Source organism: Pelomonas sp. KK5 (assembly GCF_001984095.1).
In the GTDB taxonomy this organism is placed as follows: Bacteria; Pseudomonadota; Gammaproteobacteria; order Burkholderiales; family Burkholderiaceae_C; genus KK5.
Genome location: NZ_LYVQ01000001.1, coordinates 1 through 82,945, shown reverse-complemented (window position 1 = coordinate 82,945; position 82,945 = coordinate 1). Strand labels below are relative to the sequence as shown.

The 82,945-nt window shown below is 69.0% G+C and carries 71 protein-coding genes; 31 read left to right on the top strand and 40 right to left on the bottom strand.

The window, feature by feature from the left end; all coding sequences use genetic code 11:
• Positions 1 to 51 precede the first annotated feature (51 nt).
• Entirely contained in the window at positions 52 to 747 is a 696-nt protein-coding gene (locus B0W88_RS00355) for a GNAT family N-acetyltransferase (protein WP_083748460.1), read from the bottom strand.
• Entirely contained in the window at positions 737 to 1,855 is a 1,119-nt protein-coding gene (locus B0W88_RS00350) for a TIGR03790 family protein (RefSeq protein WP_233151576.1), read from the bottom strand. Before B0W88_RS00350 ends, B0W88_RS00355 begins: the two co-directional genes overlap by 11 nt.
• A gap of 87 nt (positions 1,856 to 1,942) precedes the next feature.
• On the opposite strand from B0W88_RS00350, the gene B0W88_RS00345 reads away from it, so the two are divergent.
• Positions 1,943 to 2,713: an IclR family transcriptional regulator gene (locus B0W88_RS00345; protein ID WP_077032647.1), complete on the top strand. Its 771-nt coding sequence runs from the start codon at positions 1,943 to 1,945 to the stop codon at positions 2,711 to 2,713.
• Positions 2,714 to 2,761: 48 nt separating this feature from the next.
• Here the strand turns inward: B0W88_RS00345 and pbpG are convergent, their stop codons facing one another.
• The 7 genes from pbpG to B0W88_RS00310 all read right to left on the bottom strand — a co-directional run bounded on the left by pbpG (position 2,762) and on the right by B0W88_RS00310 (position 11,796).
• On the bottom strand, positions 2,762 to 3,763 hold the full coding sequence (gene pbpG / locus B0W88_RS00340; RefSeq protein ID WP_077032646.1) for a D-alanyl-D-alanine endopeptidase: 1,002 nt from the start codon (positions 3,761 to 3,763) through the stop codon (positions 2,762 to 2,764).
• 157 nt (positions 3,764 to 3,920) lie between these two features.
• Complete coding sequence (locus B0W88_RS00335) at positions 3,921 to 5,462, bottom strand: 2-isopropylmalate synthase (RefSeq protein ID WP_077032645.1); 1,542 nt, start codon at positions 5,460 to 5,462, stop codon at positions 3,921 to 3,923.
• A gap of 3 nt (positions 5,463 to 5,465) precedes the next feature.
• Complete coding sequence (gene leuA, locus B0W88_RS00330) at positions 5,466 to 7,160, bottom strand: 2-isopropylmalate synthase (RefSeq protein ID WP_077032644.1); 1,695 nt, start codon at positions 7,158 to 7,160, stop codon at positions 5,466 to 5,468.
• 201 nt (positions 7,161 to 7,361) lie between these two features.
• A complete protein-coding gene (gene pssA, locus B0W88_RS00325) occupies positions 7,362 to 8,189 on the bottom strand; it encodes a CDP-diacylglycerol--serine O-phosphatidyltransferase (RefSeq protein ID WP_077032643.1) in 828 nt (275 codons plus the stop codon).
• Positions 8,190 to 8,259: 70 nt separating this feature from the next.
• Positions 8,260 to 9,276: a ketol-acid reductoisomerase gene (ilvC, locus tag B0W88_RS00320; RefSeq protein WP_077032642.1), complete on the bottom strand. Its 1,017-nt coding sequence runs from the start codon at positions 9,274 to 9,276 to the stop codon at positions 8,260 to 8,262.
• Between the two features lie 42 nt (positions 9,277 to 9,318).
• On the bottom strand, positions 9,319 to 9,810 hold the full coding sequence (ilvN, locus tag B0W88_RS00315; protein WP_077032641.1) for an acetolactate synthase small subunit: 492 nt from the start codon (positions 9,808 to 9,810) through the stop codon (positions 9,319 to 9,321).
• Between the two features lie 168 nt (positions 9,811 to 9,978).
• A complete protein-coding gene (locus B0W88_RS00310) occupies positions 9,979 to 11,796 on the bottom strand; it encodes an acetolactate synthase 3 catalytic subunit (RefSeq protein ID WP_077032640.1) in 1,818 nt (605 codons plus the stop codon).
• Positions 11,797 to 12,045: 249 nt separating this feature from the next.
• Here B0W88_RS00310 and B0W88_RS00305 point away from each other — a divergent pair, with 249 nt between their 5' ends.
• From B0W88_RS00305 to B0W88_RS00285, 5 genes are read left to right on the top strand one after another with little or no spacing between them, the layout of a single operon-like run.
• On the top strand, positions 12,046 to 12,612 hold the full coding sequence (locus B0W88_RS00305; RefSeq protein ID WP_077032639.1) for an RNA polymerase sigma factor: 567 nt from the start codon (positions 12,046 to 12,048) through the stop codon (positions 12,610 to 12,612).
• Positions 12,609 to 13,067 carry a DUF3619 family protein gene (locus B0W88_RS00300; RefSeq protein WP_077032638.1) on the top strand — a complete coding sequence of 153 codons (459 nt, stop codon included), beginning with the start codon at positions 12,609 to 12,611 and terminating at the stop codon, positions 13,065 to 13,067. The genes B0W88_RS00305 and B0W88_RS00300 overlap by 4 nt, the downstream gene beginning before the upstream one ends.
• Positions 13,054 to 13,857, top strand: a complete 804-nt coding sequence (locus B0W88_RS00295) for a DUF3106 domain-containing protein (RefSeq protein ID WP_083748459.1) — start codon at positions 13,054 to 13,056, stop codon at positions 13,855 to 13,857. Before B0W88_RS00300 ends, B0W88_RS00295 begins: the two co-directional genes overlap by 14 nt.
• Positions 13,858 to 13,865: 8 nt before the next feature.
• Positions 13,866 to 14,387, top strand: a complete 522-nt coding sequence (locus B0W88_RS00290) for an RDD family protein (RefSeq protein WP_077032636.1) — start codon at positions 13,866 to 13,868, stop codon at positions 14,385 to 14,387.
• Positions 14,384 to 14,773 (top strand): diacylglycerol kinase, encoded by a 390-nt coding sequence (locus tag B0W88_RS00285; RefSeq protein ID WP_077032635.1) that lies wholly within the window; start codon positions 14,384 to 14,386, stop codon positions 14,771 to 14,773. The genes B0W88_RS00290 and B0W88_RS00285 overlap by 4 nt, the downstream gene beginning before the upstream one ends.
• Here the strand turns inward: B0W88_RS00285 and B0W88_RS00280 are convergent.
• Together B0W88_RS00280 and B0W88_RS00275 are read right to left on the bottom strand one after the other, a co-directional pair.
• Positions 14,770 to 15,108 (bottom strand): P-II family nitrogen regulator, encoded by a 339-nt coding sequence (locus tag B0W88_RS00280; RefSeq protein WP_077032634.1) that lies wholly within the window; start codon positions 15,106 to 15,108, stop codon positions 14,770 to 14,772. The two genes, B0W88_RS00285 and B0W88_RS00280, sit on opposite strands and share 4 nt — an antisense overlap.
• Before the next feature lie 33 nt (positions 15,109 to 15,141).
• Positions 15,142 to 17,124: an NAD(+) synthase gene (locus B0W88_RS00275; protein WP_077032633.1), complete on the bottom strand. Its 1,983-nt coding sequence runs from the start codon at positions 17,122 to 17,124 to the stop codon at positions 15,142 to 15,144.
• Between the two features lie 31 nt (positions 17,125 to 17,155).
• Here B0W88_RS00275 and B0W88_RS00270 point away from each other — a divergent pair, with 31 nt between their 5' ends.
• Positions 17,156 to 18,301 carry a GNAT family N-acetyltransferase gene (locus B0W88_RS00270; protein ID WP_077032632.1) on the top strand — a complete coding sequence of 382 codons (1,146 nt, stop codon included), beginning with the start codon at positions 17,156 to 17,158 and terminating at the stop codon, positions 18,299 to 18,301.
• Positions 18,302 to 18,643: 342 nt separating this feature from the next.
• Here the strand turns inward: B0W88_RS00270 and ppa are convergent, their stop codons facing one another.
• Positions 18,644 to 19,183, bottom strand: a complete 540-nt coding sequence (gene ppa / locus B0W88_RS00265) for an inorganic diphosphatase (RefSeq protein ID WP_077032631.1) — start codon at positions 19,181 to 19,183, stop codon at positions 18,644 to 18,646.
• Positions 19,184 to 19,366: 183 nt separating this feature from the next.
• Here ppa and B0W88_RS00260 point away from each other — a divergent pair, with 183 nt between their 5' ends.
• From B0W88_RS00260 to B0W88_RS00250, 3 genes are all read left to right on the top strand, one after another.
• Positions 19,367 to 21,553, top strand: a complete 2,187-nt coding sequence (locus B0W88_RS00260) for a sodium-translocating pyrophosphatase (RefSeq protein WP_077032630.1) — start codon at positions 19,367 to 19,369, stop codon at positions 21,551 to 21,553.
• Between the two features lie 88 nt (positions 21,554 to 21,641).
• Positions 21,642 to 22,499 (top strand): J domain-containing protein, encoded by an 858-nt coding sequence (locus tag B0W88_RS34340; RefSeq protein WP_077032629.1) that lies wholly within the window; start codon positions 21,642 to 21,644, stop codon positions 22,497 to 22,499.
• A gap of 46 nt (positions 22,500 to 22,545) precedes the next feature.
• The gene (locus B0W88_RS00250; RefSeq protein ID WP_077032628.1) at positions 22,546 to 23,454 is read left to right on the top strand and encodes a hypothetical protein; all 909 of its coding nucleotides are present in this window, start codon (positions 22,546 to 22,548) and stop codon (positions 23,452 to 23,454) included.
• On the opposite strand, the gene B0W88_RS33405 is transcribed toward B0W88_RS00250, so the two are convergent.
• The 4 genes from B0W88_RS33405 to B0W88_RS00230 form a co-directional block, all read right to left on the bottom strand.
• A complete protein-coding gene (locus tag B0W88_RS33405; RefSeq protein WP_077032627.1) occupies positions 23,421 to 23,966 on the bottom strand; it encodes an ABC-type transport auxiliary lipoprotein family protein in 546 nt (181 codons plus the stop codon). The genes B0W88_RS00250 and B0W88_RS33405 overlap by 34 nt on opposite strands.
• Before the next feature lies 1 nt (position 23,967).
• Complete coding sequence (locus tag B0W88_RS00240) at positions 23,968 to 24,948, bottom strand: MlaD family protein (RefSeq protein WP_077032626.1); 981 nt, start codon at positions 24,946 to 24,948, stop codon at positions 23,968 to 23,970.
• A gap of 17 nt (positions 24,949 to 24,965) precedes the next feature.
• Positions 24,966 to 25,781 carry an ABC transporter ATP-binding protein gene (locus B0W88_RS00235; RefSeq protein WP_077032625.1) on the bottom strand — a complete coding sequence of 272 codons (816 nt, stop codon included), beginning with the start codon at positions 25,779 to 25,781 and terminating at the stop codon, positions 24,966 to 24,968.
• Positions 25,782 to 25,863: 82 nt separating this feature from the next.
• Positions 25,864 to 26,970: an ABC transporter permease gene (locus tag B0W88_RS00230; RefSeq protein WP_198937731.1), complete on the bottom strand. Its 1,107-nt coding sequence runs from the start codon at positions 26,968 to 26,970 to the stop codon at positions 25,864 to 25,866.
• Positions 26,971 to 27,119: 149 nt separating this feature from the next.
• Here B0W88_RS00230 and B0W88_RS00225 point away from each other — a divergent pair, with 149 nt between their 5' ends.
• From B0W88_RS00225 to B0W88_RS00215, 3 genes are all read left to right on the top strand, one after another.
• Entirely contained in the window at positions 27,120 to 27,545 is a 426-nt protein-coding gene (locus B0W88_RS00225; protein WP_077032623.1) for a hypothetical protein, read from the top strand.
• Between the two features lie 65 nt (positions 27,546 to 27,610).
• Positions 27,611 to 28,474: a hypothetical protein gene (locus B0W88_RS00220; protein ID WP_144006516.1), complete on the top strand. Its 864-nt coding sequence runs from the start codon at positions 27,611 to 27,613 to the stop codon at positions 28,472 to 28,474.
• A 139-nt stretch (positions 28,475 to 28,613) separates the two neighbouring features.
• The gene (locus tag B0W88_RS00215) at positions 28,614 to 29,258 is read left to right on the top strand and encodes a L,D-transpeptidase (protein WP_233151575.1); all 645 of its coding nucleotides are present in this window, start codon (positions 28,614 to 28,616) and stop codon (positions 29,256 to 29,258) included.
• A 14-nt stretch (positions 29,259 to 29,272) separates the two neighbouring features.
• On the opposite strand, the gene B0W88_RS00210 is transcribed toward B0W88_RS00215, so the two are convergent.
• Entirely contained in the window at positions 29,273 to 29,629 is a 357-nt protein-coding gene (locus B0W88_RS00210) for a PspC domain-containing protein (RefSeq protein ID WP_077032621.1), read from the bottom strand.
• Between the two features lie 145 nt (positions 29,630 to 29,774).
• Between B0W88_RS00210 and B0W88_RS00205 the strand changes: the two genes are divergently transcribed.
• The 4 genes from B0W88_RS00205 to B0W88_RS00190 all read left to right on the top strand — a co-directional run bounded on the left by B0W88_RS00205 (position 29,775) and on the right by B0W88_RS00190 (position 32,984).
• Positions 29,775 to 30,977, top strand: coding sequence for a helix-turn-helix domain-containing protein (locus tag B0W88_RS00205; protein WP_077032620.1), 1,203 nt, complete (start codon positions 29,775 to 29,777; stop codon positions 30,975 to 30,977).
• A 37-nt stretch (positions 30,978 to 31,014) separates the two neighbouring features.
• A complete protein-coding gene (locus B0W88_RS00200) occupies positions 31,015 to 31,662 on the top strand; it encodes a PQQ-binding-like beta-propeller repeat protein (RefSeq protein ID WP_077032619.1) in 648 nt (215 codons plus the stop codon).
• Positions 31,663 to 31,847: 185 nt separating this feature from the next.
• Positions 31,848 to 32,597 carry a thioredoxin family protein gene (locus B0W88_RS00195; RefSeq protein WP_233151574.1) on the top strand — a complete coding sequence of 250 codons (750 nt, stop codon included), beginning with the start codon at positions 31,848 to 31,850 and terminating at the stop codon, positions 32,595 to 32,597.
• Between the two features lie 3 nt (positions 32,598 to 32,600).
• Positions 32,601 to 32,984: a hypothetical protein gene (locus tag B0W88_RS00190; RefSeq protein ID WP_144006514.1), complete on the top strand. Its 384-nt coding sequence runs from the start codon at positions 32,601 to 32,603 to the stop codon at positions 32,982 to 32,984.
• Here B0W88_RS00190 and B0W88_RS00185 read toward each other — a convergent pair.
• From B0W88_RS00185 to B0W88_RS00130, 12 genes are all read right to left on the bottom strand, one after another.
• Positions 32,944 to 33,867, bottom strand: coding sequence for an SDR family NAD(P)-dependent oxidoreductase (locus B0W88_RS00185; protein WP_233151573.1), 924 nt, complete (start codon positions 33,865 to 33,867; stop codon positions 32,944 to 32,946). The genes B0W88_RS00190 and B0W88_RS00185 overlap by 41 nt on opposite strands.
• Before the next feature lie 27 nt (positions 33,868 to 33,894).
• Complete coding sequence (locus B0W88_RS00180; RefSeq protein ID WP_077032617.1) at positions 33,895 to 34,314, bottom strand: PaaI family thioesterase; 420 nt, start codon at positions 34,312 to 34,314, stop codon at positions 33,895 to 33,897.
• A 150-nt stretch (positions 34,315 to 34,464) separates the two neighbouring features.
• Positions 34,465 to 34,806: a hypothetical protein gene (locus tag B0W88_RS00175; RefSeq protein WP_077032616.1), complete on the bottom strand. Its 342-nt coding sequence runs from the start codon at positions 34,804 to 34,806 to the stop codon at positions 34,465 to 34,467.
• 34 nt (positions 34,807 to 34,840) lie between these two features.
• Positions 34,841 to 35,743 carry an SMP-30/gluconolactonase/LRE family protein gene (locus B0W88_RS00170; protein ID WP_077032615.1) on the bottom strand — a complete coding sequence of 301 codons (903 nt, stop codon included), beginning with the start codon at positions 35,741 to 35,743 and terminating at the stop codon, positions 34,841 to 34,843.
• The gene (locus tag B0W88_RS00165) at positions 35,740 to 36,369 is read right to left on the bottom strand and encodes a 2-dehydro-3-deoxy-6-phosphogalactonate aldolase (RefSeq protein WP_077032614.1); all 630 of its coding nucleotides are present in this window, start codon (positions 36,367 to 36,369) and stop codon (positions 35,740 to 35,742) included. The genes B0W88_RS00170 and B0W88_RS00165 overlap by 4 nt, the downstream gene beginning before the upstream one ends.
• The gene (locus B0W88_RS00160; RefSeq protein WP_083748456.1) at positions 36,366 to 37,346 is read right to left on the bottom strand and encodes a 2-dehydro-3-deoxygalactonokinase; all 981 of its coding nucleotides are present in this window, start codon (positions 37,344 to 37,346) and stop codon (positions 36,366 to 36,368) included. The genes B0W88_RS00165 and B0W88_RS00160 overlap by 4 nt, the downstream gene beginning before the upstream one ends.
• Positions 37,347 to 37,376: 30 nt before the next feature.
• On the bottom strand, positions 37,377 to 38,333 hold the full coding sequence (yjfF, locus tag B0W88_RS00155) for a galactofuranose ABC transporter, permease protein YjfF (protein ID WP_077032613.1): 957 nt from the start codon (positions 38,331 to 38,333) through the stop codon (positions 37,377 to 37,379).
• Positions 38,330 to 39,358 (bottom strand): ABC transporter permease, encoded by a 1,029-nt coding sequence (locus tag B0W88_RS00150; protein ID WP_077032612.1) that lies wholly within the window; start codon positions 39,356 to 39,358, stop codon positions 38,330 to 38,332. Before B0W88_RS00150 ends, yjfF begins: the two co-directional genes overlap by 4 nt.
• Complete coding sequence (locus B0W88_RS00145; protein ID WP_233151572.1) at positions 39,358 to 40,830, bottom strand: sugar ABC transporter ATP-binding protein; 1,473 nt, start codon at positions 40,828 to 40,830, stop codon at positions 39,358 to 39,360. The genes B0W88_RS00150 and B0W88_RS00145 overlap by 1 nt, the downstream gene beginning before the upstream one ends.
• Positions 40,831 to 40,971: 141 nt before the next feature.
• The gene (locus B0W88_RS00140) at positions 40,972 to 41,928 is read right to left on the bottom strand and encodes an ABC transporter substrate-binding protein (RefSeq protein ID WP_077032610.1); all 957 of its coding nucleotides are present in this window, start codon (positions 41,926 to 41,928) and stop codon (positions 40,972 to 40,974) included.
• Positions 41,929 to 41,999: 71 nt separating this feature from the next.
• Positions 42,000 to 43,040 (bottom strand): aldose epimerase family protein, encoded by a 1,041-nt coding sequence (locus B0W88_RS00135; RefSeq protein WP_077032609.1) that lies wholly within the window; start codon positions 43,038 to 43,040, stop codon positions 42,000 to 42,002.
• On the bottom strand, positions 43,037 to 43,804 hold the full coding sequence (locus tag B0W88_RS00130) for an SDR family NAD(P)-dependent oxidoreductase (RefSeq protein WP_077032608.1): 768 nt from the start codon (positions 43,802 to 43,804) through the stop codon (positions 43,037 to 43,039). The genes B0W88_RS00135 and B0W88_RS00130 overlap by 4 nt, the downstream gene beginning before the upstream one ends.
• A gap of 167 nt (positions 43,805 to 43,971) precedes the next feature.
• On the opposite strand from B0W88_RS00130, the gene B0W88_RS00125 reads away from it, so the two are divergent.
• The 6 genes from B0W88_RS00125 (at position 43,972) to B0W88_RS00100 (ending at position 51,523) form a co-directional block, all read left to right on the top strand.
• Complete coding sequence (locus tag B0W88_RS00125; protein WP_077032607.1) at positions 43,972 to 45,714, top strand: IlvD/Edd family dehydratase; 1,743 nt, start codon at positions 43,972 to 43,974, stop codon at positions 45,712 to 45,714.
• A gap of 17 nt (positions 45,715 to 45,731) precedes the next feature.
• Complete coding sequence (locus B0W88_RS00120) at positions 45,732 to 46,655, top strand: dihydrodipicolinate synthase family protein (protein WP_077032606.1); 924 nt, start codon at positions 45,732 to 45,734, stop codon at positions 46,653 to 46,655.
• 108 nt (positions 46,656 to 46,763) lie between these two features.
• Positions 46,764 to 47,789: a multiple monosaccharide ABC transporter substrate-binding protein gene (chvE, locus tag B0W88_RS00115; protein ID WP_077032651.1), complete on the top strand. Its 1,026-nt coding sequence runs from the start codon at positions 46,764 to 46,766 to the stop codon at positions 47,787 to 47,789.
• A 67-nt stretch (positions 47,790 to 47,856) separates the two neighbouring features.
• Entirely contained in the window at positions 47,857 to 49,392 is a 1,536-nt protein-coding gene (mmsA, locus tag B0W88_RS00110) for a multiple monosaccharide ABC transporter ATP-binding protein (protein WP_077032605.1), read from the top strand.
• Positions 49,392 to 50,594 (top strand): multiple monosaccharide ABC transporter permease, encoded by a 1,203-nt coding sequence (mmsB, locus tag B0W88_RS00105; RefSeq protein WP_198937730.1) that lies wholly within the window; start codon positions 49,392 to 49,394, stop codon positions 50,592 to 50,594. The genes mmsA and mmsB overlap by 1 nt, the downstream gene beginning before the upstream one ends.
• 176 nt (positions 50,595 to 50,770) lie before the next feature.
• Positions 50,771 to 51,523, top strand: coding sequence for a FadR/GntR family transcriptional regulator (locus B0W88_RS00100; RefSeq protein ID WP_077032603.1), 753 nt, complete (start codon positions 50,771 to 50,773; stop codon positions 51,521 to 51,523).
• Positions 51,524 to 51,548: 25 nt separating this feature from the next.
• Here B0W88_RS00100 and B0W88_RS00095 read toward each other — a convergent pair whose 3' ends face one another.
• The 3 genes from B0W88_RS00095 to B0W88_RS00085 are packed head-to-tail and all read right to left on the bottom strand — an operon-like array spanning position 51,549 to position 59,449.
• Positions 51,549 to 54,254 (bottom strand): hypothetical protein, encoded by a 2,706-nt coding sequence (locus tag B0W88_RS00095; RefSeq protein WP_158080766.1) that lies wholly within the window; start codon positions 54,252 to 54,254, stop codon positions 51,549 to 51,551.
• Between the two features lie 26 nt (positions 54,255 to 54,280).
• Entirely contained in the window at positions 54,281 to 57,580 is a 3,300-nt protein-coding gene (locus B0W88_RS00090) for a hypothetical protein (RefSeq protein WP_077032601.1), read from the bottom strand.
• A gap of 33 nt (positions 57,581 to 57,613) precedes the next feature.
• Positions 57,614 to 59,449 (bottom strand): hypothetical protein, encoded by a 1,836-nt coding sequence (locus B0W88_RS00085; RefSeq protein ID WP_077032600.1) that lies wholly within the window; start codon positions 59,447 to 59,449, stop codon positions 57,614 to 57,616.
• Positions 59,450 to 59,718: 269 nt separating this feature from the next.
• Here B0W88_RS00085 and B0W88_RS00080 point away from each other — a divergent pair, with 269 nt between their 5' ends.
• Positions 59,719 to 62,895 carry a bifunctional diguanylate cyclase/phosphodiesterase gene (locus B0W88_RS00080; protein ID WP_077032599.1) on the top strand — a complete coding sequence of 1,059 codons (3,177 nt, stop codon included), beginning with the start codon at positions 59,719 to 59,721 and terminating at the stop codon, positions 62,893 to 62,895.
• A gap of 27 nt (positions 62,896 to 62,922) precedes the next feature.
• Here the strand turns inward: B0W88_RS00080 and B0W88_RS00075 are convergent, their stop codons facing one another.
• From B0W88_RS00075 to B0W88_RS00045, 7 genes are all read right to left on the bottom strand, one after another.
• A complete protein-coding gene (locus B0W88_RS00075) occupies positions 62,923 to 63,690 on the bottom strand; it encodes a hypothetical protein (RefSeq protein ID WP_077032598.1) in 768 nt (255 codons plus the stop codon).
• A 117-nt stretch (positions 63,691 to 63,807) separates the two neighbouring features.
• On the bottom strand, positions 63,808 to 65,808 hold the full coding sequence (locus B0W88_RS00070; RefSeq protein ID WP_158080765.1) for a bacterial transcriptional activator domain-containing protein: 2,001 nt from the start codon (positions 65,806 to 65,808) through the stop codon (positions 63,808 to 63,810).
• Positions 65,809 to 65,912: 104 nt separating this feature from the next.
• Entirely contained in the window at positions 65,913 to 66,554 is a 642-nt protein-coding gene (locus tag B0W88_RS00065; protein ID WP_158080764.1) for an EcsC family protein, read from the bottom strand.
• A 42-nt stretch (positions 66,555 to 66,596) separates the two neighbouring features.
• Positions 66,597 to 68,582 (bottom strand): hypothetical protein, encoded by a 1,986-nt coding sequence (locus B0W88_RS00060; protein WP_077032596.1) that lies wholly within the window; start codon positions 68,580 to 68,582, stop codon positions 66,597 to 66,599.
• Positions 68,583 to 68,655: 73 nt separating this feature from the next.
• Positions 68,656 to 70,242 (bottom strand): ABC transporter substrate-binding protein, encoded by a 1,587-nt coding sequence (locus B0W88_RS00055; protein WP_077032595.1) that lies wholly within the window; start codon positions 70,240 to 70,242, stop codon positions 68,656 to 68,658.
• On the bottom strand, positions 70,239 to 71,459 hold the full coding sequence (locus B0W88_RS00050) for an HD-GYP domain-containing protein (RefSeq protein WP_077032594.1): 1,221 nt from the start codon (positions 71,457 to 71,459) through the stop codon (positions 70,239 to 70,241). Before B0W88_RS00050 ends, B0W88_RS00055 begins: the two co-directional genes overlap by 4 nt.
• Before the next feature lie 151 nt (positions 71,460 to 71,610).
• Entirely contained in the window at positions 71,611 to 72,261 is a 651-nt protein-coding gene (locus B0W88_RS00045; RefSeq protein WP_077032593.1) for a cytochrome c, read from the bottom strand.
• A 136-nt stretch (positions 72,262 to 72,397) separates the two neighbouring features.
• On the opposite strand from B0W88_RS00045, the gene B0W88_RS00040 reads away from it, so the two are divergent.
• The 4 genes from B0W88_RS00040 to B0W88_RS00025 are packed head-to-tail and all read left to right on the top strand — an operon-like array spanning position 72,398 to position 76,089.
• Positions 72,398 to 73,252, top strand: a complete 855-nt coding sequence (locus tag B0W88_RS00040; RefSeq protein ID WP_077032592.1) for a MoxR family ATPase — start codon at positions 72,398 to 72,400, stop codon at positions 73,250 to 73,252.
• Positions 73,252 to 73,482: a hypothetical protein gene (locus B0W88_RS00035; protein WP_077032591.1), complete on the top strand. Its 231-nt coding sequence runs from the start codon at positions 73,252 to 73,254 to the stop codon at positions 73,480 to 73,482. The genes B0W88_RS00040 and B0W88_RS00035 overlap by 1 nt, the downstream gene beginning before the upstream one ends.
• A gap of 7 nt (positions 73,483 to 73,489) precedes the next feature.
• Complete coding sequence (locus tag B0W88_RS00030) at positions 73,490 to 74,080, top strand: GNAT family N-acetyltransferase (RefSeq protein WP_077032590.1); 591 nt, start codon at positions 73,490 to 73,492, stop codon at positions 74,078 to 74,080.
• On the top strand, positions 74,077 to 76,089 hold the full coding sequence (locus B0W88_RS00025; RefSeq protein ID WP_077032589.1) for a S9 family peptidase: 2,013 nt from the start codon (positions 74,077 to 74,079) through the stop codon (positions 76,087 to 76,089). The genes B0W88_RS00030 and B0W88_RS00025 overlap by 4 nt, the downstream gene beginning before the upstream one ends.
• 145 nt (positions 76,090 to 76,234) lie before the next feature.
• On the opposite strand, the gene B0W88_RS00020 is transcribed toward B0W88_RS00025, so the two are convergent.
• Positions 76,235 to 77,527: an EAL domain-containing protein gene (locus B0W88_RS00020; RefSeq protein ID WP_077032649.1), complete on the bottom strand. Its 1,293-nt coding sequence runs from the start codon at positions 77,525 to 77,527 to the stop codon at positions 76,235 to 76,237.
• A gap of 111 nt (positions 77,528 to 77,638) precedes the next feature.
• Between B0W88_RS00020 and B0W88_RS00015 the strand changes: the two genes are divergently transcribed.
• The 3 genes from B0W88_RS00015 to B0W88_RS00005 all read left to right on the top strand — a co-directional run.
• Entirely contained in the window at positions 77,639 to 78,823 is a 1,185-nt protein-coding gene (locus B0W88_RS00015; protein ID WP_077032588.1) for a VWA domain-containing protein, read from the top strand.
• Entirely contained in the window at positions 78,820 to 80,685 is a 1,866-nt protein-coding gene (locus B0W88_RS00010; protein ID WP_077032587.1) for an autotransporter assembly complex family protein, read from the top strand. The genes B0W88_RS00015 and B0W88_RS00010 overlap by 4 nt, the downstream gene beginning before the upstream one ends.
• Positions 80,682 to 82,945, top strand: a 2,264-nt coding sequence (locus B0W88_RS00005) for a hypothetical protein (protein WP_144006511.1), incomplete at its 3' end; no start/stop codon positions are given. The genes B0W88_RS00010 and B0W88_RS00005, both read left to right, overlap by 4 nt.

Genomic DNA, 82,945 nt, shown 5'->3' with positions numbered 1-82,945 from the left:
CTATGTGGCCGGCCCCTACCCGGCCACGCTGGAAGGCGCGGTGCTGGCCGGTCAGGCCGCGCTGCGCGAGATCACGCGCACGACCTTCTCGCGGTAGTCCGCGAAGCCCATCTTGCGGTACAGCGCCAGCGCGCCGGCATTGGCGCTCATCACATGCAGGAAGGGCGTCTCGCCGCGCAGGCACTGGCGGCGGATCAGCTTGAGCATCAGCCGCTTCGCCATGCCGCGCCCCTGGAAATCAGGATGCGTGCAGACGCCGCTGATCTCGCGCAAGCGTCCGGCGCAGGAGCGCTCGCCGGCCATCGCGACCAGGCGCTCGCCTTCGAAGAAGCCGAAATAGTCGCCCAGCTCGATCGTGCGCAGGCCGAAAGGACCGGGGCGCGTCAGCTCAGCCAGGGCCAGCGACTGGGGCGCATGGGAAGCGTCGAGCTGCCGGGCATCGGGCGCCGCATCGTCGACGGGCGTCTCGCCGGCCCAGGCCATGCAGACCATCATCGCCTCCAGCTCGATCGTCCAGCCGGCCGGCGCCGGGCCGGACCATTCGGCCACGTAGAAGCGCTCGCCCGGCGCGCACAGCGGCAACAGCGCGTCGAAATCGGGACGTTCCGCTTCCGGGACGGCGACGATCGGCGAGAAGCCGGGCGCATAACGTCGAGCCTTGGCGGAGCCGCTGGCGCAATGCGCCTGCGCTCCGCTCAGCGCGTGCCAGAAGACGTTGTCCAGTTGTTGTTGCTGTTCACTGCTCATCCTGCTGCTTCCTCGGTGCATAGGGGGCCGCCAGCGGCTCCCCGATGAATACGCCCTGCCCGGGCCAGGCCACGCTGCGCCAGTAGGCTTCCAGCGCCGAGGCGCCCTGCATGTAGTTCAGCAGCAGCACCTGCGGGTGCGGGAATTTCTCGACATGGTTACACGGCTCGGTGACGGTGCCGTAGCTGGCGGTGGCACCGGCCTCGATCCAGTCGATCGCGCTCATCTGGGCGCTGCCGGGCGGCGCGTCGAGCAGGCCGCCGAAGGAGGTCAGGTGATCGGCCAGCGCGCCGGGCAGCCAGGCCACTTCGTCAATCCCCGGCACCCGCACCAGGCCGGTCTCATAGACCAGTGTGCGGCGCAGCGGCGGCAGCTTCTCGCTGGAGGCGCGCACGACCTCGAGCTTCAGCGGCGCCACCGTCGTCGACGGCGGGAACAGCCCGGCCCGGACATTGCGCGCGGCATCCGGCGTGCTGACGAAGAAGGCATGCGCCGGGAACTCGCCGGGCAGGCTGTGGTCGGCGGCGATGCCGCGGTCGACCAAGGCCTTGGCGCTGTCGACGCTGCGCGCGGCGATCAGCATCGAGGGCCACAGGCCCAGCTCGCTGTACGGCCGGGCGCTCGGGTTGTTGAAGTACAGCGAGCTGCGCGACGGCGCGCAACTCTGCTCACACAGCCGCGCCTGGAAACCCAGGGCCAGCGCCGAGGTGATCGAATTGCACTCGACCGCGTAGGGCTCGCGCCAGGCCAGCGCCAGCCCCTGGGCCGAGGGCGGCATCTGCGCATGCAGCGCAGTGTTGAAGGCCTCGAACTCGGCCACCGTCAGCCTGGGCCTGACCGGCAGCGTGACGCGCACGATGTGTTCCGGCGCGATGCCTCGCCGTTTCGCGTAGTACTCGCCCACTTCCACCGAATACGGGTCGGCCGTATTGATCACCAGGCCCAGCTCGGCCGCGGTGATGCGCCCCTGGATCCGAGGGACGCGAAACATCAGCGCGGCGGCCGGCGCGCTGGCCGCCGATGCGGGCGCCGAGGCCGGTTGCGGTTGCGCCTGCGCCGGCCCCGCCACGACGGCCGCCAGGGCGAGGCATTCCACGATGCGAACCACCGTCGTCCCCGATGCGCGAAAGACACGCCGCATGCTGGTTACCAATTTCGCCATCCAAAACAAAGCGATCTCCCGCACAATGAAGCGATGAAAAACAAAGAGGATCAGAAGCCCGCCATCCAGGTGCTGGAACGCACCTTCGCGCTGCTGGACGTGCTGGCGAGCCACCAGGACCCGGTGTCGCTGAAGGCCATCAGCGAGGCGACCGGCCTGCATCCCTCGACGGCCCACCGCATTCTCAACGACCTGGCCCTGGGCCGCTTCGTCGACCGGCCCGAAGCCGGCAGCTACCGCCTCGGCATGCGCATGCTGGAACTGGGCAACCTGGTCAAGGCGCGGCTGGACGTGCGCGACGCGGCGCTGGGCCCGATGCGCGAGCTGCACAAGTTCACCCACCAGCCGGTCAATCTCTCGGTGCGCCAGGGCGACGAGATCGTCTATATCGAGCGGACCTACAGCGAGCGCTCGGGCATGCAGGTGGTGCGCGCCGTCGGCGGCCGCGCGCCGCTGCACCTGACCTCGGTCGGCAAGCTCTTCCTGGCCAGCGACGAGCCCGTGCGGGTTCGCAGTTATGCCACGCGGACGGGCCTGTCCGGCCACACGAAGAACAGCCTCACCGAGATCGGCGCGCTGGAACGCGAGCTGACCCTGATCCGCCAGCGCGGCCTCTCGCGCGACGACGAGGAGCTGGAACTGGGCGTGCGCTGCATGGCCGCCGGCATCTACGACGACCAGGCCAAGCTGGTCGCCGGCCTGTCGATCTCCGCGCCGGCGGACCGGCTGGAAGAAGGCTGGATCGTGCGGCTCAAGGAAACCGCGGCGCAGATCTCGTCGGCGCTCGGATTCCGCGGCGCCTGAAACGACAAACGCAGCCCTCGGGCTGCGTTTTTCCTTGTGCCGGGGCGCTCAGTTCAGCTTCGGCTGCTGCACCGACGTCGCGATCGGCGACAGCCCACTGACCCACTTGCGCACGCGCTCCGCATCGGCGATCCGCGCCGTCTTGCCGGTGGCGTCCAGGAATACCATGATCAGCTTGCGGCCGTACATCTGCGCCTGCATCACCAGGCACTTGCCGGCCTCGTTGATGAAGCCGGTCTTCTGCAGGCCGATGTCCCACTCGCCGCTGCGCACGAGACCGTTGGTGCTGTGGAAGGCCATCTCGCGGCGGCCGATCAGGAAGCTGGCTTCCTTGCTGGTGGTGAATTCGCGCAGCAGCGGCTGCTCATGCGCCACCTTGACCAGCGCGGCCAGGTCGCGGGCGCTGGACTGGTTGCTGCTGGACAGGCCGGTCGGCTCGATGTAGCGGGTGTCCGTCATGCCCAGTGCCTGGGCCTTCTGGTTCATCGCGGCGATGCCGGCTTCCAGGCCGCCCGGGTAGTTGCGCGCCAGCGCATGGGCGGCGCTGTTCTCGGACGCCATCAGAGCCAGGTGCAGCAGTTGCTCGCGGGTCAGCACGGTGCCGGGCTTCAGGCGCGAGTAGGTGTGCTTGAGGGTGTCCTTGTCCTCGTCGGTGATCTCGATCTTCTCGTCCAGCGGCTGGTGCGCCTCGACGACGACCAGGGCCGTCATCAGCTTGGTGATCGAGGCGATCGGCAGCACGGCTTCCGGATTCTTGGACAGCAGCACTTCATTGGTGTCCTGGTCCATCACCAGGGCCACGCCGGACTTCAGGTCCAGCGGGTCGTCCACCGTGTGCAGGCCGGAGAGCTGGCCGAAGGTGGCGACCGGCACGGCGGCCACGAAGGCGGCCTTGCGGGTACGGGCCGCCGGCTTGGCCTTGCGGACCGAGGTGGCCTTGGACTTCTGGGCCGTGGCGGCCGATGCGCTCTGGCTCGTCAGCGCGACGCTCGACAGAACCAGGACCAGACCGAGAGCGGCGCTCGCAACGACAGAGGTGAAAGTATTCAAAGGAACCGCTCCCAGACAGTGCGCGCAGTTTAGGCGATCGAAAAAAAGCCGGCAAGATCAAAAGCTTAGCCAAGGCTTATGAAGCTGAACTTCGCTTTCGATCGCGTGCTGAATCTAACGATTCCTAACGCTTTATCTGCACGGAGCGTCGTCGGTATCAACCCTGAGCCGCCACCCTCTCGACCTTGCTTTGCAGCTTGTTGAGGGCGCTCAGATAGGCCTTGGCGGAGGCCACGACGATGTCCGGGTCGGCACCCACGCCGTTGACCACCCGGCCGGCGTGCTGCAGGCGGACCGTCACCTCGCCCTGCGATTCTGTGCTGCCGCTGGTGATCGCATTGACCGAATAGAGCAGCATTTCGGCCCCGCTTTGCACGGTGGACTCGATCGCCCGCAGCGTCGCGTCGACCGGGCCGTTGCCGTCGCTCTCCGAGCGGTGCTCGGTGCTGCCGGCGGCGAAGACGATGCTGGCGTGGGGCCGCTCGCCGGTCTCCGAGCGCTGGGCCAGCGCGACGAAGCGGAAGTGCTCCTGCTCGGCGCTGACCGACTCGTCCATCACCAGCGCGATGATGTCCTCGTCGAAGATCTCGTTCTTGCGGTCGGCCAGGTCCTTGAAGCGCACGAAGGCGGCATTGATCTCGGCCTCGGACTCCAGCGACACGCCCAGTTCCTGCAGCCGCTGCTTGAAGGCGTTGCGGCCGCTCAGCTTGCCCAGCACGATCTTGTTGGCCGACCAGCCGACGTCCTCGGCGCGCATGATTTCGTAGGTGTCGCGTGCCTTCAGCACGCCATCCTGGTGGATGCCGGAGGCATGGGCAAAGGCATTGGCGCCGACCACCGCCTTGTTCGGTTGCACGACGAAGCCGGTCGTCTGCGCCACCATCTTGGAGGCGGGCACGATCTGGCTCGGGTCCACGCGCAGGTCCAGGCCGAAGTAGTCGCGGCGGGTCTTGACCGCCATCACCACCTCTTCCAGCGAGCAGTTGCCGGCTCGCTCGCCCAGGCCGTTGATCGTGCACTCGATCTGCCGCGCGCCGCCGATCTTCACGCCGGCCAGCGAGTTGGCGACGGCCATGCCGAGGTCGTTGTGGCAGTGCACGCTCCAGACGGCCTGGTCAGAATTCGGCACCCGTTCGCGCAGCGTCTTGATGAAGTTGCCATAGAGCTCGGGGATCGCGTAGCCGACGGTGTCGGGGATGTTGATCGTCCGCGCGCCTTCCTTGATCACCGCCTCGACGACGCGGGCCAGGAACTCCGGGTCGGAGCGGTAGCCGTCCTCGGGCGAGAACTCGATGTCGTCGGTCAGCGTGCGGGCATAACGCGCCGCCTGGACGGCCTGCTCCAGCACCTGCTCGCGCGTCATCCGCAGCTTCTTCTCCATGTGGAGCTCGCTGGTGGCGATGAAGGTGTGGATGCGCGAGCGGGCCGCGCCCTTCAGCGCCTCGGCGGCGCGGCCGATGTCGCGGTCGTTGGCGCGCGCGAGGCCGCAGACGATGCTGTCCTTGATCGTCGCGGCGATCGCCTTGACCGCCTCGAAGTCGCCGTGGCTCGCGGCCGGGAAGCCGGCCTCGATCACGTCGACCTTCAGCCGCTCGAGCTGCCGGGCGATGCGCAGCTTCTCATCCTTGGTCATCGAGGCGCCGGGCGATTGCTCGCCGTCGCGCAGGGTGGTGTCGAAGATGATCAGCTGCTCGGCCATGGGTCAGGCTCCTTGGGTCTCTTTTTGAATGAAGGGGAGTTGACCGCGTTGGACGGCGCGGCGCAAGCCGGAGCTGATCGCCTTCAGCGAGGCGGAGACGATGTTGGCGTCGATGCCCACGCCGAACAGCGTCAGGGAGTCTCCGATGCGCAGTTCCAGGTAGGCGACGGCCTTGGCGTCAGCGCCGCTGCCGATCGCGTGCTCGTGATAGTCCAGCACGCGCACCGGCTCGGCCAGGTGCGCGTTCAGCCCGTTGACGAAGGCGTCGATCGGGCCGGTACCCTGCCCTTCCACCTGCAGCTTGCGCTCGCGCAGGTCGGCCGTGGCGCGCAGGCTGTACACGCCTTCGCTAACCTCCAGAATCACCGGATGCAGGCTCTGCTCGACGCCCAGCCCGTACTCGCCCGAGAAGATCGCCCAGATGTCCGCCGCGCTCTGCTCCTTGCCACTGTCGTCCATCACCGCCTGCACGACCTGGCTGAACTCGATCTGCAGCCGGCGCGGCAGCTCGACGCCGTACTCGGCTTCCAGCAGGTAGGAGATGCCGCCCTTGCCCGACTGGCTGTTGACGCGGATCACCGCGTCGTAGTTGCGGCCCAGATCCTTCGGGTCGATCGGCAGGTAGGGCATGTTCCAGATGTCATCGGCCTTGCGGGCGGCGAAGGCCTTCTTGATCGCGTCCTGGTGCGAACCGCTGAACGAGGTGTAGACCAGGTCGCCGGCATACGGGTGGCGCGGGTGCACCGGCAGCTGCGTGCAGTGCTCGGCGCAGCGGCGCACCTCGTCGATGTCCGAGAAGTCCAGCTCCGGCGAGACGCCCTGCGTGTACAGGTTCAGCGCGATGTTGACGATGTCCACATTGCCGGTGCGCTCGCCGCTGCCGAACAGGCAGCCCTCGATGCGGTCGCCGCCGGCCATCAGCGCGAACTCGGCGGCGGCCGTGCCGGTGCCGCGGTCGTTGTGCGGGTGGATGGACATGATGATGCTGTCGCGCTTGGCGACGTTGCGGTGCATCCACTCGACCATGTCCGCGAAGATGTTGGGCGTCGAATGCTCGACCGTCGCGGGCAGGTTGATGATGATCTTGTTATCGGGCGTGGCGCCCCAGGCCTCGACCACCGCATCGACGACGCGCTTGCTGAAGTCCAGCTCGGTGCCGGAGAACATCTCGGGCGAATACTCGAAGCCGAAGGCGGTGTCCGGCTGCGCGGCGGCGAGCTTCTTGATCATCTGCGTGTGGGTGACGGCCAGGTCGACGATCTGGTCCTCGTTCATGCCCAGCACGACCTTGCGCATCACCGGCGCGCAGGCGTTGTAGAGGTGGACGATGACCTTCTTCGCGCCGCGCACCGCCTCGAAGGTGCGTTCGATCAGCGGCTGGCGGGCCTGCGTCAGCACCTGGATGGTCACGTCCTCGGGGATCAGGTCCTGCTCGATCAGCAGGCGCACGAAGTCGAAATCGGTCTGCGAGGCCGAGGGGAAGCCGACCTCGATCTCCTTGAAGCCGATCTTCAGCAGCATCTTGAACATCCGCAGCTTGCGCTCCGGGTCCATCGGCTCGATCAGCGCCTGGTTGCCGTCGCGCAGATCGGTGGAGAGCCAGATGGGCGCCTGGGTGATCTGCTGGTCCGGCCAGGTGCGATCGGTCAGCTTGACCTGGGGAAAGGCGCGGTACTTGGTGTTCGGTTGCTTCAACATCGGAATGCTCCAGAGTGATTCTTCGCAACCTGCAGACCAGAAAGGCAAACGGCCCGCTGCGGGTTGCATACGGGCCGTTGGAAAGATCGAGAGACTGGTGTCTTGGTGTGACGTGCGCGCGCGATCGTTCAGCGAACCCTGGGGTCGCCTAGTAGTAGCAGTGCGGTCTTCGTCGACATGTCCACGAATATAGCAGACGAATCAGTGATGCAGGCCCTTTTCATCGGGCTCGTCGGTCGATGTGGCGATCACGCTGACCGGCACGCCCTTGTACTTGCGCCAGCCGTACACCGCATAGCCCGACAGGCCATAAACGCAGAACAGCGGGAACAGCACTCGTTGCGGATCCAGCGCGATCAGTGCGATCGCCAGCATGATCCCCACCAGCACGATGAAGGGCACGCTACGCCGGCCGCCGAAGACCTTGAAACTGTAGAACGGCGCATTGGTCACCATCGACAGGCCGGCGAACAGGGTGACACCAAACGCGACCCACGACAGGCCGGTCGCTTGCGATGCACGCGCGTATCCGAAGGCATCGGAAAACCAGATCAGACCGATAACCATGGCAGCCGCAGCCGGACTCGGCATACCCTGGAAGAAGCGCTTGTCGACCACGCCGATATTGACGTTGAAGCGCGCCAGGCGGAGCGCCGCGCCGGCGATATAGACAAAAGCCGGAATCCAGCCAGCCCGGCCCAGGTCATTGAGGCCCCAGATGTAGACGATCAGCGAGGGCGCCGCGCCGAAGCTGACCATGTCCGACAGCGAGTCCATCTGCTCGCCGAAAGCGCTCTGCGTGTTGGTCATGCGGGCCACGCGGCCGTCCAGGCTGTCGAGGATGGCCGCGGCGAAGATCGCGACGCAGGCCGTGTCGAAGCGGCCGTTCATCGCCATCACGATCGCATAGAAGCCGGAGAACAGCGAGGCCAGCGTGATCGCGTTGGGCAGCGCGTAGATGCCCTTGCGCCGGGGACGGATGGGCGCCTGCTCGTCGTGGATGTCGGCAGCTTGTTGGAGATCACTCATGGGCGGGATCATAAAAGAGAAGGGCCGGCGCCCTCTGTAGGACGCCGGCCCGGTCAGGCGGACGCAGAACTTAGTTCTTCGACTGGTCCACCAGGCGGTTCTTCTTGATCCACGGCATCATCGCGCGCAGCTTCTCGCCGACGACTTCGATCTCATGCTCGGCCGTCAGGCGGCGGCGCGACAGCAGCGTCGGGGCACCGGCCTTGTTCTCGAGGATGAAGGACTTGGCGTACTCGCCGGTCTGGATGTCCTTCAGGCACTGGCGCATCGCTTCCTTGGTGGCGGCGGTGACGACCTTCGGGCCGGTCACGTACTCGCCGTACTCGGCGTTGTTCGAGATCGAGTAGTTCATGTTCGCGATGCCGCCTTCGTAGATCAGGTCCACGATCAGCTTCAGCTCGTGCAGGCACTCGAAGTAGGCCATCTCGGGCGCGTAACCGGCTTCGGTCAGCGTCTCGAAGCCGGCCTTGATCAGCTCGACGGCACCGCCGCACAGCACGGCCTGCTCGCCGAACAGGTCGGTCTCGGTCTCTTCGCGGAAGTTGGTCTCGATGATGCCGGCCTTGCCGCCACCGTTGGCCACGGCGTAGCTCAGGGCCAGGTCACGCGCCTTGCCGGTCTTGTCGGCGTAGACGGCGATCAGGTGGGGCACGCCGCCACCTTGCGTGTAGGTGCCGCGCACCGTGTGGCCCGGGGCCTTGGGAGCGACCATCCACACGTCCAGGTCGGCGCGGGGCTGCACCTGGCCGTAGTGCACGTTGAAGCCGTGGGCGAAGGCCAGCGAGGCACCCTGCTTGATGTTGGGCTCGACCTCGGCCTTGTACACGCCGGCGATCTGCTCGTCCGGCAGCAGGATCATGACGACGTCGGCCGACTTCACCGCATCGGCGATCTCGGCGACCTTCAGGCCGGCGTTCTCGGCCTTGGACCAGGAAGCGCCGCCGCGACGCAGGCCGACGGTGACCTTCACGCCGCTGTCGTTCAGGTTCTGGGCGTGGGCGTGGCCTTGTGAGCCATAGCCGATGATGGTGACGTTCTTGCCCTTGATCAGGGAGAGGTCGGCGTCCTTGTCGTAGTAAACGTTCATGTCGTGCTCCAGGAAAAATTCGGTGTCAGTAGAAGATTGGCGTTAGACCCGGAGGATCCGCTCGCCGCGGCCGATGCCGCTGGTGCCGGTGCGCACCGTTTCGAGAATCGAGGCGCGGTCGATCGCGTCGATGAAGGCGTCGAGCTTGCCAGCGTCGCCGGTCAGCTCGATCGTGTAGGTCTTCTCGGTCACGTCGATGATGCGGCCGCGGAAGATGTCCGCCGTGCGCTTCATCTCCTCGCGCTCCTTGCCGACCGCGCGGACCTTGATCAGCATCAGCTCGCGCTCGGTGTAGTTGCCTTCAGTCAGGTCGACGACCTTGACCACCTCGATCAGCCGGTTCAGGTGCTTGGTGATCTGCTCGATCACCTCGTCGGAGCCGGTGGTGACGATGGTCATCCGCGACAGCGAAGCATCCTCGGTGGGCGCCACCGTCAGGCTCTCGATGTTGTAGCCGCGGGCCGAGAACAGCGCCACGACGCGCGACAGCGCGCCCGGCTCGTTCTCGATGAGCAAAGCAATGATGTGTTTCATGGGTGTCTCGTCCTTCGCGCTCTTCAGCCCGGCGCCGGTAAGCGACGGGCCTTGGCCACGCTCTTCGATTGCGGGAATGATGTCAGCGGGTTTCCGAACCTTGAAGTTCATCGGCGTGGCCGTTGACCGTGCGCGGTAACGCAGCAGCCCCAGCCTCGCCTCCTAACTTCAAAGATCCTCGGAGCCCAGCAGCATCTCGGAAATGCCCTTGCCGGCTTGGACCATCGGCCAGACGTTCTCGGTGGGATCGGTGCGGATGTCCAGGAACACCGTGCGGTCCTTCAGGCGCATCGCTTCCTTCAGCGCGCCCTCGACATCGCCCGGCTTCTCGACCAGCAGACCCACATGGCCATAGGCCTCGGCCAGCTTGACGAAGTCAGGCAGCGCTTCCATGTAGCTGTGCGAGTAGCGCTTGCCGTAGTCCAACTCCTGCCACTGCCGCACCATGCCCAGGTAGCGGTTGTTCAGCGAGATCACCTTCACCGGCGTGCGGTACTGCAGGCAGGTGGAGAGCTCCTGGATGCACATCTGGATGGAGCCCTCGCCGGTGATGCAGAACACGTCCGAATCCGGCTTGGCCAGCTTGATGCCCATGGCGTAGGGCAGGCCCACGCCCATCGTGCCCAGGCCGCCCGAGTTGATCCAGCGGCGCGGCTGCTCGAAGCGGTAGTACTGGGCGGCCCACATCTGGTGCTGGCCGACGTCGGACGTGATGTAGGTGTCGCGGTCCTTGGTCAGGCGCCAGAGGGTGTCCACCACCATCTGCGGCTTGATGACCTCGGTGGAGGGCTTGAAGGCCAGGCACTCGCGCCGGCGCCACTCGTTGATCTGGCTCCACCAGGCGTTGATCGCGTTGGCATCAGGACGGGCCTGCGCTTCCTTGATCTGGTGGATCAGTTCCTGCAGCACGTCCTTGACGTCGCCAACGATAGGGATGTCCACGCGCACGCGCTTGGAGATCGACGACGGGTCGATGTCCACATGGATGATCTTGCGCTCGACCGAACCGAAGTGCTTCGGGTTGCCGATCACGCGGTCGTCGAAGCGGGCGCCGACGGCCAGCAGCACGTCGCAGTGCTGCATCGTCATGTTGGCTTCGTAGGTGCCGTGCATGCCCAGCATGCCCAGGAACTGCGGGTCGCTGGAGGGCGTGGCACCCAGGCCCATCAGCGTGTTGGTCACCGGGTAGCCGAGCAGTTTCGTCAGCTCGCGCAGTTCGGCCGAGGCCTCGCCCAGGATCACGCCGCCGCCGGTGTAGATGTAGGGGCGCTTGGCGGCCAGCAGCAGGGCCACGGCCTTGCGGATCTGGCCCGAGTGGCCCTTCTTCACCGGGTTGTAGCTGCGCATCTCCACGGCCTTCGGATATTCGAAGCCGTTGCCCGCGGTATTGGGCAGCTTGGTCATCGAAATATCCTTCGGGATATCGACGACCACCGGGCCGGGACGGCCGGTGCGGGCGATGTGGAAGGCCTTCTTCAGCGTCATCGCCAGGTCGCGCACGTCCTTCACCAGGAAGTTGTGCTTGACGATGGGACGGGTGATGCCGACGGTGTCGCATTCCTGGAAGGCGTCCAGGCCGATGGCGGGCGTCGGGACCTGGCCGGTCACGATCACCATCGGGATCGAATCCATGTAGGCGGTGGCGATGCCGGTCACCGCGTTCGTCACGCCGGGGCCGGAGGTCACCAGGGCCACGCCGACGTCGCCGGTGGCGCGGGCATAGCCGTCGGCCGCGTGGACGGCTGCCTGCTCGTGGCGCACCAGCACGTGCTGGATGCTGTCCTGCTTGTACAGCGCGTCGTAGATGTAGAGGACGGCGCCGCCCGGGTAGCCCCAGAGGTATTTGACGCCTTCGGCCTGCAGGCAACGAACGAGGATCTCGGATCCGTTCAAGTCGCCAGAAGCTGGTCCTGCGGGTGCTTGGGGGGAGTTTTGCGGTTGGGTGGCCTGGGGTGCGCGCCGGGCGTCCGCGGTGTTCATGTCCATAAGTTTTCTCAAACCTCAGTGAATTTCTCTAACGAAAAACCGTCGGTGCTCCTTTTCGCGCCCTCGTGAGGCGGATGTGGAGCCGTTGCAATCGAGACCTGCAGCCCCGGTCGGGCCACAAACTTCAATCAGGGACTCTTTGTGCGAGCGCACATTATGCACGCGTCTCGCAAGTAGCCTCGCCCCGAATTTCGGCGCAGCCTTCGTGATGCAATAATTCACGCTCTTTTCGCCTCGCCTCTCGCCTCCTTGGCCTCAGACAAAGAACTCAACGATTTCCTGCGCAGCGCCGACAAGCGCGCCTTCAAGCGGACCGCCTATCTGGTGCGGGACGACGATGCGGCGCTCGATATCGTCCAGGACGCGATGATCAAGCTGGCGGAGAACTACTTCGACCGGCCGGCGGCGGAGTTGCCGCTGCTCTTCCAGCGCATCCTGTCCAACACGACGATGGACTGGTTTAGGCGCAAGAAGACGCGCAATGCCGTCATGCAGAACATGTCGGACTTCGAATCCTCGGATCCGGACGGGGATTTCGACCTGCTCGAGATGCTGGAGTCGCAGGATGGCGCCCTGGGCGCGCTGAGCGCTGCCGACGAGGTGTCACGGGCTCAGATCTTGCAAGCGATCGAGTCGGAAGTGGAGCAGTTGCCGGCGCGTCAACGGGAAGCCTTCCTCCTGCGTTACTGGGAGGAATTGGATGTCGCGGAGACGGCCTCGGTGATGGGTTGCTCGGAGGGTAGTGTGAAGACGCACTGCTCCCGGGCTGTCCACGCTCTGGCCAAATCGCTCAAGGCCCGGGGAATCACACTATGAACAAGCAGAAGCAACACAAGCCGCATTCCAGCCAGGAACTGGACGCCCGCGTGACGCGTTTCGGCCTGCGTGTGGCCGCCGGGTTGACCGAGCGCAGCAACGACATCCCTGTCGACGTGAGCGAGCGCCTGCGCTTCGCCCGCGAGCAGGCGATGGCCAAGGCGCAAGCCGCCCGCAAGACCGAGACCGCCACCGCGCGGCCGTCGGTCTTCCGTACCGGCGGCGCCACCTTGGCCCTCGGCGGTGCGGGCCGTCCCTCGCGCTGGTTCAAGTTCGCCTCCGCACTGCCGCTGCTGGCCCTGGTGGCCGGCCTGCTGGCGATCCAGGTCGGCCAGTGGCAGCAGCAGGTCAACGCCGCCGCCGACATCGACACCCGCCTGCTCTCCGACAACCTGCCCCCGGCCGCCTACAGCGACCCAGGCTTCTCCGAATACCTCAGCGATGAGCAAGAGTGACAGCAGGGGCCTGATGCCGCGGTTCCGCCTCACGATCACCTTCCTTGCCCTGTCCTGCGCCTTCGTGGCGCTGATTTCATCCTCCGCCCGGGCGCAGTCCTCGCCCGATGCCGCCGCATCCGCGCCGTCTGCCGTCAACGACGATATCCAGCCCGCCCCGTGGCCGCCGGTCGTCGCCGAGCCGCCGGTCTGGGCCCGGTTGAGCCTCGTCCAGCAATGGGCGCTCAAGCCGCTGGAGCGTGACTGGGATTCGCTGGACACCGCCCGCCGCACCAAGTGGCTGGACATCGCCCAGCGCTTCCCCGGCCTGCCGCGCGAGGAGCAACTGCGCATGCACGAGCGCATGCGTGCCTGGGCCCGGCTGAGCCCGGCCGAGCGCCAGCAGGCGCGGCTCGGATACCAGTCGGCCCAGCAGATCAAGGCGGACGACCGCCAGGCCAAGTGGGAGGCCTACCAGGCGCTCTCGCCCGAGGAACGCCAGAAGCTGGCCGAGCGCGCCGCCGCCCGCCGCCAGGAAGGCAAGGCCAAGGCGCCGAAGACCGACAACACCGCGCTGGCCAAGTCCAACCTGGTGCCGGCGCAGCCGAAGACGCTGGCGGTCAGGCCGGTATCGCCCTCGGTGCTGCAGGCCAAGCCCGGCGCCACCACGGTCCTGATCACCGAGACCGGCGCCCCGCCCCGCCACCAGCAGGCCGGCCAGACCAAGGTCTTCGCCGACCCGGACCTGGTGGACAGCAAGACCCTGCTGCCCAAGCGCCGCCTGGCGGCTGCCAGCCATTCATCTTCCTGAGTCCTTCGATGACCGATACCGCCACGGGCGCCGTGCCCGGCCTGGCGCGCCGCCTGGCCGCCTTCGTCTACGAGGGGCTGCTGCTCTTCGCGCTGGCCGTACTGACCGGCCTGGTCTATTCGCCGCTGGTGGATCAGCGCAATGCGATGGTCCACCGGACCGGGCTGATCGTCTCGCTGGCCTGCGTGTTCGCCGTCTACTTCGTCTACTTCTGGAGCCGCAGTGGCCAGACGCTGCCGATGCGCACCTGGCGCTTCAAGCTGACACGGCTGGACGGCGCTCCGCTGAGCCCGGCCCACGCGCTGCTGCGCCATGTACTCAGCTATGCCTGGTGGGTGCTGCCGATCGCGGCGGCCTCGCAGATGCTGCACCATGGCCTCGGCATCGGCTCGGTCAGCCTGATCGTGATCCTGGCGCTGCTGGGCTATGCGCTGCTGGCGCTGGTCCTGCCCGGCCAGCAGTTCCTGCACGACGTGCTGTGCAAGACAATGCTGGTCCATCACGATCCGAAGAAGACCGCGCCGCAATGACGACGACCACCAATCCTCACAAGCATCGCACCGGCTTCGCCCGCGTCCGCGCGGCGGCCGGCTATTCGATCGAGGGGCTGCGTGCCGCCTACCGCGGCGAGAGCGCCTTCCGCCAGGAAGTCTGGCTGATGGTCATCGCCACGCCGCTGGCCTTCTGGCTCGGGCAAGGCTGGGTGCAAACGGCCCTGCTGCTGGGCTCGGTGCTTCTGGTGCTGATCGTCGAGCTGCTGAACTCGGCGGTGGAGGCCGCCATCGACCGCATCTCGTTCGAGAAGCACGACCTGTCCAAGCACGCCAAGGACCTGGGCAGCGCCGCGGTGATGCTGGCGCTGGTGCTGAGCGGCGGCATCTGGGCCGCCGCCGCCTATACCCGCTTCTTCGCTTAGACGGCCGCTTCGTCCGTCTCGCCGGTGCGGATGCGCACGACGTGATCCACCGACGTGACAAAGATCTTGCCGTCGCCGATCTTGCCGGTCTTGGCGGCCTTCAGGATCGCGTCGATGCAGCGGTCGACCTCGTCGTCCTTCACGACGACCTCGACCTTCACCTTGGGCAGGAAGTCCACCACGTACTCGGCGCCGCGATAGAGCTCCGTGTGGCCCTTCTGGCGGCCGAAGCCCTTGACCTCGGTCACAGTCAGGCCCGAGGCACCCACCTCGGCCAGTGCCTCACGGACTTCGTCCAGCTTGAAGGGCTTGATGATGGCGGTGATCTGCTTCATGGGACGAAACTCCTTGGTTGATTGGTACGGATGTTAGTCCGGAATCCGGGCCAGGTCAGCGAGCCAGACCGCGCTTTCCGAGTCGCTCGGCGCCCGCCAGTCGCCCCGCGGCGACAGCGAGCCGCCGCTGCCCACCTTCGGTGCATTCGGCACGCAGGAACGCTTGAACTGGCTGCCCTTGAAGAAGCGTTGCACGAAGATGCGCAGCACGCGCTTGATCTCGATCAAGGGCTGCTCGCCTTCCCACGCATGGCGCTGCAGGAAGGCGATCTTGCGCGGCGCGTAGCCGTGGCGCAGCGTGTAGAAGAGGTTGAAGTCCTGCAACGCATAAGGACCGATGCTGCCCTCGGTGCTCTGCATCGAGCCGGGCACCAGCTCGGGGCTGATCTCGGTCTCCAGCACGTCGATCAGCACCTGTGAATCGACATTGCCGAGCTGCTGTGTCTCCGCCACCCAGCGCACCAGGTACTGGATCAGCGTCTTGGGCACGCTGGCGTTCACGTTGTAGTGCGACATGTGGTCGCCCACGCCGTAGGTGCACCAGCCCAGGGCCAGTTCGCTCAGGTCGCCGGTGCCCAGCACCAGCGCGTGATGGAAGTTGGCGAGGCGGAACAGGTGGCTGGTGCGCTCGCCGGCCTGCACGTTCTCGAAGGTGATGTCGTACTGCGGCTTGCCGCCGACGAAGGGATGGCCGAGGTCCTTCAGCATCTGCTCGCAGCTGGGGCGGATGTCGATCTCCGCGGCATGGCAGCCGATCGCCTGCATCAGCCGCAGCGCCTGGTCGCGCGTGCGGCTGCTGGTGGCGTAGCCGGGCATCGTGTAGCCGAGGATGTTGGTGCGCGGCAGGCCCAGCTGATCCATCGCGCGGGCGGCCACCAGCAGCGCATGGGTGGAATCGAGCCCGCCGGAAATGCCGATCACCAGCTTCCTGATGCCGCTGGACGCCAGCCGCTGCACCAGCGCCTGCACCTGGATGTTGTAGACCTCCTGGCAGCGTTCGTCGCGCCTGCTTCGGTCGCTCGGCACGTAGGGGAAGCGCTCGACGCGGCGTTGCAGCGGCAGCGGCCGGTCGGTCGCCAGGTTCAGCTTGAATTCGACGTTAGCGAACTCCTTGACCAACGGCGCATGCAGCCGCACCGACTGCCCGAAGCTCGTCTGCCGCATCCGCTCGCGCGACAGCCGCTCCAGGTCCACGTCCGCGGTGATCAGCTGCGAGCGGCGCTGGAAGCGCTCGGACTCGGCCAGTTGCTCGCCGTTCTCGCAGATCAGCGCCTGGCCGTCCCAGGCCAGGTCGGTGGTCGATTCGCCTGCGCCCGCGGACGAGTACACATAGGCCGCCAGGCAACGCGCCGACTGCTGCGACACCAGCTGCCGCCGGTAGTTGGCCTTGCCGATGACGACGTTCGAGGCCGACAGGTTCACGAGCACCGTGGCGCCAGCCAGGGCCGCGAACGAGGACGGCGGGATCGGCGTCCACACGTCCTCGCAGATCTCCACATGGACACGCAGCAGCGGCATGTCCTCCGCCACGAAGACCTGGCGGCTGCCGAAGGACACCGTCTGCCCTAACAGCGAGACCACGCTGACCGTGGCCTCCTCGCCCGACGCGAACTGCCGCGCCTCGTAGAACTCGCCGTAGTTCGGCAGGTAGGTCTTGGGCACCACGCCGAGGATGCGCCCGCGCTGCAGCAGCACCGCGCAGTTGAACAGCCGCTGCTCGACCCGCAGCGGCATGCCGACGATAGCCAGCGTCGGCAGCGTTTCCGATGTCTTCAGCACCTCGGCCAGCGCCGCCTCGCAGCCGTCCAGCAGCGCGCGCTGGTGGAACAGGTCATCGCAGGTGTAGGCCGACAGGCCCAGCTCCGGGAAGGCGACCAGCGCCGCGCCGGCCGCCGCGGCCTCCTGCAGCAGCGCCGCCGTCTGCGCGCCGTTGAACGCCGGATCGGCCACGCGGCACAGCGGCATGCCGACGGCAATACGGGCGAAGTCGTGCGAGTAAAGGTTGTCGAAATGCATGGTCTGGATCTTCCCATTAAAGTGAAAGCCCATGCCCAAGCTCCGCATCGACGAGACCCCCGCCGCCCTGTCGCCCACCGCCTGGAACGCGCTGCTCGACGCCTCCGACCACCCCACGCCCTTCATGCGCCACGAGTACCTGCTGGCGCTGCACGAATCGAGGTCTGCCGTCGACGACACCGGCTGGCAGCCGCTCTTCCTGAGCCTGTGGAGCGATGATGACGACGAGGCCCTGCTTGCCGTATGCCCGGCCTACCTGAAAGGCCATTCCTACGGCGAGTACGTCTTCGACTGGGCCTGGGCCGACGCCTATCGCCGCCACGGGCTTGAGTACTACCCGAAGCTGCTGGTGGCCGTGCCCTTCACGCCGGTGCCCGGCAGCCGCTTGCTGGCCCGCGATGCGAAGTCAAGGGCGCTGCTCGCCCAGGGCCTGCAGCAGTTGGCCGAACAGCAGGATCTGTCGTCGGCCCATCTGCTGTTCGGCGACGAGGCCGACCAGGCCGCGGCCACGAAGCAGGGCTGGATGGCCCGCAGCGGCGTCCAGTTCCACTGGACGAACGGCGGCCACGTCAACTTCACCGACTTCCTCGCCGCCATGCAGCGCGAGAAGCGCAAGAAGATCCAGCAGGAGCAGCGCAAGGTCCGCGAGGCCGGCATCGTCTTCGAGACCCGGGAAGGCACGCAGATCACCGAGGCCGACTGGGACTTCTTCTACCGCTGCTACACGCTCACCTACCGCGCCCACCACAGCACGCCCTACCTCACGCGCGATTTCTTCCGCCGCATGGCCGCTAAGATGGCGGAGAACTGGCTCCTCTTCGTCGCCAAGCGTGGCGAGGACCGCATCGCCTGCTCACTGATCGCCCTCGACCCCCAACGCGGCCACGCCTACGGCCGCTACTGGGGCGCCGTCGAACACGTGCCCAACCTCCATTTCGACGCCTGCTACTACCAGCCCCTGGCCTGGTGCATCGAACACCAGTACCAGCGCTTCGAAGGCGGCGCCCAGGGTGAACACAAGATGGCCCGCGGCCTGATGCCGGTGCCGACCCACTCCAGCCACTGGCTGGCCCACCCCGACTTCCGCAACGCCGTGGGTGACTTCCTCGCCCGCGAGGGTCAGGGCATGCGCGCCTACGTGAACGAACTCGAAGACCACTCCCCGTTCAAGGCCTGACCAAAGCGCGAACGCCAAACGGTGCCAGCAGTGCTGCGGCCTGGGCGGCTGCGGGGCGACCTCGGTGGCGCCGAGAAGCGCAGGAGTCCGAGGCGCGCGCGCAACGCGCTTCGTGAACTGACTTCGCACGCCTTGTTTGAGCGGCGCGTAGCGCAGCGAGTTGCGTGCGGCCTCGGGCTCCGAGCATCGCAGGGGAGTCGGCCGCAGGCCGGCCGCCCCCGCCGAGCCCCGCAGCCGCCCAGGCCGCAGCGCTGCAAACCCCACTCACCGCAGAAGCCAAAGAGAAGCCAAAGAAAAGGGCGCCCCGCAAGGCGCCCTTCCCGTGTCCATCGACCTAACGGATTACTTGGCCTGAGCCGCCTTGTACGCCGCGATGCCGTTCACGATCTCGGCCTTGGCCTGCTCCGGGCCTTCCCAGCCCTTGACCTTGACCCACTTGCCCGGCTCCAGGTCCTTGTAGTGCTCGAAGAAGTGCTGGATGGCGTTCAGGCGCATCTTGTTCACATCCTCGGGCTTCTGCCAGTGGTCGTACATCGGCAGGATCTTGCTGGTGGGCACGGCCAGCAGCTTGGCGTCGCCGCCGGCTTCGTCGTCCATCTGCAGCACGCCGATGGCGCGGCAGGTCACCACCACGCCCGGGGTCAGCGGGAAGGGCGTGATCACCAGCACGTCCACCGGGTCGCCGTCGTCCGACAGGGTCTGCGGCACATAGCCGTAGTTGCACGGGTAGTGCATCGCCGTCGTCATGAAGCGGTCGACGAACAGCGCGCCGCTTTCCTTGTCGACCTCGTACTTGATCGGGTCGGCGTTCATCGGGATCTCGATGACGACGTTGAAGGCTTCCGGGGCTTTGTCGCCGGGCTTGACGTTGTGCAGGCTCATGGTTTGCTTGTGGTGATGCCGGGGAAACCCGGATTCTACTGGCCGGGTAAATACCCAGCGCCCACGCCTCATCCGGGCCCCGCCTTCCCTTAGCATGGCGCGGCGCCCACGGGCTCAGCGGATGTTGATTGTTGAAGGCCCAGGGCAAACCCAAACGGCAGATACAACACAGGAGACACGTACATGTTGTCGACGGACGTAGCGCTGTATTTCGCGCTGGCATGCGGCCTGGCCGCAGTGGCGTATGGCTTTATTCAGCGCAGCTGGATCCTCAGCCAGGACGCGGGCAATGCCCGCATGCAGGAAATCTCCGCAGCCATCCAGCAGGGCGCGGCCGCCTACCTGGCCCGCCAGTACAAGACGATCGGCATCGTCGGCGTGGTGCTCGCGATCGCCATCGCCGTCGCGCTGGACACCACCACCGCCATCGGCTTCGTCATCGGCGCCGTGCTCTCCGGCGCCTGCGGCTTCATCGGCATGAACGTGTCGGTGCGCGCCAACGTCCGCACCGCGCAGGCCGCCACCAAGGGCATCGGCCCCGCGCTGGCCGTCGCCTTCAAGGGCGGTGCGATCACCGGCATGCTGGTCGTCGGCCTGGGCCTGCTGGGCGTCGGCCTGTTCTTCTGGAAGCTTTCCGGCGGCGGCCAGCATGTCGACGCCGCCACGCTGAAGCCGCTGCTGGGCTTTGCCTTCGGCTCCTCGCTGATCTCGATCTTCGCGCGGCTGGGCGGCGGCATCTTCACCAAGGGCGCTGACGTCGGCGCCGACCTGGTCGGCAAGGTCGAGGCCGGCATCCCCGAGGACGACCCGCGCAACCCCGCCGTGATCGCCGACAACGTGGGCGACAACGTCGGCGACTGCGCCGGCATGGCCGCCGACCTGTTCGAGACCTACGCGGTGACGCTGATCGCCACGATGGCCCTGGGCGCGCTGATGATCGGCGGCGCCACGGTCAACGCGGTCGTCTACCCGCTGGTGCTGGGCGGCGTGTCCATCCTCTGCTCGATCATCGGCTGCAGCTTCGTCAAGGCCTCGCCGGGCATGACCAACGTGATGCCGGCGCTGTACAAGGGCCTGGCCGTCTCGGGCGTGCTCTCGCTGATCGCGTTCTACTTCGTCACGATCAAGATGTTCCCCGAGGGCGCCGTGCTCAACAGCGGCGGCACCGTGACCGCCATGCAGCTGTTCGGCAACTGCGTGATCGGCCTGGTGCTGACCGGCGCACTGGTCTGGATCACCGAGTACTACACCGGCACGCAGTACAAGCCGGTGCAGCACATCGCGCAGGCCTCCACCACCGGCCACGGCACCAACATCATCGCCGGCCTGGGTGTCTCCATGCGCTCCACCGCCTGGCCGGTGCTCTTCGTCTGCCTGGCGATCTGGGCCTCGTACACGCTGGGCGGCCTGTTCGGCATCGCCATCGCCGCCACCTCGATGCTGAGCATGGCCGGCATCGTCGTCGCGCTGGACGCCTACGGCCCGATCACCGACAACGCCGGCGGCATCGCCGAGATGTCCGAGCTGCCCGACAGCGTGCGCGCGGTGACCGACCCGCTGGACGCCGTCGGCAACACCACCAAGGCCGTCACCAAGGGCTATGCGATCGGCTCCGCCGGCCTGGCCGCGCTGGTGCTGTTCGCCGACTACACCCACTCGCTGGAGTCGCGCGGCCTGCACATCGACTTCAACCTGAGCGACCCGAAGGTCATCATCGGCCTCTTCATCGGCGGCCTGATCCCGTATCTGTTCGGCGCCATGGCGATGGAGGCCGTCGGCCGCGCGGCGGGCTCGGTGGTCGTGGAAGTGCGGCGCCAGTTCGCCACCATCAAGGGCATCATGGAAGGCACGGCCAAGCCCGAGTACGGCACGGCGGTGGACATGCTGACCAGCGCCGCGATCAAGGAAATGATCATCCCCTCGCTGCTGCCGGTGATCGTGCCGATCCTGGTGGGCCTGATCCTCGGCCCGGCGGCGCTCGGCGGCCTGCTGATGGGCACCATCGTGACGGGCCTGTTCGTCGCCATCTCGATGTGCACCGGCGGCGGCGCCTGGGACAACGCCAAGAAGTACATCGAGGACGACCACCACGGCGGCAAGGGCTCCGAGGCCCACAAGGCCGCGGTCACCGGCGACACCGTCGGCGACCCGTACAAGGACACCGCCGGCCCGGCCGTCAACCCGCTGATCAAGATCATCAACATCGTGGCGCTGCTGATCGTGCCGCTGCTGTCCGGCCCGGCCGCCAGCACGATGAAGCCGACCGAGACGATGGCGGCTACCCCGCCGGCCGTCACCGCGCCGGCCGCCTCGGACGCGATGCCGATGGCTTCGGCACCCGACGCCGCGGCGAGCGCTGCATCGCAGTAACGCGTTAGTTCCGCTGACCTAAAAGACAGCCCGCTTGCGGGCTGTTCCTACGTCCGGGCCCCGCATTCCGGCCTCACAATAGGCCTCCATGAACCCCACGACGACGGCGATCACCCGACATGAGCTCGAAGGCCGTCGCAACGCCCTCGTCGACCTGCGGCGCCAGCTCGCCGGCGAGGAGGCCCGCTTCGCCACGCTGAGGGAGCGGCTGCAGGCCTTCGTGGGCCGCTATGTCACCCAGTTGGGGCCGCTCTACATGGAGCTCGACTCGCTCCAGTCCCAGCTCCACCGCACCACCTCCGAACTGGCCCAGGCGCTGCGCCGCAGCGGCGTCGAGGCCAACATGCCCCGCGCCCCCAAGGCCACCGACATCACCCCGCTGCCGCTGCTGCCCGCCGGCGCCCCGCTGCCGGAAGAACCGCCCGGCGGCGTGATCGAGCTCGGCCCGCCGCCGCTGAAGACCCTGTACCGGCGCGCCGCCAAACGCTTCCACCCCGACCTCGCACCCGGCGAGCGCCAGCGCCGCCAGCGCGAGCAGCAGATGATGGCAGTCAACCAGGCCTATGCCTGCGGGGACCGCGAACTGATCGTCGAGCTGCTGCTGGCCGACGGCGAGGAGCCGCTCAAGGTGCGCGGCGGCGATGCCGATGCGGTGCGCCACTGGCTGGGCCGCAGCGAACATGCGGTGCAGGGCCGGCTGCGCGTCGTGCAGGCCCATGCCGCACTGCTGCAGGCCCACCCAATGCATGCGCTGTGCCTGGCGATCGAACGGGCCGAGGCGAAGGGCCTGGACCCGCTGGACGTGATGGCCAGCCGCCTGCGCACGCAGATCGCCGAACGCCGCCAGCAGCTTTACATCGGCGAGCGGCTGGAACCGGCCTCGGGCCTGTCGCACCGCTTCCTGCATGAGCTGGAGCGCCGCGCCGACGGTTTCCCCATCCACTGACCCCGGGGGCGTCCGAGCCTTCCGCGCCGGGCAGAATAGCCCGCCTATGCAGCCGCCGCTGATCACCCGCCACGACCTTGAGCGCCGCCATGCGGCGCTGGCGGATATGCGCCAGTACCTGGCCGGGCAGGAGCAGAGCTTCGAGCAGCAGCGCGCGCAGGTGCAGGCCTTCGCTGGCCGCTACCTGAGCCGCCTCGGCCCGCTGTACCGCGAACTGGGAACGATCGAGCAGCAGCTGAACGCCACCACCGCGGCCCTGATCGAAATGCTCCGCTCCCATGGCCTGCCGGCCCCGGAGGCGCAGCCGGCGCCCACGCCCAACCAGCAGCTCGCCCACGCGCTGCACCGCGCCAATTTCGAGCCGCTGCCTCCCGCGCCCGCCCTGCCGCCGGTGCCGCTGGGCGCCGACATCGCCCAGTGGGCGCCGCCCTCGCTGAAGGCGCTGTACCGCCGCGCCGCCATGCGCATCCATCCGGACCGCGCCGGCCGCGCCGATGCAGCCGAGCTGGCCCGTCGCGAGCAGCAGATGATGGCGCTCAACGCCGCCCATGCCGCCGGCGAGCGCTGGCGCATCGAGGCGATGCTGCTGGCCGCCGGCGAGGCGCCGGCCGTCGTCACCGGCGGCAACGCCGAGGCGCTGCGCAACTGGCTGGCCCATTGCGAGCACCTGGTGCAGGCGCGGCTGCGCATCGTCAACGAGGCGCTGGCAGGCCTGGCCACGCAGGCGATGCACCGGCTGTGGCGCTCGGTCTCGCAGGCCGAGGCGCGCGGCCAGGACCTGCTGGCCGCCAAGGCCGAGCAGCTGCGGCTGGAGATCGACGAGCGCCGCAAGGAGCTGTACATCGGCCAGCGGCTCAAGCCGGAGTCGACGCTGGCGCGGGCCTTCCTGCACCGGCGCCAGCAGTCCGCGTCGACAACACCTCAGCGCGTCGCAGCGGCCCAGGCCAGCACCTGATCGATCAGCGCATCCGCGGCCCGGCCCGCGGCGCGCACGGCGCCGGGCGCATCGGCGCTGGCCGCCGCTTCGCTCGACTCGAACACCCGCGGCGCCGGGTCGCCGACGCGCCAGACCCGCAGGCGCAGCAGCAGGCGGCTCTCGCCCGGGCCGGAGAAGACCTGCGTGCATTCCTCCAGTTCCAGCCGCAGCTGCACGGGCGCCCCGGTGCCGCCGGAGCCGGCGGAGCGCTGGCGCAGGCGCTCGGCCAGCAGTTGCGCCGGCGGCGCGGCCCAGCGGCTGTCGCGGTAGAACTCGCGGCGGTAGGCATCGCGGTAGTCGAGCCGGTAGGCAAGACCTGGCCCTTCCAGCCAGGGCGGCGCGTCCACGTCGATCAGCTGGATGTTGGCGGCCGGCGCCGTGGCGCTGCGCGGCGCCGGCGGGCCGAGATCGTAGACGGCCGGCTGCGGCGAAGGCGTCGAGCAGGCAGCGAGCACCAGGCCCAGGCAGATGGCGATGAAGTAACGCGTCATGTCAACGCCCTCCCTCGTTGAATCCCGCCTCGCCCGGCCCCGGCCGCGCCGGCGGGCGGCCGAACAGCAGCCCCTGCGGCTGCTCGGCCAGCGAGCCCAGCCGCGCCGCCGCCCGCTGGACCGAATCGGCCGAGTCGGCCAGCCGGTCCACCAGCGGTTGCGCCCGCGGCCGGTCCGGGCCGACGAAGGCCGTCTCCAGGCGCTGCGTCGTGGTCTGCAGCTGCGCGGCGGCGGTGCCCAGGCGGTCCAGGATCTGCGTGCGCTGGCGCAGGTCCTGGGCCAGCAGCGTCGATTCGGCGGCCAGGCCGTCGAAGCGCTGCAGCGTCCTGTCGGCATTGGCCAGCAGCGCATCGGCACGCTGCATCTCGCGGCCGGCCTGCAGCGCCAGCGGCTGCAGCGCGGCCGCGGCCGGGCGCAACTCCTTCGCCAGTTGCGCCACCTGCGCGGACGCCTCGGCCATCTGCCCCAAGGCCCGGCTCAGCTGGCGCTGGTTCTCGTCGCCCAGCACCTGGCTCAGTCGCTGGGTCGCCTCATTGGCATTGGCCAGCAGGCGCGGGCCGCCAGCGGCCAGTTGGTCCAGCAGCGAGGCCTGCAGCTCGATCGGCTGCGATGGGTCGCGGGGCTTGCCGGCCACCGTCGTGTCGTCGATCAGCTCGACGAAGGCCAGGCCGGTGATGCCCTGGTAGCCGAGCCGCGCCTTCATCGTCGAGGTGACCGGGGCATCGCGATCGACATCGAGCGTGATCAGGATCTGGCGCGCATCGGCGGGGTCGAAGCCGATCGACGCGACCTTGCCGACCGGCACGCCGCGCAGCTTGACGCCCGCCTTGACGTTGAGCCCGGACACGCCCGTCCTCGACACCACCGTGTAGCTGACCGTATCGCCCCGCTCGTCCCGGAACCAGGCCAGGATGACGACCAGCGCTGCCGTCAGCAGCACCACGAAGAGCCCGGTGACCAGGGCATGCGAACGGTTTTCCATGATGGGGCAACTCCTCTCTAGCCGCCTGCCGCGCGCAGGCTCTGACGGAACAGGCGCACGCTCTCCTCGTCCCAGCGCGACTGCTGGCCGAGGAAGAAGTCGTGGATGAAGGGGTGATCGACCGTGGCCACCTCGGCCAGCGGCCCGCAGGCGACCAGCCGCCGGTCGGCCAGCGCGGCCACCCGGTCAGCCAGCGCGAACAGAGTGTCCACGTCGTGCGTGACCATCACGACGGTGAGCTTCATCTCGTCGCGCAGGCCTTCGATCAGGCGCACGAACTGCTTGCTGCTGGCCGGGTCGAGGCCGGCGGTGGGCTCGTCCAGGAACAGCAGCGGCGGGTCCAGGATCAGGGCCCGCGCCAGCGCCACGCGCTTGATCATGCCGCCGGACAGCTCGGCCGGCCGCTTGCCCGCATCGCCGGCCTTCAGCCCCACCTGCAGCAGCTTGTGCATCACCAGCTCGCCGATCAGGCCCTGCGGGACGGTGTTCAGCTCGCGCAGCGGCAGCGCGATGTTCTCGAACACGCTCAGCGAGGAGAACAGCGCGCCCTGCTGGAACAGCACGCCCCAGCGGTTGCGCACCTGGGCCAGCGCAGCCGGCTCGCCTTCGGTCAGGTCCTGGCCGAACACCGTCACCCGCCCGGCCACCGCGCGCTCCAGCCCCAGCATCAGGCGCAGCAGCGTGGTCTTGCCGCTGCCCGAGCCGCCGATGATGGCCATCACCTCGCCGGCGCGCACCTGCAGGCTCAGCTGGCGGTGGATGACGGTGCGGCCGAACACGGTCGTCACGCGCTGGACATCGATGATGGCGTCGTCGAACCTGCATTCGTTCATGTCCGCCCCTCGCCCGACGGGTACGTCGGTCGATCCCCCGGGGGGATACGAGCTTGCTTGGGGCGGCCCGGCGCTGCGCTCGTCATGCCAGCCCGACCCCCGAAAACACGATCGCGAAGATCGCGTCGACGATGATGACCCCGGTGATCGAGCTGACCACCGCATCGGTCGTGCCCTTGCCCAGGCTCTCGCTGTTGGGCTTGATGCGCAGGCCGAAGTGGCAGGCCACGAAGGCGATCAGCAGCCCGAAGGCCACCGACTTGCCCAGGCCCAGCCACAGATTGGCCACCGGCACCGCCGCCGGCAGGCCCTGCAGGAACTGCACATAGGCCAGGCCCAGCGTGGCCCGCGCCGCCACCGCGCCGCCGATCAGGACCATCGTGCTGGTCCAGACGACGATCAGCGGCATCGACACCGCCAGCGCCACCAGCTTCGGCAGCACCAGCCGGATCGTGTGCGAGATGCCCATCACCGACAGCGCGTCCAGTTCCTGTGTCACGCGCATCACGCCGAACTGCGCCGTCATCGCCGAGCCGCTGCGCCCGGCCACCAGGATGGCCGCCAGCAGCGGCCCCAGCTCGCGCCAGACCGAGATGCCCAGCAGGTTGATGACGAAGATGTCCGCCCCGTAGGCCTGCAGCTGGCGCGAGCTGAGGTAGGACAGCGTCACGCCGACCAGGAAGCCGACCAGCGCCGTGATGCCCAGCGCCTGCGCACCGGTGCGGTAGATCTGGGCCGAGATGTCGCGCCAGGCGATCAGGGTCGGGCGAGAAGCGATGGTGCGCAGGTCCAGCACCAGCTGGCCCAGCAGTTGCACCGCGCCCAGCCCGTGCGAGGCGGCGCCGCGCAGCAGCTCGGCCGGCGAGGTCGGACGCGTCGGCAGGCGCCGGCCCGCTGCGGGCACCGGCACTTCAAGCTGCTCGAACAGGAACTCATGCTCCGGCAGCCACTGCAGCCGCTCAGGGCGCCGACGGCCCCAGGCCTGCCACAGCAGCAGCGCGCCGGCGCTGTCCAGCCGGGCCAGGCCGCGCAGGTCCCAGCCGTGGCGGGACAGGGCCGCGGCCTCCGCCGCCAGCGCCTCGAAGCGCCCGCCCAGCGGAAGCACGCTCCAGTCGCCCAGCGGGCGGGCCACGGCTGCTTCGGCAACAGGGTCTACGGCGAGCGTGGGCGGCGACATGCCTTCATCCATCGGGGCAGCATAGCGGAGGCTTACCTTTGGTAGCAGTGCTTGTCCTACGAATGGGCGCGCCGCATGCCGACCCCGACCCCTGCCGTCGACTCTTAGAGTTATTCCCAACCGGCGAGCTATTTCCGGTTCTCAACCAAGGAGTAAGACCCATGATGAACAAGCACCTGTCTACCGCCGCCGCGGCCGTCGCCCTCGTCAGCGCCATCGGCCTGGCCTATGCGCAGACCAGCGACCAGCCGGCCGACACCTCGACCACGGCCACCGCCCAGCAGAGCGACGCGACCGACGCCGTGAACCGCGGCACGACAGCAACGCCCGACTGGCGCAGCCCCGACAACATGAGCGCCCAGCAGGCAACCGACGCCAATGCCACCCCGGGCGACAACACCCAGGCGACGACCGCTCCGGCCGACACGAGCAACTCGACGGCCACCGACAACGGCATGAGCAGCACCGCCCAGCAGGACAACAGCGCCACCACCTCGACCGACACGACGGCGACCGCCCCGAGCGCACCCGCCACCGAGCCGAGCCCCATGACCACCGAGCGCGCCCCGCGGGCCGACCGGAACTGAGCGCCGCCACTGCAAGCCTTGAGAGAAAGCCGGTGAACGGGTACTGCCACGATCAATAAAGAGAAATGAGCATGCCTCCCGTTCTTCACCGCGCGCAGGAGTGGGTCCACCAACACCGCGGCCAGGTCGAGCGCCTGTTGCAGATCGTGCTGCTGGGCGCCGCCGCCATCGTGCTGGTGGTCCCACTCAGGCCGGGCGCCCGCCCGGTCATCCCCCTCTTCTTCCATGCCCGGCCCGCCGTCGCGGCCGTGCATCACCCGGACGCTGCGCCGCATCAGCAGGCGCGCGCGCCCGTCGTGCCGCCGCCGCTGCAGCGCGAGCTGGACATGAAGGGCGAGCCGGCATCGCGTGATGCCCGCCGCCTGGCCGGCTGGGTCGTCGACACGGCCGACAACGGCCGGCTCAACTTCGCCATCCTCGACAAGAGGAACGCCAAGGTGTTCGTGTTCGAGCCGGGTGGACGGCTGATCGGCGCCTCGCCGGTGCTGCTGGGCTATGCCGCCGGCGACGACACCGTGGCCGGCATCGGCACCCGCCCCATCGCCGACGTGAAGCCCTGGGAACGCACGACGCCCGCCGGCCGCTTCCGCGCCGAACCGGGGCGCAATGCGCTGCCCGAGGACGTGCTCTGGGTGGACTACGCCGCCGCCGTCTCCATGCACCGCGTGCGCCTGAGCAACCCCGCCGAGCACCGCGCCGAGCGGCTCAAGTCCCGCAACGCCCAGGCCCGCCGCATCAGCTACGGCTGCATCAACATGCCGCCCGAGTTCTTCGAGCAGGTGCTGTGGCCCAACTTCAAGCGCCAGGGCGGCATCGTCTACGTGCTGCCCGAGAAGAAGCGGCTGGAACAGGTATTCCCGGCGCTGGCGACAACGCCGGCGGGCACGTCGATTGCCCGCCAGGGCACGATGGCAAGTCCGTCGATGTAACGAGTTATTCCGGCGTGATTTGGGTCACGCTGCAAGCCGCCGATTAAGGAGCGGCTAAGCGCGTTCCTGCGCCCTTCCCGTACATTCCTGCCTCGACAAGCATCCGTGGTCTCGGATGCATCGTGCTGGAGCGGCGGACTTGAAGTACTGGGTAGGCGCTTTCCTCGCGCTGGCGACATCGGTCGCCATGGCGGCAACATCTTCTCATCCCATCGATTTCTCCGGCCAGCCGGTCACCCCGGATGCGCGGCGCATGGCCGAGCAGGCCTTCGCCAGCGGGGACACTGCCGGCAAGCCCTTCGCCGTCGTCGACAAGAAGCAGGCGCGGATCTACGTGTTCGAGGCTGACGGCAGGATGGTCGGCTCGGCCTCCTCGCTGCTGGGCCTGGCGCGGGGCGACGCGTCGGCGCCGGGCGTGGGCACCAAGGTCAGCACAGGTATTCCGTTAGCCGAGCGGACCACGCCGGCCGGCCGCTTCGATTCCGAGCCCGGCCACAACATCAAGGGCGAGGCGATCGTCTGGGTGGACTACGGCGCCGCCGTGGCCATCCACCGCCTGCGCCCCGCGCCGGCCGAGCAGCGCCGCCCCGAGCGCCTGGCCTCGGCCAACCCGGACGACAAGCGCATTTCTCTGGGCTGCATCGTGGTGGCGCCCGCCTTCTACGACGGCGTCATCGCCCCCACGCTGGGCCGCCAGCGCGGCGTGGTCTACGTGCTGCCCGAGACCGAGGCCGGCATGGCCGGTGCCGGGCGCAATCAGACGGTGGCCGCGCAGAGCCTCTGAAGACTCGCTCCTGCTCATTCCTCCGGAACGAAGATCCAGAGGAGGATGTAGAGCAGGACGCCCGAGCCGGCGCACAGCACCAGCAGCGTGAACAGCAGGCGCCAGATCCACGACGCCATGCCGGTGACGCGGGCGATGCCGCCGCAGACGCCGCCGAGCCAGCGGTCGTCGCGGCTGCGGCGCAGCGAGTTCATGCCGTCCATCGCCGGGGAACTGCTGCCGTTGCTACCGCTGCTGCCGCTCGCATAGGTGAAGTTCGGGGCCGTGCCGCCGGAGAGCACCCGCTCCTTGGCCCGCGCGTACTCCTCGTCGGTCAGCGCGCCGCGGGCATGCAGGTCGGCCAGCTTGTGGAGTTCGTCGGCTTGGGACATGGTCTTCTTCCTTCCTTTTGTCGATCGTTGATGCGATGAACGCAGCATAAGCGTCGGGCAATCGCCGGGCCAGTGCGCTGCGACAGGCGGCCCTGGCGCCGGTACAGGACGCCGCAGGCGCCGACATGCCGTACGCTCGCCGCCCATGGATTCATTGATCGAGGCCGCGGGCCGCGCACTGGCCCTGGGCGACCCGCTGCGCGCGCTCAAGCACGTGGCGCTGCGCGAGGACCCGCCGGCGCTGGCGCTGCGCGGCATCGCGATGGCGCAGCTGGGCGAGCACCGGCGCGCCCGCGAGTTGCTGCGCGCGGCGGCCCGCCGCTTCGGCGCCCATGAGCCACGGGCGCGGGCGCGCTGCATCGTGGCCGAGGCCGAGATCGCCCTGGCGCTGCGCGAGCTGGACAGCTCGCCGCGCGCACTCGAGACCGCGGCGCAGACGCTCGAAGCCCACGGCGACCCCGCCAACGCACGCCAGGCACGGCTGCTCGCCGCTCGGCGCCTGCTGCTGATCGGGCGCCTGGCCGAAGCGCGCGCCGCCCTGCGCGGACTGGACCGCCTGCCGCCGCCACTGGCCACGGTGGCCGCGCTGTGCGAGGCCGAGCTGGCCCTGCGCTCGCTGGACACCGGCGCTGCCCGCGCGGCGCTGGAACGCGCGCGCGCCTCGGCCCGCCAGGCCGGCGTGCCCGCCCTGATCGCCGAGGTGGACGACACCGCCGGCGCCCTGCAGCGGCCCGCCGCACGCGATGCCGACGGCGCGCCGCTGCGGCTGGAGGAAGTGCAGGCCTTGCTCGTCGGGGACGCGCTGGTCGTCGATGCCTGCCGCCGGGGCATCGCCGCCGGCAAGACCTGGCTCCCCCTCACGCGGCGCCCGCTGCTGTTCGCACTGGCCCGCGAGCTGGCCGCGGCCTGGCCGGAAGACGCCGCGCGCGAGCAACTGATCGAGCGGGTGTTCCGCCTGCGCGAGCCGGACGACACGCACCGCGCGCGGCTGCGCGTGGAGATCGGCCGGCTGCGTGCGCTGCTCAAGGGGATCGCCAGCGTCGAGGCCACTCCGCGCGGCTTCGCGCTGCGCTGCGAGCGCCCCGTGCTGCGGCTCGAGCCACCCATCGCCGGCGAGGACAACGCGAGCCTGCTGGCCCTGCTGGCCGACGGGGCGCCCTGGTCCACCTCGGCGCTGGCGCTGGCGCTCGATGCCAGCCAGCGCACGGTGCAGCGCGCGCTGGCCGACCTGCAACAGGCCGGGCGCGTGCGCGCGATCGGCCGCGCCCGCGCGCAGCGCTGGCTCGCCGCCCCGCTGGCGCCTTTCACGACGATCTTGTTACTCCCCGCTGCGCTGCCGACTGACTAGAGTCCATCCCATCGAAACCAGCGATGGGAGTCAGTCGATGAAGAACGTTAGCGAAAGCAGGCCCGCCGAGATCGTGCGCGAGTACGGGCCATTCCCCGGCGGCGAGAAGGTCAACGGCGTCACCCACGACGGCGAGCGCGTCTGGTTCTCGGCCGGCGAGCGGCTGATCGCCTTCGACCCGAACAGCGGCGCCGCCACCCGCAGCCTGGCCTGCGCCGGCCACGCCGGCACCGCCTTCGACGGCCGCCACCTGTGGCAGATCGCCGAGGCCCGCATCGACAAGATCGATCCCGACAACGGCAAGGTGCTCGCCACCATCCCCGCGCCCGGCAAGGGCGGCGACTCCGGCCTGGCCTGGGCCGAAGGCAGCCTGTGGGTCGGCGAATACCGGGCCCGCAGGATCCACCAGATCGACCCGGCCGACGGCCGCGTGATCCGCACGATCGAGACCAACCGCTTCGTCACCGGCGTCACCTGGGTGGACGGCCAGCTCTGGCACGGCACCTGGGAAGGCGACGAGAGCGAGATCCGCCGCATCGACCCGAAGAACGGCGCGGTGCTCGAGCAGCTGCAGATGCCCGCCGGCACCGGCGTCAGCGGCCTGGAATCCGATGGCGCCGACCTCCTCTACGCCGGCGGCGGCAGCAGCGGCAAGGTCCGCGCCGTCCGTCGCCCCAGGGCTTGAGACCCCTCGCCCAGTCTCGCCGTGCTGAACGCGGGCGAGCCTGGTCGGTCCCCCGAGGGGACGCCTCGGCTTGCGGCATCGAGCCGCAAGCCGAGCCACGCGGGCCGGCTTGGGGCGGCCCGGCGCTCGGCCCGAAATACCCCAGTTCCTCTACCTTGCGAAAGGACTTCATGATGAATGCCCCGATGCTTCTCCAACATCCCGTCGCCTCGCGCGACGCCTGGCTCGCCCAGCGCCTGCAGCTGCTGGCCCGCGAGAAGGAACTGACCCGCCTGCAGGACCAGGTCGCCCGCGAGCGCCGCGCCCTGCCCTGGGTGCGCTTCGACGACGCCGCCTATGTCTTCCACACGCCGCAGGGCCCGCGCGCCTTGAGCGAGCTGTTCGACGGCCGCAGCCAGTTGCTGGTGCAGCACTTCATGCTCGGCCCGGGCTGGGAGGAAGGCTGCAAGAGCTGCTCCTTCATGGCCGACCATGTGGATGCGATGAGGCCGCACCTGGCGCAGCGCGACGTGAGCTTCATCGCGATCTCGCGCGCGCCGCTGGCCGAGATCGAGCGCTTCCGCCAGCGCATGGGCTGGAAGTTCCGCTGGGCCTCCTCCGCCGGCGGCACCTTCAACTTCGACTTCGGCGTCAGCTTCACGCCGCAGGACATGGGCAGCGGCGAGGTGGACTACAACTACCGCAAGCAGCCCTTCCCCCATGAGGAAGCGCCCGGCGTCAGCGCCTTCTGGCGCGACCCGGCCAGCGGCGAGGTCTACCACTGCTACTCGACCTACGGCCGCGGCGTCGAGGTGATGATGGGCACCTATCCGATGCTGGACCTGGCGCCCAAGGGCCGCGACGAGGAGAGCCTGCCCTACACGATGTCCTGGGTGCGGCATCACGACAGGTACGAGGCGGCGACGGGCGCCTCGGCCTGCGGCTGCGGAGCCTGAGCCATGCGTGTCGCGCGGGGTCAGGTCTTGCGCGACGCGGTCCAGCTGGCGGCGGGCCATGGCTGCGCGATGGCCGCCATCACGGCCGCCGCCCTGCTCGGGCTGGAGCGTGAATGGCTGCTGCTCGGCGCTGCGGTGATGCAGCGCCAGTGCCGCGGGCCGCTGCCCACCGTGTCCTTCGCCCTGACCGCCCTGCATGGCATGGCCACGCTGCCGGCGCCGGAGTTGTCGGCGGCGCTCTGCACGGGCAGCGGCAAGGGCCTCTTCAGCGCCTCGCTGGCCTTGCATGCAGCGGCGATGCCGCTGGCCGCCGGCCTGCTCGCGGGCGTGGCGCGTCGCGTCGTCGTCAGCCGAGCGCCGCGCCGGCCTTCTTCACTTCCAGCATGAACTGCTCGAAACCCTGGGCCGGCACGACTTCGCCTTCGCTGCGGTCCTGAACTTCCGCCAGGCGCTCGCAGAGCTGCTCGGCGGAACTGGCCAGATCGCCCAGGTGGATGCCCTCGGTCATCGTCACATGGGCGCTCTCGAAGCTGCCGGCGCCGGCCAGCAGGATCATCCGCGTCGGCGCTTCGTCCTGGACCAGCGCCAGCAGGCCCGGGCTCACGCGCTCCGGCGTCAGCAGCGCCAGCGCCGCTGCGGGCAGCAGGTTCTCGGTCATCTGCGTGGCCGCCGTCGGCGCCAGGCAGTTGACGCGGATGTTGCGCTTGGCGCCTTCCAGCGCCAGCGTCTGCATCAGGCCCACCAGCGCCATCTTGGCCGCGCCGTAGTTGGACTGGCCGAAGTTGCCGTACAGGCCCGAGGAGGAGGTCGTCATCACGATGCGGCCGTACTGCTGCTCCTGCATCTGCGCCCAGACGGCCTTGGTGCAGTGGACGGCGCCCATCACGTGGACGTCCATCACCAGGCGGAAGTCCTCCATCGTCATCTTGGCGAAGCTCCTGTCGCGCAGGATGCCGGCGTTGTTGACGAGGATGTCGATGCGGCCCCAGGCGGCGACCACCTGCGCGGCCATCGCCTGCATCTGCGCGAAGTCGGTCACGTCGCCGGCGATCGCCAGCGCCTCGCCGCCTGCCGCCTGAATCTCACCGGCCACCTTCGCCGCCGCATCGGCGTTCAACTCGTTGACGACGACGCGCGCGCCATGGCGCGCCAGCTCCAGCGCGTGGGTACGGCCGAGGCCGCCGCCGGCGCCGGTCACGATGGCCACGCGGGCATTCAGGGGCTTGTTGTTCTGGCTGTTGTTGTCGTGTTGCATGCTGCTGATTGTCATCGTCATTTTTCCTGGTCGGCCAGGGCTTCACTTGCTGACTACCGAAAGAAGCGTCTCTCCCGTGGCAACGAGCACCTCCTTCCCGGCGGCTCGGCCATACAGCTCGCAGGACGTGAAGATCTGCGACTTGCCCGGCTTGACGACCCTCGCCTTTGCGATGAAGCGATCACCGACGGCAGGGCGAAGACAGTTGACCGAGAAGTGCGAGGCCAGCAGCTTGCTTCCTGCCACCGTGGCTGCCGCGTAGCCGCACGCCGTATCGATCAATGCGCCGACGACGCCGGCATGCATGAACCCGACATACTGGCCGACCTCCTCCCGCCAGGGCATCTCGATCACGACGCTCCCGACGTCCGCTTGCGCCACCTCGATCCCGCACCAGCGATTGAACGCGGCAAGCTCATTGAGCGACCTCAGCATTTCCAGCGACGGGACATCCGGGTTCATGGAGGTGTACTTCGTCTCGATGGGAAGTCGGGACGGTAGAGCATGTCGGTCGGCGGGCTGGTCGCGACGGAGACACTGGACGCAAGGGGAGTTCGTCTGCGTTCGGCCGGCCGTCGGGTTTCCGTCGGCATGACGGGCTGGCTGCCATCTTCACCAGGTCATGGCCCATTCAACCGACACATGCGGCTTCAAGTGAAGCACACAGAACTTCAAGCGCTCGTCGCTGAACCTGACCCGAAGCAATTCACGGCCTGGTGAGCATTCAAGCTCCCACGCGCAGACCATAACGGATTGGAACTTCGTTCGGCTCACCTCTCCCTGCCACCATTGAACCGAGAACTCGGCTTCATCGGGTGCGACGGTAGCTACCACCAAATCGCTGCCGCGCTGCGTGCGAAACCGAGCGCCGCAATACCAGCCATCCGGATGCACCCACTCGGGCTCGACCTCGAAAAACGCCACATAGTCGAGCAATTCGGGACGGTCTGCCATAGCATCCAACAAGCATTGGGCAAGACCCCGGATCCTACAGGCTTGTGTCGTCGAACTCCCCATCCGCCAGCGCCAGTGCCGCCTCAATCCTTGCAGTGAACAGGCTCCCCGACAGCGGCCACTGCGCCAGCTGTTGCTCGCTGAGTTCCTGCCTGGCCGTGGTGACCATCAACTGGTCACCATCGGGCCCACCGAGTGCCGGGCAGCTGGAATGCGGGCCGGCCAGGTGCAGCGTGCGCATGACCTGACCCTCGGGGCTGTACTGCACGACGGCGCCGGCGCCCCATTGCGCGTTCCACAGGCAGCCGTTGCGGTCGATCACCGCGCCGTCGGGCCAGCCGTGTGGGGTCGTCACGTCGACGAAGGTGCGGACGTTCGAGAGCGTGGCCGTGTCAGGGTCGTAGTCGGCCTGCTGGATCCGTCGGTCCAGCGTGTCGGCGAAGTACATCGTGCGACCGTCGGGGCTGAAGCAGATGCTGTTGGCGATGGCCACATGCGGCAGGTTCAGGCGCCGCAGGCCGTGGCGGGCCGAGAACTGGTAGAGGCTGGCGATGGCGCGTTTCTCGGCCACGTCGTGGATGGTGCCGAAGACATAGTTGCCGAAGCGGTCGCTGCGGCCGTCGTTGCTGCGGTTGCCGTCCAGATCGGTCTCGAACTCGGCCAGCGTGGCGAGGATGTCCACATGGCCGTCGTGGACGCGGGCCAGCACGACGCGCTTGGCCAGGCCGAGGATCAGCCGGCCCGAGCGGGTGTGGACGAAGGAGCCGAGACGGTCGGGCAGCGGGTAGCTCAGCGGCACGGCCGTCTCGCCGTCCCAGCAATGCAGGCGCGATCGCTGGATGTCGGTCCACCACCAATGGCCCTGGTGCCAGACGATGCCTTCGCCCAGCGTAGAGTTCATCGACAGGGCGAGGGTCAGGTCTTGCATATGGCTCATGTCTTGGTCCTCCAGGCCGCGACGAAACCGCGGGCGCGTTCGCCTACGGCGACAGCGTCGAAGCCGGTTTGGTACAGGGCGCCGCCGAGGCCGAAGCCGGCCGCACCGGCGGAGCGGTAGGCGGCCATCGAGGCCGGCGTGACGCCGCCCACGGGCAGCAGGCGCAGATCCGGCGGCAGCACCGCGCGCATCGCCTTGAGGACGGTCGGCGTGATCAGCTCGGCCGGGAACAGCTTCAGCGCATCGGCGCCGGCCGCCAGCGCGGCGAAGGCCTCGGTGACGGTGGCGACGCCGGGAACGCAGGCCATGCCCTCGTCCTTGGTGGCGCGGATGACGGCGACGTCGGCATGCGGCATGACGATCAGCCGTCCGCCCGCTGCCTTCACATCCCGCACCGACTTCTCGGACAGCACGGTGCCGGCCCCGACCATCACGCCGGCCGGCACGCTGCGCGCCAGCCTCTCGATCGACACGAGCGGATCGGGCGAATTCAGCGGCACCTCGATCAGGCGGAAGCCGGCCTCGACCAGCGCGGCGCCGACCGGCACCACCTCGTCCGGCCGGATGCCGCGCAGGATCGCCACCAGCGGCAGGGCCTCGAAAGCCGCATCGAAATCGTCCCTCACGCCAGCTCCAGTTCCCGCGCCAGCCGCCACAGGCCCGCCGGCGCGGTGTTGTCCAGTTGCTTGACCTCATGCACGCCGAAGTGCTTCAGCGCCTCGACATAGCGGCGGCACAGCGCCGGCTCGCCGACCAGCGCCAGTGGCTGCACCGGCAGCAGCGTGGCGACGCCGACCGTCAGCTCGTGGCCGATCAGCAGGCCCGACAGATAGTCCGCCGACGCGCTCGCCGCCAGCCGGGCGGTCAGCCCCAGCGCGCGCACGCCGAAGAGCTGGTGCAGCAGGCCCTCGCCGGCGCCCTGGTCGCGGGCCGTATCCACGCCTTGGCGGAAGGCCTCCCAGTCGGGCTCGGCCGGCGTCTCGTCATCGGGCATCAGCTTCGCCAGCACCGAGTGCCGCCGCAGCAGCGCGAACAGCTCCCCGGTCATCTGCGTCGAGAAGCCCAGCACCCGGCCACCGCGCAGCCGCACCCACTTGCTGTGCGTGCCGGGCAGGATCAACGTGGCATCGGCCAGCTCCGGATGCAGGGCCAGCGCGCCGAAGACCTGCGTCTCCTCGCCACGCATCACGTCGGGCGTGCCCTCGTGCGGATCGTCCAGCAGGCCGGGCACGATGCGCAGGCCCTCGGGGCCCGGCTCTCGCATGCGCGCGGCCAGCGCGGCGGCATCGGCCGGGCACGGCGCATAGGGCGCCTCGCGCCAGCCGTGCTGCGCGCCGACCATGCCGCAGGCCAGCAGCGGCAGCTCGGGCCGGGCGCGCTGCCAGTCGCCGCTGAACTGCTCCAGCGCCTGGCGCCAGGCCGCCTCGCCGGACAGCATCGAGGCGCCCAGCGGCGCCTGCCGCGCACGCAAGACCTGGCCCCCGTCGCCGATCAGCCAGGTGCGCAGGCCGGTGCTGCCCCAGTCGAGGCCGATCAGCGTGGCCTCGCGCAGCTCCTTGCTGCTGGTCGTCGTCGAATTCACCATCGTGCCGTCCCGGTCCATGACTGCGTCGAGATTGGACGTTAGCACCGGTCAGTGACGGCGCTCGAAGGCGCGTTGGAGCAGGCAGAACAGGAACAGCAGCGCGCCGATGACGATGCGGGTCCACCAGGAGCTGAGCGAGCCGTCGAAGGCGATCAGCGTCTGGATCGACCCCAGGATCAGCACGCCGAACAGCGTGCCGAACACATAGCCGGTGCCGCCCGACAGCAGCGTGCCGCCGATCACGACCGCGGCGATCGCGTCCAGCTCCGCGCCCACCGCGTGCAGCGCATAGCCGCTGAGCATGTAGAAGGTGAAGACCACGCCGGCCAGCGCCGAGCAGAAGCCGCTGAGCGTGTAGACCAGCACCGTCGTGCGCTTGACCGGCAGGCCCATCAGCAGCGCCGAGGCCTCGCTGCCGCCGATCGCGTAGACGGTGCGGCCGAACTCGGTGGCGTGGGCCAGCCAGATGCCGACGGCGAGCATCAGCAGCGCGACCAGCGCGCCGACGCTGATCGAGGCGCCTTCGAAGAGCTGGAAGCGGGTCTCCGAGATCCCCACATAGCCCGTCTCGGTGATCGTGATCGAGTCCACGCTGATCAGGTAGCACAGGCCGCGCGCCAGGAACATGCCGGCCAGCGTGACGATGAAGGGCTGCAGCCGGAAGCGCTGGATCAGCCAGCCCTGCGCCGCGCCGAACACCGTGCCCACGGCCAGCACCAGCGGGATCGCCTGCCAGGCGCTCCAGTGCCGGTGCTCGGCCAGCGCCGAGGACATCATCGTCGTCAGCGCGATCACCGAGCCGACCGAGAGATCGATGCCGCCTGAGAGGATCACGAAGGTCATGCCGACGCCGACGATCAGCAGGAAGCCGTTGTCGATCAGCAGGTTCAGGAAGACCTGGGGCGAGAAGAAGCCGCGGTACATGACGGCACCGAAGACCTCGATCAGCAGGAAGACGGCGATCGTGCCGGCCAGCGGCAGGAAGCGGGAATCGGGAAGCTTCATGGAGCGGGGGAAGCGGTACGGACAGCCAGGCGGAACACGGTCGAGCGGAATTCCGCCGACTGCAGCAGCATCACGACGAAGACCACCGCCGCCTTGACGACCAGGTTGATCTCCGGCGGCACGCCGATCGAGTAGATGGTGGAGGTCAGCGTCTGGATGATCAGCGCGCCGATCACGCTGCCGGCCAGGCTGAAGCGGCCGCCGGTCAGCAGCGTGCCGCCCAGCGTGACGGCGAGGATCGCATCCAGCTCCATCAGCACGCCGGCGTTGTTGGCATCCGCGCTCTTGACGTTGGAGCTGATGACCAGCCCCGCCACGCCCGCGGCCAGGCCGCAGAAGGCGTAGACGCAGATCGTGATCGCGCGCTCGGGCAGGCCGGCCATGCGCGAGGCGGCCGGGTTGATGCCGATGCTCTGGATGAACAGGCCTAGAGCGGTGCGCGTCATCAGGAGGTGCAGCACCAGCCACACGGCGGCGGCGATGTAGACGGCGAAGGGCAGGCCGACGAGATAGCCGTTGCCGACGAAGAAGAAGGGCTCGTAGTAGACGGTGACGATCTGGCCGTCGCTCATCAGCTGGGCGATGCCGCGGCCGGCCACCATCAGGATCAGCGTGGCGATGATCGGCTGCATGCCGACCCGGGCCACGAGGAAGCCGTTCCACAGGCCGCACAGCGTGGCCGCCGCGAGTGCCGCCAGGATCGCCAGCCACATCGGGTTGTGCGCCACGCGGACCGACACGCCGTTCTTGATCACCAGGTCGCCGCCGATCATCGAGGCGGCGACGATGGCGGCGATCGCGATCGTTGCGCCGACCGAGATGTCGATGCCGCGGGTGGCGATCACCAGCGTCATGCCCAGGGCCACCAGGGCCAGCGGGGCGGCGCGGTTGAGGATGTCGATGATGCTGCCGTAGAGGTGCCCGTCGCGCCACTCGATGCGCCAGAAGCCGGGGTTGAAGGTGGCGTCGACGGCGAGGATCAGCAGCAGCGTGACGAGGGGCCAGAAGAGGCGGTGTTTCAACATCAGTTTTGCCCGGATGCGATGAGGTGATAGACCGCCTGCTCCGAGCTGTTGCCGGGCAGCTCGCCGACCTTGGCGCGGTCGCGCAGCACGACGATGCGGTCGGACACGCGCACTACCTCGTCCATCTCCGAGGAGATGAACAGCACGGCCAGGCCGCTGCGGGCCAGGGCGAGGATCTCGTTCATGATCTCCTGCTTGGCGGCGACGTCGATGCCACGCGTGGGCTCGTCAAGGATCAGCAGCTTCGGCTCGGTGGCGAGCCAGCGGGCCAGCACGACCTTCTGCTGGTTGCCGCCGGAGAGCAGCGCGATCGGGGTCTCGATGTCAGCCGTCTTGATGCCCAGCGATTTCACGAAGCGCTCGGCCATCTCCTTCTGGCGGCTGCGCGGGATGTACTTCCAGATGCCCAGCCGCGCCTGCAGCGCCAGCGCGATGTTCTCGCGCACCGACAGCTCGGCCACGATGCCGTCGTGCTTGCGCTCCTCGGGGCACATGGCCAGGCCCTGGCGGATCGCCTGGGCGGGCTTGTCGAACTTGACCCGCTGGCCGTCGACCTGCAGCTCTCCGCTGTCGCAGCGGTCCAGGCCGAACAGCAGCCGCGCGAGCTCGGTGCGGCCCGAGCCGAGCAGGCCGCCGACACCGACCACCTCGCCGCGGTGCAGCGCGATGTCGACCGGCTGCAGCATGCCGCGGCGGCCGAAGCCCTGGGCCGCTAACTGCGGAACCCCACTGACATCGATCGGCGCCTCGCTGCGACCGGCGGCGGCGCTCAGCTCGCGGCCGACCATGGCGGTGATCAGCGCGTTCGGCGGCAGCTCGTCCTTCAGCCATTCGCCGACGAACTCGCCGTTGCGCAGCACGGTGATGCGATCCGAGATCGCATACATCTGCTCGAAGAAGTGGGTGACGAAGAGGATGGCCATGCCCTCGCCGCGCAGGCGCCGCAGCACGGCGAAGAAGCGCTCGACCTCCTGCTCGTCCAGGCTCGACGTGGGCTCGTCAAGGATCAGCACCTTGGCCTGCACCGACAGCGCGCGGGCGATGGCCACCATCTGCTGCACGGCGACCGGATAGCTGGAGAGCAGCTTCGTAACGTCGACGTCGAGATTGAGCCGCGCCAGCAACTCGCGCGCCTCGCGCTGCATGCGCGACCAGTCGATGCGGCGCAGCAGGCCCTTGCGCGGATAGCGGCCCGCGAAGATGTTCTCCGCCACCGACAGGTTCGGGCAGAGGTTCACCTCCTGGTAGACGGTGGAGATGCCCAGCTTCTGCGCGGCGGCGGGGGAAGCCGGACGGATCAGTTCGCCGGCCAGGCGTACCTCGCCTGCATCGGGCGGGAAAACGCCGGTCAACACGCGGATCAGGGTGGACTTGCCGGCGCCGTTCTGGCCCATCAACGCATGGATCTCGCCGGGGCGCAGGCGGAAGTCCACGTTGGAGAGGGCGAGGACGCCGGTGAAGCGGCGAGTCACCCCGCGCGCTTCAAGTACGACGCTTGAATTCAAGGTTGAGTCTCGAGAACAGAAATAGCGCGTACGACAAACCGTTCGGCCTGAGCTTGTCGAAGGCTTCGACAGGCTCAGCCCGAACGGTGTTCGTCCCGAACGGCGTGTTCAGTACTTCCGGTTCGGGAATTCCTTCGCCGCCACTTCCATCGGGAACACGCCTTCCTGCGTCACGATGCGCTTGGGCAGCGTCTTGCCCGCCTTCAGATCCTTCACAGCCTGCATCAGCTGCGGGCCCAGCAGCGGCGAGCACTCGACGCTGACGTTCAGCTTGCCGGCGATCATCGCCTCGAACGCGCCCTTGACGCCGTCGATCGAGATGATCGTGATGTCCTTGGCGGGCTTCATGCCGGCTTCCTCGATCGCCTGGATCGCGCCGATGGCCATGTCGTCGTTGTGCGCGTAGAGCACGTTGATCTTCTTGCCCTCGGCCTTCAGGAAGGCTTCCATCACCTCCTTGCCCTTGGCGCGGGTGAAGTCGCCGGTCTGCGAGCGGATGATCTTGTACTTCGGGTCCTTGGAGATGACCTCCTCGAAGCCCTTCTTGCGCTCGATGGCCGGGGCCGAGCCGGTCGTGCCCTGCAGCTCGACGATGTTGACCGTGCCCTTGGCGTCCTTCATCTTCTCGACCAGCCAGCGGCCGGCGCGGCGGCCTTCTTCCGTGAAGTCGGAGCCCATGAAGCTGACCCACAGGCTGTCGTCCTTCTCGTCGACCGAGCGGTCCGAGAGGATCACCGGGATCTTGGCGGCCTTGGCCTCGCGCAGCACCGGGCCCCAGCCCGAGGCGACGACCGGCGAGAAGGCGATCACGTCCACCTTCTGGGCGATGAAGGCGCGGATGGCCTTGATCTGGTTTTCCTGCTTCTGCTGGGCGTCGGCGAACTTCAGGTCGATGCCGGCTTCCTTGGCCGAGTCCTTGACGGACTGGGTGTTGGCGGCGCGCCATTCGCTCTCGGCGCCGACCTGGGCGAAGCCCAGGACGATCTTGTCGGCCGCGAAGGCCTTGTGCAGCGGCAAGCCGGCTGCCACGAGAGCAGCAAGGACGGTGCGGCGTTGGGTACTCATGATGGAACTGTCTCCTGTGTCGGGTTGATGGTGGGCAATGCAACAACAACTGCAAACAACGGTGGATCCGTTCAGGTGGTCCTGAATCTGTGCACGGTGGTGCTCTTGTAGGTCTCGCCGGGCCGCAGCACGGTGGACGGGTATTCGGGGTGGTTGGGCGAATCGGGGTAGTGCTGGGTCTCGAGGCAGACGCCGTCGCCCTGCCGGTAGGCCTGGCCGCCGGAGCCGCGCAGCGAACCGTCGAGGAAATTGCCGGAATAGAACTGCACGGCGGGCTCGGTGGTCAGCACGTCCATCGTGCGGCCGGATGCCGGGTCGCGCAGCGTGGCGCAGGGCATGGGCCGCTGGGCATCGGCCGCATCGAGGATGAAGCAGTGGTCGTAGCCATGCGCGGCCAGCAACTGCGCATCACCCTCGCAGATGCGCGCGCCGATGCGCTGCGGGCCGCGGAAGTCGAAGGGCGTGCCCGGCACGGCGGCGATGCCGTTGGGGATCAGGCCCGGGCCGGTCGTGAGGAAGCGACTGCAGGCCAGCGTCAGCTCATGGTCCAGCGCGCTGCCGCTGCCGCGCAGGTTGAAGTAGTTGTGGTGGGTCAGGTTGATCGGCGTGGGCGCGTCGGCGCGAGCCTCGTAGTCGATGACGAAGGCCTGCTCGGCCGTCAGCGCGTAGCGCACCTTGACCTCGAGCCGGCCGGGGAAGTGCTCGTCGCCGTCCTCGCTGACCAGGCTCAGCCGCAGCTCCGTGTCGTTGGCCGCGTCCACGGTCCACAGCCGCCGGCTGAAGCCGCGCGGGCCGCCGTGCAGCGAGTTGGGGCCGTCGTTCTGCGCCAGCAGGTAGGGCTCGCCGTCGAGCGTGAAGCGGCCGTTGGCAATGCGGTTCGCGTAGCGGCCGACCAGGGCGCCGAAGTACGGATCGTTGCGCGCCACGTAGTCGTCCAGCGTGGCGAAGCCGAGGATCACGTTGGCGCCCTGCCCCTTCGCGTCGGGCACGTTCAGCTCGGTGATGATGCCGCCGTACTCGATCGCGCGCAGCGTCAGGCCGCGGCCGTTGTCCAGCGTGTATTCGTGGACCGGGCGGCCGTCGGGCAGCGTGCCATACAGGCGCCTGTTCATGTCCAGCCGGCGTCCACGATGAAGTCCTGCGCCGTGCACATCCGGCTGTCGTCCGCCGCCAGGAACAGCGCCATGCAGGCGATGTCCTGCGGCTGCAGCGCCGTCGGGATGCACTGCATGCGTGCCAGCTCGTCCTTGGTTGCCTCGGTGACCCACAGGCGCACCTGCTTCTCGGTCATCACCCAGCCGGGCACCAGCGTGTTGACGCGGATGCCATAGGGGCCCAGGTCGCGCGCGAGGCCGCGCGTCAGTCCCTGCACCGCGGCCTTGGACGTCGTGTAGGTCGGCATGCCGCCCTGCTTGGCGCGCCAGCTGACCGAGCCGAAGTTGATGATCGAGCCGGTGCGGGCGGCGCGCATGTCGGCGGCCACGTTCTTCGCCGCGAAGAACTGGTGCTTGATGTTGACGGCGATGCCGGCGTCCCAGCTCTCGCTGGTGACGGTGTCCATGTCGTGCCGCTTGTCGTTGGCGGCGTTGTTCAGCAGCGCGGCGATCGGGCCGATCTGGGCACGCAGCGCGTCGATGGCCGCATCGAGCGCGGCGATGTCGGTGATGTCGGCGGCCTGGAAGCGCGGCGCGAAATGAGCGTCTGCGCCGAGGCGCTCGGCCAGTTCGCGGCCGGCCTCGGCGGCGATGTCGATGAAGCCCACGCGCGCGCCTTGCGCGACGAAGGCTTCGACCAGCGAGGCACCGATGCCGGTTGCACCACCAGTGATCAGCACGGACCGGTCCCGCAGGGACGGGTAGCTTGCAAGTGAATTCATCTGAGCGAGGGATACGTCAATATGGTCATACTAAAAGGCGATCAATCCGGCGATCAGAGGGATAACACCGACTTTGAGGCAACTAAAGACATACTTTATTATTCGCGCACTTTCCTGGCACACCATGCACCACCGTGCCGCGCACCTCCTCACCGACTGCTGTTCCCATGTCCACTGACAAACCCAAGCTCCGCTCCGCCGCCTGGTTCGGTACCACCGACAAGAACGGGATGATGTATCGCAGCTGGATGAAGAACCAGGGCATCCCGGAGCACGAGTTCCAGGGCAAGCCGATCATCGGCATCTGCAACACCTGGTCCGAGCTGACGCCCTGCAACGCCCACTTCCGCGAGCTGGCCGAGCGCGTGCGCCGCGGCGTGTTCGAGGCGGGCGGCTATCCGGTCGAGTTCCCCGTCTTCAGCAACGGCGAGTCGAACCTGCGGCCCACCGCCATGTTCACCCGCAACCTGGCGAGCATGGACGTGGAGGAAGCGATCCGCGGCAACCCGATCGACGCGGTCGTGCTGATGGTCGGCTGCGACAAGACCACGCCGGCGCTGCTGATGGGCGCGGCCAGCTGCGACGTGCCGGCCATCGTCGTCACCGGCGGGCCGATGCTCAACGGCAAGCACCATGGCAAGGACATCGGCTCGGGCACCGCCGTCTGGCAGCTCTCCGAGCAGGTCAAGGCCGGCACGATCACGCTGCATGAATTCCTCTCGGCCGAGCAGACGATGAGCCGCTCGGCGGGCACCTGCAACACGATGGGCACGGCGTCCACGATGGCCTGCATGGCCGAGTCGCTGGGCGTCTCGCTGCCCCACAACGCGGCCATTCCCGCCGTGGACGCGCGCCGCAAGGTGCTCGCCCACATGAGCGGCATCCGCATCGTCGAGATGGCCAAGGAAGGGCTGACGCTCTCCAAGATCCTCACCAAGCAGGCCTTCGAGAACGCGATCCGCACCAATGCCGCGATCGGCGGCTCCACCAATGCGGTGATCCACCTGAAGGCGATCGCCGGCCGCATGGGCGTGGAGCTGGACCTGGAGGACTGGTCGCGCGTCGGCCGCGGCACGCCGACGCTGGTGGACCTGATGCCCTCGGGCCGCTTCCTGATGGAGGAGTTCTACTACGCCGGCGGCCTGCCCGCGGTGCTGCGCCGCCTCGGCGAGAACGGCCTGCTGCCCCACCCCGAGGCGCTGACCGTCAACGGCCACAGCCTGTGGGACAACGTCAAGGACGCGCCCAACTACAACGATGAAGTGATCCGCCCGCTGGACAAGCCGCTGATCGCCGACGGCGGCATCTGCGTGCTGCGCGGCAACCTCGCGCCGCGCGGCGCCGTGCTGAAGCCCTCGGCCGCGACGAAGGAACTGCTGCAGCACCGCGGCAAGGCCGTCGTGTTCGAGGACCTGGACGACTACAAGAAGCGCATCGTCGACCCCGAGCTGGACGTCACCAAGGACTCGATCCTGGTGCTGAAGAACTGCGGCCCCAAGGGCTACCCCGGCATGGCCGAGGTCGGCAATATGGGCCTGCCGCCGAAGCTGCTGGCGCAGGGCATCACCGACATGGTCCGCATCAGCGACGCCCGCATGAGCGGCACCGCCTACGGCACGGTCGTGCTGCACGTGGCGCCGGAGGCGCGCGCCGGCGGCCCGCTGGCCGTGGTGCAGGAAGGCGACTGGATCGAGCTGGATTGCGCCGGTGGCCGCCTGCACCTGGAGGTGCCGGACGAAGAGATCGAGCGCCGCCTGGCCGCCTGGGCCGCCGCCCAGGTGCCCGACCCGGCCGATGCGTCCGGCTACCGCAACCTCTACGTCTCCCGCGTGCTGCAGGCCGACGAGGGCTGCGACTTCGACTTCCTCGTGGGCTGCCGCGGCGCCGGCATCCCCAAGCATTCGCACTGACACTGAAGTAACCCGTTATGGCCACGCAAGCTCGCTACAAGGGCGTCTTCCCCGTCGTCCCCACCACCTTCACCGAATCCGGCGAACTGGATCTCGAGAGCCAGAAGCGCTGCGTCGACTTCATGATCGACGCCGGCTCCAACGGCCTGTGCATCCTCGCCAACTTCTCCGAGCAGTTCCTGATCGCCGACGACGAGCGCGAACTGCTGACGCGCACGATCCTCGAGCATGTCAGGGGCCGCGTGCCGGTGATCGTCACCACCACGCACTTCTCCACCAAGGTCTGCGCCGAGCGCAGCCGCCGCGCGCAGGACATGGGCGCGGCGATGGTGATGGTGATGCCGCCCTACCACGGCGCCACCTTCCGCGTGTCCGAGCAGCAGGTCTACGAGTTCTACAGCGTGCTGTCGGGCCGGCTCAACATCCCGATCATGATCCAGGACGCGCCGGCCGCCGGCACGCCGATGTCCGCCGCCTTCCTGGCCCGCATCGCCAAGGAGACCGAGCACGTCCGCTACTTCAAGATCGAGACCGCCGGCGCCGCATCGAAGCTGCGCGAGCTGATCCGCCTGGGCGGCGACGCGATCGAAGGCCCCTGGGACGGCGAGGAGGCGATCACGCTGCTGCCCGACCTCGACGCCGGCGCCACCGGCGCGATGACCGGCGGCGGCTACCCCGACGGCATCCGCAGGATCACCGACGCCTACTTCGCCGGCGACCGCGAACTCGCGATCAGTGAATACACGCGTTGGCTTCCCCTGATCAATTGTGAGAATCGCCAGGGCGGCATCCTCTCGGCCAAGGCACTGATGCGCGAGGGCGGGATCATCGCCTGCGAAGCCCCGCGCCATCCCTTCCCCGCCATGCACCCGGCCGTGCGCGCCGGCCTGATCGAGACGGCGCGCCGGCTCGACCCGCTGGTGTTCCGCTGGGGCCGCTGAAGCTGGCAGTTAGAAATCCGGTAGTACAACAATCCCCCAACCAGGAGACAACCCGTGAACCTGACGAAACGCAAGACCCTTCTGACCGCCGCTGCTGCCGGCATCGCCATGATGTTCGGCGCCACCTTCGCCGCCCAGGCGCAGGAAAAGGGCACCATCGGCGTGTCCATGCCCACCAAGTCCTCGGCCCGCTGGATCGCCGACGGCGACAACATGGTCAAGACCCTGCAGGGCAAGGGCTACAAGGCCGTGCTGCAGTACGCGGACGACGACATCCCGAACCAGCTCGCCCAGGTCGAGAACATGATCACCCAGAAGGTGAAGGTGCTGGTGATCGCGGCCATCGACGGCACCACGCTGTCCAACGCGCTGCAGAAGGCCCACGACGCCGGCATCAAGGTCATCGCCTATGACCGCCTGATCCGCGGCTCGGCCAACGTCGACTACTACACCACCTTCGACAACTTCCAGGTCGGCGTGCTGCAGGCCGGCACCATCGTCGACAAGCTGGGCCTGAAGGCCGGCAAGGGCCCGTTCAACATCGAGCTGTTCGGCGGCTCGCCCGACGACAACAACGCCTTCTTCTTCTACAACGGCGCGATGTCGGTGCTGGATCCGTACATCAAGAGCGGCAAGCTGGTCGTGCGCTCCAAGCAGATGGGCATGGACAAGGTCGGCACGCTGCGCTGGGACGGCGCCGTCGCCCAGGCCCGCATGGACAACCTGCTGTCCGCCTTCTACGGCAACGCCCGCGTGGACGCGGTGCTGAGCCCGTACGACGGCCTGTCCATCGGCATCCTGTCCTCGCTCAAGGGCGTGGGCTACGGCACGCCGAAGCAGCCCTTCCCGGTCGTCTCCGGCCAGGATGCGGAAGTGGCCTCGGTCAAGTCCATGCTGCGCAACGAGCAGTACTCGACGATCTTCAAGGACACGCGTGAGCTGGCCAAGGTCACGGCCAACATGATCGACGCGATCCTGTCCGGCAAGCAGCCCGAGATCAACGACACCAAGACCTATGACAATGGCAAGAAGGTCGTCCCGTCCTACCTGCTGAAGCCGGTCGCCGTGACGCTGGAGAACTGGAAGCCGGTGCTGATCGGCAGCGGCTACTACAAGGAAGAGCAGTTCAAGTAATCGGCCCCTGGGGCGGGCGCGGCCGTGGGGCTGCGCCCGCCTTCTTGCCTTTCGAGAGCAGTTATCGATGAGCATTCTTGAGATGCGCGGCATCACCAAGCGCTTCCCCGGCGTGGTGGCGCTGTCCGATGTCAACCTCGCCGTGCGCGCCGGCGAGATCCACGCGATCTGCGGGGAGAACGGCGCCGGCAAGTCCACGCTGATGAAGGTGCTGAGCGGCGTCTACCCGCATGGCGACTACGAAGGCGCCATCCATTTCGAAGGTGGCGAGCGCCACTTCAAGGGCATCCACGACAGCGAGGAAGCCGGCATCATCATCATCCACCAGGAGCTGGCCCTGGTGCCGCTGCTGTCCATCGCCGAGAACATCTTCCTCGGCAACGAGCCCGCCAACGCTTTGGGCGTGATCGACTGGTTCGCCGCCTACGCGAAGACGCAGGAGCTGCTGAAGAAGGTCGGCCTCAACGAGAAGCCCGGCACGCTGATCACCGACATCGGCGTCGGCAAGCAGCAGTTGGTGGAGATCGCCAAGGCCCTGTCCAAGAAGGTCAAGCTGCTGATCCTGGACGAGCCCACCGCCAGCCTCAACGAGACCGACAGCGACAAGCTGCTGAACCTGCTGATGGGCCTGCGCGAGCAGGGCATCACCTGCATCATCATCTCGCACAAGCTGAACGAGATTTCCAAGGTTGCGGATTCCATCACAGTCATCCGCGACGGCTCCACCGTGCGCAGCTTCGACTGCCGCACCGAGACGATCAGCGAGGACCAGATCATCCAGGCCATGGTCGGCCGCGAGATGGCCGACCGCTATCCGAAGCGCGACGAGAACCGAAAGGTCGGCGAGACCGTCTTCGAGATCCGCGACTGGAAGGTCTACCACCCCGAGCACACCGACCGCCTGTTCATCAAGGGCGTCAACCTGCACGCGAAGCGCGGGGAGATCGTCGGCATCTCCGGCCTGATGGGCGCCGGCCGCACCGAGCTGGCGATGAGCATCTTCGGCCGCTCCTGGGGCCGCAAGATCACCGGCGAGGTGCTGATCGACGGCAAGCCGGCCGACGTGTCGACGATCCAGAAGGCCGTCGACCTGGGCCTGGCCTACGTCACCGAGGACCGCAAGGGCTACGGTCTGGTGCTCGGCAACGACATCCGGGCCAACAGCACGCTGGCGAATCTCGAAGGCGTGTCCAGCGCCGGCGTGATCGACGAGGGCAAGGAGTTTTCCGTCGCCACGGCCTTCCGCGGCAAGCTGCGCATCCGCTGCTCCAGCGTCAACCAGCAGGTGGTCAACCTCTCCGGCGGCAACCAGCAGAAGGTGGTGCTGGCCAAGTGGCTGTTCGCCAACCCGGAGGTGCTGATCCTCGATGAGCCCACGCGCGGCATCGACGTCGGCGCCAAGTTCGAGATCTACAGCCTGATGGCCGAGCTGGCCGCATCGGGCAAGTGCGTCGTGATGATCTCGTCGGAGATGCCCGAGCTGCTGGGCATGTGCGACCGGATCTACGTGATGAACGAAGGCCGCTTCGTCGGCGAATTCACTGGCGCGGAAGCGTCACAAGAGAAGATCATGCGTTCCATCGTTACTGCGGGAGGCCAATGATGGCTGCCGTTCCCACCCCATCGTCCCCGGCCGCCGCGCCCAAGGCCTCCACCGCCAGCTTCCTGAAGAGCAATCTGCGCGACTACGGCATGCTGCTGTCGCTGGTCGTCATCATGGCCTTCTTCTGGTGGATGACCGACGGCACGCTGATGCAGCCGCTGAACCTCACCAACCTGGTCCTGCAGAACAGCTACATCGTCATCATGGCGCTGGGCATGCTGCTGGTGATCGTGGCGGGCCACATCGACCTCTCGGTCGGCTCGCTGGTCGGCTTCATCGGTGCGCTGGCCGCGGTGCTGATGGTCGAATACAACTGGCACTTCGTGCCGGCGGTGCTGGTGTGCCTGCTGGCCGGCGCGGTCATCGGCGCGATCCAGGGCTACTTCGTCGCCTTCTTCAGCATCCCCTCCTTCATCGTCACGCTGGCTGGCATGCTGGTGTTCCGCGGGCTCAACCTGGCGCTGCTGCAGGGCCAGTCGGTCGGGCCCTTCGACCCGACCTTCCAGCTGCTCAGCTCCGGCTTCATCCCCGACCCGCTGGCCGGCGAGACCCTGCGCACCACCTCGCTGCTGGTGGGCGTGGTCGTCGCGGTGCTGCTCTTCGTCGCGCGGCTGCGCGAGCGGGCCAACCAGTTCCGCCACGGCATGGACACCGAGCCGCCGGCGATCTTCTTCGGCAAGAACCTGTTCTTCAGCGCGCTGATCATCGCCCTGTGCTGGAAGATGTCGCAGTACAAGGGCCTGCCCAACGTGATGGTCGTGATGACGCTCTTGATGCTGTTCTACGACTTCGTCACCACCCGCACCACGATCGGCCGCCGCATCTACGCGCTGGGCGGCAACGAGAAGGCCGCGCGCCTCTCGGGCGTGAAGACCAAGTGGCTGAGCTTCTACACCTTCGTCAACATGGGCGTGCTGGCTGCGGTGGCCGGCATGGTGTTCGCCGCGCGGCTGAACACCGCGACGCCCAAGGCCGGCGTCGGCTTCGAACTGGACGTGATCGCCGCCTGCTTCATCGGCGGCGCCTCGGCCACCGGCGGCGTGGGCAAGGTGATGGGCGCGGTGATCGGCGCCTTCATCATGGGCGTGATGAACAATGGCATGTCCATCATGGGCATCGGCATCGACTACCAGCAGGTCATCAAGGGTCTCGTCCTTCTGGCCGCCGTCTTCTTCGACGTCTACAACAAGAACAAGTCTTGAAGTGATGCTGTCACGCGCCCCTTGCGCCCGCCAAAACTCCGTTCGGGCTGAGGTATCGAAGCCCTGTGCCGAGCGCGGCGTGCGCGAGGGTCTTGCACGGGCCCCACTTCGACAAGCTCAGGACAGGCTTCGATACCTCAGGGCGAACGAACATTGCTTAGGACTGGACGCCTGACTTGAACAACACCGGCCACCGCGACTACCGCCAGCCCCCCGAACGCAAGAGCCAGCATGCACGCATCGTGCATGACCTGGGCATGCGCATCGTGGCCGGCGAGGAGTTCAAGCCCGGTGACCGGTTGCCGGCCGAAGCCACGCTGCTGACCGAGTACGAGGTGAGCAGGCCCGTGCTGCGCGAAGCGGTGCGGGTGCTGGTGGCCAAGGGCCTGGTGCTCTCGCGCCAGCGCGCCGGCGCCACCGTGCGGCCGCGCAGCGACTGGCACCTGCTGGACCCGGACGTCCTCTACTGGCTGATCCAGAGCAAGCCGCAGGCGGAGTTCGTCAACACGCTGATGATGGTGCGCCGCGTGTTCGAGCCGGCCGCCGCCGCGCTGGCCGCGCGGGTCGCCACCGACGAGGCGCTGGCGAGCGTCAAGGAAGCCTACGACGGCATGGAGGCGGCCACCACCGCCGACGAGATCCTCGAGCCCGACCTCGCCTTCCACCGCCGCATCGCCGAGGCCACCGGCAACGACCTGCTGGCCTACATCGGCAATATGCTGAGCCTGGCGCTGCGCGAGTCGATCAAGCTCAGCAGCAAGCACGCCAACACCCACGCGCTCTCGCTGCCCCGCCACAAGGCCATCCTCACCGCGCTGCTGAACCGCGACCCGCTGGGCGCCCAGCAGGCGACGCTGGTCCAGCTGAAGGAGACCGGCATCGACATCAGCGAGGTGCTGGAAGAGTCAGGGCTGGGGTCGCTGGAATAGCGGCCCCGCCCGCATCACCCGCCGCTCAGGCGGCGACCCAGTTGCCGACCTCGGTCTTGCGCGCCGTCAGCATCCCCTCGAAGCGCTGCTTGACCTTGGACATCTCCTCGCTGAACGAGCGGTCCTCCGCCAGGCGCGGCACATAGCGCACCAGCGCCTTGCCGGCGTCGTCGCAGGCCTTCAGGCAGTCGGCCTTCTTCTGCGCGCTCAAGGTCGACGGCACGGCCTTGGCCTCGGTGCTGGCGGCCACGTAGACCTCCTCCAGCACGATCAGCCCGTTCTCGAAGGAGCGGGTGTCCTCGTCGGCCAGGCCGCCCTTGGTGACGCCCAGCGACTTGATGGTGATCCAGCTCGCCGCGGTCAGCTCCATCTTGGCCGGCGCCCAGACGGCCGCGGGGCCGTCGATCTTGCGGCCGGTGACGACGTTGTCGTCCGGCATGCGCGCCTCCAGGTACTTGACCACCTTGTCGAGGTTGGCGTCCGGGTCCTTGAGCACCTCGGGCGTGATGTCGCAGGCGCCCATGAAGTCCTGCACCAGGGCGTCCTTCTTGATCAGCGCGCCCCAGGCCACCGCGTACTTGGCCAGCGTCGGGTTCTCGCGCACGGCGATCAGGCCCAGGCGGCGGTTCTCGGGGCGCGACAGCGCCACCTCGTAGGTGCTCCAGGCCTTCTCCAGGTCATAGCGCTTGTTGGCCTCGTAGACCACCGCCTCCGCGGCCTGCGCGATGCCGGCCGAGGCCGAGACGATCACGCCCGCCGGCGCCGCCACCACGCCCGCCACCTGCATGATCGCGCCGATCATCTTGGCCGCCTCGAAGGCCGCGTTGGCGTAGTAGTGGGCCTGCTGGACCCGGCCGTTGTGGATGAACTGCGAGACCGCCGGCGAGAAGGCGCTGGCGGCGTTGTAAAGGCCCTCGCGCTTCTCCACGAAGTTGATCGTATCGACCGTGCGCTTGCCGGCCTCGTAGAGGTTGCGAGCCACCTTCAGCGCGCTGCCGACGATGGCCAGCGGCGCGATGAAGTTGGCCGCCGTGTCGATGCCCAGGCCCACCAGCGTGGCACCCCACTTGAGCAGTTTCTGGTCGGCCTCCAGCCGGGCGATCTTGCGCTCCAGCATGCCGGCGAAGATGGCCGGGTCGTCGCTGGCCGCCGCCTGGCAGACCGCGCAGACCCACACGCCGCCGGACCCCTGCACCCAGTCGGCCTCGTGGTCCGGCTTGTCCTTCCTGTGCTTGACCTTCAGCTCGTCGGGCACGGCCTCGGCTTCCTCGTCGCGGTTGAACTCGGCCTCCATCGCATCGGCCGCCTTGCCCTGGGCCCTGGTGCGCGCCGCCTCGCTGGCGAACAGCGCCTGCACGGCCGGCGTCACGCCCGCCGTCACCGCCGCCGTGGCGGCCGCCTGGAACAGGCCCACTGCCGCCTCGTAGCGCTCTTCCTCCAGTGCCTTCAGCACGGCGTCGGCGGCCGGCTGCGTCTGCAGCGCGGTGTCGATGCGGTCGGCCGCGGCGTTCAGCTTGGCCAGGCTGTCGCCGGTCTCCGGGTCGAGCTTGACCAGCGCCGCGCGGCAGGCCCGGCCCAGCTCCGTGGCGATGGCGCGCACCGCTGCCTCGTCCATGGCTTCCAGCTTCAGCTGCGCCTCGATCGCCTTGCGGCCGACCACGGCGCCGAAGGTCGAGGACACCTGCATGCCCAGCGCCGCCACCGCGAAGGGCACGCCGATCGCGGAGGCCGCGCCGCCGGCGATGCCCTGGGCCAGCTGCGGCGCCAGCTTGATGCGGCCGGGCGGCGGCGTCTCTTCACCGCCGGTCACCTTTTCGTAGACATCCTTGCCGCCCTCGTAGGCCACGTCGGTGGTGAAGGTGAGCGCCTGGCCGGCGAAGGCCATGCGCTGGTTGGCGATGTCCAGCGGCGAGCCGGCCAGGTTCTTGTGGATGGTCTTGATGTTCTCGGCCGGACTCCAGCTGGTGTGGCTGGACGAGCCGTCCTTGTCCAGCCGAGCGCCCTCGATCTGCGCGCCGCTCATGCCCACGGTGAAGAGGCCGGTGCCGATCGACTTGGCCAGGCCGAAGTTCTCGTCGAACAGGCGCTTGGCCGTGCCCTTCTCGTCGCGCTTGACCCGCTCGCCGTAGGCGTCGAAGCTGCCCTTGAGCATCTCCTTGGTGCGGCTGAACTTGTCGGGGATGGCGGTCTCCGGGATCAGGCCGCGGCGCTTGAGCGGGTCGTAGATCTCGGAGGCGATCTCCTCCTTGCCGAACAGCGGCACCTGGTTCGGCTTGTCCGAGGTGCGCCGGCCGTCCTTGTCGGTCGGGTAGACGAGGTTGCCGTCCTTGTCCAGCTCGTCGCCCATCTGCTGTTCCATCTCCATCGCCAGCTGGGAGACGCGGCGCTGCGCCGCCAGCTGCTTCTGGAACTGCTCCTGGGTGCCGGTCTTCGGATCCCACTCCTCCATCTGGCCGTCCACGCCGGCCAGGCGGTAGCCGAGGGCCTGGTCGTCGATGTCGGCTTCCTTGTCCTGGCGGTGCTTGACGTAGTCCAGGCCCTTGAGCTTCTCGCCCTTCTCGTTGACCAGGGTCTGGTCGGAGCCGTCGAAGATCTGCTGGCTGTGTTCCTCGCGGTCGGAGGCCAGCTTGGCCACCAGCGCATGCTTGAGCTGCTGGCGGGTGTCGAGATTCTTCTGGGCCGCCAGCGCCGCGTCGAGCTTGGTCAGCCAGTCCTTCTGCAGGTCGTTCATCATTCTTGTCTTGTTCTATGCGAGGTTCAGCTGGCCAGCAGCGCGCCCATATACCCGTTCAGCGCCACGCGCAGCGGGCCGATGGCGACCGGGGCAAAGGGGTTCTCGGCCGCGGCCTTGAGGATGCGGTGCTCGTCGAGCAGCGCCAGGTAGCGGCGCAGCTGCACGATGGCGTGCTCCTTCAGCTCACGGCGGTCGCCCTGGCGGTCCACGTTCTCGGGCTTCACGCTGAGCGTCTCGGCCGCCTGCCCGAAGGTGCCGGCATTGAACAGCGTGCCCAGCGGCTCCAGCACGTCCAGCGCCTTCTTGGTCGTCTCGGGCGTGTAGCCCGGGTCGCCGGCGCAGGCGTCGGCCACCGCCTTCTTCAGCTCGCCCACCTGCTTGAGGTAGGCGCTGACGGCGCTCTGCCAGCTCTCGTTGCACTTGAGCAGCGCCTTGCGCGAGGTGCTCGCCACCGAGAAGGGGTTCTCGATGAAGGAGCGGGCCGCCGACTGCGCCAGGCGCAGCTGCTCGTTGGCCAGCGCGTAGGCGCCGGCCTCGGCCTGCTTGGCGGCGGCGCTGCGCAGCTCGGCGACCTGGCCGTACAGCGAGGCGTTGCGCTCGCCGGAATCCACGCCGTCGTAGACGCCCTTGGCCTCGCGCGACAGGCCCTTGTCGAACACGTCCAGCGCGGCCTCGAACTCGACCTTGTCCTGCGCCGCCGCCAGCTTGTTCTTCTGGACGGTGGCTTCCATCTTGTCGCGCTTGTCCGCGTTCTTGGCGGACTCGATCAGCAGCGCGATCGTCCGCAGCTCCAGCTCGGAGCTGTTGGCATCGCCCTTGCCGGCCTTCTCGGCCGCCTCGATGCGGCCGTTCAGGCTGGCGAACAGCCCCGGCGCGTCGGTCTTGATCGCCTGCAGCGCCTGCTTCGCCTCGGTGGCCTTGGCGCCCAGGCCCTCGTAGCGGGTCTTGGCCTCGGCGGCGGCCGCCGTCAGCTCGCGCAGCCTGGTTTCCAGGCGGGTCAGCTCGGCCACGCCCTCGTCCGGCGACAGGGTCTTGAGCTTGCCCGGCAGCACCTTCTTCACCTCCGTCTCCAGCGCGGCATGGGCCAGCGGCTGGAAGGCGGCGAGGTCCTTGGCCTCCAGCGCCTTCGCCAGCGCCTCCTGGCGCTCCTTGATGCGCTTGTAGTTGGCGCCGTCGGGCTTGCCGAACTCGGCGACGATGCCGTCCATCTTCAGCTTGAAGGCGTCCAGCTGCAGGATGCCGGCGTTCATCAGCGTGATCACGGTGCTGCAGGCCATGCCGTTGATGCCGGTCAGCTCGTCGGCCAGGCCGTTGAAGAAGGCCTCGTTGTCCTTGTTGGCCTTGCGCAGCGTGTCGATCTGGCCGGTCAGCAGCGTCACCTTGCGCGAGACCTCCTGGCGGCGCGAGTTCAGCGCCCTCTCCATGAAGCCGCGCTTGTTGTCGGCATCGCCCTTGAGCTTGACCATGCGCGGCGTCTCGAACTCGCCGTTGGCCACCATCGCCTCGTACTGCTCGCGCAGCGAGGCGATCGTCGGCGAGGCCGACATCACCGGATCGCTCGGCGGCGCGCCGAAATCCTTCAGGTAGTCGATGGCCAGCTTGGTGGCCTTGCGCGCTTCCTCGAAGGCCGGCTGGCGGTCCGCCTTGACCTTGTCGGCGCGGCTCCTGCTCAGCTCGTCCGGCGTGCTCTTGATCCTGGTGATGCGGGTGTGCAGCGTCTTCAGCAGGCCGTCCAGGCGCAGCGCCTCGGCGCGGACGTCGCCCAGCATCGCCTCGCGCTGGTCTATCGGCAGGTCCTTGTTGCCCAGCGCCGCGGTGGCCTTGCGCCATTGCGCCATCACCTGGTCCAGCTCGGCCTGCAGCGGCGCCGCGTGGCCGCCGTCGGAGGTGAGCGACAGCAGCGAGGACTCGATCACGCCCTTGGACAGGAACAGCGGCGTCTCCGCCTTGGCCAGCTCGGCGCGCAGCAGCACCTCGCGGCCGGCGAATTCGGCGGTGACCGGCTTCTTGGCCTTGATCTCGCCCTGGGCCTTGGCCAGCGCCAGCAGGTTCTCGAGCACCTTCTGGTCCTTCACCAGCGCCACCAGCTCGGCGAAGCGATGGGCGGGCACCAGCGTCGAGCGGATGTCCATCGGGATCAGCACGTTCAGGTGGCGGGCCACCTCGCGCGCCGCGGCGGTGGCGGCGTTGTCCGGCAGGCCGGCCAGCTGGGCCACCAGCTTCTCGCCCTCGCTGATCTTCTTGTCCATGGCCAGCCATTCGGCGTACACCAGCTCCAGCGCGTTGTACTCGCGGTCGATGTCGGTCTTGAGCGCGGTCAGCACCGGCCTGGCGGCCTCGTACTGCTGGCTGCCCAGCAGCGCCACCGCGTTGTTGTAGCGCTGCTGCAGCGTGCCGAAGAGCGCCGCGGTGGCGGTGATCTTCAGCTTGGTCATCTTCGGCGAGAGGTCGTCGTACAGGCGCTGCGTCTCGGTCGAGGCCAGACCCAGCACGCGCACCCGCTCGGCCAGCTCGGTGGCGCGCAGGTCCAGCGCGTTGCGCACCTGCTCGCTCACCGCCGCCTTGCGCGACTCGGAGGCGGTGTCGATGCGCAGCAGCTCGTCGGTGATGCGCTTGCGGTCGGCCGCCACGCCGATCGCATCGCCGATGCCGGCCACCTGCTCGTAACCGGCGATGGCCTTGCGCAGCTTCACCAGGATGGCCTGCAGCGGCTTGTCGTCGCCGCCCTTGTCCATCTTCTGCGCGGCCTCGCGGCCGGCCTTCAGCGTGCGCGTCAGGCCCGCGAGGTGCTTGTAGGCCTCCTCGTAGTCGGGCTCGAAGCCGCGGGCGGTGTTGAGCAGGCCCTGCAGCAGCAGCAGTTGCGCCTTGGTGCCGGGCAGCGGCTTCAGCTCGTCGATGGCGGCCTGGATGCGCTCGCGCTTGTTGTCGTAGACCGGCTTGTGGCGCTTGGCCGCCAGCACGCGGTCACGCACCTGCGTCGTGGCGTTCGGATCGACGGCGCCGACGGCCAGCTGCATCTCCATCTGCAGCCGGTACAGGTCGGCCGAGACCATCTTGATCTCGGCCTTGCCGGCCTCCTTGCTGAGGCGCTTGGCATTGACGCGCTGCACCGTGCCGCGCGAGACGGCGCTGAGATCCTCGTAGCGATCGCGGAAGCCGGGGTAGACGCCGGTGAAGCTGGGCGCGTCCTTCTCCATCAGCTTGAGCAGCGCGACGACGCCGGAGGAGTTGGCCTCCAGCGCCTCCGGCCCTTCCTTCTTGCTCTTGAGCAGCAGCTTGCGCGCGTCGGTGTTCCACTGGGCGAGAACGGCGGTATCGGTCATGAAGGACTGTTATTCGTGTTGGAAGGGCTGCGCTCAGACCGGCGCCGGCATGGTGTCGCGGATGTTCTCGAGGGCGGCGCCCAAGGTCTGCTCGATGTTCACGGCCACGCCGTAGGGGTTGCTGTCCACGTGCTTGACCAGCGCATTGGCGCTCAGCTCGGCCAGGTAGGACGTGACCTGCGCCTTCAGCGCCTTGGTCACCGGCGAGGCCTTGTTCTCCGAGGTGTTCATCGCCTCGTCGACCATGGCCAGCAGGTCGTCGTTGAGCTCGCCCAGCGCCTCGGCCAGTTCGTCGGCCAGGTCCGCCTCGTCGGGCGACTGGCTCGGGATGGCCTTCTTCAGCGCGGCGATCTGGTCCTTCACCTTGCCGGCGGCGCTGCGGTAGTCGAGCAGGGTCTTGCGGTACTCGACCAGGCCCTCGTAGCCCGTGTCCTCGGACGGCTTGGCGGCGTCCAGCATGCCCTCCAGGCGCTTCAGCGCGTCCAGGGCCTTGGTGTACTCGCGTGCGGCGGCCTGGTCGCCGGCATAGCCGAAGACGGCGCGCAGCCGGGTGGCGTCAGCGGGGTTGCCCTTGAGCACGTCGAGGTAGCGCGCCTCGACCTCGGCCAGGCGGGCCTGCCACTGCAGCGCCTCGGGGCTGGTGTCGCCGCCGCCCTCCTCGCCTTCCTGCTCGCCGCCCTCGCTGCCGTCGAGCAGCTGCTCGGCCTGGTCCAGCAGCGCGTTGGCCTGGTCGAAGGTCTTGTTGCGCGCGGCCAGGCCGGCCTCGCCGATCTTGGCCTTGAGTTCGGCGGCAGCGGGGCCGGCGGCGGCGAGCGCTTCCTTCACGCGCGGCATCAGCGCGGCCAGGCGGGTGTTGAAGGCGGCGCCGCCATCAGCCGCGGGGGCGGCTGGCGCCGTTGCCGGTGCGGCGGCGACGTCCAGCAACTGCTCCACCTGGTCCAGCAAGGCGTTGGCGTGGTCGAAGGTCTTGTTGCGCGCGGCCAGCCCGGCCTCGCCGATCTTGGCCTTGAGGTCGCCGGCGGCCGGGCCGGCCGCGGCCAGCGCTTCCTTGACGCGCGGCATCAGCGCCGCCAGGCGGGTGTTGAAGGCAGCGCCGCCATCGGGGCCTGCCGCAGCCGCGGGCTGCAGCGGCGGCGCCTCGGGCACCTCGGCCGCAGCGGTGGCGGCGGCTTCGGGCGCCACCTCTTCCAGCATGCCCTCCAGCGCCTCGCCGTCCTCGTCGATGTCGTCCGGGTCCTCGCCGCGCACGCGCACCTTCAGGCGCAGGCCCACCTGCGCGAGCAGCGCGGCCTTGAGCTTCTTGGCCAGGCCGGCCGCCTGGGTCTGCAACACGAAGGTATGCGCGTTGGCTTCCCAGATGCACTCGCCCACCGCGTACTTCACGCCGCCGGTGGCGCCCAGGAAGTCCTGCATCAGCTTGCGCCTGGCCGGCGAGATGCTGCGCTTGGAGAGCATCACCGCCGTGTCCTTGCCGGCCAGCGCCACCAGCGCCTGCATCGGCTCGCCCTTCTGCACCATCTTCACCAGCGGCAGCAGCTTGCTGGTCAGCAGGGCCGGGGATTCCTCGTCCTCCTCGCCGGCGCTCTCGTTCTCCTTGGCCGCCTTGCGGGCGTCGGCCTCGGCCGACTTGCGCTCCTTGGCGAGCGACTTGTCCGCGTCATCGAGATAGGACGCGACTTCCTTGTCGCCCTTGGCCGCCTTGCGCAGGATGTCGGCCTGCTTCTCCACCTCGGCCAGCGCGGCCAGCCGGGCCTCGGCGTCCTTCGCCCCGTCCAGCGCCCCGAAGGCCTTGAGGAGGGCGGCGTCCTTGAGGCCACGGCCCTTGGAGAACTTCTTCCATTCCGCTTCGCTCAGATTCTTCTCGCTCATGGCACACCCCTCCACCGTTGCACGACGCCCCGGTTCCGGGGGGCGAGCATAACGGCGTTGTTCAGCTGACTGAAGTGGCAGCTACCCCAGTGGCCGCTTGAGTAACTCGTTAGCTGCACGGCGGTCACAGGCCTGCAATTTTGTGAAGCGGCCTGCGCCACGGCAGCACGCCAGGACCCATACTTCCGACGATTCCAAGAGAGACAAGAACACGCCGCCACGCAGCCCTGCAGCCGGGCCGCGGGCGACCAGCGCCGCACCGCTCCCGCATGCAAACAGCAAGGTCCCCATCGGCTGCCCGTGCAGCCGCCCTCGCGCTGGTCGGCCTGGCGCTGTTCCTGCTGCTCGGCTCCCTGCTGCCCTGGCAGGCGCTGGGGCTGCGCCAGCCGATCCGGCCGACGGTGGGCCTGCTCAATCCGCTCGGGCTGATCGGCCTCGCACTGTGCCTGGTCGGCGCCGCGGGGCGCTCCTCCGAGACGCCGGCGCCGCGCGCCGAGCGCGTCGTCGTGCTGCTGCTGTTCGCGCTGCCGGCGCTGCAGCTGCTGCAGACGCTGAGCGGCCTGAACCTCGGCGTCGACCTCCAGAACCCGCTGCTGCCGCACCGCGACCCGCAGCCGGGCGCGGGGCGCATCTCGCCGAACGCCGCCGTGGCCTACATGCTCAGCGCCACCGCGCTGTGGCAGCTGGGCCGGCCGCGCGCACGGCGCCGCACGCGGCTGTACCTCGCCGCCACCGCCGCGGTGGCGCTGATCGGCCTGGCCGGGCTGGCCGGCTACTTCCTGGGGCTGGAGACGCTGTACCGGCTGCCGCGCTTCAACCGCATGCTGCCGCCCACGGCGGCGGCCTTCGTCGTCACCGCCTTCGGCCTGTGGTCGCTGCACGAGGCCGGCGAGCGCTTCGACCCGCGCGAGGCGCCGCGGCGCATCCGCCGCCGCACCCGCGCCGTCGTGCTGCTGCTGACGCTGACCGCTGGCGTCGCCGGCTTCGGCCTGATGCGCGACACCGTCGAGGACCAGATCGCCAAGGACCTGGAACGCGAGGCCGCGGACTCCGCGCTGGCGCTGGACCAGGCCCTCGGGGCCAGCCTGGAGTTCCCGGCGCTGCTGAGCTACGGCCTGCCCCTGGCCACGCAGTTCGAGCACCTGCAGCGCGAGCCCGCCGACGGCGCCGCGCGCGCCGCCCTGCAGGCCGCGGCCGAGGGCTTCGGCCGGGCCGGGCTGTCCAGCGTGGTCCTGCTGGACAACGAGGGCCGCACGCTGGCCGCCACCGGCCGCGCGCTGCGCGGCAGCGCCGAGCTGGAGCAGCCGCTGGCCGTCACGGGCGATGCCGGCGACGCGGTGCTGGCCTGGGACGGCCAGCACTACCTGATGCTGCGCGAGCTGGCGGTGAAAGACACCGCGGGCCGGCCGGTCGGCCGCCTGCGCAGCGAGCAGCCCCTGCCGCAGGTGGAGCGCCTGCTGCTGCAGCTGCGCCAGCGCGATGCCACCTCGGACGCCGTCATCTGCAGCACGCTCTCCCCGGCCGAGGCGGCCTGCGCAGCCACGCGCTGGCGCAAGCCCAGCTTCCGGCTCCCGCTGGTGGCCGGCAAGGGCCTGGCAGCCGAGGCGATCCTGCGCGGGCTGCGCGGCGAGCGCGGCTCGCTCTACGCCCGCGACCCGCGCGGCGAGGAGGTGGTGGCTGCCTATGCGCCGATCGGCAGCCGCGGCCTGGCGCTGGGCCTGAAGACCGACGTGGACACGCTCTACGAGCCGCTGCGCACGCGCATCGCCGCCTTCGTGGCGGCGATGGCGCTGGTCAGCGCGCTGGCGATCTTCGCGCTGCGCAAGCAGGTGCAGCCGCTGCTGGAGCGCCTGGCCGACAGCGAGCGCGAGCTCAAGGCCATCCTCGACGACCAGCAGGAGCTGATCTCGCTGTCGCGCGCCGACGGCACCCTGACCTACGTCAACCCCTCCTACGCCCGCGAGTGGGGCCTGACGCCGCCGCAGATGGTGGGCGCCAACCTCTATGACCACGTGGACGCGCCGGACCGCGAGCGGGTGCGCCAGCATGCCGCGCAGGTCTTCGCCACCGGCGTGCCGCACCGCATCGAGAACCGCATGCTGACCGGCGACGGTCGCTCCCGCTGGCTGGCCTGGACCAACAGCCTGCAGACCTCGCACGACGGCGAGGTGCTGCTGCACTCGGTCGGCCGCGACGTGACCGAGCGGCGCGCCGCAGAGCAGGCGCTGCGCCACCTGACCGACGTGATCGACGCCACCAGCGACTACGTGCTGCAGACCGACCATGAAGGCCGCATCCACTACATGAACCCCGCCGCCCGCGCGGTGCTGGGCCTGGCCCCCGACGAGTCGCTGGAGGGGCGCCTGTTCAGCGAGTTCAACACGCCGGAGACCAACGAGCAGCTGAGCCAGGTGATCCTGCCGCATGCCAACCAGCACGGCCTGTGGCTCGGCGAGACGGCCTTCCGCACGCACGACGGCCGCATCATCCCGGTAAGCCACATGGTGATCGCCCATCGCGACGAGCCCGGCCGCACGACCCGCTACTCCGGGATCATGCGCAACATCGCCGGCGAGCGCGCGGTGCAGCGCGAGCAGCAGCGGCAGGCGGCCACGCTGCGCTCGATCACCGAGGCGATCCCGGCCAGCGTCGGCGTGGTCGGCACCGACGGGCGGCTGCGCTTCGCCAACCGCCGCTTTGCCGAATGGGCGGGCTTCACGCCCGAAGCGGCGCTGGGCCGCCCGATCGAGGAACTGCTGGGCCCGGAGCACGGCCCCGCCAGCCGGCCCTGGATCGCGCGCGCACTGGCCGGCGAGGGCGTCTCCTTCCTGCGCCAGGACCGGCGCGGCGGGCAGACGCGGCACATGGCGGTCAGCTACATCCCGCTGTCCACCGCCACCGGCGAACTGGACGGCTTCGTCGGCGTCACCCAGGACGTGACGCGGCAGAAGGAGGAGGAGATCCGGCTGATCCGCCTGTCCCAGCGCGACCCGCTGACCGACGCGCTGAACCGTGCCGGCTTCGAGCAGTTCCTCGAGGCCATCGGCCAGGACGCGCCCACGCCGGTGGCCCTGCTCTATGTGGACCTGGACCACTTCAAGCCGGTCAATGATCGCCACGGCCATGCAGTGGGCGACCAGGTGCTGCGCCAGTTCGCCACCCGGATGGCCGCCACCGTCCGGCCGAGCGACGCCGTCGCCCGGCTCGGCGGCGACGAATTCGCGGTGGCCCTGGTGGGCGTGTCCGACATCGGCCAGGCCCGCGCGGTGGCGGACAAGATCCTGCATGCCGCCAGCCAGCCCTTCGAGATCGGCGCGCTGGCGCTGCAGGTGGGCGCCAGCATCGGCATCGCCACCGGCGGGGCGGCCGACTGGCGCGGGCTGGTGGAGCTGGCGGACGGACGGCTCTACGAGGCGAAGGCACGTGGCCGCGGGCGGCACGCGTGAGGGACGAAGAGGAAGGGGTCGAAGCCCTCAGCGGCCGGCCTTGCGCGAGCGCCCGAACGCGCCGACCCCCAGCAGCCCCGTCAGCCACAGCAGCGCGGACGCCGGCTCCGGTACGGCCGCCGCCACGGAGCTGATCGATATGTTGTCCACCGCCACGTCGTAGCTCAGGGCGCTGCCCGAGCGGGTGCCGGGAATCCGGAACGCGATCTCGTCCACGCCCGACAGCAGCTGGGCAAAGGTCAGGTCGCTCGCCATCGTCGGGTTGCCGCTCGCATCGACGGCGGTCCAGCCGTCAGGCAGCGTGGCCGAGCCCGTCGAGCTCAGCGTCACCGACAGGTTCTGCCAGCCGCTGCCCGCGGTGAGCGTGCCGAGCTTGAAGCTGACGAAGGAGGAGTCGAAGCCATCGGCCGGATGGTCGTAGTCGATCAGGTCGAGGTAGATGTCCTTGGGCACGGCCGCGCCCGTGGCGCCGACGGCCATGCGGATGGGATTCACGTCCAGGCTCAGGGTGACGGACTGCGCCTGCGTGTAGTCGCCGGTGAACAGGCTGCTGTCGGTGTAGTAGCGCAGGCCGACCTTCAGGAAGTCGTTGTAGACCGTATGCAGCGAGGGCGCGGAATTGCCCAGCGCGTTGTCCCAGGTCGTGGTCCCGGCGGCCGGAACGCCGACACGGCCGAACCACTCGTCCGTGCCGTCCGAGAAATCGACCAGCGTGGAATGGCCGGGCTTGATCGCCGCGGCGTTGAAGGAAAGCACCGCACCGGCAATGCCGGCCAGCAGATACGCAAGCTTCATGGAAACCTTCTCCGGGTTGTGACTGGGGAGGAAGGCTCGATGCTAGGAAGCCGCCCTTGCCGACGACTCACGGATGCCCAACCTGCGCACACCCCCCCCCGAGTTCGCGGGGCCGGGTCAACCCGGATTCAGCGAGATGCCCAGCACGTCCTCGCAGCGTTGCGCGGCGCGGCGGGCCTCCTCCTCGCGTCCCAGCGCGCGCAGGCAGCGGATCAGGGCCAGGTGCAGCGTCTCGGCCAGCAGGTCCTGCTCCAGGCTGGCTTCATACAGGCTCAAGGCCGCAGGCCAGTCCTGCATCGTCTCCAGATGCTGGCCGGCATCGCGCACCAGCCGTGCGAAACGCAGCGCCTGGCGCTCGCGGGCCTGCACCAGCCAGGGCTCCAGCACCGCATTGCCGAACAGCCTGCCCCGGTAGAGCCCGTTCATCTGCTGGAGCCGGGCCGGCAGGCCGGCCGCATCGGCATGCGGACGCAGCAGTTGCTGCAGCGAGGCGCAGCTGCGCTCGAACGCCGCCACGTCGCACCAGAGCAGGCGGGAATTCAGCGACAGCCTGCCGTTGCTCAGCTTGAGCGCCTGTTCGACGCCCAGCCACTTGCGCAGGCGCGAGAGCGTCATCTCGAACGAGGACTTGGGCGACGCCGCGTCCACGTCCGGCCACAGGAGCTCGACCAGCCGCGCCACGTCGACGGCGCTCTCCTCGTTGAACGCACCCAGGGCGACCAGCGCCTGCAGCAGCGCCAGCGGCTTGCGCTGCGCCTTGCCTTCGGCGCTCAGCAGCTCGCCCTGGCGCCAGACCGCGAAGCCGCCGAAAGCCTGGATGCGCAGCGGCCAGGGCCAGCTGGGCGGCGCATCCTCGGGCGCCGCCAGCTCGCACTTGCTGATGAAGCTGCGCACGAAGTCGGTCTCGATGCCGCGCTCCAGCGCCAGCACGCACAGGCGCGCGCTGAACTCCGGCAGGTGATCGAAGAAGTCATAGCTGCGCCGGCGGCGCAGGCCGGCCCACAGGGCCTCGATGCGCCGGGCGGCATCGGGCAGGCCGTCACGCACCGCCAGCCAGGCATCGATGCCCTGCAGCATGGCATCGAGCTCATGCGCATAGCCGGCGGGCGTGGCGCCCAGCATCTGCTGCAGGGTGGCGCGGGCGCCTTCGTGGTCTTCGCCGAGCAACTGGGCCAGCGCCTCGTTGACCGCATAGGGCCAGCGCATGGCGACGGGCATGCGGACCTCGATGCAGAGCCGGCCGGCGCGCGTGGCGTGATGCAGCGCCGAGGCGACCTCGCGGCGCATGAAGGCCAGCCGCGTCTTCTCCAGTTCGAGCAGCAGCAGCTCCCCCAGCTGGCTCGAATCGATCAGGGCTTCGGCGCGCTCGATCGCGGCGCGCGCCACCGGGATGTCGCCATGCGGCAAGGCGTTCTGGGCCTCGACGAGCACGGCCAGGAACTCCACGTCGCGCATGCGGTGCTGCCGGGCCAGCGCGAACATCTGCGTGAGCGCCTCGGCGGCCAGGTAGGGCTGCCTGCCGTAGTGCGCGCAGATGCGCCACATGTGCAGCCAGCGGGCCTGGCGATAGGGCGTGGCTGCCGGCTCGGCCATGCGCGGGCCAAGCACCGCGTGCACCCGCAGCGCCGGGTCGCGCAGGTTGCGCGGCTCGAAGTAGTAGATCAGCGTCCGCCCGGCAGCCAGGGTCAGGTTCACGTCCAGCCGCTGTTCGATCAGCGCCTGCAGCCGCGCAGCGTGGGCGTCGATCGACGGGTCGAGCGGGCGGCACAGCAGCAGCGCGAGAAGCAGCGCGTTCAGGACGAGCAGTTCCTCGCTCGCATCGAGTCCGGCCGCGCCGGCATCCAGGGCCTCGAGCAGTTCATCCAGGCCTTCCTCGAAGCGCTCGAAGCGCCGGAAGTGCTGGCCGGTGATCATCAGCCCGGCCATCGCCTGGCCGGCCAGGGCGCGATCACCGTCGCGACGGGCCAGGGCATGCAATTGCGCGAAATCCTCCCAGGCCTGCCATTCGCCGCGATGGGCCCGGTCCAGTGCGCGCTCGAGAAGGCGGCCCTGCGACGGCGCCTGCGGTCCACCATCGGCGCCCGCCGACCTGCTGTCGTCATCCAACGAAGAATCCACCGTCCCGACCATCCTGCTTGGCTGTGTGCGGATCGATCATATGGGGTCGAAGGACGCTTGCCCGCCTCGACGAGCGGCCACGAACTGCAGGCCGTACAGGAGCTTCAGGACGCGCCGCCCTCCACCATCGCCTCCCCCATCGCTTCGCACATCGCCTTCGCCGCGCGCCCCACCTCGCGCGTGTCGCGGTACGCGAACAGGCCGATCCCCACCGCGCCGGCCAGCGGCACGAAGCGCGCCACCGAGCGGCCCAGGGCCTTCTCCGCCAGGCGCGAGCCGACCGCGCGGCTGGCCTGCTTCAGCGCCAGCTGCGAGACCTTGCGCACGAGCCAGCGCTCGCCGCGGCGCACGGCGATGTCGCGAAAGGCCTGGGCCCCAGTGTGCTTGAACAGGCACCACAGCATGTGCTCGCGGCCCAGCGAGGCGGAGCGGCCGTAGACGGCAGCGATGTCGGCCACCATACGGGCCTGCAGGTCCCAGATCAGGGTCAGGTCGGGGATCACGGTGGCGAGGCCCCAGGGGCCGGGCGGGATGGCCAGGCTGGCCGAGATGGCCGCGGCGCGGCGGCAGGCCGCCTCGATGATCGCCTCGGCGCGCTGCGCCGGATGCTCGCTGGCCGGCAGCTCCGAGGCCGGCACGCGGCCTACCAGGCGCAGCACGGCGTCGGCCAACTGGTCCGACACCCGCTCGCGGATCGAGAGGCTGCGGCCCGGCGGGCCCTCTTCCTTCGATGCTTCGTACTTCATCATCGCCTCAGCTTACCGCGCCTGCCGTGCGCGGCGCCGGCGTCACGGTGTCAGCGTGTAGCGGGTGTAGTAGCGGCGGCCGGCGCTGTCCTGCGCGCCGAGCCAGAGCTCGTAGCTGGTCGGCACGAAGCTCGACCCCAGCGCCAGCGCCGGCAGCGCGAAGCTGGTCGTGGGCGGCAGCGGCACGGCGCTGTCGGTCACCAGCGGGTTGCTCTGGCCGTCGCTCAGCACGGTGCGCAGGCTGATCAGGCGCATGTCGGGGTTGGCGGCGGCCCAGGCGGTCCAGGCCAGGCTGCGGCCCGCCAGGATCTCGCTGGCGCGCAGCGGCGCGGTGCTGGTCAGGCCGTCGAGCGTCGGGAAGCGCGTGCTCGCCGGCGAAGCCAGCACCTCGGCGCGCAGGTAGACGTTGCGCGTCTGCGCGGCGGTGGCGCCACTGGGCGTGAAGGTGGCCACGTACTTGGCGCCGGCCGTCATGTCGGCGCTGCCCAGCCAGCTCACCGCGGCCTGCTGCAGCGCCGTGTCGCCGATGCCGCCGGTGGGCACCAGCAGCGTGGCGCCCGGCGTGCTGGAGATGCACATCAGCGCCTGCGTGCAGTAGGCAAAGGCAATGCCGTAGCCGCCGGGCGTCTGCACGGTGGCGGTGGAGAGCAGCTGGGCGCCGGCGGCGTCCTGCGCCTGCATCTCGATCTGCACGCCGGTGCCGGGGTTCGGCGAGATCGCCGTGCTGGCGCTGCCGTCGGCATTGAGCGCGCGGAAGGCCAGCGGGTAGGCGGCGATGCCCAGGGCCCGGCCGTTGCCGATCAGGTTCCACTTGCTGCCGGTGGTGGAGCTCTTGTTGTAGCTGACCGCGTCGGCAAAGAGGTCCACCACGGCGCCGCCGGTGTCGGTCACCAGCGCAGAGACCTGTACCCGGTTGCACAGGCCGCCGGTGACGGTGGCGTCCGCGCAGCCCGTCAGCTGGAAGCGGCCGAGCTGCCAGTTCTTGGCGGCATAGCCCTGCAGCTTCGCGGCAACGACGCTCTTGCCGCCGCCGTCATTGGTGTCGTACACGCTCAGCAGCGTCGAGGCGGTCACGGTGGCCAGGCTCGGGGCCTGGGCGATCAGCTGGTTCAGCGCCACGCTCAGGTCGTCCAGGGACGCCAGGTTGGCCAGCGTGCCGGTGGGGCTGGTGGTGGCCTTCAGCGTCGAGGTGATGGCGCTGGCGGGCGTGCCGCCGGTGGTCTTCAGCAGTTCCGTCTGCGCGGTGGGCAGGTCCAGCAGCACTTCGGGCGCCGTCGCGGGCAGCAGCTTGTTGCCCATGCGCAGCTGGGCGTTGCCGTTGGCGGCGTTCGTGCCCAGGCCCGTGCGCACGCTCTCGATCAGCAGGTCCTGCGCGCCCTTGTTGGCGGCGAAGCTGGCGTCGCCCAGCAGGTCCAGCGTGGCCGAGTTGCTGACCTTGAGGTCGGTCAGCTGGGTCTTGACCAGGGTCTTCAGGAAGGTCGCGGCGGCGGCCGCGGCATTGCCGAGCTTGGTGAGCGAGGCGCTGCTGCTGGAGGCCGCGGCGAAGACCGGCGCCGGGTCGGCGCCCAGGCTCATCGCGACGACGGCATTGCTCAGCGGCGTCACGTTGGCCACCATCGCGGCGCTGGCCGCGCTCATCGCCGGCACGGCGGAGTGCAGCACCTGCGGCGTGCCCGAGGCGTCCATGCCGCGGGCCTGCACCATCAAGGGCACGGTCGGCGTCTTCGTGGTGAGCGTCAGGCTGTAGGAGCCGTCCACTGCGTGGCTGGTAGCCGTGCCGACCACCTGGCCCTTGCCGTCGACGACGCTGATCGTGGCGCGGGTCAGCGGCGCGCCGGCGGCGGCCACGCCGGCGAGCGTGGGTGCGGCGGCATAGCTGACCGCGCTGCCCGGTGCCACCGGCGTGGGGTCGGGCGTGCTGCTGCCGCCGCCATCGCTGCTGCTGTCGCCACCGCCCGAGCCGCAGGCGGCGAGGGACGAAGCCACCAGGGCGGCAAGCAGGAATCGGGACAGTGGGCGGTGATGCATGGACGGCAGGACGGAGCTGGGCGAGCGCCCACTCTAGCCGCCCGGCCCGGCCACCGGTCCGCCGAATAACGCGTTATTTCCCCGCAGTCCCGGCGCCGATGACGACCCAGGAGGTCTCCAGCCAGTTGTCCGCCCGGTGCACCACCGACACGCCGCGGCGCACCGCCCAGGGAATCATCTGCCGGTGCAGCGGGATCACGTTGACCTGCTGCCGGTACTCGGCCAGCGCCGCCTTGACCAGCTCGGCCCGCTTCGCCGGATCCTGCTCGACGCTGGAGCGGGCGGCCAGCGCGTCGAAGGCGTCGTTGCGCACGTTGCCGTAGTTGTAGTAGCCGACGCCGCGCTCGCCGCGGTTGCGGAACACCGGCGTGAGGATCACCTCGGGGTCGGTGATGTTGCCGCCCCAGCCGAACATGTAGAGGCTGGTGTCCATCTTCTCGACCTTGGGGAAGTACAGCGCCCGCGGCAGCGCCGACACCCGCACCTTGATCTTCAGCTGCGCCCACATCGCCGCGAGCGCCTTGCAGATCGCCTCGTCGTTGATGTAGCGGTTGTTGGGGCAGTCCAGCGTGACCTCGAAGCCCTCGGCGTAGCCGGCCTCGGCCATCTGGCGGCGGGCGGCGGCGATGTCGTAGGGCAGGCGCGTCTCCAGCGTGGCGTCGCCGAAGGCACCGGCGATCGTGGGCGTCAGGCCGCCGGTGGGTACGGCGAGGCCGTTCATCACCTTGCTCCGCAGCGCCTCGATGTCGATGGCCTGGTACATCGCGCGGCGCACGCGCAGGTCCTTGAAGGGATTTCGGTCGCCGGGAACCTTGCCATAGAGCAACTTGTCGCGCCCCTGGTCCAGGCCGATGAAGACCAGGCGGTTCTCCGGCCCCTCGATCACCTGGACGCCCGGCGTGGCGCGCAGGCGCGGCACGTCGCGCGGCGACGGGTCGAGGACGAAATCGATCTCGCCGGAGACCAGCGCCGCGAGCCGGGTCGCGTCGTTGGCGATCGGCGTGAACACGACCTCCTGGACGTTGCCCTCGAACCTGTTCCACCATGCCGGATTGCGTTTCAGCACGGTCTTGATGTCCGGCGCGCGGCTCACCAGCATGTAGGGCCCGGTGCCGTTGGCATGCAGGGCAGCGTAGGTCTCCTCCTTGCTGGTGTAGTCCAGCGCGCGGGTGGCGCCGTGGGCCTCGCACCAGCGCCGGCTCATCATGTGCACCGTGTCCAGCTGCTGCAGGAAGATCGGCGTGAAGCGCTCCAGCTGGAACTCCACCGTCAGCTCGTCGACCTTGCGCGGCGTACCCAGCGCGTTGGCGTAGGGACTGACCTGGGAGGTCGGCCCCTGCGCGCGCTTGACCGAGAAGACCACGTCGTCGGCAGTGAAGGGCGTGCCGTCGTGGAACTTCACGCCGGGCCGCAGCTTGAAGCGCCACAGCAGCGGGGAGACCTGGGTCCATTCGGTGGCCAGGCCGGGCACGACGTTCAGCTGCCGGTCGCGGCGGGTCAGCTTCTCGTAGATCTGGCCGTTCACCGCATTGGTCAGGCTCTCGTTCTGCGAGTGCGGGTCCATGGTCTGCGGATCGCCCTGGGCGGCCCAGCGCAAGACCTGACCCTGTGCGGTGATGCAGGCGAAGGACAGCAGCAGGAGGCCGGCCAGGCGCCTCACAGATTGGGAGACCGCCAGAAGCGGTCCAGGTCGGTGAAGCCCCAATCGCGCGGGTTCTCGCGGCCGAGGATGCGATCGGCCATGTCCGGGCGGGACAGGTCCACCAGTTCCACAGGCACAGGCTGGCGCGAGCGCGCCGAGAAGAACACCCGCACCAGCGGCGTCACCAGGCTGGCCTGGTTCTGGTCCACCACCACCGCCAGGCGCTGCGACTGCAGCTTCACCAGCGTGCCCACCGGGTAGATGCCCACGCTCTTGACGAAGGCCTGGAACACGGCCGGGTCGAAGTGGCCCTTCCACTGCGCCATGCGGTGGATGGAGCCGGCCGGATCCCAGGCGCTCTTGTAGGGCCGGGTCGAGGTGATCGCGTCGTAGACGTCGCAGACGGCGCCCATGCGCGCCAGCAGGCTGATCTGATCGCCGGCCAGGCGGCCGGGATAGCCGCTGCCGTCCATCTTCTCGTGGTGGCGCAGGCACACCTCCAGCGCGGCGGCCGGCGCATTGCCGCCTTCCACCAGCGCATCGTGGCCGCGCTGCGGGTGCAGGCGCACCAGGTCGAACTCGGCGTCGCTGAGCGCGCCGGGCTTGTTCAGCACCTCCACCGGCACCAGCATCTTGCCCACGTCGTGCAGCAGGCCGCCGATGCCGGCCTCGCGCACCGCGTCCTCGGCCATGCCCATCTGGCGGGCCAGCGCCACCATCAGCGTGCACACGGCCACCGAGTGCATGTAGGTGTAGTTGTCCTTGGTCTTGAGCCGCACCAGGCTCAGCAGCGCCGAGCGGTTGCGCGCCACCGAGCCGACCACCTCGTCCACCACCGGCAGGCACTGCTCGGTGTCGACCGCGCGGCCCATGCGGGCCTCGCCGAAGATCGAGTTGACGGTGTCGACCGAGCGGTTCATCACGTCGGTGGCATGGCGCAGTTCGTCGGACAGGGCGCGGGGCTCGAGCGAGCGCGGGCCGGCGGCGCTGCGCGCGGGCCGGGGTGCCGCGGCGGCCACAGCGGCGGCCGGCGCCGGAGCCGCGGCTTCCACGTCGGCGCCCTTGCTGATGTCGATCCAGATGCCGTCCAGCCCGCTGCCCTGCAGCGCCTTCAGGTCGGCCGGGTCGCTGAGCAGGAACTTGGTCTTCCAGAAGGGATGCGCCAGCCACGAGCCCTCGAACGACTGGACATACATGCCCAGTCGTGCCTGTGAGGTCCGGATCATCTTCAGCATCGCGGCGCCAGTATGCCGTTGCAGGCATCGGCAAATGAACGAAAAAGCCGCCCGGAAGGGGCGGCTCGTCGCGGGGTTTCAACAGTTCAGCGCAAATCGGAGCGGATGTGCGATTGCGGCTTCGGTGCTAACCCTGAGATTCAGCGCACGCTCAGCGGAAGCGGCTTTCCGGCGTGGTGCGCAGTTCGCTGGGCAGCGAGCCGAGGTAGGCGGCGATCTCCTTGAGTTCCTCGAGCTTGAACTGCTTGACCTGGGCCGCCATCACCGCATTGCCGCGGCCGACCATCGGGTTGCCCTCGGTCTGGTAGGACTTCAGCGCGACGTAGAGGTAGTCGGCATGCTGGCCGGCCAGCTTGGGCTCGGCGCCGGTCAGCGGCGTGCTGAAGTTCTTGCCGTGGCAGCTGAAGCAGGCGCCCTTCTCCAGCAGCTTGGCCACGTCGGCCTTGGCGGCAGGCGCCTCGGCGGGCACGGCCGGGGCCTTGGCGCGCTCGGCGTAGAAGGCCGAAATGTCGGCGATGTCCTGCTCGCTGAGCGACTTGGCAATGCCGTTCATCGTCGGGTGCTTGCGCTCGCCCTTGGCGTAGGCGCCCAGCGCGGCGGCGATGTACTTGGCGTTCTGGCCTTCCAGCATCGGTACCTTGTGGATCTCCGGGAAGCTGGCCTGGTAGCCGATGATGCCGTGGCAGCCGAAGCACATGGCGACCTTCTTCGAGCCGGCTTCGGCATTCTGGGCCTGGGCGGCGGGAATGGCGGCGCCCAGCACGGTGGCCACGGCGAGCGAGATCTGCAGCAGTCTGTTCATAGTCCCCGGGGTATCAGTCTTCTAAGGCGACGGCATTATGCACCGGGCCCCGCAGCCGCCACGCCTCTAGCGAACCCGGCTTGACAGGACCCCGATCCGTATACTGGCCCGTCACTCTCTGCCTCCCACGCGCACCATGAAATTCCAAGGCTCGGACCAGTACGTCGCCACCCCGGACCTGATGCTGGCCGTCAACGCCGCCGCCACGCTGCAGCGGCCCCTGCTGATCAAGGGCGAGCCCGGCACCGGCAAGACCATGCTGGCCGAGGAAGTGGCCAAGGCCCTGGGCATGCCGCTGCTGCAGTGGCACATCAAGTCCACCACCAAGGCGCAGCAGGGCCTGTACGAGTACGACGCGGTGAGCCGGCTGCGCGACAGCCAGCTCAGCGGCATCGAGGGCGCGGAGAAGGTCCGCAACATCGAGAACTACATCGTCAAGGGCGTGCTCTGGCAGGCCTTCACCGCCGACGAGCCGGTGGTGCTGCTGATCGACGAGATCGACAAGGCCGACATCGAGTTCCCGAACGACCTGCTGCGCGAGATCGACCGGATGGAGTTCTACGTCTACGAGACGCGAACGCTGGTGAAGGCCAAGCACCGGCCGCTGGTGGTGATCACCTCCAACAACGAAAAGGAGCTGCCCGACGCCTTCCTGCGCCGCTGCTTCTTCCACTACATCAAGTTCCCCGACCCGGCCACGATGCAGCGCATCGTCGACGTGCACTTCCCCGACATCAAGAGCGAGCTGCTCTCCGCGGCGATGCGCACCTTCTTCGACGTGCGCAACCTCCCGGGCCTGAAGAAGAAGCCCTCCACCTCCGAGCTGCTGGACTGGCTGCGCCTGCTGGTGGCCGAGGACATCGAGGCCGCCGCGGTGGCGAGCAAGGACGACAAGGTCAGCGTGCCGCCGATGGTCGGCGCGCTGCTGAAGAACGAGCAGGACCTGACCCTGTTCGAGAAGCTGGTGTTCATGCAGAGGAACAATCGCTGATGGCTGTGGATTTCAAGCGGCAGCTGTGGGCATCGACCGCTGATGCGCTGGGTTTCGTCATCGGCGGCCTGGCCGGCCGGCAGATCGGGCTGGCACTGGGCCTGGACTTCTTCTCGGCCGATGGCCACTGGAACACGCCACAGATCGCCGGCCTGCTGCTGATCCTGGCCGGCACCGGCGCCGGCCGCTTCGTGTTCCGCTGGCTGTTCACCCGCCTGGGCAAGATCTGACCCCACGATGGACATCCTGACCCCCGTCACCCTCGCCGGCCCGCACGCGCGGCTGGAACCGCTCTCCCCCGACCATCTCGCCGGGCTGCAGGAAGCCGTCGCCGACGGCGAGCTGTGGAAGCTCTGGTACACCGCCGTGCCGCCGCCCGAGGGCATGCTGACCGAGATCGAGCGCCGCCTGGGCCTGCACGCCAAGGGCACGATGCTGCCCTTCACCGTCTTCGACGCCGAGGGCCGCACCGCGGGCATGACGACCTACATGAACGTGGACCGCATCCACCGCCGGGTCGAGATCGGCTCCACCTGGACCCGCGTCGGCGCCCAGCGCGGCCCGCTGAACACCCAGTGCAAGCTGCTGCTGCTGACCCACGCCTTCGAGGCGCTGGACTGCATCGCCGTGGAGTTCCGCACCCATCGGCTGAACACGCAGAGCCGGCGGGCGATCGAGCGACTCGGTGCGCAGCTGGACGGCGTGCTGCGCGCGCACCAGCGCGGCCCGGACGGCACGCTGCGCGATACGGCCGTCTACAGCATCACGGCCAGTGAATGGCCCACCGTGCGTTCGCACCTGCAGTGGCAACTGGTCAAGCCCCGATGAGCAAAGACAGCAACAAGCACACGCCCTTCGACGTCAACGCCCTCTGGGAACTCGCCCGCATCGGCGCCCCCAGCCTCTCGCCTGACGGCGCCCAGGCCGTTGCCAGCATCACCCGCTATTCGATGGAGACGGACAAGGGCGCGTCCAGCCTCCATCTGTTTTCGACGTTAGGGGGCGAGCCGCGCCGCCTCACCGCCGCCGGCGACAAGGACAGCGAGCCGCAGTGGAGCCCGCGTGGCGAGCTGATCGCCTTCCTGGCCCGGCGCGAGCAGGAGGGTGTCAAGGACGAGGAGGCGCAGCTCTACGTGATCGCGCCGGACGGCGGGGAGGCGCGGCGCGTGGCGCAGGTGGCCACCGGCATCGAGGCCTTCAAGTGGTTCCCCGACGGCAAGCGCATCGCCTTCGTCTCCTGGGTGCGGCCCGGCCTGAAGGGCACGGCCGCGCAGGAGAAGGCGCACAAGGCCTTCACCAAGGAGCGCAAGGAGACCGGCTACGTCACCGAGGAGACGATCTACCGCTTCTGGGACCGCAACCTGCCGATGGAGCGGGTGCCGCACCTGCATGTCGTGGACGTCGCGACCGGCAAGGTGCGCGACCTGTTCGAGGGCTCGATCCACGAGCTGACCCGCGCCGAGCCCGACAGCCACTGCTTCGACATCTCGCCGGACGGCAAGCGCATCGCCTTCGCCTTCGACCCCAGCGCCGAGAAGAAGTTAGGCAACGTCCACACGCTGTGCGAGATCGAGGTGGCCAGCCGCGAGGTCAGCGTGCTGCTGGCCGACAAGGACTGGGACTTCACCGCCCCGCGCTACAGCCACGGCGGCCACCACCTGGCCTTCCTCGCCAGCCACCAGGGGCTCAAGCACACGATGCCCACGCAGCTCGCGGTGCTCGACACGCACGGCCGCTGGGCGGTGATGTCGGCCGACTGGGACCATGAAGTCGCCGCCCCGCTCGAATGGGACGAGGACGATGGCGCCCTGCTCTTCGCCGCCGAGGACCGCGGCCGCCGCCATGTCTGGCGCTTCGAGCTGGCCACGCTGAAGCCCACGGTCGTGTTCGAGGGCGGCCATGCCGGCAGCTTCGCGCTGGCCGCCGGCACGCTGGTGGTCAACCACGACAGCGTGCAGTTCCCGCCGCGCCTGTCGGTGCAGACGAGCGACGGCCCGCAGCGCATCGACGGTGGCCTCAACGCCGATCTGCTGGCCCGCCACCGCTTCGGCACCCATGAGGAAGTGAGCATCACCGGCGCCCAGGGCGATGCGGTGCAGATGTGGCTGATCCACCCGCCCGGCTTCGATCCGAAAAAGAAGAAGGCCTACCCGCTGCTGCACCTGATCCACGGCGGCCCGCACACCGCCTTCGGCGACAGCTGGCACTGGCGCTGGAACCACCAGGCCTTCGCCGCCGCCGGCTATGTGGTGGCCTGCGTGAACTACCACGGCTCGTCCAGCTTCGGCCATGCCTTCCTCGACTCGATCACCCACCGCTGGGGCGAGCTGGAACTGCAGGACGTGGAGGCCGGCACCGACTGGCTGCTGAAGCAGCCCTGGGCCGACCCGAAGCGCGTCTTCGCCACCGGCGGCAGCTACGGCGGCTACATGGTGGCCTGGATGAACGGGCACGTCGAGGCTGGGCGTTATCAGGCCTACGTCTGCCACGCCGGCTGCTTCGACTGGAAGGCGATGTTCGCCGACGACTGCGCCAGCTACCACAGCAAGGAACTCGGCGCCTGGTACTGGGACGACCCGGCCAAGGTCGCTGCGCAGAGCCCCGACACCTTCGCCAAGAACTTCAACACGCCGACGCTGGTGATCCACGGCGCCAAGGACTACCGCGTACCCGACGCGCAGGGCCTGGCCTACTACAACACGCTGAAGGCGCAGGGCCTGCCGGCGCGGCTGGTGTGGTTCCCGGACGAGAACCACTGGATCCTCAAGCCGCGCAACAGCCGGCAGTGGTACGGCGAGTTCCTGGGCTGGCTGAAGCGCTACGACCGGAAGGGCTGAGCGGCATTTGGGCCGAGCGCCGGGCCGCCCCAAGCCGGCCCGTGTGGCGAGGGTCGCGGCTCGATGCCGCGAACCTCGTCGTCCCCTCGGGGGACCGACCAGGCCCGCCCGCGTTCAGCGCGGCGGGACTGGGCGAGGGGCTCCATCAGTCATCCCCGGGGGCCCAGTCGAGATCCACGCAGATCACCTGCATCTTCCCCTGCGACCAGAAGGCCATCGACATCGTCACGCACATGCGCGCGCCCTTGAGGCTCAGATAGGGCCGCGTCACCTGCACCTGGCCCAGTTCCGCCACCGCGCGGCGGAAGTAGGGCCGGCGGGCCCAGCGGGCATGGCCGGCCTGTTCCAGCGGGGCGAAGCGGCGGTCCTGCAGGCCGGGGTTGCGGTAGGCCGGGGCCACCGGCGCGCAGCAGTCGATGCCGTGCTCGTCCAGCAGGTAGGCCAGTTGCACGCCGGGCAGGGCCAGCAGCGCGGCGCAGGCCTGGTGCAAGGGCTGGTTCTGGCGCAGGCCCGGCAGGGCCTTCTTCAGCGCCACGCTGAAGGGGGTCATCCGTTGCGCATGGGCGGCGCGGCCCTCGGCATGGCGCTCGTCCAGCCGCTCCCAGGCCTGCTCGATCTCGGCCGAGTGGGCGGCCTCGCCGGTGACCAGCGCCGGCGCCGGCCGACCGAAGGCGAATCCCTGCGCCAGGTCCACGTCGGCGTCCAGCGCGATCAGCGCCTCGTCGTGCGTCTCCACCCCTTCCAGCAGCACCAGCGCCCCGCACTCGTGCAGCAGCGAGACCATCTGCGTCATCACGCGGGCGATGCGCGGCGAGTCGGCCGCGCGGCGCAGCAGGCTGCGGTCGAGCTTGACGATCTCGGGCTGGATGCGCCAGACCCGGTCGAAGTTCGAGTGACCGGCGCCGAAGTCGTCCAGCGCCAGCAGGCAGCCGGTCTCGCGCGCATTCGCCACCGCGGCCTCGAACTCGGCGTCGTGGGCGATCACGTCCTCGGTCACTTCCAGCACGGTCCGGTGCGCCGGCATGCCCAGGCGGTCCAGCACTTCGACCGAGGCCCGCAGCGTCTCCTGCCGGCCCGCGGCATGGACGAACACGGCCGGGTGGATGTTGAGGAAGAGCCAGCCCTCCTCGCCGGCGTCATTGCGCTGAGCCGTGAAGTTATGCAGGTGCAGCAGCCGCGTGAGCCGGTCGGCCAGCACCTTCTCCTCGAAGCCGGCCAGGCGGTCGAAGAAGCTCATCGGCGGCCGGGCCTGGCCCTCGCCGTCGGCGACGCGCAGCAGCGCCTCATGGCCGACGGTGCGCCGGTGTGGGAAGCTCCAGATCGGCTGGAAGTGCGACTCGAGCCGCAGGCCCTGGTAGTCGGCCTGCCAGCGTCCGTCCTCCCGACGGCTCAGGTACTGCTGCAAGGGCGCGGTGGCCGCTTCGGTTTCGGGTGTCATGGGCTTGGAATTCTTGTCGTCCGCCAATGCTATTCCTTCTGTGACAAGGCCAGTCTCCTGGCAAAGCCTAGGAGGCTGCCGAGCCTTGCATAATCCCTGCAGGAGCCACCCATGCTGATCCAGTTCTTCTACACGCTGCGCGCGGCCAAGCTGCCGGTCTCCGTCAAGGAGTTCCTGACCCTGCTCGAAGGGCTGCGCGCGGGCGTGATCGGCGACGAAGGCAGCGTGCCGACGGTCGACGATTTCTACTACCTGTCCCGCGCCACGCTGGTGAAGGACGAGGCCCACTACGACAAGTTCGACCGCGCCTTCGCCGCCTACTTCAAGGGCGTGGAGATGCTCACCGACTTCACCCAGGAAGTCCCGCTCGAATGGCTGCAGAAGACGCTGGAGCTGGAGCTGACGCCGGAGCAGAAGGCGGCCATCGAGAAGATGGGCTGGGACGAGCTGATGGAGACGCTGAAGAAGCGCTTCGAGGAGCAGAAGGAGAAGCACGAGGGCGGCAGCAAGTGGATCGGCACCGGCGGCACCAGCCCCTTCGGCAACAGCGGCTACAACCCCCAGGGCATCCGCATCGGCGGCAAGGGCGGCAACAAGAGCGCGGTGAAGGTCTGGGAGCAGCGCGCCTACAAGGACTACGACGACAACCTCGAGCTGGGCACGCGCAACATCAAGGTCGCGCTGCGCCGGCTGCGCCGCTTCGCGCGTGAAGGCTCGGATCTCGAACTCGACCTGGACGACACCATCCACAAGACCGCCGCCAACGCCGGCATGCTGGACATCCGCATGATCCCCGAGCGGCACAACAAGGTGAAGGTGCTGCTGCTGATGGACGTCGGCGGCACGATGGACGAGCACATCCACCGCGTCGAGGAACTCTTCTCCGCCGCCAAGACCGAGTTCAAGCACCTGGAGTTCTACTACTTCCACAACTGCGTCTACGACTATGTGTGGAAGAACAACCGCCGCCGCTTCGCCGAGAAGCACGCCACCTGGGACGTGATCCGCAAGTACAACAAGGACTACAAGCTGATCTTCGTCGGCGACGCGACGATGAGCCCCTACGAGATCCTGCAGGCCGGCGGCAGCGTGGAATACAACAACGAGGAGCCCGGCGCCGAATGGCTGCAGCGGCTCACCCACGCCTTCCCCAAGTACGCCTGGATCAACCCCGAGCCGCAGGGCGTCTGGCAGTACCGGCAGAGCATCGCGATCGTCCAGCAGCTGATGCACCAGCGGATGTTCCCGCTGTCCATCGCCGGGCTGGAAGGCGCGATGCGGCTGCTGAGTAAATGATCCGCCGCGCCGGCGTCCTGCTGGTGCTCCTGGCCCTGGGTGGGTGCGCGAGCGTAACGAGTTATTTCAGCGGCGCCTCGGACGCCAAGGCCGAGAAGCCGGTCGGCCCGGTCGAGGCCGCCGCCTCGGCGCCGCGCATGGTGGCCGCCTACACGCTGGAGGTGAAGGCGCCCGCCGCGTTGCGCACGCTGCTGATGGAGCACCTGGACCTGTCGCGCTTCCAGCGCACCGACGAGGCCGACCGCCTGAGCCGCGTGGAGCTGGACCGCCTGGCCGGCGCCACGCCCAACCAGGCCCGCACGCTGCTGGAGACGGCCGGCTACTTCAACGCCCATATCAAGCTGGAGCGCACGCCGGCCACCGCCGCGGTGGCCGAGCGCATCGTCGTCGAGGTCGAGCCCGGGCCGCAGGCGCGGGTCACCGAAGTGGCGCTGGACTTCAGCGGCGAGCTCGCCGCTGCCGATGCCGCCACCCAGCGCCAGCTCCACCGCGCCTGGGCGCTGGACCGCAACGAGCCCTTCAGCCAGTCCGCCTGGTCCTCGGCCAAGAGCGCGCTGCTGGTGCGCATCCGCGCGGCGGGCTACCCGCTGGCGGAATGGACGAAGACCGAGGCGAAGGTCGAGGCCGACGAGAACCGCGTGTCGCTGGCGCTGGCGCTGGACAGCGGGCCGCTCTACCACCTCGGCAGCCTGACGATCGAGGGCCTGAAGTACCAGGACGAGGCCACCATCCGCCGCCTGGCCGGCTTCCAGCCCGGCGAGCCCTACAGCGAGCAGCGGCTGCAGGAGTTCCAGGAGCGGCTCCTGAAGACCCAGCTCTTCGACACCGTCAGCGTGGACATCCAGCCCGAGGCCGGCAAGCCCGAGGCCGCGGCCGGCACGCCGGTGATCGTGCGGGTGCGCGAGGCCGCCCGCCAGCAGGCCACCACCGGCATCGGCTACGACGCCAACACCGGCCAGCGGGTCACGCTGGAATACCTGAACCGCGTGCCCTTCGGCCTGCCGCTGCGCGCTCGGTCCAAGCTGGTGCTGGGCCGCGACCTGAAGTCCGGCGAGTTCGAGGTGAGCTCGCACCCGCAGGCCAATATGTCGCGCAACCTGGCCTCCCTGCAGCTGGAGCACGACACCTCGGCCGACCAGGACACCACCAACCTCAGCGCCCGCATCGGCCGCCTGCGCGAGACCCGCGACGACGACCGCCTGGTCTATGCCGAATGGCTGCGCTCGCGCGAGCGCCAGGCCGACGCCAACGGCGACCCTTACTACGTCACCGGCAGCGCGCTCTCGGCCAATGTGCAGTGGACCCGCCGTCGCCTGGACAGCCTGCTGCTGCCGACGAACGGCCATGCCGGCCAGCTGCTGCTGGGCGCCGGCCGCGCCGACAACTCGATCAGCGACAGCGGCTTCTTCGGCAAGGTCTGGTTCAAGGGCTATGGCTACAAGCGGCTCTCGCGCGACTGGTTCGGCAATGTGCGGCTGGAGCTGGGCCAGGTGCTGGCCGCCAACTCGGTGGGCATCCCGGACAAGCTGCTGTTCAAGGCCGGCGGCGACGATTCCGTGCGCGGCTATGCCTACCAGAGCCTGGGGCCGCAGACCAACGGCGTGGTCGTCGGCGGGCGGGTCGTGGGCACCGGCAGCGTGGAAGTGGGTCACCCCTTCCTGAAGAACATGCCGGACCTGTGGGGTGTGGTCTTCGTCGACGGCGGCAATGCGGCGCCCGACTGGGGCCACTACAAGCCGGTCTGGGGCGCCGGCTTCGGCGTGCACTGGCGCAGCCCGGTCGGGCCGCTGCGGATCGACATCGCGCGGGGCATCGAGGCGAAGCGCTGGCGGCTGCACTTCAGCGTAGGTATTGCGTTATGACGACGGAGCCGCAGACAGCGCCGAATGAAGCGCCGAAGCCCTCGCGCCGCCGTCGCTGGCGCCTTGCGCTGGCGCTCACCGTCCTGCCGCTGAGCGCCCTCGCCGTGCTGGCCATCGGCACCACCTGGCTGCTGAAGAACGAGAAGGGCAGCGCCTGGCTGCTGCGCCAGCTGCCGGGCCTACAGGTGGAAGCGCCGCGCGGCCCGCTGCTGGGCGACTTCGCGGCGCGCCGTGTGCTGCTGACGCTGCCCGGCGACGGCGGCCGCATCACGATCGACGGCCTGCAGTGGCAGGGCCTGACCGTCGCCTGGTCGCAGTCCCCGCAGCTGTGGGGCCGCATCGCGATGGAGCGGCTGCATGCGGACACCGTCGACGTGGCGCTGGCACCATCGAAGGACAGCTCGCCCGTCAAGGCCCCGACCAGCCTGGCCGTGCCGCTGGGCCTGAAGGTCGCCGCGCTGGACCTCGGCACGCTGCAGCTCTCCGCCCTGCCCGGCCGCCCCTTCACCGGCCTGCGCGGCAGCGTGGACCTGAGCGGCGACGAAGGCGCGCAGCACCGCGTGAAGATCGACGCGCTGCAGTGGGAGCAGCTGCGCCTGGCCGGCCAGGCCCGCATCGCCACCGGCGGCAAGATGAATGTGGAAGCAGCGCTGGTGCTCCAGCCCGGCCAGGTCGATCCCTCGCTGCCCGACTGGCGCGGCGGCCTCACGATCACCGGCCCGCTGGCGGACCTGCAGATCCAGGCGAAGTCCGAGGCGGCCGGCCAGGCGCTGCAGGCGCAGGCGCGGCTGCAGGCCTTCGCCAAGTGGCCGCTGGCCGGCTTCAGCGCGCAGGTGGCGGCGCTGGACCTGTCCGCGCTGATGAAGGACCTGCCGAAAACCGCGCTGAGCGGCGACGTGCGCCTCGACTCTCAAGGCTGGAGCGAGCCCGCCAAGGTGCAGCTGCAGTTCAGCAACGCCGCCGCTGGCCGCTGGGACCAGCAACGCCTGCCGGTGCAGAAGCTGTCTCTCGCCCTGCAGGCCCGGCCGGACCAGCCGCGCAGCCTGCGCCTCGAAGCCCTGGATGCGCAACTCGGCAGCGCCAAGGCACCGGCCGGCCGCATCACCGGCGAAGGCACGCTGCAGCCGGACCAGCGCTGGACACTAACGGCCAGGCTCGACGGCGTGCGACCCGAGGCGCTGGACCAGCGCGCCGCGCCGATGCTGCTGAGCGGCCGCGTGGACCTGGCCGGCGCCACCGACCTGGCCGCGCCGCTGACGCTGACGGCCAAGCTGAGCGGCAAGATTCCTGCCGCGCCGCCGCTGGCGATCGATGCCGCCGCGCGCCTGGAAGGCCGCCACCTGCGCATCGAGCAGGCACGCGTCGAGTCGGGCAGCTCGAAGCTGGTGCTGTCGGGCCAGGCCCAGCTGGAAGATGCCGGCTGGCGCGCCGAGGCGAAGACCGCGCTGAAGGACTTCGACCCGCGCCTGTTCGTCGCCGGCGCACCCGGCTCCGCCTGGCGCAAGGGAGCGACCGCGCTCAATGCCGAGGGCAGCCTGACCTTGCAGCGCGACGCCGCCAGCGGCCCGATGCCGCGCGGCCAAGCCAGCCTGCAGCTGCTGCCGAGCAAACTGATGGGCCTGCCCATCGGCGGCAAGCTCGAGTACAACGCCGCCGGCAAGGCCGACGCCAGCCTGAGCGCCCAGCTCGATGCCGGCGAGAACCATCTGCTGGCCATCACCCAGCTGGGCACGCTGCCGCAGCTGAGCACTCAGCTCGAATTGCAGGCGCCGAAGCTGGCGGACGCCGCTGCGCTGATCGAGCTGCTCACCGGCGCCCGCATCGCCGCCGGCGCGGCCGAAGGCAAGGCCGGCCTGCAGGTGCAGAAGACTGCGGACGGCCGGTGGCTGCCGGCTGGTGACGGCGTCTTCAAGCTGCAGGACCTGCGCGTCACCGCACCCACCGTCACCACGCTGAAGGAAGCCCGCCTGCGCTGGTCCTTCGGCAGCAAGCCGGACAGCGCACTGGCGCTCAACCTGCAGGTCGAGCGCCTGGGCAGCGCCGGCCAGGAGCTCAAGCAGGCCAGCGTCGACCTGCAAGGCAGCTGGGCCAGCCACAAGCTCAAGTTCGCCGCCCAGGCCCAGCCCTCACGCGGCCCGGTGGCGGACCTGACGCTGAATCTCGACGGCGTCCTCAGCGGCTCCCCGCTTCTGGCGCTGCAGGACGGCAAGCCGCTCGACTGGCAGGCCAAGATCGCACAGCTCGAACTCAAGTCCAAGAC

Coding starts and splice junctions, on each gene's coding strand:
- B0W88_RS00355 (WP_083748460.1), bottom strand. CDS start 747: ATGAGCAGTGAACAGCAACAACAACTGGACAACGTCTTCTGGCACGCG.
- B0W88_RS00345 (WP_077032647.1), top strand. CDS start 1,943: ATGAAAAACAAAGAGGATCAGAAGCCCGCCATCCAGGTGCTGGAACGC.
- B0W88_RS00335 (WP_077032645.1), bottom strand. CDS start 5,462: ATGGCCGAGCAGCTGATCATCTTCGACACCACCCTGCGCGACGGCGAG.
- leuA (WP_077032644.1), bottom strand. CDS start 7,160: ATGTTGAAGCAACCGAACACCAAGTACCGCGCCTTTCCCCAGGTCAAG.
- pssA (WP_077032643.1), bottom strand. CDS start 8,189: ATGAGTGATCTCCAACAAGCTGCCGACATCCACGACGAGCAGGCGCCC.
- ilvC (WP_077032642.1), bottom strand. CDS start 9,276: ATGAACGTTTACTACGACAAGGACGCCGACCTCTCCCTGATCAAGGGC.
- ilvN (WP_077032641.1), bottom strand. CDS start 9,810: ATGAAACACATCATTGCTTTGCTCATCGAGAACGAGCCGGGCGCGCTG.
- B0W88_RS00310 (WP_077032640.1), bottom strand. CDS start 11,796: ATGGACATGAACACCGCGGACGCCCGGCGCGCACCCCAGGCCACCCAA.
- B0W88_RS00300 (WP_077032638.1), top strand. CDS start 12,609: ATGAACAAGCAGAAGCAACACAAGCCGCATTCCAGCCAGGAACTGGAC.
- B0W88_RS00295 (WP_083748459.1), top strand. CDS start 13,054: ATGAGCAAGAGTGACAGCAGGGGCCTGATGCCGCGGTTCCGCCTCACG.
- B0W88_RS00290 (WP_077032636.1), top strand. CDS start 13,866: ATGACCGATACCGCCACGGGCGCCGTGCCCGGCCTGGCGCGCCGCCTG.
- B0W88_RS00285 (WP_077032635.1), top strand. CDS start 14,384: ATGACGACGACCACCAATCCTCACAAGCATCGCACCGGCTTCGCCCGC.
- B0W88_RS00280 (WP_077032634.1), bottom strand. CDS start 15,108: ATGAAGCAGATCACCGCCATCATCAAGCCCTTCAAGCTGGACGAAGTC.
- B0W88_RS00275 (WP_077032633.1), bottom strand. CDS start 17,124: ATGCATTTCGACAACCTTTACTCGCACGACTTCGCCCGTATTGCCGTC.
- B0W88_RS00270 (WP_077032632.1), top strand. CDS start 17,156: ATGCCCAAGCTCCGCATCGACGAGACCCCCGCCGCCCTGTCGCCCACC.
- ppa (WP_077032631.1), bottom strand. CDS start 19,183: ATGAGCCTGCACAACGTCAAGCCCGGCGACAAAGCCCCGGAAGCCTTC.
- B0W88_RS00260 (WP_077032630.1), top strand. CDS start 19,367: ATGTTGTCGACGGACGTAGCGCTGTATTTCGCGCTGGCATGCGGCCTG.
- B0W88_RS34340 (WP_077032629.1), top strand. CDS start 21,642: ATGAACCCCACGACGACGGCGATCACCCGACATGAGCTCGAAGGCCGT.
- B0W88_RS00250 (WP_077032628.1), top strand. CDS start 22,546: ATGCAGCCGCCGCTGATCACCCGCCACGACCTTGAGCGCCGCCATGCG.
- B0W88_RS33405 (WP_077032627.1), bottom strand. CDS start 23,966: ATGACGCGTTACTTCATCGCCATCTGCCTGGGCCTGGTGCTCGCTGCC.
- B0W88_RS00240 (WP_077032626.1), bottom strand. CDS start 24,948: ATGGAAAACCGTTCGCATGCCCTGGTCACCGGGCTCTTCGTGGTGCTG.
- B0W88_RS00235 (WP_077032625.1), bottom strand. CDS start 25,781: ATGAACGAATGCAGGTTCGACGACGCCATCATCGATGTCCAGCGCGTG.
- B0W88_RS00230 (WP_198937731.1), bottom strand. CDS start 26,970: ATGGATGAAGGCATGTCGCCGCCCACGCTCGCCGTAGACCCTGTTGCC.
- B0W88_RS00225 (WP_077032623.1), top strand. CDS start 27,120: ATGATGAACAAGCACCTGTCTACCGCCGCCGCGGCCGTCGCCCTCGTC.
- B0W88_RS00220 (WP_144006516.1), top strand. CDS start 27,611: ATGAGCATGCCTCCCGTTCTTCACCGCGCGCAGGAGTGGGTCCACCAA.
- B0W88_RS00210 (WP_077032621.1), bottom strand. CDS start 29,629: ATGTCCCAAGCCGACGAACTCCACAAGCTGGCCGACCTGCATGCCCGC.
- B0W88_RS00205 (WP_077032620.1), top strand. CDS start 29,775: ATGGATTCATTGATCGAGGCCGCGGGCCGCGCACTGGCCCTGGGCGAC.
- B0W88_RS00200 (WP_077032619.1), top strand. CDS start 31,015: ATGAAGAACGTTAGCGAAAGCAGGCCCGCCGAGATCGTGCGCGAGTAC.
- B0W88_RS00195 (WP_233151574.1), top strand. CDS start 31,848: ATGCTTCTCCAACATCCCGTCGCCTCGCGCGACGCCTGGCTCGCCCAG.
- B0W88_RS00190 (WP_144006514.1), top strand. CDS start 32,601: ATGCGTGTCGCGCGGGGTCAGGTCTTGCGCGACGCGGTCCAGCTGGCG.
- B0W88_RS00185 (WP_233151573.1), bottom strand. CDS start 33,867: ATGACAATCAGCAGCATGCAACACGACAACAACAGCCAGAACAACAAG.
- B0W88_RS00180 (WP_077032617.1), bottom strand. CDS start 34,314: ATGAACCCGGATGTCCCGTCGCTGGAAATGCTGAGGTCGCTCAATGAG.
- B0W88_RS00175 (WP_077032616.1), bottom strand. CDS start 34,806: ATGGCAGACCGTCCCGAATTGCTCGACTATGTGGCGTTTTTCGAGGTC.
- B0W88_RS00170 (WP_077032615.1), bottom strand. CDS start 35,743: ATGAGCCATATGCAAGACCTGACCCTCGCCCTGTCGATGAACTCTACG.
- B0W88_RS00160 (WP_083748456.1), bottom strand. CDS start 37,346: ATGGACCGGGACGGCACGATGGTGAATTCGACGACGACCAGCAGCAAG.
- yjfF (WP_077032613.1), bottom strand. CDS start 38,333: ATGAAGCTTCCCGATTCCCGCTTCCTGCCGCTGGCCGGCACGATCGCC.
- B0W88_RS00150 (WP_077032612.1), bottom strand. CDS start 39,358: ATGTTGAAACACCGCCTCTTCTGGCCCCTCGTCACGCTGCTGCTGATC.
- B0W88_RS00140 (WP_077032610.1), bottom strand. CDS start 41,928: ATGAGTACCCAACGCCGCACCGTCCTTGCTGCTCTCGTGGCAGCCGGC.
- B0W88_RS00135 (WP_077032609.1), bottom strand. CDS start 43,040: ATGAACAGGCGCCTGTATGGCACGCTGCCCGACGGCCGCCCGGTCCAC.
- B0W88_RS00130 (WP_077032608.1), bottom strand. CDS start 43,804: ATGAATTCACTTGCAAGCTACCCGTCCCTGCGGGACCGGTCCGTGCTG.
- B0W88_RS00125 (WP_077032607.1), top strand. CDS start 43,972: ATGTCCACTGACAAACCCAAGCTCCGCTCCGCCGCCTGGTTCGGTACC.
- B0W88_RS00120 (WP_077032606.1), top strand. CDS start 45,732: ATGGCCACGCAAGCTCGCTACAAGGGCGTCTTCCCCGTCGTCCCCACC.
- chvE (WP_077032651.1), top strand. CDS start 46,764: ATGATGTTCGGCGCCACCTTCGCCGCCCAGGCGCAGGAAAAGGGCACC.
- mmsA (WP_077032605.1), top strand. CDS start 47,857: ATGAGCATTCTTGAGATGCGCGGCATCACCAAGCGCTTCCCCGGCGTG.
- mmsB (WP_198937730.1), top strand. CDS start 49,392: ATGGCTGCCGTTCCCACCCCATCGTCCCCGGCCGCCGCGCCCAAGGCC.
- B0W88_RS00095 (WP_158080766.1), bottom strand. CDS start 54,254: ATGAACGACCTGCAGAAGGACTGGCTGACCAAGCTCGACGCGGCGCTG.
- B0W88_RS00090 (WP_077032601.1), bottom strand. CDS start 57,580: ATGACCGATACCGCCGTTCTCGCCCAGTGGAACACCGACGCGCGCAAG.
- B0W88_RS00085 (WP_077032600.1), bottom strand. CDS start 59,449: ATGAGCGAGAAGAATCTGAGCGAAGCGGAATGGAAGAAGTTCTCCAAG.
- B0W88_RS00080 (WP_077032599.1), top strand. CDS start 59,719: ATGCAAACAGCAAGGTCCCCATCGGCTGCCCGTGCAGCCGCCCTCGCG.
- B0W88_RS00075 (WP_077032598.1), bottom strand. CDS start 63,690: ATGAAGCTTGCGTATCTGCTGGCCGGCATTGCCGGTGCGGTGCTTTCC.
- B0W88_RS00065 (WP_158080764.1), bottom strand. CDS start 66,554: ATGAAGTACGAAGCATCGAAGGAAGAGGGCCCGCCGGGCCGCAGCCTC.
- B0W88_RS00060 (WP_077032596.1), bottom strand. CDS start 68,582: ATGCATCACCGCCCACTGTCCCGATTCCTGCTTGCCGCCCTGGTGGCT.
- B0W88_RS00050 (WP_077032594.1), bottom strand. CDS start 71,459: ATGCTGAAGATGATCCGGACCTCACAGGCACGACTGGGCATGTATGTC.
- B0W88_RS00045 (WP_077032593.1), bottom strand. CDS start 72,261: ATGAACAGACTGCTGCAGATCTCGCTCGCCGTGGCCACCGTGCTGGGC.
- B0W88_RS00040 (WP_077032592.1), top strand. CDS start 72,398: ATGAAATTCCAAGGCTCGGACCAGTACGTCGCCACCCCGGACCTGATG.
- B0W88_RS00035 (WP_077032591.1), top strand. CDS start 73,252: ATGGCTGTGGATTTCAAGCGGCAGCTGTGGGCATCGACCGCTGATGCG.
- B0W88_RS00030 (WP_077032590.1), top strand. CDS start 73,490: ATGGACATCCTGACCCCCGTCACCCTCGCCGGCCCGCACGCGCGGCTG.
- B0W88_RS00025 (WP_077032589.1), top strand. CDS start 74,077: ATGAGCAAAGACAGCAACAAGCACACGCCCTTCGACGTCAACGCCCTC.
- B0W88_RS00020 (WP_077032649.1), bottom strand. CDS start 77,527: ATGACACCCGAAACCGAAGCGGCCACCGCGCCCTTGCAGCAGTACCTG.
- B0W88_RS00015 (WP_077032588.1), top strand. CDS start 77,639: ATGCTGATCCAGTTCTTCTACACGCTGCGCGCGGCCAAGCTGCCGGTC.
- B0W88_RS00010 (WP_077032587.1), top strand. CDS start 78,820: ATGATCCGCCGCGCCGGCGTCCTGCTGGTGCTCCTGGCCCTGGGTGGG.